Annotated in this window: 98 protein-coding genes and 1 pseudogene (2 of these 99 only partly in view); 61 read left to right on the top strand and 38 right to left on the bottom strand. The window is 61.8% G+C overall.

All coding sequences use genetic code 11. The features are described 5' to 3' along the window. The 3 genes in view from FQ192_RS23730 to FQ192_RS23720 are tightly spaced (at most 11 nt apart) and all read left to right on the top strand, a layout consistent with a single transcriptional unit that may run on beyond the window. Positions 1 to 8 carry the final stretch of an ABC transporter ATP-binding protein gene (locus tag FQ192_RS23730; RefSeq protein WP_149660731.1) on the top strand. 1,546 nt of this gene lie to the left of the window's left edge, so only the last 8 of its 1,554 coding nucleotides appear in the window; its start codon lies off the left edge, out of view; it ends in the stop codon at positions 6 to 8. Positions 9 to 19: 11 nt separating this feature from the next. Continuing rightward, complete coding sequence (locus FQ192_RS23725) at positions 20 to 1,120, top strand: ABC transporter permease (RefSeq protein WP_149660730.1); 1,101 nt, start codon at positions 20 to 22, stop codon at positions 1,118 to 1,120. After that, positions 1,120 to 2,046 (top strand): ABC transporter permease, encoded by a 927-nt coding sequence (locus FQ192_RS23720; RefSeq protein WP_149660729.1) that lies wholly within the window; start codon positions 1,120 to 1,122, stop codon positions 2,044 to 2,046. Before FQ192_RS23725 ends, FQ192_RS23720 begins: the two co-directional genes overlap by 1 nt. A gap of 40 nt (positions 2,047 to 2,086) precedes the next feature. Here the strand turns inward: FQ192_RS23720 and FQ192_RS23715 are convergent, their stop codons facing one another. Beyond that, entirely contained in the window at positions 2,087 to 2,527 is a 441-nt protein-coding gene (locus FQ192_RS23715; RefSeq protein ID WP_149660728.1) for a hypothetical protein, read from the bottom strand. Positions 2,528 to 2,609: 82 nt separating this feature from the next. Here FQ192_RS23715 and FQ192_RS23710 point away from each other — a divergent pair, with 82 nt between their 5' ends. From FQ192_RS23710 to FQ192_RS23700, 3 genes are all read left to right on the top strand, one after another. After that, positions 2,610 to 2,960 (top strand): MerR family transcriptional regulator, encoded by a 351-nt coding sequence (locus FQ192_RS23710; RefSeq protein ID WP_123402752.1) that lies wholly within the window; start codon positions 2,610 to 2,612, stop codon positions 2,958 to 2,960. Positions 2,961 to 2,985: 25 nt separating this feature from the next. Then, positions 2,986 to 3,672, top strand: a complete 687-nt coding sequence (locus tag FQ192_RS23705; protein ID WP_149660727.1) for an SDR family oxidoreductase — start codon at positions 2,986 to 2,988, stop codon at positions 3,670 to 3,672. A 271-nt stretch (positions 3,673 to 3,943) separates the two neighbouring features. Further along, positions 3,944 to 5,302, top strand: coding sequence for an 8-oxoguanine deaminase (locus tag FQ192_RS23700; protein ID WP_149660726.1), 1,359 nt, complete (start codon positions 3,944 to 3,946; stop codon positions 5,300 to 5,302). Positions 5,303 to 5,399: 97 nt separating this feature from the next. Here the strand turns inward: FQ192_RS23700 and FQ192_RS23695 are convergent, their stop codons facing one another. Further along, positions 5,400 to 6,488, bottom strand: a complete 1,089-nt coding sequence (locus FQ192_RS23695; protein ID WP_149660725.1) for a calcium:proton antiporter — start codon at positions 6,486 to 6,488, stop codon at positions 5,400 to 5,402. Positions 6,489 to 6,804: 316 nt separating this feature from the next. Here FQ192_RS23695 and FQ192_RS23690 point away from each other — a divergent pair, with 316 nt between their 5' ends. From FQ192_RS23690 to FQ192_RS23680, 3 genes are all read left to right on the top strand, one after another. Beyond that, a complete protein-coding gene (locus FQ192_RS23690; RefSeq protein ID WP_149660724.1) occupies positions 6,805 to 7,887 on the top strand; it encodes a BMP family ABC transporter substrate-binding protein in 1,083 nt (360 codons plus the stop codon). A 134-nt stretch (positions 7,888 to 8,021) separates the two neighbouring features. Continuing rightward, positions 8,022 to 8,987: a 2-oxoglutarate and iron-dependent oxygenase domain-containing protein gene (locus FQ192_RS23685; protein WP_149660723.1), complete on the top strand. Its 966-nt coding sequence runs from the start codon at positions 8,022 to 8,024 to the stop codon at positions 8,985 to 8,987. An 81-nt stretch (positions 8,988 to 9,068) separates the two neighbouring features. Further along, positions 9,069 to 10,022 carry an adenosine deaminase gene (locus FQ192_RS23680; RefSeq protein WP_054043972.1) on the top strand — a complete coding sequence of 318 codons (954 nt, stop codon included), beginning with the start codon at positions 9,069 to 9,071 and terminating at the stop codon, positions 10,020 to 10,022. Between the two features lie 120 nt (positions 10,023 to 10,142). On the opposite strand, the gene FQ192_RS23675 is transcribed toward FQ192_RS23680, so the two are convergent. The 3 genes from FQ192_RS23675 to FQ192_RS23665 form a co-directional block, all read right to left on the bottom strand. Further along, positions 10,143 to 11,519 carry an MFS transporter gene (locus tag FQ192_RS23675; RefSeq protein ID WP_149660722.1) on the bottom strand — a complete coding sequence of 459 codons (1,377 nt, stop codon included), beginning with the start codon at positions 11,517 to 11,519 and terminating at the stop codon, positions 10,143 to 10,145. 127 nt (positions 11,520 to 11,646) lie between these two features. Beyond that, entirely contained in the window at positions 11,647 to 12,381 is a 735-nt protein-coding gene (locus FQ192_RS23670) for a helix-turn-helix transcriptional regulator (protein WP_149660721.1), read from the bottom strand. A gap of 303 nt (positions 12,382 to 12,684) precedes the next feature. Continuing rightward, on the bottom strand, positions 12,685 to 13,614 hold the full coding sequence (locus FQ192_RS23665) for a LysR family transcriptional regulator (protein WP_149660720.1): 930 nt from the start codon (positions 13,612 to 13,614) through the stop codon (positions 12,685 to 12,687). 119 nt (positions 13,615 to 13,733) lie between these two features. Between FQ192_RS23665 and FQ192_RS23660 the strand changes: the two genes are divergently transcribed. The 3 genes from FQ192_RS23660 (at position 13,734) to FQ192_RS34095 (ending at position 15,432) form a co-directional block, all read left to right on the top strand. Beyond that, the gene (locus FQ192_RS23660) at positions 13,734 to 14,027 is read left to right on the top strand and encodes a putative quinol monooxygenase (RefSeq protein WP_149660719.1); all 294 of its coding nucleotides are present in this window, start codon (positions 13,734 to 13,736) and stop codon (positions 14,025 to 14,027) included. Between the two features lie 33 nt (positions 14,028 to 14,060). Then, entirely contained in the window at positions 14,061 to 15,074 is a 1,014-nt protein-coding gene (locus FQ192_RS23655) for a zinc-binding alcohol dehydrogenase family protein (RefSeq protein ID WP_149660718.1), read from the top strand. Positions 15,075 to 15,261: 187 nt separating this feature from the next. Further along, positions 15,262 to 15,432 (top strand): hypothetical protein, encoded by a 171-nt coding sequence (locus tag FQ192_RS34095; protein WP_177332684.1) that lies wholly within the window; start codon positions 15,262 to 15,264, stop codon positions 15,430 to 15,432. 8 nt (positions 15,433 to 15,440) lie between these two features. Here FQ192_RS34095 and FQ192_RS23650 read toward each other — a convergent pair whose 3' ends face one another. Together FQ192_RS23650 and FQ192_RS23640 are read right to left on the bottom strand one after the other, a co-directional pair. Next, positions 15,441 to 16,637, bottom strand: a complete 1,197-nt coding sequence (locus tag FQ192_RS23650) for a multidrug effflux MFS transporter (RefSeq protein ID WP_149660717.1) — start codon at positions 16,635 to 16,637, stop codon at positions 15,441 to 15,443. A 424-nt stretch (positions 16,638 to 17,061) separates the two neighbouring features. Then, positions 17,062 to 17,259 carry a heavy-metal-associated domain-containing protein gene (locus FQ192_RS23640; RefSeq protein ID WP_149660715.1) on the bottom strand — a complete coding sequence of 66 codons (198 nt, stop codon included), beginning with the start codon at positions 17,257 to 17,259 and terminating at the stop codon, positions 17,062 to 17,064. Between the two features lie 146 nt (positions 17,260 to 17,405). Between FQ192_RS23640 and FQ192_RS23635 the strand changes: the two genes are divergently transcribed. From FQ192_RS23635 to cueR, 3 genes are all read left to right on the top strand, one after another. Further along, entirely contained in the window at positions 17,406 to 17,789 is a 384-nt protein-coding gene (locus FQ192_RS23635; protein ID WP_149660714.1) for a hypothetical protein, read from the top strand. 226 nt (positions 17,790 to 18,015) lie between these two features. Next, on the top strand, positions 18,016 to 20,406 hold the full coding sequence (locus tag FQ192_RS23630) for a heavy metal translocating P-type ATPase (protein ID WP_149660713.1): 2,391 nt from the start codon (positions 18,016 to 18,018) through the stop codon (positions 20,404 to 20,406). Next, positions 20,403 to 20,816, top strand: a complete 414-nt coding sequence (gene cueR / locus FQ192_RS23625; RefSeq protein WP_054043982.1) for a Cu(I)-responsive transcriptional regulator — start codon at positions 20,403 to 20,405, stop codon at positions 20,814 to 20,816. Before FQ192_RS23630 ends, cueR begins: the two co-directional genes overlap by 4 nt. Here the strand turns inward: cueR and FQ192_RS23620 are convergent. Beyond that, positions 20,770 to 21,984, bottom strand: a complete 1,215-nt coding sequence (locus FQ192_RS23620; protein ID WP_149660712.1) for an MFS transporter — start codon at positions 21,982 to 21,984, stop codon at positions 20,770 to 20,772. The genes cueR and FQ192_RS23620 overlap by 47 nt on opposite strands. A gap of 220 nt (positions 21,985 to 22,204) precedes the next feature. Continuing rightward, complete coding sequence (locus FQ192_RS23615; protein WP_133839310.1) at positions 22,205 to 23,098, bottom strand: PA4780 family RIO1-like protein kinase; 894 nt, start codon at positions 23,096 to 23,098, stop codon at positions 22,205 to 22,207. A gap of 90 nt (positions 23,099 to 23,188) precedes the next feature. Between FQ192_RS23615 and FQ192_RS23610 the strand changes: the two genes are divergently transcribed. From FQ192_RS23610 to FQ192_RS35105, 3 genes and pseudogenes are all read left to right on the top strand, one after another. Continuing rightward, a complete protein-coding gene (locus FQ192_RS23610; RefSeq protein WP_149660711.1) occupies positions 23,189 to 23,431 on the top strand; it encodes a hypothetical protein in 243 nt (80 codons plus the stop codon). 113 nt (positions 23,432 to 23,544) lie between these two features. Then, positions 23,545 to 24,633: pseudogene (locus FQ192_RS35110) on the top strand (cache domain-containing protein); the annotation flags it as partial. Positions 24,634 to 24,723: 90 nt separating this feature from the next. Then, the gene (locus FQ192_RS35105; protein WP_372242359.1) at positions 24,724 to 25,491 is read left to right on the top strand and encodes a methyl-accepting chemotaxis protein; all 768 of its coding nucleotides are present in this window, start codon (positions 24,724 to 24,726) and stop codon (positions 25,489 to 25,491) included. 146 nt (positions 25,492 to 25,637) lie between these two features. Here FQ192_RS35105 and FQ192_RS23600 read toward each other — a convergent pair whose 3' ends face one another. Together FQ192_RS23600 and FQ192_RS23595 are read right to left on the bottom strand one after the other, a co-directional pair. After that, entirely contained in the window at positions 25,638 to 26,429 is a 792-nt protein-coding gene (locus FQ192_RS23600) for a helix-turn-helix transcriptional regulator (protein WP_149660709.1), read from the bottom strand. 257 nt (positions 26,430 to 26,686) lie between these two features. Further along, the gene (locus FQ192_RS23595) at positions 26,687 to 27,964 is read right to left on the bottom strand and encodes an acetyl-CoA C-acetyltransferase (RefSeq protein ID WP_149660708.1); all 1,278 of its coding nucleotides are present in this window, start codon (positions 27,962 to 27,964) and stop codon (positions 26,687 to 26,689) included. Between the two features lie 342 nt (positions 27,965 to 28,306). Between FQ192_RS23595 and FQ192_RS23590 the strand changes: the two genes are divergently transcribed. The 4 genes from FQ192_RS23590 to FQ192_RS23570 all read left to right on the top strand — a co-directional run bounded on the left by FQ192_RS23590 (position 28,307) and on the right by FQ192_RS23570 (position 34,549). Beyond that, positions 28,307 to 29,659: a 3-oxoacyl-ACP reductase gene (locus FQ192_RS23590; protein ID WP_149660707.1), complete on the top strand. Its 1,353-nt coding sequence runs from the start codon at positions 28,307 to 28,309 to the stop codon at positions 29,657 to 29,659. Between the two features lie 2 nt (positions 29,660 to 29,661). Beyond that, on the top strand, positions 29,662 to 30,516 hold the full coding sequence (locus tag FQ192_RS23585) for a MaoC family dehydratase (protein WP_149660706.1): 855 nt from the start codon (positions 29,662 to 29,664) through the stop codon (positions 30,514 to 30,516). 626 nt (positions 30,517 to 31,142) lie between these two features. Beyond that, positions 31,143 to 32,714 (top strand): collagen-like triple helix repeat-containing protein, encoded by a 1,572-nt coding sequence (locus tag FQ192_RS23575; protein WP_149660704.1) that lies wholly within the window; start codon positions 31,143 to 31,145, stop codon positions 32,712 to 32,714. Positions 32,715 to 32,881: 167 nt separating this feature from the next. Further along, positions 32,882 to 34,549, top strand: a complete 1,668-nt coding sequence (locus FQ192_RS23570; RefSeq protein WP_149660703.1) for a ShlB/FhaC/HecB family hemolysin secretion/activation protein — start codon at positions 32,882 to 32,884, stop codon at positions 34,547 to 34,549. 57 nt (positions 34,550 to 34,606) lie between these two features. Here FQ192_RS23570 and FQ192_RS23565 read toward each other — a convergent pair whose 3' ends face one another. From FQ192_RS23565 to FQ192_RS23555, 3 genes are all read right to left on the bottom strand, one after another. Then, complete coding sequence (locus tag FQ192_RS23565; RefSeq protein ID WP_149660702.1) at positions 34,607 to 36,991, bottom strand: autotransporter outer membrane beta-barrel domain-containing protein; 2,385 nt, start codon at positions 36,989 to 36,991, stop codon at positions 34,607 to 34,609. 167 nt (positions 36,992 to 37,158) lie between these two features. Then, positions 37,159 to 37,569 carry a response regulator gene (locus FQ192_RS23560; RefSeq protein ID WP_149660701.1) on the bottom strand — a complete coding sequence of 137 codons (411 nt, stop codon included), beginning with the start codon at positions 37,567 to 37,569 and terminating at the stop codon, positions 37,159 to 37,161. Between the two features lie 86 nt (positions 37,570 to 37,655). Then, positions 37,656 to 37,853 carry a Flp family type IVb pilin gene (locus FQ192_RS23555; protein WP_149660700.1) on the bottom strand — a complete coding sequence of 66 codons (198 nt, stop codon included), beginning with the start codon at positions 37,851 to 37,853 and terminating at the stop codon, positions 37,656 to 37,658. A 324-nt stretch (positions 37,854 to 38,177) separates the two neighbouring features. Between FQ192_RS23555 and cpaB the strand changes: the two genes are divergently transcribed. The 9 genes from cpaB to FQ192_RS23510 all read left to right on the top strand — a co-directional run bounded on the left by cpaB (position 38,178) and on the right by FQ192_RS23510 (position 46,424). Beyond that, a complete protein-coding gene (gene cpaB, locus FQ192_RS23550) occupies positions 38,178 to 39,125 on the top strand; it encodes a Flp pilus assembly protein CpaB (protein ID WP_149660699.1) in 948 nt (315 codons plus the stop codon). A gap of 21 nt (positions 39,126 to 39,146) precedes the next feature. After that, complete coding sequence (locus tag FQ192_RS23545) at positions 39,147 to 40,409, top strand: type II and III secretion system protein family protein (protein WP_149660698.1); 1,263 nt, start codon at positions 39,147 to 39,149, stop codon at positions 40,407 to 40,409. Beyond that, positions 40,406 to 41,596 carry a pilus assembly protein gene (locus tag FQ192_RS23540; RefSeq protein ID WP_149660697.1) on the top strand — a complete coding sequence of 397 codons (1,191 nt, stop codon included), beginning with the start codon at positions 40,406 to 40,408 and terminating at the stop codon, positions 41,594 to 41,596. The genes FQ192_RS23545 and FQ192_RS23540 overlap by 4 nt, the downstream gene beginning before the upstream one ends. Beyond that, on the top strand, positions 41,593 to 42,873 hold the full coding sequence (locus FQ192_RS23535) for a CpaF family protein (protein WP_149660696.1): 1,281 nt from the start codon (positions 41,593 to 41,595) through the stop codon (positions 42,871 to 42,873). The genes FQ192_RS23540 and FQ192_RS23535 overlap by 4 nt, the downstream gene beginning before the upstream one ends. 10 nt (positions 42,874 to 42,883) lie before the next feature. Then, positions 42,884 to 43,768 carry a type II secretion system F family protein gene (locus FQ192_RS23530; protein ID WP_149660695.1) on the top strand — a complete coding sequence of 295 codons (885 nt, stop codon included), beginning with the start codon at positions 42,884 to 42,886 and terminating at the stop codon, positions 43,766 to 43,768. Further along, the gene (locus FQ192_RS23525; RefSeq protein ID WP_149660694.1) at positions 43,765 to 44,655 is read left to right on the top strand and encodes a type II secretion system F family protein; all 891 of its coding nucleotides are present in this window, start codon (positions 43,765 to 43,767) and stop codon (positions 44,653 to 44,655) included. Before FQ192_RS23530 ends, FQ192_RS23525 begins: the two co-directional genes overlap by 4 nt. Before the next feature lie 10 nt (positions 44,656 to 44,665). After that, positions 44,666 to 45,379 (top strand): tetratricopeptide repeat protein, encoded by a 714-nt coding sequence (locus FQ192_RS23520; RefSeq protein ID WP_149660693.1) that lies wholly within the window; start codon positions 44,666 to 44,668, stop codon positions 45,377 to 45,379. A 12-nt stretch (positions 45,380 to 45,391) separates the two neighbouring features. Then, positions 45,392 to 45,667, top strand: coding sequence for a DUF3613 domain-containing protein (locus FQ192_RS23515; protein WP_149660692.1), 276 nt, complete (start codon positions 45,392 to 45,394; stop codon positions 45,665 to 45,667). 388 nt (positions 45,668 to 46,055) lie between these two features. After that, entirely contained in the window at positions 46,056 to 46,424 is a 369-nt protein-coding gene (locus FQ192_RS23510) for a DUF6124 family protein (protein WP_149660691.1), read from the top strand. 85 nt (positions 46,425 to 46,509) lie between these two features. Here FQ192_RS23510 and FQ192_RS23505 read toward each other — a convergent pair whose 3' ends face one another. Together FQ192_RS23505 and FQ192_RS23500 are read right to left on the bottom strand one after the other, a co-directional pair. Beyond that, the gene (locus tag FQ192_RS23505) at positions 46,510 to 47,301 is read right to left on the bottom strand and encodes a response regulator transcription factor (protein WP_149660690.1); all 792 of its coding nucleotides are present in this window, start codon (positions 47,299 to 47,301) and stop codon (positions 46,510 to 46,512) included. Positions 47,302 to 47,428: 127 nt separating this feature from the next. After that, complete coding sequence (locus tag FQ192_RS23500; RefSeq protein ID WP_149660689.1) at positions 47,429 to 47,899, bottom strand: prepilin peptidase; 471 nt, start codon at positions 47,897 to 47,899, stop codon at positions 47,429 to 47,431. Positions 47,900 to 47,974: 75 nt separating this feature from the next. Here FQ192_RS23500 and FQ192_RS23495 point away from each other — a divergent pair, with 75 nt between their 5' ends. Beyond that, the gene (locus FQ192_RS23495; protein WP_149660688.1) at positions 47,975 to 48,415 is read left to right on the top strand and encodes a TadE/TadG family type IV pilus assembly protein; all 441 of its coding nucleotides are present in this window, start codon (positions 47,975 to 47,977) and stop codon (positions 48,413 to 48,415) included. Beyond that, complete coding sequence (locus FQ192_RS23490) at positions 48,412 to 51,180, top strand: PAS domain-containing protein (RefSeq protein ID WP_149660687.1); 2,769 nt, start codon at positions 48,412 to 48,414, stop codon at positions 51,178 to 51,180. The genes FQ192_RS23495 and FQ192_RS23490 overlap by 4 nt, the downstream gene beginning before the upstream one ends. On the opposite strand, the gene FQ192_RS23485 is transcribed toward FQ192_RS23490, so the two are convergent. The 5 genes from FQ192_RS23485 to FQ192_RS23465 form a co-directional block, all read right to left on the bottom strand. Continuing rightward, positions 51,150 to 53,126 carry a pilus assembly protein TadG-related protein gene (locus tag FQ192_RS23485; protein WP_149660686.1) on the bottom strand — a complete coding sequence of 659 codons (1,977 nt, stop codon included), beginning with the start codon at positions 53,124 to 53,126 and terminating at the stop codon, positions 51,150 to 51,152. The genes FQ192_RS23490 and FQ192_RS23485 overlap by 31 nt on opposite strands. 198 nt (positions 53,127 to 53,324) lie before the next feature. Further along, the gene (locus tag FQ192_RS23480) at positions 53,325 to 53,879 is read right to left on the bottom strand and encodes a DUF4136 domain-containing protein (protein ID WP_149660685.1); all 555 of its coding nucleotides are present in this window, start codon (positions 53,877 to 53,879) and stop codon (positions 53,325 to 53,327) included. A 55-nt stretch (positions 53,880 to 53,934) separates the two neighbouring features. Further along, on the bottom strand, positions 53,935 to 54,549 hold the full coding sequence (locus FQ192_RS23475; RefSeq protein ID WP_149660684.1) for a DUF4136 domain-containing protein: 615 nt from the start codon (positions 54,547 to 54,549) through the stop codon (positions 53,935 to 53,937). A 12-nt stretch (positions 54,550 to 54,561) separates the two neighbouring features. After that, positions 54,562 to 55,311, bottom strand: a complete 750-nt coding sequence (locus FQ192_RS23470; protein ID WP_149660683.1) for a methyltransferase — start codon at positions 55,309 to 55,311, stop codon at positions 54,562 to 54,564. Then, positions 55,311 to 55,613: a MazG-like family protein gene (locus FQ192_RS23465; protein ID WP_017336358.1), complete on the bottom strand. Its 303-nt coding sequence runs from the start codon at positions 55,611 to 55,613 to the stop codon at positions 55,311 to 55,313. Before FQ192_RS23465 ends, FQ192_RS23470 begins: the two co-directional genes overlap by 1 nt. A 294-nt stretch (positions 55,614 to 55,907) precedes the next feature. Here FQ192_RS23465 and FQ192_RS23460 point away from each other — a divergent pair, with 294 nt between their 5' ends. Both FQ192_RS23460 and FQ192_RS23455 read left to right on the top strand, forming a co-directional pair. Continuing rightward, positions 55,908 to 56,201, top strand: a complete 294-nt coding sequence (locus FQ192_RS23460; protein ID WP_133839339.1) for a hypothetical protein — start codon at positions 55,908 to 55,910, stop codon at positions 56,199 to 56,201. Between the two features lie 156 nt (positions 56,202 to 56,357). Further along, complete coding sequence (locus FQ192_RS23455) at positions 56,358 to 57,707, top strand: MATE family efflux transporter (RefSeq protein ID WP_149660682.1); 1,350 nt, start codon at positions 56,358 to 56,360, stop codon at positions 57,705 to 57,707. On the opposite strand, the gene FQ192_RS23450 is transcribed toward FQ192_RS23455, so the two are convergent. From FQ192_RS23450 to FQ192_RS23420, 7 genes are all read right to left on the bottom strand, one after another. Further along, the gene (locus FQ192_RS23450) at positions 57,701 to 58,576 is read right to left on the bottom strand and encodes an alpha/beta hydrolase (protein ID WP_149660681.1); all 876 of its coding nucleotides are present in this window, start codon (positions 58,574 to 58,576) and stop codon (positions 57,701 to 57,703) included. The two genes, FQ192_RS23455 and FQ192_RS23450, sit on opposite strands and share 7 nt — an antisense overlap. 18 nt (positions 58,577 to 58,594) lie before the next feature. After that, entirely contained in the window at positions 58,595 to 59,392 is a 798-nt protein-coding gene (locus FQ192_RS23445; RefSeq protein WP_149660680.1) for a DUF4123 domain-containing protein, read from the bottom strand. Then, positions 59,389 to 60,699: a type VI secretion system Vgr family protein gene (locus FQ192_RS23440; RefSeq protein WP_149660679.1), complete on the bottom strand. Its 1,311-nt coding sequence runs from the start codon at positions 60,697 to 60,699 to the stop codon at positions 59,389 to 59,391. The genes FQ192_RS23445 and FQ192_RS23440 overlap by 4 nt, the downstream gene beginning before the upstream one ends. A 233-nt stretch (positions 60,700 to 60,932) precedes the next feature. Further along, the gene (gene speA / locus FQ192_RS23435; RefSeq protein ID WP_149660678.1) at positions 60,933 to 62,846 is read right to left on the bottom strand and encodes an arginine decarboxylase; all 1,914 of its coding nucleotides are present in this window, start codon (positions 62,844 to 62,846) and stop codon (positions 60,933 to 60,935) included. 217 nt (positions 62,847 to 63,063) lie between these two features. After that, positions 63,064 to 63,435, bottom strand: coding sequence for a translation initiation factor Sui1 (locus FQ192_RS23430; RefSeq protein ID WP_123599678.1), 372 nt, complete (start codon positions 63,433 to 63,435; stop codon positions 63,064 to 63,066). Positions 63,436 to 63,716: 281 nt separating this feature from the next. After that, a complete protein-coding gene (locus FQ192_RS23425; RefSeq protein WP_149660677.1) occupies positions 63,717 to 64,274 on the bottom strand; it encodes an NUDIX hydrolase in 558 nt (185 codons plus the stop codon). Between the two features lie 3 nt (positions 64,275 to 64,277). Next, entirely contained in the window at positions 64,278 to 65,345 is a 1,068-nt protein-coding gene (locus FQ192_RS23420) for a DUF2333 family protein (protein ID WP_149660676.1), read from the bottom strand. Positions 65,346 to 65,635: 290 nt separating this feature from the next. Here FQ192_RS23420 and gcbA point away from each other — a divergent pair, with 290 nt between their 5' ends. The 6 genes from gcbA (at position 65,636) to accC (ending at position 73,703) form a co-directional block, all read left to right on the top strand. Then, the gene (gene gcbA / locus FQ192_RS23415) at positions 65,636 to 67,306 is read left to right on the top strand and encodes a diguanylate cyclase GcbA (protein ID WP_149660675.1); all 1,671 of its coding nucleotides are present in this window, start codon (positions 65,636 to 65,638) and stop codon (positions 67,304 to 67,306) included. A gap of 52 nt (positions 67,307 to 67,358) precedes the next feature. Continuing rightward, positions 67,359 to 69,305 (top strand): methyl-accepting chemotaxis protein, encoded by a 1,947-nt coding sequence (locus tag FQ192_RS23410; protein ID WP_149660674.1) that lies wholly within the window; start codon positions 67,359 to 67,361, stop codon positions 69,303 to 69,305. A 197-nt stretch (positions 69,306 to 69,502) separates the two neighbouring features. Beyond that, positions 69,503 to 71,257, top strand: coding sequence for a protein-disulfide reductase DsbD (locus tag FQ192_RS23405; protein ID WP_149660673.1), 1,755 nt, complete (start codon positions 69,503 to 69,505; stop codon positions 71,255 to 71,257). A 131-nt stretch (positions 71,258 to 71,388) separates the two neighbouring features. After that, a complete protein-coding gene (aroQ, locus tag FQ192_RS23400) occupies positions 71,389 to 71,844 on the top strand; it encodes a type II 3-dehydroquinate dehydratase (protein WP_149660672.1) in 456 nt (151 codons plus the stop codon). A gap of 24 nt (positions 71,845 to 71,868) precedes the next feature. Further along, on the top strand, positions 71,869 to 72,330 hold the full coding sequence (gene accB / locus FQ192_RS23395; RefSeq protein ID WP_054044024.1) for an acetyl-CoA carboxylase biotin carboxyl carrier protein: 462 nt from the start codon (positions 71,869 to 71,871) through the stop codon (positions 72,328 to 72,330). 17 nt (positions 72,331 to 72,347) lie between these two features. Continuing rightward, complete coding sequence (gene accC, locus FQ192_RS23390) at positions 72,348 to 73,703, top strand: acetyl-CoA carboxylase biotin carboxylase subunit (protein WP_054044025.1); 1,356 nt, start codon at positions 72,348 to 72,350, stop codon at positions 73,701 to 73,703. 74 nt (positions 73,704 to 73,777) lie between these two features. Here the strand turns inward: accC and FQ192_RS23385 are convergent, their stop codons facing one another. Continuing rightward, entirely contained in the window at positions 73,778 to 77,413 is a 3,636-nt protein-coding gene (locus FQ192_RS23385) for a hypothetical protein (RefSeq protein ID WP_149660671.1), read from the bottom strand. Positions 77,414 to 77,683: 270 nt separating this feature from the next. Here FQ192_RS23385 and prmA point away from each other — a divergent pair, with 270 nt between their 5' ends. The 7 genes from prmA (at position 77,684) to FQ192_RS23350 (ending at position 87,360) form a co-directional block, all read left to right on the top strand. Continuing rightward, the gene (gene prmA / locus FQ192_RS23380) at positions 77,684 to 78,562 is read left to right on the top strand and encodes a 50S ribosomal protein L11 methyltransferase (protein WP_149660670.1); all 879 of its coding nucleotides are present in this window, start codon (positions 77,684 to 77,686) and stop codon (positions 78,560 to 78,562) included. A 30-nt stretch (positions 78,563 to 78,592) separates the two neighbouring features. Further along, complete coding sequence (locus tag FQ192_RS23375) at positions 78,593 to 79,807, top strand: DUF3426 domain-containing protein (protein WP_149660669.1); 1,215 nt, start codon at positions 78,593 to 78,595, stop codon at positions 79,805 to 79,807. 185 nt (positions 79,808 to 79,992) lie between these two features. Beyond that, positions 79,993 to 81,003, top strand: a complete 1,011-nt coding sequence (gene dusB, locus FQ192_RS23370) for a tRNA dihydrouridine synthase DusB (RefSeq protein WP_149660668.1) — start codon at positions 79,993 to 79,995, stop codon at positions 81,001 to 81,003. Then, entirely contained in the window at positions 81,000 to 81,320 is a 321-nt protein-coding gene (gene fis / locus FQ192_RS23365) for a DNA-binding transcriptional regulator Fis (RefSeq protein WP_007907419.1), read from the top strand. Before dusB ends, fis begins: the two co-directional genes overlap by 4 nt. A gap of 81 nt (positions 81,321 to 81,401) precedes the next feature. Then, a complete protein-coding gene (purH, locus tag FQ192_RS23360; RefSeq protein ID WP_149660667.1) occupies positions 81,402 to 83,009 on the top strand; it encodes a bifunctional phosphoribosylaminoimidazolecarboxamide formyltransferase/IMP cyclohydrolase in 1,608 nt (535 codons plus the stop codon). 181 nt (positions 83,010 to 83,190) lie between these two features. Continuing rightward, a complete protein-coding gene (purD, locus tag FQ192_RS23355; protein WP_149660666.1) occupies positions 83,191 to 84,486 on the top strand; it encodes a phosphoribosylamine--glycine ligase in 1,296 nt (431 codons plus the stop codon). Between the two features lie 99 nt (positions 84,487 to 84,585). Further along, on the top strand, positions 84,586 to 87,360 hold the full coding sequence (locus tag FQ192_RS23350; RefSeq protein WP_149660665.1) for a hybrid sensor histidine kinase/response regulator: 2,775 nt from the start codon (positions 84,586 to 84,588) through the stop codon (positions 87,358 to 87,360). A gap of 43 nt (positions 87,361 to 87,403) precedes the next feature. Here the strand turns inward: FQ192_RS23350 and FQ192_RS23345 are convergent, their stop codons facing one another. Both FQ192_RS23345 and FQ192_RS23340 read right to left on the bottom strand, forming a co-directional pair. After that, the gene (locus FQ192_RS23345; RefSeq protein WP_149660664.1) at positions 87,404 to 88,105 is read right to left on the bottom strand and encodes a hypothetical protein; all 702 of its coding nucleotides are present in this window, start codon (positions 88,103 to 88,105) and stop codon (positions 87,404 to 87,406) included. A gap of 57 nt (positions 88,106 to 88,162) precedes the next feature. After that, entirely contained in the window at positions 88,163 to 88,954 is a 792-nt protein-coding gene (locus FQ192_RS23340; protein WP_149660663.1) for a hypothetical protein, read from the bottom strand. A gap of 252 nt (positions 88,955 to 89,206) precedes the next feature. Here FQ192_RS23340 and FQ192_RS23335 point away from each other — a divergent pair, with 252 nt between their 5' ends. Further along, positions 89,207 to 89,803 carry a MarC family protein gene (locus tag FQ192_RS23335; RefSeq protein WP_149660662.1) on the top strand — a complete coding sequence of 199 codons (597 nt, stop codon included), beginning with the start codon at positions 89,207 to 89,209 and terminating at the stop codon, positions 89,801 to 89,803. Positions 89,804 to 89,894: 91 nt separating this feature from the next. On the opposite strand, the gene FQ192_RS23330 is transcribed toward FQ192_RS23335, so the two are convergent. Beyond that, positions 89,895 to 96,482, bottom strand: coding sequence for a TcdA/TcdB pore-forming domain-containing protein (locus FQ192_RS23330; RefSeq protein WP_256672351.1), 6,588 nt, complete (start codon positions 96,480 to 96,482; stop codon positions 89,895 to 89,897). A 9-nt stretch (positions 96,483 to 96,491) separates the two neighbouring features. On the opposite strand from FQ192_RS23330, the gene FQ192_RS34545 reads away from it, so the two are divergent. Beyond that, positions 96,492 to 96,884, top strand: coding sequence for a hypothetical protein (locus tag FQ192_RS34545; RefSeq protein WP_256672350.1), 393 nt, complete (start codon positions 96,492 to 96,494; stop codon positions 96,882 to 96,884). A 356-nt stretch (positions 96,885 to 97,240) separates the two neighbouring features. On the opposite strand, the gene cobJ is transcribed toward FQ192_RS34545, so the two are convergent. From cobJ to FQ192_RS23305, 5 genes are all read right to left on the bottom strand, one after another. After that, positions 97,241 to 98,938, bottom strand: coding sequence for a precorrin-3B C(17)-methyltransferase (cobJ, locus tag FQ192_RS23325; RefSeq protein WP_149660660.1), 1,698 nt, complete (start codon positions 98,936 to 98,938; stop codon positions 97,241 to 97,243). After that, the gene (locus FQ192_RS23320; RefSeq protein ID WP_149660738.1) at positions 98,938 to 99,669 is read right to left on the bottom strand and encodes a precorrin-2 C(20)-methyltransferase; all 732 of its coding nucleotides are present in this window, start codon (positions 99,667 to 99,669) and stop codon (positions 98,938 to 98,940) included. Before FQ192_RS23320 ends, cobJ begins: the two co-directional genes overlap by 1 nt. Continuing rightward, positions 99,669 to 100,295: a precorrin-8X methylmutase gene (locus FQ192_RS23315; protein WP_149660659.1), complete on the bottom strand. Its 627-nt coding sequence runs from the start codon at positions 100,293 to 100,295 to the stop codon at positions 99,669 to 99,671. Before FQ192_RS23315 ends, FQ192_RS23320 begins: the two co-directional genes overlap by 1 nt. Beyond that, positions 100,288 to 101,592: a precorrin-3B synthase gene (gene cobG, locus FQ192_RS23310; RefSeq protein ID WP_149660658.1), complete on the bottom strand. Its 1,305-nt coding sequence runs from the start codon at positions 101,590 to 101,592 to the stop codon at positions 100,288 to 100,290. The genes FQ192_RS23315 and cobG overlap by 8 nt, the downstream gene beginning before the upstream one ends. Positions 101,593 to 101,720: 128 nt before the next feature. Further along, positions 101,721 to 102,362: a hypothetical protein gene (locus FQ192_RS23305; protein WP_149660657.1), complete on the bottom strand. Its 642-nt coding sequence runs from the start codon at positions 102,360 to 102,362 to the stop codon at positions 101,721 to 101,723. A gap of 231 nt (positions 102,363 to 102,593) precedes the next feature. Here FQ192_RS23305 and cbiE point away from each other — a divergent pair, with 231 nt between their 5' ends. From cbiE to FQ192_RS23265, 8 genes are all read left to right on the top strand, one after another. Then, positions 102,594 to 103,805, top strand: a complete 1,212-nt coding sequence (gene cbiE, locus FQ192_RS23300) for a precorrin-6y C5,15-methyltransferase (decarboxylating) subunit CbiE (RefSeq protein ID WP_149660656.1) — start codon at positions 102,594 to 102,596, stop codon at positions 103,803 to 103,805. Beyond that, on the top strand, positions 103,798 to 104,895 hold the full coding sequence (locus FQ192_RS23295; protein WP_149660654.1) for a cobalt-precorrin-5B (C(1))-methyltransferase: 1,098 nt from the start codon (positions 103,798 to 103,800) through the stop codon (positions 104,893 to 104,895). Before cbiE ends, FQ192_RS23295 begins: the two co-directional genes overlap by 8 nt. After that, on the top strand, positions 104,892 to 105,626 hold the full coding sequence (locus FQ192_RS23290) for a cobalt-precorrin-6A reductase (RefSeq protein ID WP_149660653.1): 735 nt from the start codon (positions 104,892 to 104,894) through the stop codon (positions 105,624 to 105,626). Before FQ192_RS23295 ends, FQ192_RS23290 begins: the two co-directional genes overlap by 4 nt. Positions 105,627 to 105,882: 256 nt before the next feature. Then, on the top strand, positions 105,883 to 106,281 hold the full coding sequence (locus FQ192_RS23285) for a DUF2946 domain-containing protein (protein ID WP_149660651.1): 399 nt from the start codon (positions 105,883 to 105,885) through the stop codon (positions 106,279 to 106,281). Between the two features lie 48 nt (positions 106,282 to 106,329). Then, positions 106,330 to 106,809 (top strand): copper chaperone PCu(A)C, encoded by a 480-nt coding sequence (locus FQ192_RS23280; RefSeq protein ID WP_149660649.1) that lies wholly within the window; start codon positions 106,330 to 106,332, stop codon positions 106,807 to 106,809. A gap of 20 nt (positions 106,810 to 106,829) precedes the next feature. Beyond that, a complete protein-coding gene (locus tag FQ192_RS23275; protein WP_149660647.1) occupies positions 106,830 to 107,252 on the top strand; it encodes a DUF2946 domain-containing protein in 423 nt (140 codons plus the stop codon). 278 nt (positions 107,253 to 107,530) lie between these two features. Next, on the top strand, positions 107,531 to 109,606 hold the full coding sequence (locus tag FQ192_RS23270; RefSeq protein ID WP_372242358.1) for a TonB-dependent copper receptor: 2,076 nt from the start codon (positions 107,531 to 107,533) through the stop codon (positions 109,604 to 109,606). Positions 109,607 to 109,758: 152 nt separating this feature from the next. Next, positions 109,759 to 111,135, top strand: a complete 1,377-nt coding sequence (locus FQ192_RS23265) for a PepSY domain-containing protein (RefSeq protein ID WP_149660644.1) — start codon at positions 109,759 to 109,761, stop codon at positions 111,133 to 111,135. A gap of 28 nt (positions 111,136 to 111,163) precedes the next feature. Here the strand turns inward: FQ192_RS23265 and FQ192_RS23260 are convergent, their stop codons facing one another. Continuing rightward, the gene (locus tag FQ192_RS23260) at positions 111,164 to 111,508 is read right to left on the bottom strand and encodes a hypothetical protein (RefSeq protein WP_149660643.1); all 345 of its coding nucleotides are present in this window, start codon (positions 111,506 to 111,508) and stop codon (positions 111,164 to 111,166) included. A 300-nt stretch (positions 111,509 to 111,808) separates the two neighbouring features. Between FQ192_RS23260 and FQ192_RS23255 the strand changes: the two genes are divergently transcribed. The 3 genes from FQ192_RS23255 to FQ192_RS23240 form a co-directional block, all read left to right on the top strand. Beyond that, positions 111,809 to 113,929, top strand: coding sequence for a TonB-dependent siderophore receptor (locus FQ192_RS23255; protein WP_149660641.1), 2,121 nt, complete (start codon positions 111,809 to 111,811; stop codon positions 113,927 to 113,929). 185 nt (positions 113,930 to 114,114) lie between these two features. Further along, positions 114,115 to 114,903 carry an ABC transporter ATP-binding protein gene (locus FQ192_RS23245; RefSeq protein ID WP_149660737.1) on the top strand — a complete coding sequence of 263 codons (789 nt, stop codon included), beginning with the start codon at positions 114,115 to 114,117 and terminating at the stop codon, positions 114,901 to 114,903. Beyond that, positions 114,900 to 115,343: the 5' end (the start) of an ABC transporter substrate-binding protein gene (locus FQ192_RS23240; RefSeq protein WP_149660640.1), read on the top strand. 504 nt of this gene lie beyond the right edge of the window; the window shows 444 of its 948 coding nt (coding positions 1-444); it begins with the start codon at positions 114,900 to 114,902; its stop codon lies beyond the right edge, outside the window. Before FQ192_RS23245 ends, FQ192_RS23240 begins: the two co-directional genes overlap by 4 nt.

Here is a 115,343-nt window from a genome sequence, read left to right as displayed (position 1 = left end):
CGGTTTAACGGAGTTTCACATGCTGCTTTCTCTCGAACCCCGTGGCCAGCAATCGCGCCTGATGTTGTGGTGCTCGCCGTTGCTGGCGGCGGCGCTGACCCTCGGCTGCGGCTCTTTGTTGTTTATCGCCTTGGGCCACGACCCATTGCTGACGTTACACACCTTGCTGATCGCGCCGATCAGCGATTTGTATGGCGTTTCCGAGTTGCTGGTCAAAGCCTTGCCGATTCTGCTTTGCGCGTTAGGCCTGGCGGTGGCGTATCAGGCGCGGATCTGGAACATCGGCGCCGAAGGTCAACTGCTGCTCGGCGCCCTGGCCGGCAGTGCGCTGGCGGTGAATATCATCGACATGCAAAGTCGCTGGGCGCTGGCGTTCATTCTGCTGGTCGGTACGTTGGCCGGCGCCGCGTGGGCCGGGCTCACGGCGTGGTTGCGCACGCGCTTCAACGCCAACGAAATCCTCACCAGCATCATGCTCAATTACATCGCCCTCAACCTGTTGCTGTTCTGTGTGCACGGGCCGCTGAAAGACCCGGCCGGGTTCAACTTTCCAGAGTCTGCGATGTTTGGCGATGCCAGCCGCTTGCCGTTGTTGATGGAGGACGGTCGGGTTCACGCCGGGGTGTATTTCGCCCTGCTGGCGTTGGTTGCGGTGTGGGTGTTGCTGCAGAAAAGTTTTGTCGGGTTTCAGATCAAAGTGCTTGGGCTGGATAAGCGCGCCGCCGGTTTCGTCGGCTTTCGCGAGAAGCGTTTGATCTGGCTGGCGCTGTTGATCAGTGGCGGTTTGGCGGGGCTGGCCGGAGTCTGTGAAGTCATTGGGCCGATTGGCCAACTGGTGCCGCAAGTCTCGCCGGGTTACGGCTATGCGGCGATCACCGTGGCGTTTCTCGGGCGACTCAATCCCATCGGCATTCTGTTTTCCAGCCTGTTGATGGCGCTGCTGTACATCGGCGGCGAGAGTGCGCAGATGAGCATGAACCTGCCGCAAGCGATTACTCAATTGTTCCAGGGGATGATGCTGTTTTTCCTGTTGGCCAGTGACGTGCTGATTCTCTACCGACCACGTTTGAACCTGCGCTGGGCCCGCCGCGCCCCTGCCATAACCGCTGGAGCGCTGTGATGGATATCGATCTGCTGAGCAACATTTTCTACGCCATGGTCCGCTGCGGTACGCCGTTGCTGCTGGTGGCGCTGGGCGAACTGATCTGCGAGAAGAGCGGCGTCCTCAATCTGGGCCAGGAAGGCATGATGCTGTTTGGCGCGGTGATCGGTTTTATCGTCGCCCTGAACAGCGGCAACCTGTGGCTTGGCGTGTTGCTGGCGATGCTGGCCGGGATGCTGTTGTCGTCGCTGTTTGCCTTGGTGGCGTTGGTGTTCAACGCCAATCAAGTGGCCACCGGATTGGCGTTGACGATCTTCGGCGTGGGCCTGTCGACCTTTGTCGGTGCGGCGTGGGTCGGTAAACCGCTGGCCGGTTTTGAGCCGGTGGCGATTCCGTATTTGAGTGAGATTCCGCTGATCGGGCGGATGCTGTTTGCCCAGGATTTGTTGGTGTACCTGTCGTTCGCACTGTTTACGCTGGTGGCGTGGGTGATTCTGAAAAGTCGTGTGGGCTTGATCATTCAAGCGGACGGGGAAAACCCGGACGCGGCCAGTGCCATGGGTTTGCCGGTGCTGGGTGTGCGCACTTTGGCGGTGCTGTTCGGCGGGGCGATGGCCGGGTTGGCCGGGGCTTATTTGTCCCTGGCCTATACGCCGATGTGGGCGGAAAACATGAGCGCCGGGCGCGGCTGGATTGCCTTGGCGCTGGTGGTGTTTGCCAGTTGGCGGGTGTGGCGGTTGTTGCTTGGGGCGTACCTGTTCGGGCTCGCCAGCATCCTGCATTTGGTGGCGCAGGGGTTGGGGCTGGCGATTCCTTCCAGTTTGTTGGCGATGCTGCCGTATGTCGCGACCATTGTGGTGTTGGTGCTGTTGTCCCGGGATGCGCTGCGCACGCGGCTGTATGCGCCGGTTTCGTTGGGGCAGCCGTGGCAGGGAGGGCATTAGCGGTTGGCAGGTCCGGCCTCTTCGCGGGCAAGCCTCGCTCCTACAAGAGCGACGCAGCCCCCGCGGGAGCAAGGCTTGCCCGCGAAGGCGTCCGCACCGGCAACACCTGAACCACGCCCCACGCCAATTCAAAGAACAGGAAAATCACCAATAACGAACTGGCCCCCTGGGCCAAGGCATAAGCCTGCCACGCCGCAAACAGAAACCGTCCCACCGCGTCATACCGACCGTAAATCGGCTGCGGATCGCGAATCCGCAACACCGCCCAAACACACACAATCGACCCCAACAGATTCGCCATCAACATGTGCATCGGCTCGAACGCCGGCAGCTTACCCGGCAGATTCAACGCCTGACTCAACCCCGTTAGCGCACCGTGAAGCAAAGCAAAACTCCACGGTGTGACAAACGCCGCCGTCACGATCAAGTCGTACCAGGCGCTGCCGCGCACCACTCGGCGATATTGTGTTGAAGTCCACATCGGCGTTGCTCCATAAATTCAGGGAGCAACAAGGCTAAAGCCTGGAGTATGCTCCAAGGTCAAGCCTTTCTGAGACGTCATGATGCGCATCGGTGAATTAGCCCAGGCCAGCGCCGTCAGCCGCGACACGTTGCGCTTCTACGAGCAGCGCGGGTTGATCGCGGCGCAACGCAGCGCCAACGGTTATCGCGACTACCCGGCAGATATGGTGCAACTGGTGCTGTACATCAAGACCGCTCAGCGACTGGGCTTTACCCTCGGCGAGATCGGCAACAGTGTCGCCGCGTTGTGGCAATCGCCCGACCCGGACAGTGCCGTCACGCAATTGCTGCAAGACAAGCTCAAGCTGATCGAAACCCGAATGGACGAACTCGGCGCCCTGCGCAACGAGTTGCAGCAACGGCTCGGTCAACGTTGTCCACTAAATCCGTGATTCTCATTTATCAAGGAAGCCACTCATGTCCACGGCAAAAACCGCACTCATCATCGGCGCCTCCCGGGGCCTGGGCCTCGGCCTGGTGAAAACCCTGCTGGCCGACGGCTGGCAAGTCACCGCCACCGTGCGCAACCCGCAAAAGGCTGAGGCGCTGCAAGCGCTGGGCAAGGTCCGGATTGAAAAACTCGACATGGATGATCAGCAAGCGGTCATCGCGCTGAACCAGCAACTCAAGGGCGAAGTGTTTGACTTGCTGTTCGTGAATGCCGGGGTCAAAGGGCCTGATGTTCAAACTCCGGGTGGCGCGACACTGGCCGAAGTCGGGCAACTGTTTTTCACCAACGCCGTGGCGCCGATCAACCTGGCCCAGCGCTTCGCCGGGCAGATTCGCGACGGCAGCGGCGTGCTGGCGTTCATGAGCTCGGTGCTGGGTAGCGTGACCATGCCCGACGCGCCGGAACTGGCGCTGTACAAGGCGAGCAAGGCAGCGTTGAACTCGATGACCAATAGCTTTGTGACGCAGCTGGGCGAGCAGAAACTCACCGTGTTGTCGCTGCATCCGGGTTGGGTGAAGACGGATATGGGCGGTGAAGGCGCTGATATTGACGTCGAAACCAGTACCCGTGGTTTGGTGGATCAGGTGAACGCGTACACCGGCAAGGGCGGGCATCATTTTGTGAACTACAAGGGTGAAACCATTCCCTGGTAACCCCCCGAAACCTTGTAGGAGCAAGGCTTGCCCGCGAAGGCGGTGTGTCATCCAACAATGATGTCGACTGACACGCCGCCTTCGCGGGCAAGTCGAATCGTCGCACCGCTCGCTCCTACAGGGGAACGTGTCGTCTGGTCGGGCAGGGCTTGCTCACAACGCACTTTTGTTTGAAACTCCGCACCTCGTCCCCCGCGGCGACCCTGGATCAGCAGACAGGGTAATCACTGAGCTGGCTAACCTGAACCCACTTTCAGAGGAGCCGGCCAACATGCCTGCGACCCGTACCTGGTTAAAAAATCCCCTCGCCATCTTTACTGCCAATGGCCTCGATGCCCGTGGCGGTCTGGTGGTGCAAGACGGTGTGATCGTTGAACTGCTCGCCGCTGGCCAGCAACCGTCCGCGCCCTGTGGACAAGTCTTCGATGCCCGCGAGCATGTGATCCTGCCCGGCCTGATCAACACCCATCACCATTTCTACCAAACCCTGACCCGCGCCTGGGCGCCGGTGGTCAATCAGCCGTTGTTCCCCTGGCTGAAAACCCTGTACCCGGTCTGGGCCCGCCTCACCCCGGAAAAACTCGCCCTCGCCAGCAAAGTCGCGTTGGCCGAGTTGCTGTTGTCCGGCTGCACCACCGCCGCCGATCACCATTACCTGTTTCCCGAAGGCCTGGAAAACGCGATCGACGTACAGGTCGAAAGCGTCCGTGAACTGGGCATGCGCGCTATGCTCACCCGCGGTTCCATGAGCCTCGGCGAAAAGGACGGAGGTCTGCCGCCGCAGCAAACCGTGCAGCAAGGTGAAGTGATCCTCGACGACAGTCAGCGCCTGATCGCCGCCTACCACGAACGTGGCGACGGTGCGCAAATCCAGATCGCCCTGGCGCCGTGCTCGCCGTTCTCGGTAACCCCGCAAATCATGTCCGCCAGCGCCGAACTGGCGAACAAACTCGACGTGCGCCTGCACACTCACCTGGCGGAAACCCTCGACGAAGAAGACTTCTGCCTGCAACGCTTCGGCCTGCGCACCGTGGATTACCTGGACAGCGTCGGCTGGCTCGGCCCACGCACCTGGCTGGCCCACGGCATCCATTTCAACCCCGACGAAATCGCCCGCCTCGGCGCCGCCGGCACCGGGATTTGCCATTGCCCGAGCTCGAACATGCGCCTGGCCTCCGGCATCTGCCCGACCCTGGACCTGACGGCTGCGGGTGCGTTGTTGGGCCTGGGCGTGGACGGTTCGGCGTCCAACGATGCGTCGAACATGATGCTCGAAACCCGTCAGGCGCTGTACATCCAGCGCCTGCGCTATGGCGCCGAGAAGATCACCCCGGAACTGGTCCTGGGCTGGGCGACCAAGGGCTCGGCGAGTTTGCTCGGGCGTAGCGACATCGGCGAGCTGGCGGTGGGCAAGCAGGCGGACCTGGCGTTGTTCAAGCTCGATGAACTGCGCTTCTCCGGCAGCCATGATCCGGTGTCGGCGCTGCTGTTGTGCGGCGCGGATCGCGCGGATCGGGTGATGATCGGCGGCAAGTGGCGGGTGATTGATGGGCAGGTTGAGGGGTTGGATCTGAAGGGGTTGATTGCGGATCATAGCCAGGCGGCTCGGCAACTGATCGCCGGCGTCTGATCGGACGCCTTCGCGGGCAAGCCTCGCTCCTACAGGTTTTGTGCCAGTCATGAGATTGGCGCAAAACCTGTAGGAGCGAGGCTTGCCCGCGAAGCTCTTAAAGGCCGAGTAACGACAACATGATAAACGTCGCAAACAACACAAAATGCGTCATGCCCTCAATGGCATTGGTCTCCCCGTCATTGAGGTTGATCGCACTGACGATCAACGTCAGGAAGATCATCACCGTCTGCACCGGGGTCATCGCCATCTGAAACGGTTGGCCGGTGTAGAGCGCCATCGCTTCCATCACCGGCACGGTCAGGATTACCGTCGACAGCGAAGCCCCCATCGCGATGTTGACCACCGATTGCATGCGGTTAGCCAAGGCTGCGCGCAACGCGGTCAGGATCTCTGGGGCGGCGGAGATCGCTGCCACCAGGATCGCTGTGATGACGGGCGGCGCGCCGGTGCCTTCCAGGCCCAGGTCGAGGGTCTTGGACATCACTTCGGCCAGTGCGCCGATCACCACCACGCCAAACACCAGGGTCGCGATGCTGAGCGGCACGTTGACCGATTCGGTGTCCTCTTCGGGGTCTTTCTTGCGGCGTTTTTCCGGGTAGCTGTAGCTGAAGAAGTAACTGTGCGGCCCGACCTGCATGCGCAGGAACAAGGTATAGAGCACGACCATCGCGCCAATGGTGAACGCCGAATAAACCTTCCAATTGGCCTCGGGAATGAACTCCGGCACCACCATGGAAACGCCCATGGCGGTGAGGATCATCACGCTGTAGCTGCGCGCCGAATCGTCGTTGTAGGACTGTTCGCCATGCTTGATCCCACCCATCAACGCCGCCAGGCCGAGGATGCCGTTGATATCGAGCATCACCGCCGAGTAAATCGTGTCGCGCACCAGGGTCGGCGAGGCTTCGTTGCTCATCATGATCGCCAGGATCACCACTTCCACCAGCACCGCGGCCAGGGTCAGGATCATCGTGCCGTAGGGGTCGCCGACTTTCTCCGCGAGCAGTTCGGCGTGATGCGCGACACGCATGGAGGCCACGACGATGAAGGCGATCAGCACCAGGCCGGCGGCCAGTGCGACGGGCTGGCCGCTGTGCAGCATCCAGTGCTCCAACGGGTAGGCCATGATGGCGGCGAGGACGGCCAGCAGCAGGAAACTTTCTTGCTTGAGGTGTGTGAGCATTGCGAGCCTTTTGCACAGGGGAGCGGGATCGGTGTGATGAGCTACTGAATGCGGGGCGGCGCTAACGTTTCGTTACACCTTAGCGCACCAGTGGATGGCGTGGATGGGCAAGCGTGCACCGGGATAGTTCTGCGGCAGCCGTCAGGGCCTCTTCGCGGGCAAGCCTCGCTCCTGCAGGGGCGGTGTTCGCGTCGTTTTTGTAAGAGCGAGGCTTGCCCGCGAAGGCCTCCACACGATTTCGGATTTTTTTGTTGTCCTGTTGGTCAGCAATTTGCATTGACCTCGCCAACCTCAAAACAAAATGGAGTTCGAGTTCATGCATAAACGTCCGTTGAAGAAGTTGCTGTGCACCGTCGCGGCGGCCATCGGTCTGAGCGCCAGCCTGAGCGCCAGTGCCGCCGACCCGCAGAAAGTCGGCTTCGTCTATATCGGCCCGATCGGTGACCACGGCTGGACGTATCAGCATGAACAGGGACGCAAGGCGCTGGCGGAGAAGTTCGGTTCGCAGATCACCACCAATTACGTGGAGAACGTCGCCGAAGGCGCCGACGCCGAGCGGGTGATCCGCAACATGGCCAAGGACAACTACGACCTGATCTTCACCACCTCCTTCGGCTACATGAACCCGACCCTGAAAGTCGCCAAGCAATTCCCAAAGGTCACTTTCGAACACGCCACCGGCTACAAGCAGGACAAGAACCTCGGCACCTACCTGGCGCGCACCTATGAGGGACGCTATGTAGGAGGTTTCCTCGCGGCGAAGATGACCAAGACCAAGAAGATCGGTTACGTCGCCTCGTTCCCGATCCCGGAAGTGATCCGCGACATCAACGCCATTCAACTGGCCCTGAACAAGTACAACCCCGGCACCGAGATCAAGGTGGTGTGGGTCAACTCGTGGTTCGATCCGGGTAAAGAGGCGGATGCCGCCAACGCGCTGATCGACCAGGGCGTGGACGTGGTGTTCCAGCACACCGACAGCCCGGCGCCGATCCAGGCCGCCGAACGTCGCGGCGTGTATGCCGTGGGCTACGCTTCGGACATGGCGCACTTCGGGCCGAAAGCGGTGCTGACCTCCATCGTCAACGACTGGGGCCCGCACTACATTCAAGCGACCCAGAGCGTGCTCGACCACACCTGGAAATCCCAGGATTACTGGGGTGGTTTGAAGGAAGGCACGGTTGAACTGCCGATCAGCGACCTGGTGCCGGCGCCGGTGAAAGCCGAGGCCGAGCAGATCATTGCCGACATCAAGAGCGGTGCGCTGCATCCGTTTACCGGGCCGATCAAGGATCAGGCCGGTGTCGAGAAAATCCCGGCGGGGGCAACGGCGAGCAATGCGGAATTGGCGTCGATGAATTATTACGTTGAAGGCATGAAGGCCGACATTCCGAAGTAATTCCCTTCTGCAGATCGTTCCCACGCTCCGCGTGGGAATGCAGCCCGGGACGCTCCGCGTCCCCTTGGAACGCGGAGCGTCCCATGAGGCATTCCCACGCGGAGCGTGGGAACGATCATTAGCGAGAATTCAGCATGAATCAGCTCCCGATCATCGACATCGCCCCGCTCTACACCGACGACCAGGATGCCTGGCAATCCGTCGCCACCCAAATCGACCACGCCTGCCGCAATTGGGGCTTCTTCTACATCAAGGGTCATCCGATCAGCGCCGCCCGCATCGACGCCGTGCTCGACCACGCCCAACGTTTCTTCGCCCTGCCTGCCGCCGAAAAACTCAAGATCGACATCACCCAGACCCGACACCATCGCGGCTACGGCGCCATCGCCACCGAGCAACTGGACCCAAGCAAACCCAGCGACCTGAAAGAAACCTTCGACATGGGCCTGCACCTGCCCGCCGATCACCCGCAAGTGCTGGCAGAAAAACCGCTGCGCGGCCCCAATCGCCATCCCTCGATGCACGGTTGGCCAGCGCTGATGGAGCAGCACTACCTCGACATGCAGGCCCTCGCCCAAACCCTGTTGCGCGCCATGACGATGGCGCTCGGCATTGAACGGGACTTCTTCGACACACGCTTTAACGAGCCGGTCAGCGTGCTGCGAATGATTCACTACCCGCCGCGCCACACCGCCAGTTCCGACGAGCAACAAGGCGCCGGCGCCCACACCGATTACGGCTGCATCACCCTGCTCTACCAGGACGCCGCCGGTGGCCTGCAAGTGCGCAACGTCAAAGGTCAATGGATAGACGCGCCGCCGATCGAAGGCACGTTCGTGGTAAACCTCGGCGACATGATGGCGCGCTGGAGCAACGATCGTTACCTGTCGACACCGCACCGGGTGATCAGTCCGCTGGGTGTGGACCGCTACTCCATGCCGTTCTTCGCCGAACCGCATCCCGACACACCCATCGAATGCCTGCCCGGTTGCCAGGATGAATCGCATCCGGCGAAATATCCGGCCACCACCTGCGCTGAATTCCTGCTGTCACGCTTCGCCGATACCTACGCCTATCGCCGGGAACAGGAAGCGGTTTGATCAACCGTCTGGTCAGGTTTTACCAATTGTTGCAGCGAGCATCTGTAGAATGCCGTCATTGCACCTGATGAGAATTCGAACATGTACGACTGGCTGAATGCCCTGCCCAAGGCAGAACTGCACTTGCACCTGGAAGGCTCGCTGGAGCCTGAGCTGCTGTTCGCCCTGGCCGAACGCAACAAGATCGCCCTGCCTTGGGACGACGTCGAAACACTGCGCAAGGCCTACGCCTTCAACAACCTGCAGGAGTTTCTCGACCTGTACTACAAGGGTGCCGATGTGCTGCGCACCTCCCAGGATTTCTACGACCTGACCTGGGCCTACCTGTTGCGTTGCAAGGCGCAGAACGTGATTCACACCGAACCGTTCTTCGACCCGCAGACCCATACCGACCGTGGTGTGCCGTTCGAAGTGGTGCTCAACGGCATCGCGGCTGCGCTGAAAGATGGCGAGCAGCAACTGGGTATCACCAGCGGTTTGATCCTGAGCTTCCTGCGCCACTTGAGCGAAGACGAAGCACAGAAAACCCTCGACCAGGCGCTGCCGTTCCGCGATGCGTTTGTGGCCGTGGGCCTGGACAGTTCGGAGATGGGTCACCCGCCGAGCAAGTTTCAGCGCGTGTTTGATCGTGCTCGCCACGAAGGCTTCCTGACCGTCGCCCACGCTGGTGAAGAAGGCCCGCCGGAGTACATCTGGGAAGCCATCGACCTGCTGAAAATCCAGCGTATCGACCATGGCGTGCGCGCCATCGAAGACGAGCGCCTGATGCAGCGGATCATCGACGAGCAGATCCCGCTGACCGTGTGCCCGTTGTCGAACACCAAGCTTTGCGTGTTCGATCACATGTCCCAGCACAACATCCTCGACATGCTTGAACGCGGGGTGAAAGTGACGGTGAACTCCGATGACCCGGCGTACTTCGGCGGTTATGTCACGGAGAACTTCCACGCGCTGTACACCGATCTGGGCATGACCCAGGACCAGGCCAAGCGCTTGGCCCAGAACAGCCTGGATGCTCGACTGGTCAAACCGTAAGCCTGCCGCAATGATCGTTCCCACGCTCCGCGTGGGAATGCAGCCCGGGACGCTCCGCGTCCCAAAAGCGGACGCAGAGCGTCCATTGAGGCATTCCCACGCAGAGCGTGGGAACGATCTTCAAGTAACCGCCTCGCTCAACTCCTCCAACGTCTTGCCCCGCGTCTCCATCCCGAACATCCACACCACCGCCGCCGCAATCGCAAAGCACATCGCCCCCAAGGCGAACACTCCGCCCTGCCCGGTAATCGGGAACACCAGCCCGGTCACCAACGGCCCGAGCAACGAACCGACGCGCCCGATCGCCGAAGCAAACCCCGAGCCCGTGGCTCGCGCCGAGGTCGGGTACAGCTCCGGGGTGTAGGTGTAGAGCACGGCCCACATGCCGAACAGGAAGAATTGCATCAGCAGACCCGAGGTGATCAGCAGGGCGACGTTGCCGCCAAACACCGCGCTCTGGCCGTAGAGAAACGCCATCACCCCACCGCCCAGCAACGTCACGATGCACACCGGTTTACGTCCCCAGCGTTCCACCAGCCAGGCGGCCATGAGGAAACCGGGAATCCCGCCGAGGGAAATCAGCACCGTGTAATACACCGACTGGGTCACGGCAAAACCCGACTGTTGCAACAAGGCGCTAAGCCACGAGGTCAAGCCGTAGAAGCCGAGCAAAGCGAAGAACCAGACGCTCCAGATCATCATCGTGCGCTGGCGGTACAGCGGCGACCAGATCTGCTGCAACGCGGAAAAGAAAGTCCCCGGCGTGCTTGCCACTCGGGGCAAGCGGATCGGCGAGGGAAGATCAGAACGTCCCAAGGACCTGCGGACCCGATCTTCGATACCCAGCAAGACCTTGTCCGCCGCCGCATGCTTGCCGGCCTGTTCGAGCCAGCGCGGTGACTCGGGAATGAAGAAACGAATCGCCAGGACAAACACCGCCGGCACCGCAAACACCAGGAAGATGTCGCGCCAGCCAATCACCGGCAACAGGAAATACGACAGCACCCCGGCGGCGACGAAACCCAGCGGCCAGAATCCGTCCATCAACGCGATATAGCGCCCACGGCCCTTGGCCGGAATCAGCTCCGAGAGCATCGACTGAGCGATGGGAAACTCCATGCCCATGCCGATCCCCAGGAGGATGCGGAACAGCGTCAGGGTTTCCACCGTCTGCGCGGTGGAGCACAGGTAACTGGCGAGGCCCCACAACACGATGCTCCACTGGAACACCGGTTTGCGCCCGAAACGGTCGGCCAGCATGCCGGACAGCGATGCCCCCAGCACCATGCCAAAGAAGCTCGAACTGGCCAGCAACCCGGCCTGGGCGCTGCTCAGGCCGAACTCGGTTTTGATCGAGCCGAGCAGGAACGTCATCATCGCCAGGTCCATGGAGTCGAAGAAAAACGCCAAGGCAATAATGATGAAAATAATGCGGTGATAGCCGCTGATGGGCAGCCGTTCCAAGCGTTCTGCCGCGCTGAATCCTGGTATTTCCATGCCACGTCCCCCCATCCGAAAGTCCCCGGATCGAGTGTGCGCGATAGCGGCTGGGGGTTATTGCTGGATGCGACCTGCCCGCAACCCTGAACGACGCCCGACACCTCAGACGTCGGTCCCGAGGCGTCTACAACGCCATTTCCAGCTCGGACTCCTTGGCGAAACGGTGAACTTCACGCTGCCCGGCCGCAGTGATCTGCAAGGCCCGCGAATCATTGGGCAGCGTCAGCCAGCCGGACTGCATGAACAACTGCAACAACGCCGCGCCCAGTGAGCCGCCCAGGTGCGGACGGCGTTCACTCCAGTCAGGGCAGGCACAGGCGACTTGCCCGTTGCGGTGGGCCAGGGCCTGGATGAACACCCCTCGGTTGGCCAGTTGTGTAGAGCCTTTATAGGTGACGACGACGCGCTGATCGAACTGCTCGATCCAGCCGGCATCCAGCAAACGCTGATACAGGTCCGCCGCCAGCGTGCCACCCAGATGGTCATCGCACAGCCGCGCCTGCAACAGCGACGACGGTGCAGGCTGGCGCTTGCCCAGAGGGTTGCCGCGTTTGATCGTCTCCGGAATATCCCGCGGCTTGCTGGCCAGGGTCGCACTGGCCAGGGCCTCTACCGCGGCGCCGATTTCGGGCGCGGCCAGGCGGAAGAACCTTTTTCGCCCGCGCTCTTCGACTTTCAACAGACCTCCGGCGGACAAACGCCCCAGGTGTGCACTGGCCGAAGACGGCGACAGCCCGGCTGCCAGGGCCAGCTCTTCGGTATGCCGCGCCGAGCCATCCATCAAGGCCCACATCATTGCGCTGCGCTTGGGGTCAGCCAGCAACGTGGCGATCTGGCTGATGCAAGGTGCATGTTCCATGTATTCACTCCCTGTTGAATCGTTTCGTCTACTGCTCAGAGACATCTTGACCAGTAATGTGTCGTCGGCCAAGACGCAAAACTGTCTTGGACCGAGTCAGGCACGCCACCCACACAACGCGTTCTGTCGAACCACCCGGGCCGACTCCCGGGCAAGGACGACTGCAAGGTGAACGCGTCCGGGCCGGTTCGACGGTGCAGGTATGAGGCGGCGCTAGTATAAGCGGGTTGACCGCCGGATCCTGCCCTTGGGAGTTCGTGGGTGGTGATAGTTCCTGACAGAAATTTCGCTATTTACCTGCGACTAATGATCAGCCCCCGGTAACACTGGAAATTGACTACTCAACTGTGCGCATCGGCTGGCAAGCATTTCCCGCAAAAGGTTCACCGGCTTACTCAATTGCGCGCGATGGGCGCACAGCAAATTCAGCGGTGCGCGCTCACACAGCAACTCCGGCAACAGCACTTTCAAGCGACCGGCCAACACATCGGCCCCCACATCGAGCCAGGACTTGTAGGCGATCCCGGCCCCCGCCACCGCCCACAGGCGCACCACGTCGGCGTCATCGCTGAAGCGGTCGCCACTGACCGTCAGCCCGACTTCGCGCTTGCCATCATGGAAACTCCAGCGGTCGTGCACCCGGCTGCCGAGCATGAACAGCAAGCAATTGTGCTGCGCCAGTTGCTCCAGCTGGCGGGGCTCGCCGTGCCGGGCCAGGTAAGCGGGCGACGCACAGAGCACGCGACGGTTCTGCGGGGCGATGGGCAGCGCCACCAGGCTCGAGTCTTCCGGTTCGCCGTAGCGCAGGGCGATGTCCACCGGTTGGCGAAACAGGTCGGCGATGCGATCGCCCAGCAACAAACGCACGGTCAGCTTCGGGTGCTCGCGCTGGAACTCATCCAGCCACGGCAGCAGCAGGTTGCGCCCGAAATCCGAAGGCGCCGACAGTTGCAACACACCGCTGACCTGATCCTGACCGCTGGCCAACAACCGTCGGCCCTCGTCCAGATTGCTCAGGGCCGCCCGGGCGTATTCCAGAAAGCCTTCGCCTTCGGCAGTCAGGCGCAAGCTGCGAGTGGAACGGGCCAGCAATCGGGCGCCGAGTTGCTGTTCGATGCGCTTGAGCGCCGCACTGGCCACCGCCGCCGACATGTCCATCACCCGTGCCGCCGCCGACAGGCTACCCAGGTCCGCCGCCCGGACAAACAACTGCAAGTCGTCGAAACGCAGCATCTTCAGCCCCGATTATCAAAATAATATTGAAAGAGACTGCTCTTTTAGCGGGTTTTATCTTGCCGGGAAATAGCCAATCATCTGCCCCATCGAAAATCACTCAGCGTCAGGAGTCGAACATGTCCCAGCCTTTTACCGCCATCGCCACCCTCATCGCCAAACCCGGCCAGCAAGACGCTCTCGAACAGCACCTGCGGGCACTCATCGAGCCGACCCGCGCCGAGGCCGGTTGCGGTCAATACGATTTGCACCAGGACTTGGCCAACCCGCTGGGCTTCTACATGATCGAACAATGGAGTAGCGACGAGGCCCTGCAAGCCCACGACGCCAGCGCCCACGTCCAGAACTTCCGTGCCAGGGCCGGGGACTTTCTCGAACACTTCGAGCTCAAGCGCCTGCGCCCCCTCGCCTGATTCCTTCCTTTATTACCTCTGGAGCCCTTCTTGATGAAAGCCATTGCCTACTACGCCTCCCTGCCGATCAGCGACGCCAACTCCCTGCAAGACATCGAACTGCCCGAACCGGTCGCCGGCCCGCGCGACCTGCTGGTGGAAGTCAAAGCCATCTCCGTCAACCCGGTGGACGCCAAGGTCCGGCAGAACGTCCAGCCTGAAGAAGGCGCGGCCAAAGTGCTGGGCTGGGACGTGGCCGGAGTGGTCAAGGCAGTGGGCAGCGACGTGACGCTGTTCAAGGCCGGCGACAAAGTGTTTTACGCCGGCTCCATCGCCCGTGCCGGTGGCAACAGCGAGTTGCATGTGGTGGACGAGCGGATCGTCGGGCACATGCCGAAAACCCTCGGCTTTGCCGAAGCGGCGGCACTGCCCCTGACCGCGATCACCGCGTGGGAATTGCTCTTTGAACGCCTGCAAGTGCGCGAAGGCAACACCGATGAAGGTCAGAGTTTGCTGATCGTGGGGGCTGCCGGCGGTGTGGGTTCGATCCTGACTCAACTGGCCCATCAGCTCACCGGGCTGAAAGTCATCGGCACCGCTTCCCGTCCGCAAACCCAGAGCTGGGTGCGTGAGTTGGGCGCTGACCTGGTGATTGATCACAGCCAGCCTTTGAGCGAAGAACTCAAGCGTGCGGGCGTTGCTCAGGTGACCCACGTTGCCAGTCTGACCCAGACCGATGCGCATCTGGATCAACTGGTCGAGGCCCTGGCGCCTCAAGGCAAATTGGCGCTGATCGATGATCCGAAGGCACTGGACGTGACCAAGCTCAAGCGCAAGAGCCTTTCGTTGCACTGGGAGTTCATGTACACCCGCTCGCTGTTCGAGACCACGGACATGATCGAGCAACACAAACTGCTCAACCGCGTCTCGGAGCTGATCGACGCCGGCACCCTGAAGACCACGGTGGGCGAGCACTTCGGCACCATCAATGCGCAGAACCTGCGTCGCGCCCATGAACTGCTGGAGAGCGGCAAGTCCAAGGGCAAAATTGTATTAGAAGGTTTCTAAACATTTGCGCAGGAGCATGGCTTGCCCGCGATGGCGCCCTCTGAATCGCCATCGCGGGCAAGCCTTGCTCCTACAAAAGCGGTCTTGCACCGTCAGTCAGAGAGTTGACCGTTGTCATAATTGCGATCGTATTCGGGTCTACAATCGAAACCTCTGCGACACAGTCTTTTACTTAAGGAGGTCAGCAATGAAGATCCTGATAAAAGAAGTGGCAACATCCCAGTGGCAAGTCCGTCTGGACCAACACGCCGTCACCTTCCGCAGCGAAGCCGAAGCGCGCGCCTTCACCCGAACCCTGGAAGCGCGACTGCTAGCCCCTCATCAAATCCCCGACCGCCAGCAGCGTGCCGCTGGCTGAGTCCGCACTCACACTTCGGCTTGGGCCAGTGCCCGGGCATTTTGCAAACGCCGGGTGAGCATCGCCACGCTCACCACCAGAACTCCGCACAGGCTGATGACCATGGCCATCGGCATGGCGCTGCCATCGTGCAAGAAACCCACCAGTGATGCCGCCCCGGCGGCGATGCTGAATTGCAGGCACCCGAGCAGTGCCGACGCACTGCCGGCGCGGGCGCCCTGCCCGTTCATGGCGCAGGCCGAGGCGTTGGGCAGGATGCAACCGAGGCTGGCGATGCAGACAAACAATGGAATCAGCAGTGGCCACAGCTGTTCGGTGTGCATCGAGCTGACCGCCAGCAATGTCAGGCCCGCGCCCAGGTAAATCCACACGGTGCGTGCCAACAGGAACGCCGGCCCACGCTTGGCCAGCAGTCGCGCGTTGACCTGCGCCACCAGGATGAAGCCCGCCGCGTTGGTGCCGAACAGCCAGCCGAAATGTTCGGCCGGCACACCATACAGCTTGATGAAGACAAACGGCGAACCGGCGATGTAGGCAAACATCCCGGCGACGGCCAGACCGCCGGTCAGGGCGTGGCCGAGGTAGACCGGATCGGCCAGCAACCGGCCGTACTGACGCAATGCGCCTTTCAATGGTTGGCGCGGCACGTAGTCAGGCAGGCTTTCCGGCAAACCGAGGGCCACGGCCAGTGCGGCCAGGGCGCTGAACCCGGTCAGCACGAGGAAGATCGACTGCCAACCGGTGGTGTTGACCAGCAGCCCACCCAGCATCGGAGCCAGGATCGGCGCCAGGCCCATCACCAGCATCAGTTGCGAAAAGACTTTTGCCGAACCCACCGCATCGCATTTATCACTGACCACTGCTCGGGAAATCACCATCCCCGCGCAACCGCCCAGCGCCTGGATGAAGCGTGCGCCCATCAGCCATTCCAGGTTCGGCGCGAAGGCACAGGCAAGAGAGGCTGCGGTGAACAAGCCAACGCCAGTGAGCAACGGAATGCGCCGCCCGAACCGATCCGCCACCGGGCCGTAGAGCAGTTGACCAATGGACAAGCCGAGGAAATACGCGGCGAGGGTCATTTGCACGTGTTTTTCGTCGGTGCCGAATGACTGTGCGATCGCCGGGAACGCCGGCAAGTAGAAATCGATCGCCAGCGGACCGAAAGCGGTCAGGGCGCCAAGAATCAGAATGGTACGGAAGTTCATCAGGCATCCATTGGGCGTGGGTCGGCAGGCTCGACAGTCTAGCCGCGTGGGGACGCCTTGGACAATCCGATAGGTCGCTAACTATTAAAAACCGACGGATAAACACGCATTCGCTTCCGTAGGAGCAAGGCTTGCTCGCGAAAGCGGAGTGTCAGCCGACATTGATGTTGGATGTACCGGCCTCTTCGCGAGCAAGCTTTGCTCCTACAGAAGCAGAAGCAGGAGCAGGAGCAGAGGCGCGGCACGTCAGGCAATATCAACGTTGGATGTGCCGGCCTCTTCGCAAGCAAGCTTTGCTCCTACAGAAGCAGAAGCAGAAGCAGGAGCAGGAGCAGAGGCGCGGCGCGTCAGGCGATATCAACGTTGGATGTGCCGGCCTCTTCGCGAGCAAGCTTTGCTCCTACAAAAGCAGAGGCGCGATGTGTCAGGCGACTTTGGCGTCGTAGCCTTCTTCGGTGATGGCGGCGATGACTTGCTCGGCCGTCAATGCGCTTTCGACGCCAACTTCCTTCGCCGCCAGATCCACCCGCACACTGGCCGCCGGGTCCTTGGCTAGCAGGGCTTGGGTGATGGCCTTGACGCAGTGACCGCAGGACATGCCTTGAACGTTGAATACTTGCATGGTGTAACTCCTTTAGTGAGGTTGCGGGCAGTCTTGAGCTTGCCACCATGGCAAGGTCAAGTTCTGAAACAAACTGCCGGGCTGGCATTCGGCGTCGCGCTCGGCCAAGCTGCGTCATCAATGACCCGACCTCAGGAGATTCAGCCATGCGCTGGTCAGCTCTCAGCCTGTTTGGCTTCCTCAGCCTTTTCGCCGCCCTGCCCTCGGCCAATGCCGCCGGCGAGGATTACGGCGTACTGATCATTTCCCGCGAGCGCCTGGAAGTCGCGACCAATTGCGAGATCGGCGTGTACATCCAGGACCAACTGTCGGCGCGGCTGTTTCAGGAACAAAGCACCTCATTCAACCTGCCGCCGGGCAATGTGTCCCTGCGCCTGAAACTGCTGCCGGGCCAGGCGCCGGGCTGCAACGCAGGGGTGCTGGCGCCGGGCTCGCAAAACATCACGCTCAAGGCCGGGGACGTGTTGAAGTTCCGGATTGCGATGACGCAGGAAGGGATGTACCTGAAACCCGCCGCCCTCGAATACTGATCCCCACCTGATCGTTGATCGTTCCCACGCTCCGGCGTGGGAAGGCAGCCCGGGACGCTCCGCGTCCCAAAAGGCCGAACGCGGAGCGTCCGTTGAGGCATTCCCACGCACAGCGTGGGAACGATCCGGCGGTCATGCGGCGATCCATTGATCTGCGACATGGCGCTTGACCTTGCCCGCATGGCAAGGTTGATCCTGTAGGCACTTTCTACAGGGAGCGTGACCGATGTCCGAATCCACCACTTTCAATCTGCCGATTGCCGGCATGACCTGCGCCAGTTGCGCCGGGCGTGTCGAGCGTGCCTTGAGCAAAGTCATCGGCGCCAGCGCCGTCAGCGTCAACCTCGCCACCGAGCAGGCACGTGTCCAGGCCCCCAGCGACAGCTTGCCGGCGTTGATGGACGCGGTGCAGCAAGCCGGTTACAGCGTGCCACAGCACAGTCTGGAATTGAGCATCGACGGCATGACTTGCGCCTCCTGCGTCGGTCGGGTCGAACGCGCCCTGACCAAAGTGCCGGGGGTGAAAAGCGCCAGCGTCAACCTGGCCAATGAACGTGCCCACCTCGAATTGCTCGGCCAGATCGATCCACAAACCCTGATCGCCGCCGTGACCAAGGCTGGCTACAACGCCAGCGTCTTTGAAATCGAACACCCCACCGACAATCAACACATCCGCCTGAAACGCGAGCGCTGGATCCTGCTTGCGGCCATCGCCCTCGCCTTGCCGCTGGTGTTGCCGATGCTGCTGCAACCCTTCGGCGTGCACTGGATGCTCCCGGCCTGGGCGCAATTTGCGTTGGCCACGCCGGTGCAGTTCATCTTCGGCGCACGTTTTTACGTTGCAGCCTGGAAAGCCGTACGCGCCGGGGCTGGCAATATGGATTTGCTTGTCGCGCTGGGCACCAGCGCCGGTTATGGCTTGAGTCTTTATGAATGGGCGACTGCCGCCGGGCGCATGCCGCATCTGTATTTCGAAGCGTCGGCAGTGGTGATTGCGCTGGTGCTGCTGGGCAAATACCTGGAAAGCCGCGCCAAGCGCCAGACTGCCAGCGCCATCCGCGCCCTCGAAGCCTTGCGTCCGGAACGGGCGATTCAGGTGATCGATGGGCGCGAACAAGACGTCGCCATCAGCGCCCTGCGCTTGAACGATCTGGTGATGGTCAAACCCGGCGAGCGTTTCCCGGTGGACGGCGAAGTGGTCGAAGGCCAAAGCCACGCCGACGAAGCGCTGATCAGCGGCGAAAGCCTGCCGGTGCCGAAACAACCCGGCGACAAAGTCACCGGCGGCGCAATCAACGGCGAAGGCCGCTTGCTGGTGCGCACCCTGGCGCTCGGCGCAGAAACCGTGCTCGCCCGCATCATTCGTCTGGTGGAAGACGCCCAGGCCGCGAAAGCGCCGATCCAGAAACTGGTGGATAAAGTCAGCCAGGTGTTCGTGCCGACCGTTTTGGTGCTGGCCCTGGCGACGTTGATCGGTTGGTGGCTATACGGCGCACCGATTGAAACCGCGCTGATCAATGCCGTCGCGGTGCTGGTGATCGCCTGCCCTTGCGCCCTGGGCCTGGCCACGCCGACCGCGATCATGGCCGGCACTGGCGTGGCGGCGCGCTACGGAATTTTGATCAAGGACGCCGAAGCGCTGGAACGCGCCCATGAAGTCAGCGCCGTGGTGTTCGACAAGACTGGCACCCTGACCTCTGGCGCTCCGCGTATCGCGCATTTGAGTGCGCTCGACGGTGACGAAGCCGCCCTGCTGCAAAGGGCTGGCGCGCTGCAACGGGGCAGCGAACATCCGTTGGCCAAGGCGGTGCTGGATGCCTGTGCTGAGCGCGGATTGGACGTGGCGGATGTCAGCGACAGCCAGTCCCTGACCGGACGCGGCATTGCCGGAACGCTCGACGGTCGTCGGCTGGCGCTGGGCAATCGACGTCTGTTGGAAGAAAGCGCGTTGAGCGCCGGGGTACTCGCCGACTCCGCAAAAGCCTGGGAAACCGAAGGCCGGACCCTGTCCTGGCTGATCGAACAAAGCCCCGCCCCCCGGGTCCTCGGCCTGTTCGCCTTCGGCGACACCCTCAAACCTGGCGCCCTGCAAGCGGTGCAGCAACTCAACGCGCGCAACATCAGCAGCCACCTGCTGACCGGCGACAACCGGGGCAGCGCCAAAGTCGTCGCCGAGGCACTGGGCATCACCGATGTTCACGCCGAAGTCCTGCCGGCGGACAAAGCCGCCACCGTTGCCGAGCTGAAGAAAACCGGCGTGGTGGCGATGGTCGGCGACGGCATCAACGACGCCCCGGCCCTGGCGGCGGCGGACATCGGCATCGCCATGGGCGGCGGCACCGACGTGGCGATGCACGCCGCCGGGATCACCCTGATGCGCGGCGATCCACGGCTGGTGCCGGCGGCGCTGGAGATCAGCCGCAAGACCTACGCGAAGATCCGCCAGAACCTGTTCTGGGCCTTCGTCTATAACCTGATCGGCATTCCGCTGGCGGCGTTCGGCTTCCTCAACCCGGTACTGGCCGGCGCGGCCATGGCGTTGTCGAGCGTCAGCGTGGTGAGCAATGCGCTACTGTTGAAAACCTGGAAACCCAAGGATCTGGAGGACAACCGATGAACATCGGCCAAGCGGCCCGCCACAGCGGCCTGAGCGCGAAGATGATTCGTTATTACGAGTCCATCGGCCTGCTCAAGGCGGCCCATCGCACCGACAGCGGCTACCGGGTGTACGGCGATGACGACCTCCATACGCTGGCATTTATCAAGCGCTCCCGGGATCTGGGCTTTTCCCTGGAAGAGGTCGGCAAGTTGCTGACCCTGTGGCAGGACCGCCAGCGCGCCAGCGCCGACGTGAAGGCCCTGGCCCGTCAGCACATCGACGAGCTGAACCAGAAGATCCGCGAACTCGGCCAGTTGCGCGACACCTTGCAGGACCTGGTCGAGCACTGCCACGGCGACCACCGCCCCGATTGCCCGATCCTCAAGGAGCTGGCGTCGGGTTGCTGCGCCGAACCTGCCCGCGCCTGACGGACACCCCCTTCACCACCAGCAACGTGGTGAGGGGAATGCCGTGGAACAATGCCACCACCGCACCCGGCGTCCACCAGGCATAGAACGGCGCGGCGATCAGCATGCCGATGCCGAACCCGGTCATTTGCAGCAAGGTCAGGAAGCTGAAGATCGGCAGGCGCAGGTGCTCCGGCTCCCGTTGCAGGCGCGACATCAAACCGACTTCGGAAAACCCGTCACCCAGTCCGGCCGGCAATGAGAACAGCAGCAAACCGACGAGCGTCTGCTGCTGGAACATCAGGATGAAGCCGCAGGACATCAGCAGCACGCCGTAGAAAAAGCGCCGCTCCAGGTTGATGTTGTCCGAGCTTTTGAGGCGACTGGCGATCCGCGCACCGATCAGTTTGCCGCTGGCCCACACCGCCAGCATCAGGCCCAGCGTGGTGCTGGCCGATTCCGGCGTCAGCAGCCGCGAGATGATCGGTAAACCGACGTTATGCGCCGCACTGCCCAAGGTATCCGCCATGGCCACCGCGAGCATCGCCGCCAATACCGGAGCGCTGCGCAGGCCTTGCAGCAACGCCGACCATTCCCCGCGCTCGCTTTTGGATTCAGCGCTCGTCGCTGCCGCGCGAAACCGCAACGGCACAATCAACAACGCCGCCAGCAGATACGTGACCACGTTCAGCGCAAACACCGCTTCAAAGCCAAACGCCGCAACGACCAGCCCCGCCACCAGACTGCCACCGACCATGGCAATCGACGCCGCCGAGGTGATCCAGGCGTTGGTCTTGAGCAAGTGTTCACGATCGATCAGGTTCGGCAACTGGCTGTTGAGGCCGATGGCGAACATCGAATTGCCAAAGCCCAGGCCGAAGGCGATCACCGGCAGCAGCAACGCTTGCTGGGTCACCGGCAGAATCAGCAGCAAACCGAGCACCCCGGCGCGCAACAAATCGAAGGCAATCAGCGGCAGGCGCCCGGCCACGCGACGGTAGAACGGAGTGCCAATCAAACTGGCAAAAATCCCTCCGGCCACGCGGCTGGCGAGGAAAATCGCCACGCTCATGGCGCTGTTGCTCAGGACATAGACGTAAGTGGCCAGGGCGACCATGTTGAGGAACGCGCCGAAATCAGAGATCAGGCGGGCGGTGATGATCAGGTGGGCGTTGCGGGTGGAGTTCACATTCAATCCTTGAGTGTGTTGGCGTCGACGACACGATATGTGTTTGTCTGGTTTGACGCCATCGCGGGCAAGCCTTGCTCCTACGGGTTTGCGCAGACCGGGATATCCCATACGACGCCTAACCCTGTAGGAGCAAGGTTTGCCCGCGATGCAGACGCCACGGTCTCAAAAACACAGTCCCACAAAAAACCCGGCTTAAGCCGGGTTTTTTGTTAACCGATCACTGCATCCAGGGTGGAGGCGGCTCTTCGGTTTTGCCCGGTGGCGCATCATCCGCCGCGCGCACCGCTTGCTTGCGCTCTTCATCCAGGCGTGCCGCCTCGATTTCGCGGATGACGCCGCCCACATCGGCCAGCTCTTCCGGTTCATCGAACTCGCCGGTCAGGATGCTCGCCGGGTGCAAGGTGCCGGCTTCGTACAGGGCCCACATTTCCTTGGCGTACTTGGTCTTCTTCAACTCCGGCGCAAACCGCCCGAAGTAAGAGGCCATGTTGCCCACGTCCCGCTCCAGCATGGTGAACGCGTGGTTGTTACCCGCCGCGTCCACTGCCTGAGGCAGGTCGATGATCACCGGGCCGGTCGGGGTCAACAGCACGTTGAACTCCGAGAGGTCGCCATGCACCAGACCGGTACACAACATCAGCACGATCTGCGAGATCAGGAACGTGTGGTATTCACGGGCCTGGTCCGGTTCCAGCACCACGTCGTTCAGACGCGGCGCGGCATCGCCGTATTCGTCGGCTACCAGTTCCATCAGCAGTACGCCTTCGAGGAAGTCATACGGCTTGGGCACCCGCACACCGGCGCCGGCCAGACGAAACAGGGCCGCCACTTCGGCGTTCTGCCAGGCGTCCTCGGTTTCTTTCTTGCCGAACTTGGAGCCCTTGGCCATCGCCCGAGCCTGTCGGCTGTTGCGTACCTTGCGGCCTTCCTGATACTCGGCCGCCTGGCGGAAACTGCGTTTATTCGCCTCCTTGTAGACCTTCGCGCAACGTAGCTCGTTACCGCAGCGCACCACATAAACAGCTGCTTCTTTACCACTCATGAGTGGGCGCAGCACCTCGTCGACCAGACCGTCCTCGATCAGGGGTTCAATGCGTTTTGGAGTCTTCATCAGCTTTTATTGTGGGTCCTTTATTACCAAACACGCGAAAGTCATTCGTTATACGGCAATCCTCGCGCCTCGGGGAGGGGTTGCCGACCTATGAACATTGCAGATGCACACAATGTGCCGGATTTTTCCGGCAAATCCGCCGCCGCTCAACGACCGTTGGAGATCATAGCCGAGCCGCCGGCACTTGTTGGCGAAGGGATGCAAGGGCATTTACGACAGAAGCTGACATCCGTATTCCTTCTATTTGTCGGATTTTTCTCAAGGAGCCTCAATTTCCCCTTTTTTCGGCCGAAGTCCTCAGAGAGAAAAGGATTTGTCCGACAATCGTCCTGACCAAAAAGACGAGGCCGTACTCAAGGAACCGAGTCCCACTACACCGTTTTCGGCTGCCAATAATCCGCGAGTCATCTGCACTGCGTGGGCCAACAAGAAAATCTGGAGCGCGGATGAACATCAAACAGAAGTTGACCTGGGCGTTTGCAATCATCGCCTGCTTACCGGTGGTGCTGGTCGCCACCCTGGTCGTGCTGAACTTGCGCAGCGATGCCAAGGACAATTTCGTCGACGGTAGCGGCCGCGAGATTCGCCAGGTCAGCAATGCCATGCAGCTGTTCTTCGACGGCATCAGCCAGAACGTCGATTACCTGGCGTCGCAACCGCTGATCAAGAACACCGACGACAGCCTCAAGACCTACATGGCCGCCAACGCCGAGTCCATTCCCCAGGGCGAGATGGACAAAAAGGTCTTCGCGTTCCTCCAGGATCTGGGCAACAGCCATCCGTCCTACGCCTACGCGATCGTCGGCACCGCCGCCGGCGGTTATGTGTCCTGGCCGGATGACGCAAAACTGAACAATTACGACCCGCGCCAGCGCCCCTGGTACAAGGCTGCCCAGGCCAAGCCCGGCAAGCCGTTCCGCACCGAGGCCTACTATTGGGCCCAGGACGACGCGACGTACGTCAGCACCGTGCGCACCATCGATAACAAGTTGGGCAGCAACGGCGGCGTGGTCAGCATCGACGTGACGCTCAAGCAGCTCACCGAAATCGTCAAACAGATCAAACTCGGCGAAACCGGCTACCTGATGCTGCTGGAAAACAGCGGCACCGTGCTGGTCGATCCGAAACAGCCGGAGCACAACTTCAAGGCCCTGGGCAGCCTCGGCGAGGGCTATGCGCAACTGGCCAAGGCCGGCAAAGGCCTGGTGGAAGTCGAGTTGAATGGCGAGCGCTACATGGCCAACGTCTGGCCGTCGGAGCAACTGGGCTGGACCTTTATCGGCCTGATCAAGCAAGCCGATGTGATGAGCTCCGTTACTCAGCTAACTTGGTTGATCGCGGGCATTGCCGGGGTACTGGCGGTGTTCTTCGCCATCGTCGGCGCCAGTTTCGCCCGTGTCATTGTGCGGCCAATCAGCAGCGTGGCCAGCGGTCTGGAAGGCATCGCCCAGGGCGAAGGCGACCTGACCAAGAACCTGGAAATCCGTGGCAGCGACGAAACCGCGCAACTGGCCAGCTGGTTCAACCAGTTCCTGTCGGCGATCCGTAACCTGATTCAAAACATCGGTGGCGCCGCCAACAGAATCCTCGCCACTTCCCAGAGCTCGACCCGGGTCTCCAGCGACATGGCCGAAGCCGCCGGGCGCCAGCGCGAAGCGGTGGACATGGTGTCCACGGCGTTCCACGAAATGGTCGCCACCGCCAACGAAGTCGCCCGTTCGTGCAGCCAGGCCGCCGAGTCGGCCGACAGTGGCCAACGCCAGGCGCGCGAAGGTCAGCAGCAGATCGATGCCGCGGTGACCAGCGTCGATCGCCTGAGTCAGGAAATCGAATCGTCAGCGCAGTCGATGCAGCAACTGGAACGCGACAGCAATGACATTCAGTCGATTCTCGGGACGATTCGCTCGATTGCCGAACAGACCAACCTGTTGGCGCTGAACGCGGCGATTGAGGCGGCGCGGGCCGGTGAACAAGGTCGTGGGTTTGCGGTGGTGGCGGATGAAGTTCGCGCCCTGGCCAAACGCACGGCCGATTCCACGGCAGAAATCGACGGTTTGCTCGGCACCCTCGCCAAGCGCACCAGCCAGGTCACGCAGCAGATGCACGCGAGCCTGGAAGTGTCGCAGCAGTCGGTGACGCGCATTGGCGAAGCGTGCAGCAGCTTCGGGCTGATTCGTGAGTCGGTGGATGTGATTCGCGATATGAACACCCAGATTGCGACGGCGGCGGAAGAGCAGCATCAGGTGGCGGAAGACATCAATCGGCACATCAGCCAGATTCATGGTGATGCGCAGTTGGTGGCGGAACTGGCGAACTCGGCACGCCTGGATTCCCAGAGTTTGGCCGGGTTGTCGAATGAGCTGGATGGGTTGGTTCGTCGGTTCAGGACTTGATCCGCACCGATACCTGTGGCGAGGGAGCTTGCTCCCGCTCGGCTGCGAAGCAGTCGCAAACCGGAAAACGCGAAATACCTGATACACCGCGTTGACCGAATTGGGACCGCTTCGCGCTCCAGCGGGAGCAAGCTCCCTCGCCACAATTACTGCCGAAACAATTCCCCCGGGGTAAACCCGAACAACCCCTTGAACGCCGCAATAAACGCCGACGTCGAGTCATACCCACACGCCAGCGCCGCATTGGTCACGCTTTCGCCCTCCTCCAGCAAACTCAGCGACGACAGCAGCCGCGCACGCTGGCGCCAGCCGCGAAAGCTCAAGCCGGTTTCGCGCTGAAACAGCCGCATTAACGTTTTCTCCGACGTGCCCAAGCGCCCCGCCCACGCGTGCAACGTCACGTTCAGCTCCGGATTCTCGATCAGCTCGTTGCACAACCCGAGCAAGCGTTCATGCCGGGGCAGCGGCAGCGAGAACTCGACTTCCGGCAGATTCGCCAACTGATCCAGCAACACATTCACCAGCCGCGCTTCCTGGCTGTCGCCCTGTGGATATTCCACCGGCAACAGGCAAAAACTCTTGATCAGTTCCCGGGCCAGGGGCGTCACTTCGAGCACCCGGCAACGCCCGTCCGCCCAGGCGCAATCTTCACGTCGCACATACAGGCTGCGCATCTCGGCGCGCATCGAGGTCACCACCTGGTGTTCGAGATCGGCGGGAATCCAGATGCCCCACTGCGGCGGCGCGAAGAAACTGCCCTCGGCGGTGTGCACACCGAGCACGCCACTGATGGCGTAGGAGAACTGCACCCAATCGTGGCGATGGGGTGGTGTCCAGGAACCAGCGTTGAGGCTTTCGGCGCGGGCGAACAGTGGCCGCGGTAAGGCGGTTAGCGCCGGGATTGAACGTTCGAGGGAAAGTTGTCCGTTGGACGTCATTGTTGAGCCTTGTGTCGCAGGACGGCAGATAACGCGACGTTAGGCCAACTTGCCCGCCCTGACAAACACAATCCTCCAAGGTGGAGCGAACCTTTGTGGCGAGGGGGCTTGCCCCCGTTGGGTTGCGAAGCGGCCCCAAAACTTGCCACCTAAATGCATCAGGCGAATCGCGTGTAATGGTTTTACGACTGCTTCGCAGCCGAACGGGGGCAAGCCCCCTCGCCACAAAAGCCCTCCCCGCATTAGCTTCGTGCGCCTTAGCGTTCGATGATGGCTGTTACGCCTTGGCCGCCAGCCGCGCAGATAGAGATCAGCCCGCGCCCCTTGCCCGCCGCGTCCAGCAACTTCGCCAGGTTGGCGACGATGCGCCCGCCCGTCGCGGCAAACGGGTGCCCGGCTGCCAGTGAACTGCCCTTGACGTTGAGGCGGCTGCGGTCGATGGAGCCCAGCGGCGCGTCGAGGCCGAGGCGGGTTTTGCAGTATTGCGGGTCTTCCCAGGCCTTCAACGTGCACAGCACCTGGGCGGCGAAGGCTTCGTGGATTTCGTAGTAGTCGAAGTCCTGCAAGGTCAGGCCATTGCGCGCCAGCAAGCGCGGCACCGCATACGCCGGCGCCATCAGCAGGCCTTCGGCGCCGTTGACGAAATCCACCGCCGCCGCTTCGCCATCGCGCAAATAGGCGAGGATCGGCAAGCCGCGTTCCTTGGCCCATTCCTCACTGCCCAACAACACCAGCGAGGCGCCGTCGGTGAGCGGTGTGGAGTTGCCTGCGGTCATGGTGCCCTTGGCGCTTTTCTCGAACGCCGGTTTGAGCGAGGCGAGTTTTTCCAGGGTCAGGTCCGGGCGCAGGTTGTTGTCGCGGGTCAGGCCGAGGAACGGCGTCATCAGGTCGTTGTGCCAGCCTTCGGCGTAGGACGCGGCGAGTTTCTGATGGCTTTCGAGGGCCAGTTGGTCCTGCTCGGCCCGGGGGATGTTCCAGGTCTGGGCCATCAACTCGCAATGCTCGCCCATGGACAGGCCCGTGCGCGGTTCGCCGTTGCGCGGGAACTCGGGGATCAAGTGACCGGGACGCAGTTGCAGAAAAGTTTTCAGTTTGTCGCCGGTGGTCTTGGCGCGGTTGGCTTGCAGGAGGATTTTGCGCAGGCCTTCATTGATGCCGATTGGCGCGTCGGACGTGGTGTCGACACCGCCGGCAATGCCGCACTCGATCTGACCGAGGGCGATTTTGTTGGCCACCAGCAGCGCCGCTTCCAGACCGGTGCCGCAGGCTTGCTGGATGTCGTAGGCCGGGGTGGTCGGCGACAGCCGCGAGCCGAGCACGCATTCGCGGGTCAGGTTGAAATCCCGGGAATGCTTGAGCACCGCCCCCGCCGCCACTTCGCCCATGCGCAAACCGTGCAGGTTGAAACGTTCGATCAAGCCTTCGAGCGCTGCGGTGAGCATCGCCTGGTTACTGGCGGTGGCGTACGGCCCGTTGGAACGGGCGAAAGGGATACGGTTACCGCCAATGATCGCGACGCGGCGCAGCTGAGTCATGAAATGCTCCTTTCCAAATATTCAAATATGAATGCGATCCACTGTGGGAACGGGTGGCCTGTGGCGAGGGGGCTTGCCCCCGTTGGGTCGCGAAGCGCCCCCAAACCCGTAATCGCGATACATCAAATACACCGCAGGGGATGGTTTTCCGACTGCTTCGCAGCCGAACGGGGGCAAGCCACCCTCGCCACACAAGCTCCCTCGCCACAGGTTCTGCATTTCCCCGAAAGTCCTGCTACACATCAATCACCTGTGTTCTAGCGTAGGCCTTATCTCGTGGATCGAACGACTGATCGCCATTCATGGTCCACACTTTGAACCCCAGCTGCCGGAGAGCGTTCCATGTCAGACCGTTATATCGACTTCGCCAATTCGTCCATCGGCCATCGCCTGGTCGGGGCCATGGGCCTGCCGTCGCCGGTGCGTCTGGAACGCTGGCAGGCCGGGCGCCTGCGGCCGGTCGAAGGCGCATTGCTGATGGGTGGCGGACCGTTGACAGAAAAAGTCAGCGCCTTCGCCAACCGCCTGACCGACGCAATCTACAGCTACGGCACCGAGCCGTCCCTGGCCACCGCGTGGATTCCCGGCCACGGCCCGAAACTCAAAGCCGTGGTGTTCGATGCCAGTCACCTGGTGCAAACCGATCAGCTCAAACAGCTGCGCGAGTTCTTTCAGCCGCTGATGAAAAACCTCGATCACAGTGCACACCTGGTGATTCTGGGCCGGGCGCCGGAGTCCTTGAGCGACCCGATCGCCTCCAGCGTCCAGCGTGCCCTGGAAGGGTTCAGCCGTTCCCTCGCCAAAGAATTGCGCAGCGGTGGCACCTTGCAGCTGATCTACGTCGGAGAAGGCGCCGAGAATCAACTGGAAGGGCCACTGCGGTTTTTCCTCTCGCCGAAAAGCGCATTTGTCTCCGGGCAAGTGATTCGCTTGAACGCCTGCGACACGCCGGTCGAAGACTGGACGCGGCCACTGTCCGGGCGCAAGGCGCTGGTGACGGGTGCCGCTCGCGGCATCGGCGCCTCGATTGCCGAAACCCTGGCCCGGGACGGCGCCGAGGTGATCCTGCTCGACGTGCCACCGGCCAAGGCCGATCTCGAAGCCCTCGCCGCACGCCTTGGCGGGCGCAGCATCACCCTGGATATTTGCGCCGACGATGCCGCCGCGCAGTTGATCGAACACTTGCCCGACGGCGTCGACATCGTGGTGCATAACGCCGGCATCACCCGCGACAAAACCCTGGCCAACATGACCCCGGAATTCTGGGACGCGGTGCTGGCGGTCAACCTCAATGCGCCGCAAGTGTTGACCAAGGCCCTGCTCGACGCCGGCACCCTGCACGACAACGGCCGGGTGATTTTGCTGGCCTCGATCAGCGGCATCGCCGGCAATCGCGGGCAAACCAATTACGCCGCGAGCAAGGCCGGGCTGATCGGCCTGGCCCAAGCCTGGGCGCCGCTGTTGCATGAGCGCGGGATCAGCATCAACGCCGTGGCGCCGGGGTTTATCGAAACCCAGATGACCGCACACATTCCGTTTGCCCTGCGTGAAGCGGGCCGACGCATGAGTTCGCTGGGCCAGGGCGGTTTGCCGCAAGACGTCGCCGAGGCGGTGGCCTGGCTCGCGCAACCGGGCACCGGCGCGTTTACCGGGCAGGCGTTGCGGGTGTGTGGGCAAAGTGTTCTGGGAGCGTAGCGATGATCATCGACTGGCACACCCTCAACCGTGAACCAAGCCTGCCCGGGTTGTATGTGCGGGCGGCCACGCGCCGAAAAATCACCGGCACCACCCTGCCCGATAGCGGTTTGCGCTGCTGGCTCGACGTCGATCCAAAACGCCTGGCGGCGTACCGCAAGGTCTGTGGTTTTGCGGACAACGGCCTGCTGCCACCGACCTATCCCCACATCCTCGCCTTTGCCTTGCAGATGCAATTGCTCACCGCCAGGGAGTTTCCCTTTCCGCTGTTGGGGCTGATTCACCTGAGCAACCGCATTCGCGTGCTGCGGCCCATGGGCGGGGTGGGCCGTGTGCGGGTCAGTGTGCAAGTGCAAAACCTGCAACCCCATGCCAAGGGCGCGACGTTCGATCTGGTGACGACGCTGGACGATCAACTCGGCACGCTGTGGGAGGCCGAAAGCCAGATGCTGTGTCGCGGGGTCAAGCTCGAGGGCGAGCCGGTGGAGGATGAGTTGGCGACGACGCTGGCGCTGACGGAAGTGGCGCGCTGGAAAGCCCCGGCGGACATTGGCCGGCAATACGCCAAGGTGTCCGGGGACTACAACCCGATTCACCTGAGTGCGGCCAGCGCCAAGCTGTTCGGCTTTCCTACGGCGATTGCCCACGGCCTGTGGAACAAGGCGCGGACCCTGGCAGCGCTGGCCGATCATCTGCCGACGGCGAACATTGAGATTGCCGTGCAGTTTCGCAAACCGGTGCGCTTGCCCAGCGAAGTGACGTTGCTGGCCAGTGCGGCGGCGTCCAGTGGCGATTTGCAGTTGGTCGGCGCCGGGGAATTGGAGCATATGGTCGGGCATTGGCGGCCGGTGGCCTGATGATCGTTCCCACGCTCTGCGTGGGCATGCAGCCCGGGACGCTCCGCGTCCCTTCAGAGCCGAACGCGGAGCGTCCGTTGAGGCATTCCCACGCAGAGCGTGGGAACGATCAGGTCAGTGGCTGGCCCGTGCGGCGGCGCCGAGTGGCGATTTGCAGTTGGTCGGCACCGGGGAGTTGGAGCATATGGTCGGGCATTGGCGGCCGGTGGCCTGATGATCGTTCCCACGCTCTGCGTGGGAATGCAGCCCGGGACGCTCCGCGTCCCTTCAGAGCCGAACGCAGAGCGTCCGTTGAGGCCTTCCCACGCAGAGCGTGGGAACGATCAGGTGTCGGGGGACCATGGTCAATTGTGTATATAACTTAAGTGCTCTCCCCCGCCATTACTCGCCTGCGTCCAAACCATCCTCATTGATTTAAAACGAATTCCCCTCTCGACCCACACCCAAGGTATTAACCCTTAGGCAGCATTCCTGCGCCTTGTATAAAGGCGTTAATACCAACTTGAGAATGGCCTCAAAGCACGCCCTGGATTGTGATGTGCACAACGGACGAAGGCATTGCCGGCGACAGATCGGCAAGCCATCGAAGACAACGAACGTTGTAACAGGTGCAAGGAATGACTCTCATGAAAACTCAAGTGTGGTGCAAGTCGGCAACAGCTTTGGCGTTGGTCCTCTCCCTCGGCCTGGCCGGTTGCAGCAGCGGCGGTGGCGGTCATCACAGCACGTCCGGCAGCTCGTCCGATGGCGCGGCGGGTGCGGCGGGAACGGGTAGCGGCGGCACCAGCGGTACGGGTGGCGGCACCGGTGGTGCGAGCGGGACGGATGGAACGGCCGGGACCGGAGGCACTGGCGGCACGGGAGGCACCACCGACCCAACCAATCCAACCAATCCAACCAATCCAACCAATCCGACAGACCCGACTGATCCCACCAACCCGACCAATCCCGGCGGGCCTGCACCACTGGTGACCAGCACGCTGGTCCAGGACGTCGGCAAAACCGTCAGCGGCGTGGGCAATGGCGTCGGGCAGATCGGCGATTCCCTGAGCACGGTTCCGGTGGTTGGCGGCGTGGTGCAAAGCGCGGTCAACACCACCGGCAATGTGGTCAGCACCGTCGGTGACGATCTCGCCAATGGCTTGGGCAAATTGGGCAGCGACCCGCAAGCCCTCAGTAAAACCACGGCAGTCGTCGGCGACGTGGTGTCCGATGCCGGTAACGGCGTGACGGATTTGAGCAGCAAACTGAACACGGCCACCAGCAGCATTCCCCTGGTCGGCGGCGTCGTCAGCAAAGTCACCCCGGTGCTCGGCGATGTCGGTGAAAAAGTCACCATGCTCGGCGATACCTTGAACATCGCCACCAGCACCGGGCCGCTGGGCTCCGTCACCAACGGCGTGGGCAATAAGGTGCTGGTGCCGGTGGTCACGCTGGCTGAAGGCCTGACCGGCAAAGTCGGCAGCGCCACTGGCCTGGGCAACCCAATCGATGGCCTGGTCGACAAGGTCGGCAGCACCGTGGGCGGTCTGGGCAGCAAAGTGACGGCGGCAGGCAATGGCAATGCGGTGACTAACACCGCGGGCGGCGCGCTGACTAACCTGGGCACCTCCGTGGGTTCGGCGGGCGGCCTGGTGGCGAGTTCCGGTGCAGGGACGGGCGGCGGTCTGGGTGGCTTGGGCAGCACCGGGTTGCTGCAAACAGTCGGCGGTGCCGTGGCGAATGTCGGCGGTGGTTTGAACGCCGGCAGTACCAGCTCCGTTGTCAGTGCCGGCGGTGTGAACCTGGGCGCCATAGGCGGCACGGTGGCATCGATTGGCGGCGCACTCGGCGGCTCGAGTGCTCCCAACCTCGGCCCAACCGCACCGCTGGCCAGCGTCGCAGGCGTGATCGGTACTGCGTTGAATCCTGTCACCAGCAGCGTCACCAGCCTCACTCAACAAGTGGGTGGCACCACCGGTCTCGGCGCCCCGGTCACTGGTCTGCTCAGCCAGGTCGGTGGAGCGGTCGGCGGCGTCGGTAGCAGCATTACCGCTGCCGCGCCCAACCCGGTAGTAGCCGCTGTCGGCAACACCGTCACCACCGTCGGCGCTACCGTTGGCGCGGTCGGTGGGCTGGTCGCTAGCGGCACCGGCAGCACCGGCACAACCGGTGGTCTCGGCGGCCTGTTGGGTGGCCTGAGCGGTAACAAACGCTGAATTGCACCTGGCCGATTCGACGGCCTTACCTGCAGCGCCTACGCTTGGTTGGAGGCGGAAGATTCAGATGGGTCTTCCGCTTTTTCTTTTGGAGCAAGACAGCCTGCGGTTCTGGTTCAGTCAGCTGACGAGCCCCGGGATGTCGCGATATGACCATGGAGTGTCCTATGCGCGTTATGGCTTCCCTGCTGTGCCTGACCGTCAGTTCTTTCACTTTCGCCGACACCCTTCCGAGCTTTCTCAACAGTAACGAAACGATCCGCAACCTCCCCGTGCCAAACCTGCCCGCCGACGCCTACCGCCCGACAGCGGCACCGTTGCAAGTGCCGGAGCCCGGCGCGACCGCAGCGCAACCGTTGATGATGGGCACCAAAGTGACGATCAAAAACGTGCAGATCGAAGGCGGGACGATTTACCCGCTCAACGAATTGGCGGCGCTGTATCAACCGTTGCTCGGCCACGAAACCAGCCTCGCCGAGTTGATCGAAGCCACCCGCAATATCACCCGCCGTTTCCAACAGGACGGTTACTTGCTGTCCTACGCCTTCCTGCCGCAACAGGATTTCAGCCAGGGCGTGGCACGGGTGGTGTTGGTGGAGGGTTACATCAAGGACTACCAGGTGCAGGGCGACCTCGGGCGGGTGAAAAGCCTGCTGGACAAACTGGTGGCCAAGCTCCAGGCCGAACGACCGCTGACCCGCAAAACCTTCGAGCGCTACACCACGTTAATGAGCCGCATCCCCGGCGTGACCTTGCAGGCGCAAGTGCCGCCACCGGGCACCACCGACGGCGCGGCGTACCTGGCGGTGCAAGCCAGTCGCAAACCGTTCACCAGCAGCTTGAGCGCCACCGAAAACAGTCGCAATGGCACCCAGGCCTTGCTCGGAATCAGCAGCAATTCCCAGACGGCGATGGGCGAACAAGTGAGCCTCAGCGGGCTGTTCCCGCCGGGGGACGACAAAGAGCATTACTACCGTCTGGACTACAACCAGTTCCTCAACGCCGAAGGCACGCAACTGAGCTTGTCGGCCTCGCGCTACCGCGCTGATCCGGGCACCAATGTGCTGCTCGACAATGGCCTGCAGCTCAAGCCGCACCGGGAAAACGATCGCTACTCCATCGGCTTCAGCCACCCGCTGATCGCCTCGCCCAATGAACAACTCAGCGCCGGTGCGCGGCTGTATGCGGTCAACGACAAAACCCGCTACGACGTGGTCGATGACCCGCGCAGCGTCGAAGTGCGCACCGACATCCGCGCCCTAGCCTTCGAAAGCGACTGGCGCCAGGCCGACGCCCGACAATTACGGATTCTCAGTGGCGGGGCGTACCAGGGCATCGATGGCATGGGGGCGAAAACCAGTGCCGATGTCGACCTCAATTTCCTGCGCCTGCGCGTATCGGGAGTGCAGAGCGACAAGTTCTTCGACAACTGGCAAGGCGTGCTCTCGGCTGCGCTGTACTGGAGCGACGACACCCTGCCCGACAGTGAACGCGCGGTGTTCGGCGGACAGAATTTCGGCCGTGGCTACCCCGACGACCAGGCGTCCGGTGACAAGGGTTGGGGGGTGGCTTACGAAGTGAACTACAGCTTCAACCGCGACGGAAACTGGCTGCGGGTGCTGCAACCCTATGTGGTGCTGGACCGCTCGAAAACCTGGTTCAACCAGTTGCCGGTGCAGGGCAACAACTTGTCCTCGGCGGCGGTGGGCCTGCGGTTTGGGGATGCGAAGTACTACAACATCGCGCTGGAAGCGGCCAAGCCGATGTCGGATGAAGCGCTGGACACGTTTAACCGGCGACCGCGCTATAGCGTGAGTTTCAGTTATCAGTTGTAGAGGCCATCGCGAGCAGGCAACACGCTTGCTCGCGATGAACAAAAACGCGGTCTGAAATCAGAACGCGTAACGCACCTTCGCCGTAAAGGAATCGGCATTGAAATCGGTGCTGGTCACGTAGTTGTAAGACCCACCGACACTCCAGGCGCCCATCACATAGTTGGCGCCCAGGCCCAGTTCATAGCTGTCGCGCACCGGCGTCGTACCGCGCGTAGTGAACGAATCGCCGCCCAGTGCAAAGGCCGACGTGGTCGCGGTCTTGTCACCGATAAAGTCGTGCCACGCCATGACCTTGGCTTCAGGTTCAAAGCTGCCGGTGCCGACATCGAACGCTGCGGCCAGGCGTGCGCCCACGCCCATTTCGCCCACTTCATAGCGCTGGCTGCCGACGTTCAGCGACGCCGAACTGCCCTTCTCGCGGTACGCATCCATGCCGACGTTGGCGTAACGCGCACCCACCTGCGGTTCGAGCACCAGGTTCGGCTGCAAGCGCAAGCTGTAACCGGCCAATGCGCTGACACCCAAGATATCGCTGTCGTAATCGCCCTTGGCCCGAGTGCCGGCGATGTAGCGCTTGGACTCGTTATCGTTCCAGCCATACATCAACGACGAATCAACGAACCAGTTGTCATGGGTCCAGTTGCCATACAGGGTCAACGCATGCCCGGTGACATCGGTCTTGCTGCCCAGATCGGATTTCACATCGCTCTTGAGGTAGCTGTAGGCCAGGCCGACAACGGTGTCGGCATTCAACTGACCGTCAGCACCAACCGCAATCCCGTGGCTATCGGCGTCATAACCCGCCACGCCATGGCGCTCGTCCTGATTGGCATCGCTGCTCAGCGCTTGCAACCACACGCCTTTGTCCGTCGAACCGGTGCCGGTACGGGCGCGGCTGGAGCGGTCGTTGATGGCATTGGTCATCAGCGTCTGGCTGTTGGTGGTCGCATGCAACACGCCACGGCTGACGTCCGGGCTGAGTTTTTCCGACAGTTGCGCCAGTTCGGCGTCCGTGCCCGCGTTGGCGAAGGCCTGGAACACCGGGTCCTGTTCGTCGAGCAACGGCATGACGGCCGTCGAGAAACGCCCAATGGCCCCAACCGCGTTGCGCGTACCGCCGGCACTGAGGATATTTTGTGCAACCACGGCTTCGGATTTGGTCGTCACCAGGGCTTTGATGTCGTTGCCTTCAACGCCAAAGCTTTTGACATCCAGCAAGGCCGACGACGAAGTCACGCTCAGGTTCTCACCGCCGGTCAATGAGCCCGAACTGATCAAGGTGTAGCGAGTGCCGCTCGCGTTGATGCGGAAGTCGCTGGAGCGCGCCAGCAACTTCAGTTGCCCACCCGGTGCAATATCCGTGTCGCCAGTGACCTTCAACACCGGCAACGCGGGGTTGGTGTCGTTGCCCAGGTACATTTCCAGCACCGAGTCGGACCCTTCCATGTCGAAGTCGCCGATGATCGTGGTGTGCGGTTGCATTAGCGTCAGCTTGCCGCTCTCGACCGTGACGTACCCCGAGCGGATGGTTGAGCCATCGAAGTTCACGTCGCCGTCGATGAGCACCCCCGAAAGGCCCAGCAGATCGCCTTTGACGTTGCCGCCATTCCAGTAGAAATAGCTATTGCCACCGTCAACCTGGATCGCAGCCGTGCCGCCCTCGATGAGGCCGCCGTCCTGATAAAAATTGAAGGCGCCCTGGCCTGCGACGGGCAGGCTGACATGGATGCCGTAGGCCTCACCCGAGATCGTGCCGCGGTTCCACGCCGCATACCGGTTGCCGGGCGCCAACACCACACCTTCAAATGCCAGCGCCTCGGCGTCGAGGCCGGTGGCGCGAATGCTGCCCTCGTTATAGACGGTGTTGCTCAGCGTCGCGCGGTCCAGATCCACCGCCATCGCACCTTCACCATTGGCGCTGATCGAACCGGTGTTGTTGATCCCCGTCAGCGTGGTGTGGGACAGCAGCACCCCTACCGGGCGCATGCCATTGACCGTAATTTCGCCACTATTGACCAACGAATTCGTCAGCGTGATGCCGCTGGCGTCGATACCCATCGACGCACCGCTTGTGGCAAGGCCATTGATCTTGATTGAGCCGTCATTGATCAGGGAGCCGCCGATCACCGTCGCACCACTGCCATTGCTGATCGAGATGCCGCGTGCAAACGCCAGACCATCAATGACGATCGAGCCTTTGTTGGTCAGGTTTTCCTGGAGGGTCAGCGCCTGGAAGTTCACCGCATCACCCGATCCAGGCAACGCAGGTACGACGTTGAGACTTCCGGTGAACGTGGCGGCTCGCCACGTCTGCCCGGTGCCAGAGTACGGGCCATTGCTCAAATCGTAATTGAGGTCCGCCGCTTCAACGGCAGAGGTCTGAAACGCGGCAGTCGCCACGGACAACGCCAGCAACGAGCGGCGCAGGCAAGAGGTATTCAATCGAGAGTCCCTTCCGAAACTTGAAATGGCAGTTTCAGCAGGGTGACGAATTAATCAGGCATCCCTACCGGCCCCTCAGCAGGGTGCTGATCGGGGGCGGCAAATGTACACGAGCCATCATTTCGACACTACTTAAATGTCAAAGTGATGGCGTCAAATTTAACTGATCAAAGATTGACCAGGTGGGTCGCGGGCAGCGGGAACAGATTGTTCAACGTCTCCAGCAACCGCACGTGATAGATCGGCTTGCGAAACAGGTCGAGCACCTGCAGGCGCAGCATGTCGCTGACATCCTCCATGTCCGCATGCCCGGACGTCACGATCACCGGCAAGTGCTGGCGTGAGGTGTGTTCGCGCAAACGCTTGATCAGCGACATGCCGCTCTCCTCCGGCATGCGCAGATCAGTGATCACCAGGGCGATATCAGGGTGGCGGGTCAGATGATGCAGGGCGAGCTTGACCGAGGTGGCCGTAAAGCAACTGAAGCCCTCGCCCTCCAGCAACTCCGCCAACTCCAGCAACGCGTCCTCTTCGTCGTCAACCAGCAGCAACTGTTGGCGTTCTTGAGAAGCGTTCATAGGATGGCACCCGCTGTGGACTAAGCGCTGACGTTAGAAGCCCTTTGGCGCATTGGCAAGTGACCGTCCATTTGCATCGACTGGATTCAGAGCGCACCCGAAATGGTGGTGAACATGGTGGTCACCGCCGTTTTGATCGGCGTTACAAACGCCGCCAGCGCCACCGCCACCATGCCGGCAATGATGGCGTACTCGATACCCGAAGCCCCTTCGGTGTCCTTCGCCAGATTTACGTAGAAAGAAAGTTCGGACTTGATCTTCTGAGCCGTTGCTTTGAAGGACATGGCATTTCTCCTGATGACTGCGGGTGTTGCAGGGTCACAACATAATTCCCCTATGCCAGCATCAGCATTGTCGGCAAAGGCTTTACCAACAACTGTAAGAACGAATTATCACTTAAGTATTAAGTCGAGCACTTACGCTTGAAAAAACCACGTTTGGCGCTTTAACCCTCTACTTTCGTTCGCTATTTAAAGCGAGGTAATGGCGTTTTGCTTTAGCTGCGCTACCGTCAAATAGCGAAATAGTTGCATGTTCATAGCTGCCTGATTGCGAAATTGTCTCGAAGGAATGGCGAGTCATTAGCAGCGGGGAAAGGGAGAGCCGTCATGAACAGCCGTGTCACCCTGGGCCTGGCCGGATTATTCCTGGCAGGTGCCGTCATTGCCGGTTATTGGGGCCTGGTGCTGGGCCGTCAGCCGGAACCCGCGCCTGTGGCGCAGCCCAACGTGGTGACGGTCACCGCACCGGCCGTGGCCGCAGCGCCCGAGGAAGACCCCACCCGCCAACCGGTGGTGGTGTTGCTGCGCGATATCGCGCCGTTTGTGCAAATCACTGCAGCCGACGTGGCCCTGGAAAAACTGCGCACCGCGCCGGCCGGCAGCCTGAGCCGACTCGATCAGGCGATCGGTCGTGCGCCGTGGCGCGCCCTGAGCGCCGGGAGCTGGCTCAACGATGAGAGTTTCGAAGCCGGCAGCGCACTGGCCCGGATGATCCGCCCCGACGAACGCGCCCTCGCGGTGGCCGTGGATGAAGTGATCAATGCCGGCGGCCAGTTGAGCCCCGGCGACTATGTCGACGTGCTGCTGTTTCTGCGCTCGGACGTGAACAACCCCCAGCAATCGGCCCAGGTCGTGGTGCCGGCGCTGCGGGTGCTCGGGGTCGGTGAACAATTGGGCCTGACCAACGACGGTCAACCCGCCAGGCCCGGCCTGAGCGACGACGATAAACTCAAGCAAGATCAACTGCGCGCCAGCGCCCGATCGGTGCTGCTCGCGGTGCCCGAACCGTTGCTGAGTCGCTTGATGCTCGCTGCCCAGGCCGGGGTTTTGCGCCTGGCGGTACGCAGCGCCGAAGAGAAACGCCTGGCCCATTACTGGGCTGGTGAAAGCGCTTCACCCGCCAACCTGACCAGCGCCAACCGCGACTTGATCCAGTTCAACCAACTGGCCATGACGCCTGCGCCAAAACCCCTCGCCACCGCCAGTCGCGCCGCACCGCGCACGTCGAGCGTGGAAGTCATACGCGGCAATGAAATCACCCAACAAACCCCCTGAGTCGAGCAAGGACGCATCTAAATGCGCAGACGTTCCATGTCCATGTTCCAAGGCCTGCTCTGGGCCTCCGTGCTCAGCGGCCTGCCACTTACAACCACCCTGGCAGCCGTCGGCAATTGCGCCGCGCTCGGCCCGTTGCCGGCGGTGCTGGAAGTCGGTGAAGGGGTGCAACAGGCCCTGCAATCACCGGTGGCGATCACCCGGGTGGCGGTGGGCGATCCGAAAATCGCCGATGTTCGGGTCAACGGCAATCAAGCGTTTCTGGTCACCGGCATGGCTCCCGGCGCCACCAGCCTGATGGTCTGGACGGCCTGCGCCAGCGCACCGCGCCAAAGCATGGTGTTCGTGCAAGGCAAGGCCACGGCGGCCATGACCAGCGCCACCCGCTTGCCGTCCGATGACCCGCTGCTGCCGTCGCAAGTGCAGACCGATATTCGCTTCGTCGAAGTCAGCCGCACCAAACTGAAAGAGGCCGGCACCTCGATCTATGGCAAGAACTCCAACTTTCTGTTCGGCTCGCCGGGCACGGTGCCCAACACCGCCGTCACCCCCCGAGTGCTGCCGCTGCGCAACCTCGATCCGCGCATCGCCGTGCCGAGCATTCCCCTGGCCAACGACATGTTCAACATCGTCGCCGGCGGCGGTAATTTCCTCGCCATCATCAACGCCATGGAAGGCAGCGGCTTTGCCTACACCCTGGCGCGGCCGAGCCTGGTGGCGATCAGCGGACAGAGCGCGAGTTTTCTCGCCGGCGGTGAAATCCCGATCCCGGTGCCCAGCGCCAACAGCAACAGCTACTCCATCGAGTACAAGGAATTCGGGATCCGCCTGACCCTGACGCCAACCGTGGTCAGCCAGGATCGCATCGCCCTCAAGGTGGCGCCGGAAGTCAGTGAACTGGACTACAACAACGGCGTAACCATCGGCGGCACCACCGTGCCGGCGTTCACCATTCGCCGCACCGACACCAGCATTTCCCTGGCCGATGGCGAGAGCTTCGTCATCAGCGGCTTGATCAGCACCCAGAACTCGTCGCAGGTCGAAAAATTTCCCGGCCTGGGCGACATCCCGGTGATCGGTGCGTTCTTTCGCAACTCGTCGATCAAGCGCGAAGAGCGTGAACTGCTGATGATCGTCACCCCGCACCTGGTGCAGCCATTGGCGGCCAACGCGCAATTGCCGTCGTTGCCCGGGGAAAAACTGCGCAACTACGACCCCAACTGGTATCGCCTGTACTTCCTGGAAAACGGCAATTTCGATAAACGCAGCGGGTTATCGCAATGAGCCAGAACCTGAACCAGACCTTCCTCGCCATCACCCGCAACAGCACCGACCTGGAGTGGCTGCAAGGCGCGCTCGCGCCGTTGGGGCAAGTGGTCAGCGCCGGTGGCGGCAGTCTTGACGAACTGCTGGCGCTGGTCGACGTGACCTTCGCCAGCCTGGTGTTCGTGGGCCTGGACCGTGAACACGTGGTGGCCCAGAGCGCGTTGATTGAAGGCGCCCTGGAAGCCAAACCGATGCTGGCGGTGGTCGCGTTGGGCGACGGCATGGACAACCAATTGGTGCTCAACGCCATGCGCGCCGGGGCGCGGGATTTCGTTGCTTATGGCTCGCGCTCCAGTGAGGTCGCCGGGCTGGTGCGACGCCTGAGCAAACGCCTGCCGCCAGTGGCACCCAACACGCAACTCGGCGGCCTGACGGTGCTGTATGGCGTGCAAAGCAACGGGGACGGCGCGCTGCTGGCCAACCACATGGCGCAAGTGGTGCAAAAGAGCGGCCAGCAAACCCTGCTGCTGGACCTGGGCCTGCCCCGCGGCGACAGCCTGGCCTTGCTCGGCCTTGAAAGTTCGTTCCACTTCGGCGATGCGTTGCGGCATTTGCGGCGCCTCGACGCGACCCTGATCGACAGCGCCTTCACCAGTGCCGAAGCCGGGCTGCGCATCCTCGCTTACGCCGCCAGCGACGAGCCGCTGGAACACACCAGCGCCGCCGAGTTGTACATGCTGCTCAGCGCCTTGCGCCAACACTTCCAGCACATTGTGGTGAACCTCACCGGGCAGCCGGACAGCGAAGCGCTGCGCACCTTTGTCAGCCACTGCGACAAGTTACTGTGGTACACCGACCAGAACGTGCTCGACTGCCGCCGCAACCTAGCGGTGCTGAATCTGTGGCGCGAAAAAGGCATGAAACTCGACCACGCACGGCTGCTGGTGGACCGCTATTTGCGCAGCGTCGCCCCGGATTCCGAGACCCTGGGCAAGAGCTTCGGCCTGGAGGTCATCGCCGTGCTCGCCTACAGCCCCGAAGTGCGGCTCAACGCCAAGAACCAGGGCGTCACCCTGTTCCAGTTTGCCCCCCGCGAAGTCCTCACCCAGAGCCTGCGCACCCTCGGCGAACGGCTGGCGAAACGCTCCGAAGGCCTGGCCAAACCCAAGGCCGGCTGGTTCAACCGCTTGAGGGGCACACCATGAGCGGCGAAAAACTGTTCGGCGCGCCCGCGCGCGGACCGGCCGGCAACAGTGACCACGAAGGCCTGAAACTGGTGTTGCACCGCTACATCATCGACGCCATCGAGGAGTCCGGAAAAAACCTGCTGGAAGGCTCGCGGCCAGTGCTCTCGCAGTTTGTGATCGACAAGGTGGCCGAGTACATCGCCCGCCTGCACCTGGCGATCTCCCGCTATGAGATGGAACGCCTGGCCGAGGAAATCGTCGACGAACTCACCGGTTTCGGTCCGCTGGAAGTGCTGCTGCGCGACCCCGCCGTGACCGAGATTCTGGTCAACGGCCCGCACCGGGTCTTCATCGAACGCGACGGCGTGCTGCATCAAAGTGACCTGCGTTTTATCGATGCGCACCACGTCGAACGGGTGATGCAACGGATCCTCGCGCCGCTCGGGCGACGGCTCGATGAGTCGTCGCCGATGGTCGATGCGCGGCTGCCCGATGGCAGTCGGGTCAACGCGATCATTCCGCCGATTGCCCTCGATGGCCCGTGCCTGTCGATTCGAAAATTTCGCAAGGACATGCTCAAGAGCAACGACCTGATGGCCATGCAAACCATCGATCAGGCGATCTTCGATTTCTTTCAGGACGCCGTGGGCAAGCGCTGCAACATCCTGATCAGCGGCGGCACCGGCACCGGCAAAACCACGTTGCTGAACATTCTCAGCCAGTTGATCAACCCCCACGAACGCCTGGTCACCATCGAAGACGTGGCGGAGTTGCAGTTGGGCCATCCCCATGTGGTTCGCCTGGAAACCCGTCCGCCAAATGCCGAGGGCCACGGCGAAGTGAAGTCCAGCGACTTGATCCGCAACGCCCTGCGCATGCGTCCCGACCGGATCATCCTCGGCGAGATTCGCGGCGTCGAAGTGCTCGATGTGCTCACCGCGATGAACACCGGCCACGACGGCTCCATGAGCACCGTGCACGCCAACAACGCCCAGGATGCCCTGTTGCGCCTGGAGACCCTGGTGGGCCTGACCGGCCGGACCATCGCCGAACGCACCCTGCGCCATATGATCTGCGCGGCCCTGGACGTGGTGATCCAGTTGACCCGCCTGCCCGATGGCCGGCGCTGTGTCAGCGAGGTGGTGGAGGTGGTCGGCGTGCGCGACGACGTCTACGTGACCAACACATTGTTCCGCCTCGACCGGCGTACCGGATTCGGTTTTCTGCGCGAGGCGGTCCACCCCGCCGGCGACAAATTGCGCCGCGAATCGGCGCTCATTCCTTTTCCGAACTGAGGGCCCGGGCATGCTCAAGGTGTTGCTGCTGATCCTGGTTTGCCTGGCGCTGCTCGGCTTATCGGCGCGGATGTTCCAGCGCGGATTACGCCAGTCCGCCACCGAGCGGGTGATCGGCCGGTTAACCCAAGGGCAGCCGGAGTTGGTGGTGCAAAAGTCGTCGTGGGTCGGCCTGGAACGGGCCTTTCTGCGCGCCGGCCTCGGGCGTCCCACCGAACGCCTCGGCCTGTGGTTGCTGCTGTGGGCGCTGGGCGTCGTGATCGGTTTCGCGCTGGGTGGCTGGCCCGGCCTTTTGGTGTTGCTGGCGGTGCCGCCGCTGCTCCTGCGGCTGTACGTCGGTTGGCGTTACCAGCGCCGGCTCAAGCGCATGATCGAACAACTGCCGCAGTTGCTCGATCACACCGTGCGCAGCCTGAAATCCGGACGCACCTTGGCCGACGCCGTGCTCGGCGGCATCGATGCCGCCGAAGACCCGCTGAAAAACGCCATGAGCCGGGTCCAGCGTAACGTGCAGCTGGGGGTCAGCCTGCCGGATGCCGTGTCGGACCTGGCCGAGCTGTATGAGCAGGAGGAATTTCGTCTGTTCGCCCTGGGGCTCAAGGTCAATCACCGCTACGGCGGCAACGCCAGCGAGCTGCTGGAAAACCTGATCAAGATGATTCGCGAGCGGGACCAGGCCGCGCGTCAGCTCAGTGCCATGACCGGTGAAACCCGCGTCACGGCAATCGTGCTGGCCGGGTTGCCGATCAGCCTCGCCGGCTACTTCCTGTTGTCCAACCCGCAATACCTGCTCGCCATGTGGCACGACGGTTCGGGGCAGCTCATGCTCGCCACCGCGTTCGGTTTGCAGGTGGTGGGTTGCCTGGCGCTGTGGCGCATGTTGCGCAGCCTATGAAGATCCCGTTGCTGATCAGCGCGCTGCTGTTGCTCACCGCCGGTGTGTTGTTATTCGCCGGCCTGCTGGACCAACAGCGCCGGGTGCGCCAGGTGACACGGCGGCTGGATGGGCACCTGCCGGACCACCGCCGCTTCAGCCGTTGGTTGCAGGTGCTGGGCAACAGCCGGCTCGGTCAGCGCTCGGTCAACCTGGACCATGAAACCCAAGTGTTGCTCAACCGTCTGGGCTGGCGCAGTGCGCGTCGGCGCTCACTGTTCGCGGCGTTCCAGGTTGGCGTACCGGTGCTGGCGCTGGCGGTGACGTTGCTGATCCAGGGCCTGTTTTTTCCTGACCTGGACAACCATTGGATCGTCCCGGCGTTCGCCACCGGTATCGGTTATCTGCTGCCCAAACGCTTGCTGGTCGCGGCGGCGCAACACCGGCAAAAACAATTGGCGACCGAGATTTCCACCTTCATTCCCTTGCTGCGGATTTTGTTCGAGTCGGGCATGGCGGTGGAGCAGGCGCTGCGGGTGTTGAGCCTCGAAGGCAAACATTTACTGCCGGCCCTGACCCATGAATTGCGCCTGGTGCTGGCCCGGGTCGACTCCGGCCTGGAACTGGGCGAGGAACTGAACAAGGCCAGCCGCTTGCTGGCGGTGGATGAGTTCAGCGACACCTGCGTGATCCTTCAGCAATTGATTCACCAGGGCGGCGGCGCGATGAAATCCCTGCTGGCGCTCAAACTGCTGCTCGATGACCGGCGCCTGACGCGCTTGCAGGAATACATTTCCAAGATGTCCGCCAAAATGTCCGTCGTGATGATGCTGTTCCTCTTCCCGGCGTTATTGATCGTGCTGGCCGGCCCGGGCTTCACCGCCCTGGCCCGGGCCTTTGCTTCTTGAGGGGAATGAGATGAAAGCGATGATGGCCGGTTTGAGTCTGCTGTTGCTCGGTGGCTGCGCGAGCAACGGGCAGGACCCTTGGAGCACTTTGACCAGCAGCGCCAGTTGCAGCAAACCCAGCGCCGATCAACAGCTGTCGTTGAACCTGGCCGACGACATGGCCAAGGACGGCAAACTGCACGCCAGCCTGGCCAACCTGCAAAACCTGCCCGACAACCTGGCCGACGTGCGCTTGCGCAAAGCCAAGGTCTATCGACTGCTGGGCCGCAACGAAGCCGAGCCGTTGTACCGCAGCCTGCTCGGCAGTTGCATGGCCGCCGAAGCCGAACATGGCCTGGGCCAACTCGCCGCCGCCAACGGCGACAACGGTCAAGCCCAGGCCCACTTGCAACGCGCCGCACGCCTGGCGCCCACCGACGAAAAAATCCGCAACGACCTGGGCGTGGTTTATCTCAATCAGCGGCGGGTCGAAGACGCCCAATTCGAATTCCTCACCGCGATGGAGCTCAAGCAGAGCGACCAGTTAGCGGCGGTCAATCTGGTGACGCTGTTGATCTACCAGGATGACTGGAGCCGCGCCGCCGAACTGGTCAGCCGCGTCGGCCTGAGCCCGGCGCAAGTCACCGAGGCCCAGGCCCGCGCAGAACGACTCAAGACGCCGGGCAAGGCTGTCCCGGCCGTGGCGGCGCAGGACGCCACCGCGACGGCATCGACCATCCAATAGACGAGGCCTTTGATGAAAACCACCACCTTCTGCGGCCTCGCGCTGTTGACCTTGCCCCTGGGCGCCTTCGCCATCGACGCCGGCCCCGCGTCGCCGCAACAGCAGGAAACCGAAGTCTGGCTGCAACTGCAAAGCCGCAACACGCTGGCCTCGCCCAAGCTGCAAACCGCCACCGCGACCGAGCGCGAACTGAGCATGCAGCGCTGGTTGAAAAGCTACCTGCACGAGATACCGAAGTTCTTTGATCAGGATGAGGGCGGGAAAGTCGACAGTGGGTCGGGGGGATAGCGGGCACCGTTTTTGCCACGGTTAAACAGTTTTTTTCGCGAACGTTTAAAGACACCCAGTGTTACGTCATAAACGGCTACAACGCCTTGCGTCGTTGCCTACGCGTACGCCAGAATCCGCCGGCTTGTGCGGCTATGGGGTGGGCTATATCGTTTCCGGGTCACTGCAAAACAGTGACCGGGTTTGGTAGCCCGTCGTGATAGTCGTATGGCAACACCTTATGCAGCCCTGTTGTTGGGACTCGCTTTATATGGTGGTCATGTGTGGGGCTCATTCGTGAGCGCCGGGTTTTCTGTCGCGACCGGTCTACCAACCCATGCATGGCCGCCACCCATTCGTTTGGTAGCGAGGGTGATGGCTCCTTAAAATTTGCGACGGAGTTTTAACAATGTTCAAAGCTACACCTAACCCCCCGAACACCGGTCCAGTCCCCAACGACGCCTCTTTCAATCTCGATCCCGAGAAGCTGAAAGCGTCGGCCGAGCGCGCGCTCAAGCATTACCTCACCCCCGGGGCGACGAAAACGCAGATACCGCCCCGCAAATCCGGCACCTTCTTCACCATCGACGCAGCGGTGGATGATGAAACGTTGCTGGTCGATGCCAGCGAATCGTTGGCATCCGCCCGCGAGTTGGTCAACGACCTCGTCGAACTGTCGGACGGCCCGCGACGCTATTCGATGCTGGTGCTGCAGCGGGTGATCATGTTGAGTGAGCTGTCGGTCAATCGCGTACTGGATAACCACAAGCCTGGGTAACCTCCAGGCACAGCAGTGAGGGGGGCGTGCTCCCTCACTGTCCTGATTACGCGTTAGCGCACAGGTTTTAGGCGGTCGGCCTCTATCAGTGCGCGGTCACGCGCTGGTGCATTGCGGCATTGTTCGGCGACAAGGCCAGCGCCAATTGCGTGCGGTTATGCATGTGGGTCAGGCGCAGCACCTGGGACACGTACAACTTCACCGTGTTCTCGGTAATCCCCAATTCACAGGCAATTTGATAGTTGGTCTGGCCCTTGCCCACCAAGCGCGCCACATCGAGTTGGCGTGGCGACAGCTGATTGAAAATCGCCGGGATCTCTTGCCGCTCCGCCTCACTCGGCTCGCCCGTGTCAGTGCCCAGCAACGCCGACGAACGCGGCGCGCGTCGCACCCGGTCCAGATCCTGGTAAAGGTCGTCGATCGACTCGGACAAGTACTGCAACTTCTGATTCAAATGCCCGAGCTGCACATCTTTATGCCGCTCCTGCAACGCCGCTTCCTGGCGCTGCAAACCTTCCAGCAATTCATCCAGGTCAATCGGCTTCTGGTAGTAATCGGCAATCCCGGCGCGCAAGGCCTTGATCACGTCCTGCTTGTCGGCGCGCCCGGTGAGCATGATCGCCTCGAACGCCCGCTGCCGGCCGCACAGGCGCTTGAGCTCCTGCACCATCTGGATGCCGTCCATGTCCGGCATGTGCAAATCGCACAGCACCAGACCGATCTCCGGGTCCTGGGTGAAGCGCTCGACCGCCTGGGTGCTGGACTCGCACGGCACACAGCGGTAACCGTTGCTCTCCAGGAATTCACACAGCTCTTCGACCACCAGAGGCTGATCGTCGACCACAAGCACTTTTACTGCGGACGTAAGCTTGTTCACGTGCTACTCCATGCCCAGGCCGAAAGCTGACCATTCCTGTACTAATAGCCGCTGGTTGTATAACTGCTCTAAATGAAAAGTAGTCGCACTTTCCGACTATGTACATAGCACTGGTAGCCTGTTGCGATTAATGGATCCAAAGGAGCGTACACACCATGCCTATCAATACGAACGGCGCGTAAGGCTGCTTCCTTGACGCTTCGTGGCGAAAAAAGCGCAGACGCTGCCTAAGTCCTTGACTCATATGCAGCCAGACTTTTGGCGCAAGCAGTAACCACAACGCACTGGCCAGCCCCGCACCGATAATCGCCCCAAGCAGGTGCATACCGTCGGTCGCCAAACCCAAAGCTGTCATTAATTTCACATCGCCGGCGCCCATGCGCTTCATCACGTAGCCCGGCAATGTGAAGGCCAACGCCAGCAACGCCGCCCAGCCGGCTTGTTCGGCCCCGGCCCCCAGCCAGGTGTTGCCGGTGCACACCACATACGTCAGGGCCAACCCGCCGGCGCCCAATGTCAGGACGTTGGCGATGTGGCGCTGGCGAGCGTCCTGCACGGCGCACAGCGCCAGCCAGATAATCAAGACAAGGCTCTGCATCCGGTAAAAACCGTCCGTTTTGGCTGAATGATTCTATGCTGATATTACGCAGTGATTGTCAGGGTAGACGCAGTCATGAAAGCAGGCCTCCCCCGCAAGCAAAAAGGCGCCGCCGCGATTGAATTCGCCTTGGTGTTCGTGATCTTTTTTGCCGTGTTTTATGGGCTGGTGAGTTACAACCTGCCGCTGTTGCTGATGCAGTCATTCAACCAGGCCACCGCCGAAGCGGTGCGCCGCAGCGTGGCGCTGGACCCCGGCACCGCCAACTACAACACCGCCGTCACCGCCCTGGCGACCACCGAACTGGCCCGGCAACTGTCGTGGATTCCTGCCGCGCTGAATTTCAATGTGGCCACCGACACGGCGGCCACCTACACCGGCGGGGTCCTCAAGGTCAGCATCACTTATCCGGTCGCCAAGCTGAATCAGGTCATCCCGTTCCTGGTGTTGCCGGGCATCGGTGCGGTGCCCAATCTGCCGGCCAATCTGACGGCCAGTTCGAGCCTGCAATTTTGAGTTCCGGGGACACGCTGTTCGGGCGCCTGCTCCATCGCCAATCGCCGCCCTCCTCTCAAGCACCAGAGCCTTTGAACGTGCCCAGCATCGGCCTGCAAGTGCATGTGGATGCCGAGGGTCGGGTGCTGCACCTGACCGGTCCGCTGCGCCATGTGTTGGCCCCGTCGATGCCGGTCGGGCAAACCCCGCACTTGCTTGACTACCTCATGCCGCAAAGCGTGTTGGTGGTCGAAGGCAAACCGGCGGACTGGCAGGGACAAAGCCTGGACCTGGATTTCTTCAGCCTCAGCGGCCAACCCTTGCATCTGCGCGGCTGGGTCCAGCCGTTGGCCGACACCTGGCTGTTGCAGTTGATGGACATCGGCGACTTGTTGCTGGAACGGCGGCAGGCGCAAAGCCGCGAACACTGCCAGTTCCTGGCGACGCAGATCAGCGAACAGTTGCGCTTGTGCAGCCTGTCGCGCCTGCCCGAGGTGCTGACGGAACAACTGCAAGGCCTGGCGCAACGCTTTCACATCCCGTGCCTCGCCGTGGCCCTGCTCGACGAGCAGGAACAAGGCTGGCAGGTTCACCAGCAGTTCGCCGCTTTCGATGCTCCGCAGCTGTGGCAGACCGGGCAACACCTGGGTGCCGGCCTCGACAGCTTGAGCGGCTCCGCCCCCCAGCGCATGACCCTCAATGAACACCCGCGCCTGCAAAGTACGTTCGGCAATGCCGAGGGCCTGGCCGTGCCCTATCACGATGCCCAGGGCGTGGTCGCCTGGCTGCTCTGTGGTTTCTACCCCGCGCAACAGCAGGCGCCGGACGTGACCGAGCGCGATTGGCTGCACCTGTGCGCCGCCCTCGCCGGCCCGTTGCTGGAGCGTTTGCGCGAACACTGGCATCACCTGCAACTGGAGCGGCTGGAGTCGTTGCAAGCCTTGCTGGGTACCGGTTGGTGGGAGCTGTTCAGCGAGCAGGCCGAGGTGCAACTGGCGCCGTCACTGGCCAACACCTTGCACCTGTCGACCGGCCGACTGCCGCTGCACGACTGGCTGGATCAGGTCCACCCGGCCGACCGCGAAGAACTGCGCAGCCACTTGCACACCTTGCGCGACGAAGGCACGACATTCGTCCTGTGCGTGCGCCTGCATCACCCCGACGCGCCACACAGCGCAGCGTGGTATCGCCTGCAAGGCCAGGCCCTGGGCCTCGGCCAAAACCGTCGTTTGGTGGGGTTCATGCTCGACATCAGCGACATCAAGAACCAGGAGCAACAGGCCGCAGCGGCCCATGCCCGGCTGGACAATCTGATCGCCAGTTCACCGGCGGTGATCTACGTGCAGCGCTACGTCGAAGGGGCGCTGCAACCGACGTTTTTCAGCGACAGCCTGTTGCCGCTGCTGGGCTGGAACCTGGCCGATATCAGCAACGGCTCACTGGTGGAACGGGTGCACCCCGACGACCGCGAGCACTACTTCGAGCGCACGCGGCAGCTGTTGCGTCAGGGCTCGGTGCGCGCCCGGTATCGACTGCGCGACAGGCGCGGCGATTATCACTGGCTGCTCGACGAAGCCAAGCTGTTGCGCGACGACCTCGGGCTGCCGGTGGAAGCCGTCGGTTTGTGGCTGGACGTCACCGAAGCAACCCTGGCGGCCGAGGCCGTGAAACAGAGCGAAGAACGCTATCGGATACTGGTGGAAGACTCCCCGGCGATGATCTGCCGTTATCGCCCGGACCTGACCCTGAGCTTTGGCAACCGGCCGCTGGCGACGTACCTGGAATGCCAACCCGATCAATTGCCCGGAGTGAACCTGGGCAGTTGGATGTCGCCGGAACAGCGTGACGCCTTCCTGCAACGGATCGGGCAACTGAGCCCGGAATGCCCGGTCAGCACCGCGGAAATCAACCTGCAATTGCCGGGACGGGAACACGCCTGGTGGGTCTGGTCGGATCGCGGGGTGTTCGACGAGCAGGGCCGTTTGCTTGAAGTCCAGGCCGTGGGCCGCGACAACACGGACGTGCGCCGCTCCCAGCAGCAACTGACCCAGAGCGCGAAAATGGCCACCCTCGGCGAAATGGCCACGGGGCTGGCCCATGAAATCAATCAGCCGCTGAACGTGATGCGCATGGCCATCGTCAATGTGCTCAAGCGCCTGGGCAACGGCGATGTGCAAATCGATTACCTGACCGACAAACTCAAGCGCATCGACACGCAGGTGCAGCGGGCGGCACGGGTCGTCGACCACATGCGCGTGTTCGGTCGCCGCTCCGAGGTCGAGCAGCATCCGTTCAACCCGGCCGAGGCCATCGAAGGCACCCTGGCGCTGCTGGCCGAAGGCATGCGCGGCAAAGGCGTGGAACTGCGGGTCAGCGAGATCGATTTTGCGGTGCAGGTGCGCGGTCATGTGGATCAACTGGAACAGGTGCTGATCAACCTGATCGTCAACGCCCGGGACGCGTTGCTCGGCAAGCGCGAGGCGGATCGGGATTTCAAGCCGTGGATCTCGGTGTACGCCGAACGCGATGCTCAGTCGGTGAGGCTGTGGGTCGAGGACAACGGCGGCGGCATTGATCCGCGTTTGCTGGAGCGGATTTTCGAACCGTTCTTCACCACCAAACCGGTGGGCGTCGGCACCGGGCTGGGGTTGTCGGTGAGTTATGGCATCGTCGAAAACATGGGCGGGCGCTTGAGCGTGCGCAACTCGAGCGAGGGCGCGCGGTTTTGTATCGAGCTGCCGATTGCCCCGGACGATCAGATCACCAGCGAGGCGCGGCCTGAGTGACAGCTGAGGTTGGCGCCGACATCAACTTTGTTCAGGTCAATGCCCAGGCTCACCAGCAAGGTGTTGATCAGCGTGTCGAGCAAGGGGCTGAGGACGCTATTGATCGCGTTGACCAGCAAGGTTTTGACCGAGCTGAGGATCGTCCCCAGCACACTGACCAGACTGCCCGACGGGCCATACATGTTGAGCTGGAGGTTGTTCAGGGTGTCGTTAAGGCTGCTGACCACGTTGGTGGTGGCAAAGGAGTAATAGAACGGCGGCTGGTTGATGTCCGGCAGGTTGGCGGCGGCGGGTGCGGCATACACGTGAGGCATGTTGGCGTTCGAACCCACGGTGGTGTTGGCCGAGATATCGAGCCCTCCGCCGACACCCGGCGTGCGCGGGGTGCAGTTGAACGGCAAGACCAACAGGAAGCGCTGGCAGGTTTTCACGCCGATATCGATGACCTTCAACGGCTGCGCCACCACGGTGGGCGGCGTGATGTTGCTGCCGAACGCCATGGCCGGATCGATCGTGCCGATTTTCAGGTTCACCAATGATGTGCTGGTGTTGGTGGTCAGGGTTTTGCTGGTGGGGCTGAGGCAACTGTAGGCGGTGACGTAGCTGTTGGCGCTGGCCACGTCCAGCGCCACATCGAGGCGGATCGGCGCCGGCAGCACGATGATGTCGGGCGTCTGGCAGGGCACGCCCAACAGGCAAGTGAGCGAATCGAGCACGCCGACCAGATTGAGGTTGAGCAAGGCGTTGAGCGTATTGGTCAACGGCCCGGCCAGATCGGCCACCGCGTTGACCAGCGGGGTAATCGCATCCAGCACCGGCAAATTGATCGACAGCAGCGTGCGCACCTGGGCGGTTTTCACATAAATCCGATTCGGCCCCAACGGCGCGAGCGCCGCATTTTTCGGGTTGCCGATGGCCGACAACTGCGGCGGTTCCAGCACTTGTACCCGGGCCGTGATTTGCGCCAGCCCCGCCAGGTTGATTTGCTGGGTCGCCACCAGGCCGTTCTTCTTGTTGGCCAGTTGCACAAATGACTCGACGAGGTCGAACACCTTGATGTTGGTCGCCAGCGCCGCGATGTTGCTGCCGGCCTCGACATGCAGCAGATTGCCCAGCACCACCTTGGTGGTACCCGCCGCAACCTTGAGCGCTTGCAGGCTGGCGATGGTCACGGTCGCCCCCAGCGTGCCGCCGGGGTCGAGCACATTGATGGCGGTCTGGATCAGTTGGCTGACGTTGACGGCGGTACCCAGAGCCTGGTCATAACCGACGACGGTCAGGCCGAGGTCCAGTTTCAAGCGGTCCAGGTAACCGAGCAGGCTGATGTTGGTATTGATCAATCCGTTCCAGCCCGCGACGCTGATATTGACGTTGCCCCCGAGCAAGCCACCGAACAATGCGTTGAGCATGGCGGACTTGCTGGTATCAACGCTCAGCAAGGTGCTGCGAATGGTCAGGGCGGCCACCGGCGGCGGTAATGCGGCGACGGCGGTGGCGCTCAGGTTGAGGGTCGATCCGGCGGGCGCACCGCCGAACAGCGCGCCGATGCCCCCGGCAATGCTGCGCGGGACGGCATGGCTGGCGATCACTCGAATGGCTTCGCTTTTACTCGGATCGGCGCCGAATACCCGCAGGTTGTTGGCGTCCAGGCTCAAGGCGCCGCAGGTGACGGCCAGGGTGCGAGTGGGGTCGGGCAGGATGAAACCGTTGCGTGTCGCACTGGCGGTGGCATACGTGGTGGCCGTGGCACCGGCGGCGCAATCGCCACCCCGGCTGGCCGCCTCCAGGGCCGCCATGTCCGCCACCCGTTGCAGGTTGCGTTTTTCCAGGTACAGCCGACCGCTATCGACCACCAGCAGCAGGAACACCAGGGCCATGCCCAAGGTCAGCGCCGCCATCAAACCGATAGCCCCCCGTTGCCGGACCGGGCCGCGAAACTGCGACATCGCGCACTCCTTCGCCGGCGCACACCTTGTGCTGCCTCCATTGGCAAATTGCAGTGTAGACAAGGGTTGGCGAGGTTGCCGGCCACACAAAACCTGTAGGAGCGAAGCTTGCTCGCGAAAGCGGTGTGTCAGGCACATCCGTTTTGGATGTGCCGACGTCTTCGCGAGCAAGCTTTGCTCCTACAGGGATTGTGGGGTTTATCGGGGTGGGTAGTTGGCCAGGATCCGGCCCACGGTTTCGCGCACGGCATTGCTGCGATCTGCCGGGTTGGGCGAGCTGCTGAGAATTTGCTCGTCGCTGCCGCGCCACACCAGTTTGCCGTCCTTGCCGTCGAGCAGGTCGATCTGGATGGTCGCCACTTTGTAGCTGACGTTGCGGGTTTCGTTGTACATCGGGCCGCCCCAGTAGCCGTTCCATGGGCCGCCCCAACCGCCGCCGTAATTGGTGGTCACTTGTTGCTGACGGTCTTCGACGATCAGGTAGGCCTGCACATTCACATCACCCTTCTGGCCCCCGGCGGCGGGACGCAAGCCGCGTTGATCGAGCTGATCGGTCACCGCCTGACGGATGCGCTGTTCGGTCAGGTCGCTCTTGATGCGCGGGTCATCGGGGCGGTATTGCAGGGCGGGTTCTTTCCAGCTCCAGTTGCGATAGGCGGCGAAGTCGCGGCTGGCGTCGAAATCATGGTTGACCTGGTGGGCGCAGGCACTGAGCAGCACGGCCACAGCCAGTAATACGAGAGGGCGGAACATGATGGTTCTCCGATTGAAGACATGAACCTGCGCAATGCTTCTTATCTACAAGAAGCTAACTGGGAGGATACGCCGACATGGCCTTTTCCACAGCCTCCCGAATCGCATCGACACGCTGGCTTTGATTGCCCTGGTTCGCCGTTTCGGCGCTGGCGCTCCACACCGGTTGACCGGTGCCGGCGTCGAACAGATCGACACGCACCACCACAACCTGTTCCGAATAAGTGCGCACGATCGGCACGGTTTCGTACATGCCGTAACCGCCGCCATATCGGCGGTAGCCGCCATAACCGCCGCCGTAATAACCGTAGTCGTCCTGAACCTGGCGCAAGCGGGTTTCCAGATGCAGGTTGGCGCTGACCAACAGGTCCGCCGGGCGATTATCGTGTAATGGGCGCAAGCCGCGCTGATCGAGGGCGCTGCTGACCGCTTCGGCCACTTGCGCCGAATCCGCCCAGGCCGAACCCGGCGGCAGTTGCCCGTTGAGCCAGGCCCAACTGCGGTAACGCCCGTAGTCCCGGGGCGGCGCCGGGTAGGCGCTGCGGTCGAAGGTATTCGCCGCTTGCGCGGGCGCCGGCGGCAAGGGGTTGGACGTCGCCACATACGGGTTGCTGCCCTGGCAGGCGGCCAACCCCAGACACATCAGCAGTAACCCTGAACGCGCGTTCATGTTGTTCTCCGATCAGATCGGCCGACAGATCCAGTGCAAGTAACGCCCAAGCCCGGCAAAGCTTGGGTGGCGACGGTGGGCCAGTTCCATTTCGAGCAAGTCCACCAGTTCGGCGCGGGCCTGGAATTCCACCGGCATGTAGTCGTGAAAAACCCGCACCCCACTTTGGGTTTCGACCTGCCACAGACCTTCAAGTTGCGCCGCCAGTTCCCGTGGATCAAGGGGCTGTTGCGGGGTCAGGCTCTGCTTCTCACCGGCCATGTCGTTCTTGCGCATTTTGCGGAAGTGTCCCTTGAGCAGGTTGCGGTAGATCAGTGCGTCACGGTTATAGAAGGCCAGGGACAGCCAGCCCTCCTTGGTCGTGAGTTGATGCAGCACCGGCAGGATCGCGTGGGGTTCGGCCAGCCATTCCAGCACGGCGTGACACAGCACCAGGTCGTAGGGTTCGGTGAGCTGGCCGAGCAAATCCTGCCATGGCGCTTGAATGAAGGTCGCGCTCTGGCCGGCGTCGGCGAAGCGTTGGCGCGCGCCTTCGAGCATTGGCGCGGCCGGTTCGGCGAGGGTGACGTCATGCCCGCGCTGGGCCAGCCACAGCGACATGTGACCGAGGCCGGCGCCGATGTCGAGGACGCGCAGCGGACGGTCCGGCAGGGTTTCCGCCAGGTCGGCTTGCAGCACGGCCAGGCGAATCGCGCCTTTGGCCCCGCCGTAGATTTTTTCCGCGAAGCGGGTCGCCAGTTGATCGAAATGACGGTCGCTCATCAGCTGAACCGCCGTTCGCTGTCCGCGAGTTTGCTGCGCACCACTTCGTTCATGTCCAACCCCAACTCGCTGCACAGCAATAAGAGATAGAGCACGATGTCGCCGACTTCCTGCCCGGCGTGGGCCAGTTTGTCGGCGGGCAATTGGCGGGACTGGTCTTCGCTCAGCCACTGGAAGATTTCCACCAGCTCGGACATTTCCACGCTCGCGGCCATGGCCAGGTTTTTCGGGCTGTGAAATTGGCGCCAGTCATTACGGTCACGGATGGCGTGCAGGCGTTCGGTCAGTTCAACAAGGTTCATCGGGCTCTCCTGAAGGCGTATAGCTTCGGGGGGATGGCGGGTGAAGGCAAGTCCCGGAGATTGCGCGCTTTTCCATGGGTGTCGAACCTGTGGCGAGCGAGCTTGCTCGCGTCGGGCTGCGCAGCGGCCCCTTGGGTGAGTGCTGCGCACTCAAGCGGGAGCAAGCTCCCTCGCCACAAAAGCCCTGCCACAGGGGCAAGTCAAACCCTCTATGCTAGTAGGGAACTCGGCACTACGATCCGCGGCCCAAGTCAGGCGCGGCAACCTTGCCACCACCATCATCAGGACGCCCACATGCAGGTAGAAAGTTTCTTTGAATGGCTCGGCCAGGCACTCGGTTCGGTCATCCGCTTTATCGTCGACGGCCTCAGTGGCCTGTTCAATATCCTCAGCCATGCCGGCAGCAACTTTGTCGAAGGGCTGTCCCGGACACTGGGCATGGACACCTCGATCATCAGCATCATCGCGCTGATCATCGGGCTGATGCTGTTGTGGTCGGCGATCCGGGCGTTCATGAATGCGTCGATCATCATGGGGATCATCTGGTTGTTGCTGGGGCTTTGGTTGTTGAGCTGGATCATCCACTGACACCCCTGATCGTTCCCACGCTCTGCGTGGGAATGCAGCCCGGGACGCTCCGCGTCCCTGACGACGTGACGCAGAGCGTCACAGGAGTCATTCCCACAGAGCGTGGGAAAGATCACGCAAACTGTCGCTACAATGCCCGCTCCCCAAGGAGCCCGCATGTCCAACCTGATCGCCGACTGGCGCGACCGCCCGACCCACCGCAAGGTCTGGGCCCTCGCCGCCCCCATGATCCTCTCGAACATTTCCGTACCGCTGGTGGCGCTGGTCGACAGCACCGTCATCGGTCACTTGCCCCACGCCCATCAACTGGGCGCCGTCGCCGTCGGGGCCAGCCTGTATACCTTCCTGGCCTGGGGCATGGGTTTTCTGCGCATGGGCACCACCGGTTTTGCCGCACAGGCCGCCGGGCGCGGGGATGGCGCGGCGTTGCGGCAGATTCTGTTGCAGGGCCTGCTGTTGGCCATGGGCCTGGCCATCGTGCTCGGGGCGGCGGGGATTCCGTTGAGCGGCGTGGCGCTGCACTTCATGCAACCGTCGGCCGAGTTGGATCAACTGACCCGGGAATTTTTCCACACCCGTTTGTTTGGCCTGCCGGCAGCGCTGGCCAGTTACGCGCTGGTCGGCTGGTTCCTCGGCACCCAGAACGCCCGGGCGCCGCTGGCGATTCTGCTGGGCACTAACCTGGTGAACATCGCGCTGAACCTGTGGTTCGTCCTCGGCCTGGACTGGGGCGTGGTCGGCGCCGCCCGAGCGTCGGTGATTGCCGAATGGACCGGTGCGCTGATCGGCCTGTTGATGACGCGCAAGGCCCTGCGCGCCTATCCCGGCCACATCGCCTGGGCCGCCCTGGCGCTGTGGCAGAGTTGGCGCCCGCTGCTGGCGGTCAACCGCGACATTTTCATCCGAAGCCTGGTGCTGCAATCGGTGTTTTTCCTGATCACCGTACAAGGCGCGCGGCTGGGCGATGCCACGGTCGCCGCCAACGCGCTGCTGCTCAACGGTTTGTTATTGACCGCCCACGCCCTCGATGGCCTGGCCCACGCCGTGGAAGCCCTGTGCGGCCACGCCATCGGCGCGCGGGATCGCGATGCTTTGCGCCGCTCATTGGTGGTGGCCGCCGGTTGGTCGTTGATCGCCAGCCTGGGCTTTGCCGCGCTGTTTCTGTTCGCCGGGCATCTGTTCGTCGAGATGCAAACCAACATCCAGAGCGTGCGCGACACCGCGTTCGTCTACCTGCCCTACCTCGCCGCCCTGCCGCTGATTGCGGTCTGGAGTTACCTGCTGGACGGGTTGTTCATCGGCGCCACCCGCGCCCGGGAAATGCGCAACGGCATGCTGTTGACCATGCTGCTGTTGCTGCCCTTCGCCTGGGCGTTGCAAGGTCTGGGCAACCATGGGCTGTGGATCACTTTCCTGCTGTTCATGTTGCTGCGCAGCCTGACGCTTGGCGCGATTGCCTGGCGCTTGCGCCAGAACGATGGCTGGTTTGCCGGCCGCGTTCACTGACTCGGCGTGGATTTGACGAAAGACGTGACCTCATCCAGCACCGGCGCCAGGCCGCGCAGGGGCCGGGACAGCGTCGCCACCAGCGTGGCGTGGCTGGTGCGGGCATAGTATCGATCCTGAACCGCAACCCCGGCCGCCCGCAGTTTGTTCGCCAAGCCGCCGGTGTTGCGGGTCGGGTTGACCACGTCATCGTCCTTTGCCGCGATTAACAAGGCCGGCGGCGCCCCGCGACTGATGTGATTGATCGGCTGTGACTGCGGCGGTGAATCTGGCCAGAAAAATACCGGGCGCACCTCGGGATTCTTGATCGGCAGAAAATCATACGGCCCGGCCAGGCCGATCCAGCCACGCAGATCATGGGGCGACATGCCCACCGCCTCCAGCAACGGCGGCTCCAGCGCCAACATCGCCACGTTGTAGGCCCCCGAACTGTGGCCCATCAGGAACATCCGCTCAGGGTCCCCGGAAAACTCACGAATGTGGTCGTGGGCCCAGGCCACGGCTTTGGCGCAGTCCTCTAGAAACAGCGGATAACGCACCTGTGGATACAAACGATAATCCGCCAGCACCGCGACGATGCCTCGGGAGGCCAACGCCTCGCCGACAAAGCTGTAATCGCTGCGTGAACCGCTGTTCCAGCTGCCGCCATAAAAAAACACCACCACCGGCGCGTTTTTCACCGGATACCGGGGCACATACACATCGAGTTTTTGCCGTGGATCACCGCCATAAGCAATGCCGTCGGTCTTGTCGAAAGTGCCGTCAGGGGTGAGGGCATTGAGCATTTTCAGTGGCGAACAGGCAACCACCATGGCCAGTAAAACCCCGCCGATACACGCCTTGAACAGTCGTCGAATTGTGTTCGCCATGTCGGTGACATCCTCGTGTCAGGGTTGATCGCCCTGCCAGCGATTGCGCAGGTAATCGAGTCGTTCCTGCTGGGTCTGCCCCGGCAAGGGTTGCGCGGGCAAAGCGCCCGGACACTGCAAGCGTAGCCACAACCAGCCATCCAGTACCGGCCGTTCACTAAAGCCCAGCGCTAGGCCTTCCTGCACATGGGACCACAAGCGGTTGTACTCAGTGCCAGTGGATCGGCTCCAGTGCCAGGCATGTTGCTCCAGCACACAGGTTTGCAGCTTTTCCTGTTGGCGCGGGCTGAGGTTTTCTTCGACCGCCAGCGGGCTGACCGCCAGTCCCGGATTGAGCAGTTTCTGCCAGCCCTGACTGCCAATGGCCCGATCGGCCCAGGTCCCGCCGAACCAGCGCAACTGGCTGATCGGGCCAAGCCAGCGGCTCAGCTCCTCGGCATCACAGGCATCAAAGAAGTAGCTGGCGCAGTGCGGGTTGTAATAGCTCAGCAACGCCCGGTGATGCAGGCCGAGCGACACCGTGAGCATGCGCCGCAAATGCGCCAGCAGCAGGGCCACCGACGCCTCGCTGACCAGCAGCAAACCTTGCCAGGTGTGGGGCTCGCTGTAGCAAAACTCGATCAGCGCCGGGCAGTCCCGCAGTTCGATCAGCGCCGGTCCGTGCTCGCGCAAGGAATGCAACTCGGTGTCTTCGAACAACCAGCACCAGCGCACATCGGTGAATCGTCGCCGCAGCATGGCCGCCGCGCCAGGCGCACCGGGTACATCCAGCAACAGCCATTGCGAGGTCGGGTCTGGCGTCTGGACGCCGATCATGCCGCACCGCTCTGGCCAAACAGCGTTGCCGCCCGACAGGTGCAGACCTGCTCCCGACAATGACTGAAACTACCGCCGCCCGGCAGCAGGCAGAGCAACAGCAAGGGTTCGCTCGATCGCAGCAAGGCCAGCAAACCTGCTGATTCAGGCTGCACCGCGCTCGTCACTTCAGGTTCATTGACGCACGGCGGGCCTTGCAGCAACCCGGTGATCAACGGCTGGTCCGGATCGCCCTCGATGAAACTGACCACCACCTCGGCCCCTGCCCTCCATTGCGAACGGGCGGCGTTGTTCAGTTCGGGGGCCAGGGGCAGCCAACAGTGATCCGGTTTTGCGCCTTCGCCTTGATAGAGCCAGTCGAACTGCACCGCCACGGGACGCGCCGGATCGGGTTGGGCCTCCTCGACATCGACGACCCAGGCCCGTTGCAGGCTGAGCATCCGGGGTTTCGCCGGCCCATGGGTGGCCACCCAGGGCGCCTCCCATGGCACGGCGCGAATCGTGTTGGCATAGGCAAACAGCGGCTCCTGGCCGCCCCGGTGCTCAACCTCAATCAAGCGCCACACATCATTCCATTCATTGACCGGATGACCGGCCAGCGGCATCAACTGACCACTGCGCAACGTCGTCAGGGTCGTCCGGCCCTCGGCGACCGGCGCCGCATTCACACCAACTTGCACCTCGAACCGAGACACTGCGCACGGCTCGCTTTCACCCTGGAACACCAGCGTTTGCCCATGGCGCGAGGCCCCCTGATCGTCACTGATGATCAAACAGTGCCCTCGGCTGGAATGCTCGAAGTGGTAGTGAAGACGCTCTTCGGCGCACAGGCGCTGGAAAAATTGCAGGTCCGATTCGCGGTACTGCGTGCAGAAATCCCGGGGCGGGTAATCGCTGCTCAAGGCCAGGCGCCAGTCCTTGCCGGCAATCCCATGCTCCTTGAGCACCTGCCCAAGAATCTGCGGCACCGAACGCCCGCTGAAAATGCGCTGGCTGAAGCGCTGGGCCAGGCACGCCAGTTTCGGCCGCAGACGCACACGACACAGCCGGGACAAGGTGCCATGTTCACGCTGGACGAGTTCATGCAATTGCCCGTGGATACCGGTGCCCGAGGCTTCGAACTGCAAGAACGCCCCGCGATACAGCAGGCTGGCAAGGTCGAGTGTCGGGTCATCGATCAGCAGGTCCACCTCGAACACAAACGGTTCGCTGATGGCTTCACTGCCGGTAAAGGCCAGGACCTCAAAGGCGTCGGGCAGGCCCGCTACGTCCAGACGAAATGACGGCTCGTTGACTGGATCGAACATCGGCGATTCTCTACAGGAGGGGCGGCCGGGGATTCTCGCCGAGAGACATGGCCGAGTAGAGTGCCGAAGTACAACTTAGGAAATGACCTACGCGAAAAGAAGACCACATCGCTTTAACAACCGTCGATGTGAGTCATTTCGTTTGAAAACAGGGAAATGTCGCACCGGGTCATCTGAAATTTCCGCAGCGTGCGGAACATTTTCAGACAACCCGATGGGAACAGTGCCTTACCTCAAGAAGACAGGTAAGACGAGCGGGTCAGGCCCAGGCGCAGCGCGTCGAGGAACTGGGTACGCTCGGCGGCAGTGATGCGCGCACTGGCGCACTTGTCGCGGTAGTGGGTCATCAACTCCTCCGGCGACAAGTGCACGTAGCGCAGCATGTCTTCGATGGTGTCGTGGGTCTCGATCCCGGCGTGGTAAACGCTGCCGTCGGCGTTCTGGTAGATGTTCACCGAGTCGGTGTCACCGAACAGGTTGTGCATGTCGCCGAGAATTTCCTGGTAAGCGCCGACCAGGAAGATCCCCAGCAGGTAGTCTTCACCTTCGTTCAGGCCGTGCACGGGCAGGCTGGTTTCGATGCTCTGCTCGTCGACGTATTGCTTGATCTTGCCGTCGGAGTCGCAGGTCAGGTCTTGCAGCACCGCACGGCGCATCGGCTCTTCGTCGAGACGGTGCAGCGGCAGGATCGGCAATACCTGGCCGATGGCCCAGGTGTCCGGCAGGCTCTGGAACACCGAGAAGTTGCAGATGTACTTGTCGGCCAGCTTGTCGTTGAGTTCGTCGAGCACTTGGCGGTGCGAACGCTGACGCGCCTTCAACGAGTTGTGCAGACGACGGCAGACCGCGAAGTAGCACTGCTCGGCCAGGGCTTTTTCCGCCAGGGTCAGCTTGCCATCGGCGTACTGGGCGGCGATGTCGCTCATGTAGTGCGTGGCGCGCCAGTAGGTTTCGGTGACCATCTCGATGTCGGTCGGGCCCAGCAGGTCAACCAGCCACTGCACGGTTTCCGGCAGCTCTTCCTTGTTCTCGATCTTCGGCACGTCGTCGTTGTGTTTCTCGACGTCGGTCACTTGCACCACCAGCATCGCGTGGTGGGCGGTCAGGGAGCGGCCGCTCTCGGAGAAGATGTTCGGGTGCGGCAGGCTCTGCGCGTCGCAGAACTCCTTGAGCATCCCGACCACGACACCGGCGTAGTCGTCCATGTCGTAGTTGATCGAACTGGCGTTACGCGAGTGCGTACCGTCGTAGTCCACGCCCAAGCCGCCGCCGACGTCGATGTGGTCCACCGGCAGGCCGAGGTTGCGCAGTTCGCCGTAGTAGCGGATCGCTTCCTTGAAACCGTGCTGGTAGTCCGCCAGGTTGGCGATCTGCGAGCCCATGTGGAAGTGCAGCAGGCGAATGCCTTGATCCAGGCCCGCAGCGCGGAAGCGCTCGACCACGGACAGCAACTGCGCCGCCGACAGGCCGAATTTGGATTTCTCGCCGCCGGTGTCCGCCCACTTGGACGAGGCCAGGGACGACAGGCGCACGCGCAGGCCAACCTGTGGCTTGACCTTGAGCGAGGCCGCTTCTTCGATCACCAGCTCAACTTCGGATTCTTTCTCGATCACGATGAACACGTTGTGACCGAGCTTCTGACCCATCAACGCCAAGCGGATGAACTCGCGGTCCTTGTAGCCGTTGCAGACGATGGTGCCGCCCTTCGGCGCCAGGGCCAGCACGGCCAGCAGCTCAGGCTTGGAACCGGCTTCCAGGCCGATGGACACGTCCTGGGTGGCAATGATGTTCTCGATCACCGCTTCTTGCTGGTTAACCTTGATCGGGTACAGCGCGGTGTATTTGCTCTGGTATTCCAGGCGCTCGATGTTGGCGTCGAACGCGCCGGTCAGCTGACGCACGCGGTCTTGCAGGATATCGGGGAACCGCACCAGCAATGGCAAGGACAAACCGCTTTTGCGCAGTTGGTCGACTTGCTCGAACAGGTCGATAGGCGAACTGGTCGGACCGTTCGGACGAACTTCGACGCGACCGGCGTCATTGATCGCGAAATATCCGGCCCCCCAATGGCGGATCCCGTAAACACTGCGGCTGTCCGCAACTGTCCATTGGCTGCCATCGTCTTTGCGTGTGCGTCTTACGGACATTGAAGTCCCCTATAAAGAAGTCATAGAGCGTCGCCTGGGTTCAGGCCGGCGCAGTCTAAAGAATGAAAATGACGGTTCGTCAACGAGGGGATAGACCTCGCTGAGCGCAGTGAGTTTAGAAACCAGTCAGAACAGGCTCTGTGAAAACCATGTAGGCGACGCCGGACCGAATGAAATCAGGACCGGATCAAGCCGAGGGTGGTTTTCACAGAAGCTGCTAGCCGCCGGACTTCTTGGCCTTGAAACCCAGCTTGATCAGCTCGGCCAAGAGTAGCTCGACATGATCGCCCTGGATTTCGATGATGCCGTCTTTCAACGCCCCACCGGTGCCACAACGCTTCTTCAAGGTGGTCGCCAGGGCCGTGAGCGCATCCAGAGCCAACGGCACGCCGGTGATGGTGGTCACCGTCTTGCCGCCACGCCCCTTGCTTTCGCGACGCACGCGAGCAATGCCGTCGCCGGCCGGGATCACGGTCTGTTTGCAGATACAGGCGTCCACCGGTTTACTGCAATCCGGGCAATGACGACCTGCGTCGGTGGAAAATACCAGGCCACCTAGGGCGGCGAAGGATGCGGCTTTTTTGGCCACCGGCAATCCTCTTGGGAGGACAAAGACTGGCCGCGGCAACCCGGGAGGACGCCATCGACCGCGAAGCCCCACTCAGGCAGGGGCAGCGCTACTGAAACGGTACAGACCTGTAGGAGCGAAACTTGCTCGCGAAAGCGGTGTGTCAGGCACATCCATTCCGGATGTGCCGCCGTCTTCGCGAGCAAGCTTCGCTCCTGCAAAGAGCCATGTCGGTTCAGCTTGAAAAGGTCGCGCAGTGTAACGGCAAAAAGCCGACTTGCTAAGAGCCAATCGGCGCCAATTTATGGCTCTTTTGCGACGTCGGTTTGCTGAGCCCGCAGATAACGCTTCAACGCGGCCAAAGAGTCCGGGCAGTAAGGCTTTTGCTGGATTTCCAGCATCACCTGATCGATCGGGATAAAGCGCGCTTCAAGCACTTCTTCCGGCTGCAGGATCAACGGGCCGTCCCACACCGCCGAAAACGCCGAACACCACAGCCGATTGCCGGTGTCTTCGAAGAAAAAATGGTCATGGGCAGTCAGTTCCACACCGCTTACCCCCAGTTCCTCTTCCAGCTCTCGGGCGGCCGACTCGGCGTAGCTCTCGTTGGCCTGGACCATGCCCCCCGCCGCCACGTCCCAGTAACCGGGATAAATGGCTTTGCTCAGGGTGCGCCGGTGTACGCAAAGTTCACCGGCCGAGTTGAACAGCATGATGTAGGTGCCGCGCCCGATCAGCCCGCGTTCGCGCAAGTCGCGGCGGACCAAGCCGCCGAGCAGGTTGTCCTGCTCGTCGACCCAGGCGATCTGTTCGGCATCCGAGGCCGCGCGATGGGCGGCCTCTTTGGCGTTATCAACCATGAATCAGCCCTGGTTCAGCAGTTGACGCAAATCGATCACCGCCGCGTTAGCCCGGGAAATGTAGTTGGCCATGACCAGCGAGTGGTTGGCCAACACGCCGAAGCCGCTGCCGTTGAGGATCATCGGGCTCCAGACCGGCTCTTGGGAAGCCTCCAGTTCACGGATGATCTGGCGCACGCTGACCGTGGCGTTTTTCTTCGCCAACACGTCGGCGAAGTCGACTTCGATGGCACGCAACAGGTGGGACAAGGCCCAGGCCTGGCCGCGCGCTTCGTAAAACACGTTGTCGATCTGCATCCACGGGGTTTCGACGATTTCTTCGTCAACCTGCGGTACCTGGCCCGGCACCACCACTTCGGTTTTCAGCGAAGTGTTGAGCTTGACCCGGCCAACGCTGGCCGACAGGCGTTGCGACAACGAACCCAAACGGGTGCCGACATCGCCCAGCCAGTTGTTCAGGTTGTCGGCGCGGGCATAGAACAACGCGTTTTTCTGCGACGGGTCGGACAGGCGCGCCTGGTAGCGGCTCAGGGAATTGATGCCTTCCTGATACTCCGACTCACTGGACGGCAAGATCCAGCTCTTGTTATCGAAGTTGAAACGCGGCTCGGCCTTGGCCAGGTCCGAGTCTTCCGCCGACTGCGATTGCGAGCGGGCGAAGTCTTTACGCAGGGCGCGGGTCAGGTCGCGGACCTGCACCAGCACGCCATATTCCCAGCTCGGCATGTTGTCCATCCACAGGCCCGGCGGGAAGCGGTCGTTGGAAATGTAGCCGCCCGGTTTGGTCAGCAACGTACCGGCGACGGTCTTGAGGGTTTCCACCGTGGTGTAGCCGACGACCATCTGCTTGCCTTGTTGCTCGGCCGCGACCTGGGCATTTTGCTGGACCGGAAACAGCGCAGGCTCTTCGCTCCAGTACCAGCCCAGGCCGATGGTCACCAACAGGTAAATGGCAATCAGAGTGGCCAGCGCCCGGCTGAACAACAGGCCGCTGACGTAGCTGCGGGTGGCCGATTTCGGTTCAGCGGCACGTTCGGGTGCGCTGCCCGCGCGGTTCTTCCAGTCCAGCATGGCGATATCCTTTCAATCACTTGAGTTCATCGGTTCGACCACAACCCTACGCCATCGTGCCGCTTTTTACCGCACCTCAATCCTGCGGGAAACAACGAGCCATACAATCGCGGCGATCGAGGCGCCACTATAAATGAAGCACAGCCCTGGAGCCTATGCGACCAGTCGGTCAGAAACTGAATGAGGTCGCTTTGCAGATTATTGACGTACGACACTCATGTGACGGAAAAGAGGTGCTAGCATAGAGCCACCAGTCGATCTCAGCATGCACCCTAACTAGTAGTCAGGATATGACCGAGCCAGAAGACCCCAGCCGTGAGCGCCTCAAGCACCACTTTGCCCAGCGGGTAATTCATCAGGCACGTCAAATTCTTGAGATATGGCAGCGCCTGCAACGCAGCGAGTGGTCCACCACCGATTTGTCCGAGCTGAGCGAGGCCAACCTGCGCCTGCTGCTCTTTGCCGAGCGTTTCGAACAACCGGAACACTCGCAACTGGCGCGCCACATCGGCCAGTCGCTGGAAGCGGTGGACGCCAATCGCGGACGCCTGAGCAGCGGCCTGATCACTGACCTCAACCGTTTGATGCAGCGCCTGTCGCGCACCGGCCTGCGTCACGGCGATCAACTGGACCAGACGTTCCTGCCGCCGCTGCGCAAGCCGATCTACGTGATGTTGCAGGATCACGACCGGGCCGAGCGGCTGGCCAAGCAACTGGAATTCTTCGGCCTCAGCGCCCAGTCCCTGGACAGCGTCTCGGCGTTTCGCTCCTCGATGGTCGAGCGCTTGCCGGCGGCGATTGTCATGGATGTGGACTTCAGCGGCCCCGGCATCGGGCTGAAACTGGCCGCCGAAGCCCAGGTCGGCCTCGACGAACCACTGCCGCTGTTGTTTTTCAGCCTGCACGAAACCGACACCCCGACCCGGCTCGCCGCCGTGCGCGCCGGCGGCCAGGAATTCCTCACCGGCACCCTCGAAGCCTCGAGCCTGCTGGAGAAGATCGAAGTCCTGACCTGCGTCGCCCAGTACGAACCCTATAAAGTGCTGATCATCGACGACTCCCGCGCCCAGGCCCTACACACCGAGCGCCTGCTCAACAGCGCCGGGATTGTCACGCGGACCTTGATCGAACCGATCCAGGCCATGGCCGAACTCGCGGATTTCCAGCCCGACCTGATCATCCTCGACATGTACATGCCGGCCTGCACCGGTACCGAACTGGCCAAGGTGATCCGCCACAACGACCGTTATGTCAGCGTGCCGATCATTTATCTGTCGGCCGAGGACGACCTGGACAAGCAGCTCGACGCCATGAGCGAAGGCGGCGACGACTTCCTGACCAAGCCAATCAAGCCCCGGCACCTGATCACCACCGTGCGCAACCGCGCCGCCCGTGCGCGTAACCTCAAGGCGCGGATGGTCCGGGACAGCCTCACCGGTCTGTACAACCACACGCACATTCTGCAATTGCTCGAAGACTGCTCGTTCCGCGCCCGTCGCGAGAACAAGCCGTTGAGCTTTGCGATGCTCGACATCGACCACTTCAAACGGGTCAACGACAGCCACGGCCACCCCATGGGCGACCGGGTGATCAAGAGCTTGGCGCTGTTTCTCAAGCAACGCTTGCGCAAGACCGACTTCATTGGCCGTTACGGCGGTGAAGAGTTCGCCATTGTCATGCCGGACACCGATGTCGAATCGGCCCACAAGGTGCTCGACGAAATCCGTCAGCGCTTTGCCGAAATTCACTACCCGGCCCAACCGCAAGACCTTTGGTGCACCTTCAGCGCCGGGGTGGTGGAGCTGCGCGAAGATTCCGACAGCCTGATGATGGCCAGCCAGGCGGACGAGGCGCTGTACCGCGCCAAGGATGCCGGGCGCAACCGTGTGCAGGCCGCGCGGGCGTCAAAGCAAAGTGCCACTTTTTCATCGGAATCCACTGAGTCGGTCATAACCCTGTAACACAAACGCAATAAATTCAGGCGCTTACCATTCTGCCGTCGGTAGACCCGTTATGCGCCTGAAGCTGCTGACCAATCTCAATACTCTCCTGCTGATCGCCGTGTGCGTCGCCCTCGGCGCCACGCTGTGGTGGTCGCAAAAAGCCCTGGAGCGCCCCTATCTGTTGATGGAGCGCTACCTCGGTTTATCCCAGCAGTTTCAAAATGAAGTGGCGCGTAACGTCGAGGATTACCTGTCCAGCGGCGATGCCTTGCGCTTGAGCAGTGCCGGCCAGGCCATCGATGGCCTGCAAAAAGAACTCACCGAACTGCCCCCGACCTTGGCTGAGTCCTTGCGCCCGAGCCTGTCGAGCCTGGAAGAATTCAGCAAGACCGACCTGCTGGCCGCCGGCAAACTTGCGGGGGATCCGCAAGCGCTATTACTGCAAGCCGAACGGGAACTGGGCGCCAGCCTCGATCAGCTCAGCCAGTACGCCAGCACAAACGCGAGCTACCTGACGCCGTTGCTCACCGCCTCCCAGCACTTGGGCAAGCTGTCCCTGGCCCGGGACAAACTGGTCAGCAGCGGGCGCAGCGAACTGGCCGCTGATGTCGAGCGCGAGGTCACCAGCATTCGCGCCCAAGCGACGCAACTGGATGCGTTGCCGCTGCTTGGAGTGACGGCCAGCGTGGAATCGAGCAGCGACGATTTCAACGCGATGATGGGCCTGGAGAACACCGAAAAAGCCGTGGCCGAAGATGCCGGCGTCGGCCTCAAGCGTGAATTGAACGGCCTGCTCACCCGCTACCCGGCGGAACTGGCGCGCACCCGCGATCAAATTCAAAAACGCGCCGACCTGAGCGCCGCCACGCACCTGAAAATCGCCGCCGTGCAACAAGCCATCGCCGGCCTGGAACCGGTGGTACGCGCCCAGCACGGGCAGATCCAGGGCGAAGTGCGCTTGATGCAAGGGCTGATGATCGGTCTGATTCTGCTGATCGCACTGTTGATCGACACCCTGCAACGCCGTTTGGCCCGAACCCTGACCAACCTCGCACCCGCCCTGTCGACCTGGGCCGAAGGTGACTTCAGCCAGGACATTCAACTGGGCAAGACCAACCGCGAACTGCATGACATCCAGGCCTCGCTCAATCGCTTGCGTGCTTATCTCGTGGACTTGGTAGGGACCATTCGCCTCAACGCCGAACAAGTCGCCGGCAGCAGCCGCACCCTGGCCGAGTTGAGCAACGACCTGCACAGCGGCGCCGAGCATCAGGCCGGCGACACCGCGCTGATCCGCGACTCCCTGGGCGAACTGGAAGCCACCATTCAGCAAGTGGCCGGCGACGCCAGCCAGGCCGCCGATGCCAGCCGTAATGCCGGGCTGGCGGTGGAGCATGGGCAGAAGGTCATCGGCTTGAGCCTGACCGGGCTGCATGCGTTGGTGGGCGAGGTGCAAGGCAACGCGCAGATGATCGAACACCTGGCCGAAGAGTCGGCGACCATCGGCGGCGTGCTGACGGTGATCCGCTCGATTGCCGACCAGACCAACCTGCTGGCCCTGAACGCGGCCATCGAAGCGGCGCGCGCCGGGGAAATGGGCCGTGGTTTTGCGGTGGTCGCCGAAGAAGTGCGCTCCCTCGCCCAACGCACCGCCGGCGCCACTGCCGAAATCCAGACCTTGATCGCCGGCCTGCAAACGGCAGCGCGGCAATCGGTGGAAGGCATGCGCGCGCAAGTCGAACATGCCGAAGCCACGGCCAATCAGGCACAAGACGCGGATGGGGCGCTGGATAAAATCGTCGACGCGATCCAGACCATCGCCGACACGGCGGTGCGCATTGCCGATGTCACGGCGCAGCAAAGTGGCGCGGTCAGCGAGATCCGCGATCACAGCGAGCGGATTCATCAGTTGGGTGGGGATAATTTGCTGAGGATTGGCCAGGGGCGTGAGCAAGGGGAGAATTTGTTGGTGTTGGGTGGGCGGCTTCACACCGCCGTCCAGGCCTTCCGCGTCTGATTAATGATCGTTTTCACCGTGCGTGGGAATGATCGGGGCACCTGTAGGAGCGAGGCTTGCCCGCGAAGAACGATAACGCGGTCTGCCTGATGTACCGCGTTATCGTTCTTCGCGGGCAAGCCTCGCTCCCACAGGTACGGCGGCAATCCGCGTCGCTGTCCGCTATCATGCCCCCACGTCCAACACGCGAGATTGTCATGCGCCGTTTGCTTTGCCTGCTGCTGTTAGTGCTCGCCCTGCCGGCCTCCGCCACCGGGTTGCTGGACAGTCGGCCCAGTTCGACATTGGGTTCGATCAACAACAGCGCCGATTTCCTGCCGGTGCGCGAAGCCTTTCAGTTGAGCCTGGTAGACAGCACGCCGCAATCGATCAAGCTGCGCTTCGTCGCCACCGAGGGTTACTACCTCTATCGTCACCGTTTCCAGTTTCGCGCCGATCCGGCGGATGTCGCCCTCGGCGCGGCGCAACTGCCCGACGGTGAAAAGAAGCACGATGAGTACTTCGGCGATGTCGAGGTGTACCACGGGATTCTCGATGTAGAACTGCCGCGCACCGATCAACGACCGTTTACATTGGTGGTGACCTATCAGGGCTGCGCCGACAAAGGCCTGTGCTATCCGCCGGAAACCGAGCGGTTGAGCATTGATGGCAACGGCGCGGTGGTTGCCGATAAGGTCGCCACCACGGCGGCAAACTGGAGCTGGCGCGAACTGGCGTTGTTCTTCCTCGCCGGATTGGGCCTGACGTTTACGCCCTGTGTGCTGCCGATGCTGCCGATCCTGTCCAGCGTGGTTCTGCGCGGCCAGATTGGCGGGGTGCGCGGCTTCAATCTGTCCCTGGCCTACGTGCTGCCGATGGCCGCGTGTTTCGCCCTGCTCGGCGCGCTGATGGGGATGTTCGGCGCGCAGCTCAATCTTCAGGCCCGCCTGCAATCGGCCTGGGTGCTGGTGCCGTTCGCCACATTTTTTGCGGTGTTTGCGTTGGCGATGTTCGGCGTGTTTGAGCTGAAACTGCCGCACTTCATCAGCAGCCGACTGGACCGGATTGCCGGGCGCACCGAGGGCGGCTCGTTGTGGGGCGCGGCGGTGTTGGGGGTGGTTTCCAGCCTGTTGGTATCACCTTGCGTTTCCGCGCCCTTGGCCGGTGCGCTGCTGTACATCAGCGCCAGCGGCGATGCGCTGGGCGGCGGATTGAAACTGTTCGTGCTGGGCCTGGGCATGGGCACGCCGCTGTTACTGGTAGCCACCGGCGGTGCGGCCTGGCTGCCGAAAAGCGGCCCGTGGCTGGTCTATGTGAAAAACGCGATTGGCGTGTTGTTGCTGGCGCTGGCGATTGGTTTGCTGAGCCGCGTCGTACCGGGCCAGGTCACCTTGCTGCTGGTGGGTTTGCTATGGGGTGGCGTCGGCCTGTTCCTGGGCGCGCTGGAGTTTGTGTATAAACCGCCGCGAAAGCGCCTCGGGCAATTGCTCGGCCTGTTCCTGCTGTTTTACGCGATGGCCTGCTGGTATGGCGCTTTCAGCGGCCAGGGTGACTTGCTCAACCCGCTGGGCCGCACCGTGGTTGCCAACCAAACGCAAACCAGCAACGCCTGGCAAACCGTCAGCACGCCAGCCGACCTCGACCGTGTCCTCGCCGAAGCCAAATCGTCCGGCACTCCGCTGTTGCTGGACTGGTATGCCGACTGGTGCATCAGTTGCAAAGTCATCGAGCACGAGGTGCTCAACGACACCAAAGTCGTCGAACATCTGCAGGGTTATCGATTGATCCGTTTCGACATCACCGCCAGCAATGCCGAGCAACGCACCCTCCTCGACCGCTACAAGCTGTTTGGCCCGCCCGCGCTGATGTTTTTCGGCAAAGACGGCGCCGAACGTGCCGATGTGCGAGTGATCGGCGAGATCAATGCGAAAGACTTCGCCGAACGTGTCGTCAAAGCGAATGACCGGATTTAATCACTCGGTCATATATTTCGCGCAAACATCGGCCATCGTGCTGGCTATTGCATAGAACTGGACAGTCACAAAGGCTTTGCGGCATAGTCGCCGGGTTCTGACAATTGCACACAGATAACAAGGAACAGCAGATGGCGACGCTACTGGTTCTGCACGGACCCAACCTGAACTTGCTCGGCACCCGCGAACCGGGCGTCTACGGGGCGACCACCCTGGCGCAGATCAACCAGGACCTGGAACGCCGTGCCCGTGAAGCCGGCCATCATTTGCTCTACCTGCAAAGCAACGCCGAGTACGAATTGATCGACCGCATCCACGCTGCCAGCAGCGAAGGTGTGGACTTCATTCTGATCAATCCAGCAGCTTTTACTCACACAAGCGTCGCATTACGTGACGCGCTGCTGGCGGTGAGCATCCCATTCATCGAAGTGCATTTGTCTAACGTGCACAAACGCGAACCTTTCCGCCATCACTCTTACTTCTCCGATGTAGCGGTGGGAGTGATCTGCGGCCTTGGCGCCAGCGGTTATCGACTGGCCCTGGAGGCCGCCCTGGAACAGCTTGAAACACAAGCTAAACGCCCCTGACCGACCCTTGGGAGTTGATGATTCATGGATATCCGTAAAGTTAAGAAACTGATCGAATTGCTGGAAGAGTCCGGCATCGACGAGCTCGAGATCAAGGAAGGCGAAGAGTCCGTTCGCATCAGCCGTCACAGCAAGACCCCGGCTCAGCAGTACTACGCTCCTGCGCCAATGCACGCTCCGGCCCCGGCACCTGTTGCCGCTGCTCCGGTGGCTGCTGCCGCCCCTGCTGCTCCGGCCGCCCCCGTACTGAACGGCACCGTTGCCCGTTCGCCTATGGTCGGCACCTTCTATCGCAAGTCTTCCCCGTCCTCGCCATCCTTCGTTGAAGTGGGCCAGACCGTGAAGAAAGGCGACACCCTGTGCATCGTTGAAGCGATGAAGATGATGAACCACATCGAAGCTGAAACCAGCGGTGTGATCGAATCCATCCTCGTCGAAGACGGCCAGCCGGTTGAGTACGACCAACCGCTGTTCACCATCGTTTGAACCGCGGAGAGACTTTGATGACTGCGAAGTTGGAAAAAGTTCTGATCGCCAACCGCGGTGAGATCGCCCTGCGGATCCTGCGTGCCTGCAAAGAGATGGGCATCAAGACCGTCGCCGTGTACTCCACGGCAGACAAAGAGCTGATGCACCTGGGTCTGGCGGACGAATCCGTCTGCATCGGTCCGGCATCGGCTGCAAAGTCTTACCTGCACATTCCGGCGATCATCGCCGCGGCTGAAGTGACCGGCGCTACCGCTATTCACCCAGGCTACGGTTTCCTCGCGGAAAACGCCGATTTCGCCGAACAGGTCGAGAACTCCGGTTTCGCCTTCATTGGCCCGAAAGCCGACACCATTCGCCTGATGGGCGACAAGGTATCGGCCAAGCACGCCATGATCGCGGCCGGTGTTCCAACCGTTCCGGGTTCCGACGGTCCGCTGCCGGAAGACGAAGAAACTGCCCTGCGCATCGGCCGTGAAGTCGGCTACCCGGTGATCATCAAGGCCGCTGGCGGCGGTGGTGGTCGCGGCATGCGCGTTGTGCATAAAGAAGAAGACCTGATCTCCTCGGCCAAACTGACTCGCTCCGAAGCTGGCGCGGCGTTCGGCAACCCGATGGTCTACCTGGAAAAATTCCTGACCAACCCACGTCACGTGGAAGTCCAGGTGCTTTCCGATGGCCAGGGTCACGCGATCCACCTGGGCGACCGCGATTGCTCGCTGCAACGTCGTCACCAGAAAGTTCTCGAAGAAGCGCCGGCACCGGGCATCGACGAGAAGGCTCGTGCTGAAGTCCTCGCCCGCTGCGTCAAGGCGTGCATCGACATCAACTACCGTGGCGCAGGTACTTTCGAGTTCCTGTATGAAAACGGCGCGTTCTATTTCATCGAAATGAACACCCGCGTTCAGGTTGAGCACCCGGTATCGGAAATGGTCACCGGCATCGACATCGTCAAGGAGATGCTCAGCATCGCCGCTGGCAACAAGCTGTCGTATACCCAGGAAGACGTCGTCATCCGTGGTCACGCACTTGAATGCCGAATCAACGCCGAAGACCCGAAAACCTTCATGCCAAGCCCAGGCACGGTCAAGCATTTCCACGCGCCAGGCGGCAACGGCGTTCGCGTCGATTCGCACCTGTACAGTGGCTATGCCGTTCCGCCGAACTACGATTCGTTGATCGGCAAGCTGATCACCTACGGCGCAACCCGTGACGAAGCCCTGGCGCGCATGCGCAATGCGCTGGACGAAATCGTTGTCGACGGTATCAAGACCAACATCCCGCTGCACCGCGACCTGGTCCGCGATGAAGGCTTCTGCAAAGGTGGAATCAACATCCACTACCTGGAACACAAGCTGGCTAACCAGCATTAAGATGTGATCCAGACCAACAAAGCCGCTTTCGAGCGGCTTTGTTGTTTCTGCTTTATGCGTTTCCCGACAGCGCACTACACCTGCGGGCTCTCCTGGATTGTCATGCCCATGAGGTACTCGGCCCAGGGATCACGCCCACTGATCGCATCCTCCAGGCTTGGCGTGCTGGCGGCCGTCAGGCGCAGTCCCAGACTCGCCGAGAACAGGCTGTTGCTCAGCACGTCCGAGGCCAGGCTGCGGATTCGGAATGACGTCATGGTTTGCGGCACGTCCAGGGTGCTGGCATCCGCGGCGGCCTGTTCGGGGGCCAGCGTCATGGCGCCGAACTTTTCCAGAGTGACCGTAGACGTCACGCCAGGCATGGGCATTGCCCCGGTTTCATAAGCGGCCCAGTCAAGCGGCAACAAGGTCGGGGCACCGGTGGCGACCGTCGAACCGGGCGTCGCCGAGCCAGGGGAAGTCGGTTCGGCGTACCCGCGCAAACGCCGGACATTCAAGTCCTCCCGCTCGACGACGAGCCATTGCCCGGGGAAAAACTCGTAGACGCAATCGGCAAAGGCTGGGTGCTGGCACAGCACCAGGATGCCGAAACGCCCCCGCGTCACCGTACCGGCCTGGGACTGACTGACGAAGAACAGCGTCAGCGCGCCATATTCCAGACGCTTGCGATGCCTCAGCGACATTAGCGACAGGCTGTACCGCAGCGCCTGCACATGCGCAGCCCACAGTTCGGTTTCACGGGTGACGAAATCCTGGCCGTACGCCGTATTGACGTCGCTCAGCAAATGGAACTGCCGGGCCATGCCCGGATAATCGAGGGTGTCACTGGTGGAGGTCCAGCGGTTCGAGCCCGAGGCCAATAGCCCGGCCAGGTGCAAATCGACTAACGAAGCCTGCTGGACGCCCTGCCCCACTGCGGTGTCTCCCGCCGCCGTCGGATCATCCGGCAGCCGCGTCAGGACCTTCCTTTCCAGCGCCTCATTGCCCGGGTAAACCCGGCGCAAATCAGCCAGGGCCATCTCACGGCGAGTGACGGGCACACGGTGGAACGAGTCAATGGTTGTCTGGAGCCCCTCATACTGAGCCAGCAAGGCGGCCTTGCCCCTGGCGAGTTCCGACGATGTGAACACCTCACCGTTTTTGGGCAGCAAACCATTGGCCCGTGCCCAGTCGATCACCGGGCCGGAAAATTCTTTCAACTCCCAGTACTGCGGCTTGATCGACTTCAGCCGGTCGCCGCTCATGATGCTGTCGAACGTCAGCCGGCGCGAAGACCCGGGGTACTTCCCCTCCAGGTACGCGACACAGTGCTTGAAATGCACCCAGACCTGGCCGGACATATAGGCCATTGCTTCAGGAATATCCCGCACCAGGAACTCAGGCGCGATACCACTGAGCAACAGGTGCGCGGCCAGCGGCGCGCTGCTGTTGCCGATCCCGAAGTCAGCCACCAGCCGTTGCTCGATGACGGCCAGGAGATTGCCATAGCCGTCCGCCCAGAATGCCTCGTCCGCCAGGTCAATCCCGGCAATCCGGGCCCTGCTCTGCCCGGCCAGCGGATCAAGACTGAGAATCGCCGCCGCCAGCACCAGCGAGTGACGACCAGCGCGGGTCGCGGCGTGACGGGCCTGCTCGCCATGCCAGGTCACGGCCCGGGACAGCGTGTCCGCCAGTTTTTGCGCCCGCGGGCACGCGAGCATCTGCGAGACCAGCAGATCAGCCTCGGCCCGTACGCTCTCACTGGACTTGCCCCTCACCAGTGACTGCGCAAGGTAGTCGAACAACGGGCCATCAATCCCGCCCATAAACTGCGCCGCCGCATCGCGCACCTGCTGGCGCTGGGAAGCTGAAAGCACAACGGTGACGTCGACCCTTTTCAGCACTGACCAGTAATACAGCGAAGTGCCGATCCTCGGCATGAAATGCTCGGGCTCTTCAATGATCTGCAAGCGCCGGGATAACAAGGGCGACGACACGGAGGCAAATGGCCCGCCCAGCGCATTCCAGTACTCCACCGACGGGCGCGGGCGCAATGGCACCCCACGCAGTCGCTGCGCCATGACCAGCGCCTCTTGCGCCGTGACCGATGGCGCGAGGCTGTAGAACTTCAGCATCTGCTCCAGCGTCACGTTGCCATTGGATCGAAGGGCGCCACCGGTTCGACGGGCAATCGCCGCCAGGGACTGGAACTTGCCTGCCAGCACAGCGACGGCGTTCACCGCCGTGTCCAGGTCGGCCCAGGTACCGTCCAGCTTGAGACCACCGACATAACCGGAACTGCTCACCAGCACATGACCGGCCGGATCCAGTTGCCTGGATCGGATGATGCTTTTGAATTCATCCAGCGCCATGACCGCCAACAGTTCTTGGCGGCCAGCCTCGATCAACTCCGACAGCGGCGAATCAGGGTCGATGGCGACCGTCACCGCGCCAGTGGCGACAGCGGCGCTATCCTCCAGGCCGCTGCCCAGGCGCTGGAGTTCGAAGCCCATCCAGTAGCGGTTATTGAGCAAGCCCAGGTAACGCCGATGCCTGAGCAACGCTGCGGTGGAATGGGCCGACGCATGGACATAGGGTGTGAAGGTATCGGGCTCCTGACACAGGTCGACGACCAGCGCCCGAACCTCATCCACATCCGTCGGCGTCTCGCGTTCATAGGCCCGTAGCACGACAGCCAGGCTGAAACAGCCATCGGCATGCACGTTGGCGCCGAGTTTCTGCGCCAGTGCGGCGAGCTCACGCAAATCACCGGCCACCTCCGGCGCCGAGAGCCGGTCGGCCGCCACGGCTTTCGGCACGGCAAACCGATCGACTTCCATGAGCGTCTTCTCGACCAGGGAAAAATAGTAGCCGGCCGGCGTCGGCAAGCGCCCCACATTCAATTTGATGCTCAGGCCCTGGAGCAGACGCAGCGCCGAATTCATTGTTTGCGACAACATCGAGCCGGAATCCAGTTTGATGCGCCGCCGATAAGCTTCCAGGAAATCGTAATCTCCCGTGCTCGAGAGCTGATCCTGCAGCGCTCGTTCCAACTCGCGGGCCACCTTCGCGCAATCCTTGAGTTGTTCCGCCTGCTCCACCGACACGGAGGTGGAAATATGGCCACTGCTGTCAATCACCGGAAAGCCGGACAATCGGCGCAATTCGTCAATCAGGACATGGGCCTGGGGGCGATTGGCCGGCAGCGGGTAGCCGTGGAAAGCCAGGGTCGCCGCCAGGGAAAACGCATGGCTGGAAGCTGTCGATGGGTCCCGCAAACCAAACGGATCAATGCCGGCGGGGTCGATGATCCGCGCCACAGCGTTGATGGGGTCCGCCACCCGCCACCAACCGGAATCATCGTGCAAGGCCATGACCTTCGGGGTCGTAACAGCGTCTTCAACGGCATTCACATACAACGTCCCGTCGTGCACCCGCAGGCTCTTGAGGTCCAGATGACGCTCGGCCGCCCAAGCCAGGAATTCCGGGTGCTGGATGGCTTTGAGGTACACGTCCAGCCATTGCCACAGCATGCAATTCTCGGGGAGGGCAAAGGTATCGGGCATTTCATACCGGATCGACTCCCGAGCCACAGCGGCCGACAGGCAGTCGATCAGCACATTGATGAGCGCGCGGTCGCCCTCGTCGCCCTTGACCTGAAAATCCGCCAGCCGGATCGAGTCCAGGTCTTTGCCGGCCACCGGCCCCTTGATAAACAGATGTTCTTCCATGAAAAAAGTACCGCTGCCAGGCCCCCAGGTATTGGGGCGCCATGAATGACCTATGTTCGTAAAGCGCACCATCGGGCAAAAGAGGACGATTCAAGACGAGCAGTGAGATGAGTCCGCGAATTCGTAAGGAATTGTTCCGTCGACAAGTCGGAATCCGCCCGCGCGCCCGCCTCACCGCAATCCGGTCGTCTTCTGCTGCGCGCTCGCGTAAACTTGCGCGCTTCTCGCAGCCCGCTAGGCTGCAATCAACATTTTTCAAAGGTGCCCGCCATGCCTTGGCTGCAAGTCCGTCTCGCCATCAGCCCAGAACAAGCCGAAACCTACGAAGACGCTTTCCTCGAAGTGGGCGCCGTGTCGGTGACGTTCATGGACGCCGAAGACCAGCCGATCTTCGAACCGGAACTCAACACCACGCCGCTGTGGTCGCACACCCATCTGCTGGCCCTGTTCGAGGACGGCACCGAAGCCGCCAGCGTCCTGGCCCATATGGAACTGCTGACCGGCGGCCCGCTGCCCGAGCATCACAGCGAAATCATCGAAGACCAGGACTGGGAACGCAGCTGGATGGATGGCTTCCAGCCGATGCGTTTCGGTGAGCGCCTGTGGATCGTCCCGAGCTGGCACGCCGCGCCGGAACCCGACGCCGTGAACCTGCTGCTGGACCCGGGCCTGGCGTTCGGCACCGGCACCCACCCGACCACCGCGCTGTGCCTGGAATGGCTCGACGGCCAGGACCTGAAGGATTGCAACGTCCTCGACTTCGGCTGTGGCTCGGGGATTCTGGCGATTGCCGCCCTGTTGCTGGGCGCCAAGGAAGCCGTCGGCACCGACATCGACGTGCAAGCCCTGGAAGCCTCCCGCGATAACGCCGGGCGCAACAACATTGCCGAAGCACTCTTCCCGCTGTACCTGCCGCAAGATCTGCCGCAGGTGCAGGCCGACGTGCTGGTGGCCAATATCCTGGCGGGGCCGCTGGTGTCCCTGGCGCCGCAACTGTCGAGCCTGGTCAAACCGGGTGGCCGCCTGGCGTTGTCCGGCATCCTCGCCGAACAAGGCGAAGAAGTGGCCAAGGCCTACGCCCAGGACTTCGATCTGGACCCGATTGCCAATCGCGATGGCTGGGTGCGCATCACTGGCCGTCGGCGCTAGAATGAGCGCCTGCATAATCCGGATCGCCGCATGACCGATAGCTTCGTCACCCAGTGCCCGCATTGCCAAACCAGCTTCCGCGTCAGCCATGCCCAATTGAGCGTGGCCCGTGGGGTGGTTCGCTGTGGCTCCTGCTTGCAGGTGTTCAACGCTGCCAAGCAACTGCTTGAGCAACGGGCCGGCAAAGACGCTGTCACACCGGTCGCCCCGGCCATCGTCGAGCCGCCGGTACGGGCCATCAGCCAAAAGCAGTGGTCCGCCGCCGAAATGGACCTGGACAGCCTCGACCTGGACCAGGAACTGGCCCGGCTCGAACAGCGGGAAATCCAGCCCACCAAGGAATTCGGCCAGCACCGCGAAGACACCTTGAGCGCGCGCCGGGACAGTGTCGAGCACGACGATGAGCCCTGGTCCGACAGCCTGTTCAGCGAATCGGCCGCCGATCGCGCCCAGGCCGTCGAAGCCGACCAACGGGAAACGCAGGCAGATCCGGGCAAGCACTCGCGCACTGAACCTTCGTTCTCACTGGAACCGGTTGATCTGGACGACGAGCCCCTGGTGCCGCACCTGCGCCTGAATGATCCGCTCGACACGCCGCTGCGCCATGATCGTCTGTCGGCCGCCGCTACCACTGACGACGACCTGCCTCCGATTGTCCCCTTGCGCAAGCGACACGAACGCAGCGAGGCGACCGAGCGTGACGAAGCCTTGCTCGACCTGTCTGACGACCCGCTGCAACTCGATTGGCAAAAACGCCGTTCGCCGTGGGGCCGACGGTTTTTCTGGCTGGTGCTGATCCTGCTCGGCGCCGGCGCCCTCGTCGGCCAGTACGTGGCCTACCATTTCGAAGAATTGGCGCGCCAGGACCAATACCGCCCGTGGTTCCAGCAACTGTGCCCGCACATCGGCTGCACGGTGCCGTCCAAGGTCGACATCGCCAAGGTCAAAAGCAGCAACCTGGTGGTGCGCAGCCACCCGGACTTCAGCGGCGCGCTGGTGGTGGATGCCATCATCTATAACCGCGCGGCGTTCTCCCAGCCCTTCCCGCTGCTGGAACTGCGCTTTGCCGACCTCAACGGCCACCTGATCGCCAGTCGTCGCTTCAAACCCGGCGAGTACCTCAACGGTGACCTCGAAGGCATGGCCGAGATGCCACCACAGACGCCGATCCACATCGCGCTGGACATCCTCGACCCAGGCCCCAAAGCGGTGAACTACAGCCTGAGCTTCCATTCACCCGAGTGAAACGCTTCAGTGTTGCGGGATTGACGGCGGTTTTCTGACTTCACCCCTGCGAACCAAACCGCTGGCGATAACAGAATAACTGTTCAGATTTTGTTCAATTCAGCCTTTAACCAGTCATCGAGAGCGGGTATCATGCCAACCCTTTTTCGAACTCTAATGATCCGGCCCCACAACAGGGAAGTCCTATGTCGGCGGTACGCATCGGTCCATATACATTGCACAACGGCTTGATCCTCGCCCCGATGGCGGGGGTCACCGACCAGCCCTTTCGTCAGCTGTGCAAGCGACTGGGCGCAGGGCTTGTAGTCTCGGAAATGGTCACCAGCGACATGAGCTTGTGGAACACCCGCAAATCGCGGATGCGCATGATCCACGAAGGTGATCCCGAGCCACGCTCGGTACAGATCGCCGGTGGCGATGCACAGATGTTGGCGGACGCGGCCCGGGCCAACGTGGAACTGGGCGCACAGATTATTGATATCAACATGGGCTGTCCGGCGAAGAAGGTCTGCAACAAGGCCGCCGGTTCCGCGCTGTTGAAAGATGAAGCATTGGTGACCGAGATCCTGCAGGCCGTGGTGGCTGCGGTGGATGTGCCGGTCACGTTGAAGATCCGCACGGGTTGGGACCGGGACAACAAGAACGGCCTGACCGTGGCGAAGATCGCCGAGCAGGCAGGCATCACGGCGCTGGCGGTCCATGGCCGCACCCGGGCCGACCTGTACACCGGCGAGGCCGAGTACGACACCATTGCCGCGATCAAGCAGGCGGTGTCGATCCCGGTCTTCGCCAATGGCGACATCGATTCACCCGAGAAGGCCCGGTACGTGCTCGATGCGACCGGTGCCGATGGCCTGTTGATAGGCCGGGCTGCCCAGGGGCGGCCATGGATTTTCCGTGAGATCGACCATTTTCTGCGGACCGGCGAAAAACTCCCGGCACCGGAACTGATCGAGGTGGAACGTATTCTGCTTGAGCATCTGGCCGCGCTGCACGCTTTCTACGGAGACGTGATGGGCGTACGCATTGCCCGCAAGCATGTGGGCTGGTACCTCGCAACCCTGCCGGGCGCCAGGGAGTTCCGCGCCCACTTCAATCGTTTGGATGGTACGGAAACACAATGCGCCAACGTCCGGGAGTTCTTCGCCGAACGTTACAAGAGCCTGACAGGGGACGGAGAAGGGGTGGCCGCATGACGATGATGACCGAGACTTTAGTGAGTGGAACAACACCCGTGAGCGACAACGTGAATTTGAAACAGCACCTCAATACGCCGAGCGAAGAAGGCCAGACCCTTCGCGGGAGTGTCGAGAAGGCGCTGCACAATTATTTCGCCCACCTTGAGGGCGCTGCCGTCACGGATGTGTACAACCTGGTGCTCTCCGAAGTCGAGGCTCCCCTGCTCGAGTGCGTGATGAACTATGTCAAGGGCAACCAGACCAAGGCCAGCGAGCTGCTCGGGCTGAACCGAGGCACGCTGCGCAAGAAACTCAAGCAGTACGATTTGCTGTAAGCATTCAATCAAACCAGAAAGGCGCCCGCGTAAAAACGGTCGCCTTTTTTGCTGACTCCTTTGCTTTTGATGGAAATTGAAATGACCGACCAGACTACCCGCCTGCCGATCCGCCGCGCCTTGATCAGCGTCTCCGACAAGACCGGGATCCTCGAATTCGCCAAGGAGCTCGAAGCCCTGGGTGTCGAGATCCTCTCCACCGGCGGGACGTTCAAGCTGCTGCGTGACAACGGCGTTGCCGCAGTGGAAGTCGCGGATTACACCGGTTTCGCAGAAATGATGGACGGTCGGGTCAAGACCCTGCACCCGAAAATCCACGGTGGGATCCTCGGTCGTCGCGGTATCGACGACGCCATCATGAACGAGCACGGCATCAAGCCGATCGATCTGGTGGCGGTTAACCTGTACCCGTTCGAAGCCACCATCAACAAGCCAGGCTGCGACCTGCCGACCGCCATCGAAAACATCGACATCGGCGGCCCGACCATGGTCCGTTCGGCGGCAAAAAACCATAAAGACGTGGCCATCGTGGTGAATGCCAGCGACTACGCCAACGTCCTGGAAAGCCTCAAGGCCGGCGGCCTGACCTACGCACAGCGTTTCGACCTGATGCTCAAGGCCTTCGAACACACCGCCGCCTACGACGGCATGATCGCCAACTACATGGGCACCGTGAACCAGGCGGCTGACACCCTCAGCACCGAAGGTCGCAGCGAGTTCCCGCGCACGTTCAACAGCCAGTTCGTCAAGGCGCAGGAAATGCGCTACGGCGAGAACCCGCACCAGAGCGCGGCGTTCTACGTGGAAGCCAAGCCTGCCGAAGTCGGCATCGCCACCGCGACCCAACTGCAAGGCAAAGAACTGTCGTACAACAACGTGGCCGACACCGACGCCGCGCTGGAATGCGTAAAAAGCTTCGTCAAGCCGGCCTGCGTGATCGTCAAGCACGCCAACCCGTGCGGCGTTGCGGTCAGCCCGGACGCCGAAGGCGGCATCCGTCAGGCTTACGAACTGGCTTATGCCACCGACACCGAATCGGCGTTCGGCGGCATCATCGCCTTCAACCGCGAGCTGGATGCTGAAACCGCCAAGGCCATCGTCGAGCGTCAATTCGTCGAAGTCATCATCGCGCCATCCGTCAGCGCAGAAGCTCGCGCCATCGTGGCGGCCAAAGCCAACGTGCGCCTGCTGGCCTGCGGCGAGTGGTCGGCTGATCGCGCCGCTGCCTGGGACTACAAGCGCGTCAACGGCGGCTTGCTGGTACAGAGCCGCGACGTCGGCATGATCAGCAGCGCAGACCTGAAAGTCGTGACCAAGCGTGCGCCGACCGAACAGGAAATCAACGACCTGATCTTCGCCTGGAAAGTAGCCAAGTACGTTAAATCCAACGCCATCGTCTACGCCAAGAACCGTCAGACCATCGGTGTCGGCGCTGGCCAGATGAGCCGTGTGAACTCCGCGCGTATCGCCGCGATCAAGGCTGAACACGCCGGGTTGCAAGTGGCGGGCTCGGTGATGGCATCGGACGCGTTCTTCCCGTTCCGCGACGGCCTGGACAATGCGGCCAAGGTCGGTATCACCGCCGTGATCCAGCCAGGCGGCTCGATGCGTGATGCGGAAGTGATTGCTGCCGCTGACGAAGCCGGCATCGCCATGGTCTTCACCGGCATGCGCCATTTCCGTCACTAATGCTCTTGTAGGAGCGAGGCTTGCCCGCGAAGGGGACGCCGCGGTGCAACAGCAATACCGAGGTGATGCCTTCGCGGGCAAGCCTCGCTCCTACAGGTTCGGTGTATGGCAGATGCCGCGCACCGTTAGCCAGGCAGCTCAGGCTGCTCCCCAGAATTAGCGTCATCCGAGGTTTTTTGAAATGAATGTTTTGATCATTGGCAGCGGTGGCCGTGAACACGCCCTGGCCTGGAAAGTGGCTCAGGATCCGCGCGTGCAGAAGGTTTTCGTCGCGCCGGGCAACGCCGGTACGGCCATCGAAGCCAAATGCGAGAACGTCGCCATCGACGTGCTGGCCCTTGAGCAGTTGGCCGACTTTGCCGAGAAGAACGTTTCCCTGACCATCGTCGGCCCGGAAGTCCCGTTGGTTGCCGGTGTTGTCGACCTGTTCCGCGCCCGTGGCCTGGATTGCTTCGGCCCGACCGCGGGCGCTGCCCAGCTGGAAGGCTCGAAAGCGTTTACCAAGGATTTCCTGGCGCGCCACAAGATCCCGACCGCCGACTACCAGAACTTCACCGAGATCGAGCCGGCCCTGGCTTATCTGCGTGAAAAAGGCGCACCGATCGTGATCAAGGCCGACGGCCTGGCCGCCGGTAAAGGCGTGATCGTCGCCATGACTCTGGCCGAAGCCGAAGACGCCGTGCGCGACATGCTCGCCGGCAACGCGTTCGGCGATGCCGGTTCCCGCGTGGTGATCGAAGAATTCCTCGACGGCGAAGAAGCCAGCTTCATCGTCATGGTCGACGGCAAGAACGTATTGCCGATGGCCACCAGCCAGGACCACAAACGCGTCGGCGACGGCGACACCGGCCCGAACACCGGCGGCATGGGTGCTTACTCCCCTGCCCCGGTCGTGACCGCTGAAGTGCACAAGCGCGTGATGGACCTGGTGATCTGGCCAACCGTGCGCGGCATGGCCGATGAAGGCAACGTCTACACCGGTTTCCTCTACGCCGGCCTGATGATCGACAAAGCCGGTAACCCAAAAGTTATCGAGTTCAACTGCCGTTTCGGCGACCCTGAGACCCAACCGGTGATGCTGCGCTTGCAGTCGAGCCTGGTATTGTTGGTCGAAGCGGCCTTGGCGCAAGCCCTGGACAAGGTCGAAGCGCAATGGGATCCACGTCCGAGCGTCGGCATTGTATTGGCGGCAGGCGGCTATCCGGGCGACTACGCTAAAGGCGTGGCGATCAACGGTCTGGAAGCAGCGGCGGCACTGGAAGGCAAAGTCTTCCACGCCGGTACTGCGCTGAAGGACGGCCAGGTGGTAACGGCCGGTGGTCGGGTGTTGTGCGCCACGGCCATGGGCGCCAGCGTCGATGCGGCCCAGCAGCAGGCTTACAAGCTGGCGGCGAAGATCGACTGGGAAGGCAGCTTCTATCGCAAGGACATTGGCTACCGTGCCATTGCCCGCGAGCGTGGCGAAAATCAGGAATAGGCCAGCCATTCGGCCAGGCAAGGGCGTGATGCCCTTGCCGGACTGTTCCAGCGCCGCGCATAGTTATATTCTGGCATCAACCTACGAAGGGATTTCGCCGTGCGCTGGCTCAGGATTGCCATAGGTCTTACCGTCACTCTGTTGACCTTGCTCTGCATGCTCCCGGCCCAGGCCGCGCAAGGCAGTGGCTGGTCGGTATTGCTCGACGAACAGGGCGACCTGGCGCTGAGCGACATCCGTTCCGCCCGCTTCACCAATCAATTCAGCCCCATCGAACTTGACCGCCTCACCGCGGCCGAGCCCGACGGTGCGTTATGGCTGCGTTTTCGCCTGGCCCCCGGCAAGCACGAACAATTGCTGCGGGTGTTCGCCCCGGACCTGTCACACCTCAATCTGTATGTGCTGGACGGCGAAAAGCTGGTCGAGCAACTGAACACCGGCACCCAGCAGCCCCAGGCCGATCGGCCATTACCCAGCAGCGACTTCATGTTGCCGCTGCCGCAAAGCGACAAACCCCTCGACGTCTACCTGCGACTGGTGTCCGAACACCAATTGCGGCCTTACATCACCCTGCAATCGGCAGTAATGACCGCCGCCAATCAGAACCTCACGCTGATCTATGGCCTGCTGTTCGGCTGCATCGCCATGCTGATCCTGCACAACATCGTGCGCTACGCCTACACCCGCTCGCGCAGCAGCCTGTGGCTGGCCGCGTGCGAATTCCTGCTGATGCTCAGCCTGATCCTGCTGCTGAACCTGGCCGGACCCTGGCTGCCGAACTGGCACGCGGTCCAGACCCCCGGCGCCTATCTCGCCTTGCTGCTGACCGCGCCGTGCGGCCTGATGTTCGCCTACCGCTTCTTCGCGCCGCTGGGCCCGCACCCGCTGAACAAATTGCTGCTCGGGGCCATTCTGTTCACGGTGGTCTGCGGGCTGCTGCTGTTGTTCGTCAACACCCTGCCGTTGAACATCATCACCTACGCCCTCGTCGCGCTCGCAGGCTTGAGCATGCTGTTTGTCAGCGCCTTCCACTGGCAAAAAGGCTATCGCCCGGCGCGCCTGTTCGTGGCAGCCATGGTGGTGTTCAACATCGGCGCGCTGATCATCCTGCCGGCACTGTTGGGGCTGACCCTGGTGGCGCCGCAAGGCCTGATCATCACCTTGCTGGCCTTCATCTGCATCAGCGGCCTGTTGATGAGCATCGCCCTGGGCGAGCGCCAGCGCAGCATCACCGAAGACCGCTTCAGCGTCAGCCGCGACCTGGCCGCCAGCAACGCCGAGATCAACGCCAAGGCCGAATTCCTGGCCAAGATCAGCCACGAGATCCGCACGCCGATGAATGGCGTATTGGGCATGACCGAACTGCTGCTGGGTACGCCGCTGTCGGTCAAGCAGCGGGATTACGTGCAGACCATCCACAGCGCCGGCAACGAACTGCTGACCCTGATCAACGAGATTCTCGACATCTCCAAGCTCGAGTCCGGGCAGATCGAACTGGACGACGTGCAATTCGACCTCAATGCCCTGATCGAAGACTGCCTGAGTATCTTCCGGGCCAAGGCCGAACAGCAGAACGTCGAGCTGATCAGCTTTATTCAGCCGCAAGTGCCACGGGTGATCAGCGGTGATCCGACGCGCCTGCGCCAGACCCTGCTGAGCCTGCTGGAAAACGCCCTGAAAAAGACCGACGAAGGCGAAATCCTGATCGTCGTCGCCCTCGACGAACGCAGCGCCAAACCACGCCTGCGCATCGCCGTGCAGGACAGCGGCGTGCCGATGGAAGCCGAGGAACGCGATGCGTTGATGCACGCCGAGTTGCACAGCAAGCATTTCCTCTCGGCCACGCGCCTGGGCGGCAACCTGGGGCTGGTGATCGCCCGTCAGTTGATTCGCCTGATGCAAGGGGAATTCGGGATCAAGAGCGGCACCAATCAGGGCAGCACCTTATGGCTGACCTTGCCGCTGGACCCGGATCGCCTGGAACACCCGACCTCCGACCTCGACAGCCCGTTGCAAGGCGCGCGGGTGCTGGTGGTGGACGACAACGACACCTGTCGCAAGGTGCTGGTGCAGCAATGCAGCGCCTGGGGCCTGAACGTCAGCGCCGTGCCATCCGGCAAGGAAGCGTTGGCGTTGCTGCGCACCAAGGCGCACCTGCGCGACTACTTCGACGTGGTCCTGCTGGACCAGAACATGCCCGGCATGACCGGCATGCAACTGGCGGCCAAGATCAAGGAAGACCCGAGCCTGAACCACGACATCCTGCTGATCATGCTCACCGGCATCAGCAATGCGCCGAGCAAGATCATCGCCCGCAACTCGGGGATCAAGCGCATCCTCGCCAAACCGGTGGCCGGCTACACCCTCAAGACCACCCTGGCGGATGAGCTGAACCAGCGCAACAAAGGCCAGGTCGTGAACCATCACCTGCCCGCCGGCCCGACCCTGCCGGTCAAGGTGCCGAGCGACTTCAGGATCCTGGTGGCCGAAGACAACAGCATCTCGACCAAGGTTATTCGCGGCATGCTGGGCAAGCTCAACCTGCAACCGGACACCGCCAGCAACGGCGAAGAGGCCTTGCAGGCGATGAAGGCCCAACGCTACGACCTGGTGTTGATGGATTGCGAAATGCCGATCCTCGACGGCTTCTCCGCCACCCAGCAATTGCGGGCGTGGGAAGTCGGCAACCAACGGATTCGCACCCCGGTGGTGGCGTTGACCGCACACATCCTCGCCGAGCACAAGGAACGCGCGCGCCAGGCGGGTATGGACGGGCACATGGCCAAACCGGTGGAGTTGTCGCAGCTGCGTGAACTGATCGAACACTGGGTGGCCCAGCGCGATCAGCAGAATCGTACAGCCTCGACGTTCTGAAGCCGCTCTCGCGGCAGGTCCAGGCTGTTCGGCATCTCAAGACTCAGGGCTGCGACTTCTCGCTCAGTGTCATCACTGCGACATTGTCCTTGAGCCTGTCCCGAACTTTCTGGGCAATAAGGTCACGCACGGGGCTATAGCGGGTTTCGGCCAGTTTCGCCTGGTCGTAGCGCATGGACACAGAGCCTGGCACGTCCAGGGCTGTATGCAACTGGGCGAAGGGGTTGGGGCCGACGGCCTGATGGGATTGAAACTCGAAATACACACTGGTGAGTGAAGTCGCCGATTGCGCCAGGAGCACCAGCAAACGTGCATTTTTCGAGGGCGCTTCCGTGTCCTCCCGCTGTCCATCGATAGCGTTTTGCAGGTGTTTACGCAGTAAGCCGATGGCAGGCTCGGTCCCCGGCAAACCCGCTACCTGCTTCAAGGCTGCAGCAATGAGTTGTCCTGCGCTCATTTCACCCTTGCCCATCGCGCCGACGATCCAGTCGACCGCAGACTCCGCACTATCGCCGGTTATCCGCCATTTCTGCTGTGCTTTTGCATACCGCAGCCAGAAATCATCCAGCACTTGCAAATAAGCATCGTACCAATTGCGTTGCGGGTGCTTTTCAACTTCTTTGTTGGCAACCAGTTGCGCCAGCAATACAGAGTTGAGCATGTCTGTGCCGACGACACTTTTATCCGCGCCAGGAATAATAACGAGCGCACTGCCAACGACCAAAAAGGAAAATTTGTAATCCATTCAACCCCCGTACTATTGAAAGAGCGGCCGATACCTGGCCGCTCCGTCACGAATTAATCAGATTTCGTAATCTTCAATCTTCTTCTCGATATTCAAGCCCAGTTTAGTCTTGATCGCTTCGCGCGCCTGATTAGCGACCATATCGTTTTTGGCAAACATGGTTTCACCGCGATACAGTTTCGCATCACGAATATCTACATCCACGAACAGCACTTTGGTCGACGAGTTTCGACGCATGAAACGCACCGCGCCTACGGCCATGATCGCCTCGCCATTAACTTCAGTGCACGCACCGGTGGCGACACCGCCAATACCGTTTTCCAGCAGGTTTCGCTCATACGTGGTCAGCGCGGTATCGCGTTTCTGCAACGCGGAAATGGCATCCCCCGCGACCTTGAGCATCAGTGCACTGGTCGGACCCGGCAGGGCGACACCGGCGACGACCGAGCCCAGGATCTCCAGTACCAACTTATCCATACGGACGCTGGTCCCGGAAACATTCAAATCACTGTAGAACTTGGTGACTGGCGTCCAACCGCAACTGGTCATCACTTCGCGGAACATCTCGTAATTCTCTTTACCCTGATGTTGCAACGGGTATTTCTTGTTTGCTACCAGGGAAGCGAACAGAAAGGCGTTCTGAGCATCCGAGCGATTTTCCGCACTGAGATTACCGGTGAACGTTACAACGGCTTCGCCCACAATAGACGCTTTGCTCGGCTCTTCAACAGGCGGTTGCGCCATTAGAAAGCCACGCGGACGGGAAACTTCCGGGGCATCAACTTCATACGCTTCAATATTCTTCAGGCAAGTAGCAACATAGCTGTCACGAATAGATTGGTTGTACATAATAAACTCCTTTTTAAATAATTAATCAAACTCATCATGAGCTTGTGGAACCCACTCTAACCAAGCTCTAAAAAACCAACAAACTGAAAGCTGTAACATTATCCTTAATCAACTTTCGCAACTAAGAAACCACCCCCTGAACACACTGGAGCAGCGCAAGAACGAAGGTAAAAAAGACGCTTGAAACATATCCCACGGGCCACGTATCGACTGATAGACTCCGCCTCAACTCTCTTGCTGCGAGTTCCAACCATGCTCCACGTGTTATTCAGCGTTTACCTGAAGATGTTGGTGCTCTACAGCCCGTTCTTCGTATTGTCCTGCTTCATCAGCCTGACCCGCGGTTACTCACGCAAGGAGCAACGTCGCCTGGCCTGGAAAGTGGCCCTGGCGACCCTGATCTCGAGCGTCTTGCTGTACCTGTTCGGGCGAGTGATCTTCGACGTGTTCGGGATCACGGTGGATGCCTTTCGCATCGGCGCCGGCAGTGTGCTGTTCATCTCCGCGCTCGGCATGGCCCAAGGCAAATCCGTGGTGCAGACCGACAACGTGCAACAAGACGTGACCATCGTGCCGCTGACCATTCCCCTGACCGTCGGCCCCGGCACCATCGGTGCGCTGCTGGTGATGGGCGTCAGCCAGCCGCATTGGGATGACAAACTCACGGCCATCCTCAGCATTGCCATGGCCAGCCTCACCGTGGGCGTGGTGCTTTACCTGTCCAACCGCATCGAACGCATCCTCGGTGATCAGGGCTTGCAGATCGTCAGCCGCTTGATGGGCCTGTTCGTCTGCGCCCTGGCGGCACAAATCATCTTTACCGGGGTCAGGGGTTACCTGGTGCCCTGAATGCCACGTCTTGAAAAGTGACCGTGAAAAAAAACGCCGCAGGTTTGAATAACCTGCGGCGTTTTCATTTACACGGACTGCCGAAGCCCTGTCACTTCGGGTTTATCCGCCGGACCAGCGCCGCCAGCGAATCAACCTGACCGACGCTCAGCGCCCCGATCAATTGCTCCAGGCTCACGGTTCGTGTTTCACCCAGCACGTGCAGGCCCAGGCTTACCTGGCTGCGCGAGGCTGGATCAGCCGATTCCACCTCGCTCAGGACCAGGCTGTGGCCTGAGTCCGGATCGGTGAACAGCAACTGCCCGTCAACCTGATCCACGCGCCACAGATCCTGAGGACCGACGTCCATGATCAGGGTGGTGGACGGCCCGGCCGCACCGTCCGATGAACGCCCGGAGGCATCCAGCACCAGGCATTCCAGACGCTGCCAGACCGCAAGCGATACGCGACAACTCAGCGAATCCGAGCCCGTGCCCAGGACCAATTGTGTGACGCCATCAGGCAGCAGTGGCTCCAGGTCGGTGAAGCTGCCCTGCAGTCGCAGGGTCAGCACGTCACCCTCACGCCGGGCGAAGCTCGGCTGCACCCATACGACCTTGGATGAGTTGTAAGTCAGCTCAGTCGGCACTTCATGCACCAATGCCATGGTTTTGTTGCCGACACCCAGGTTGCGAACACCCAGCAATCGCATGTCAAGCTTGGAGCCACTCACGCCCACCACCTCATCAATGTCGCTCACATACCAGTCACGGCTGAAGCGATTGCCGATGGACACATTCGGGTGATGCGGGTGCTGGCTGACCAGCGTTTTCAGAGCAGCTCTTGCACGGTCGTGCCTCGGATCAAACGTTGCGGCATTGGCCCGGAGCCATTTCTCCGTGACACCGACGATGCGGGCTTGAAGACCGTATTGCAAATCAAGCTGAATGCCATCGCGGGTCACGCCCCTCAGGCCGCTGCCATGCAACTCGACCTCGGCAAACGTCCATTCTGACCACTCGCGCTGCGCGGCGGCCAACGGATGGCCTGATAGCAGGCGCGTGCCCTGGGCAAATGCCGCGCTCAGTTGTTCGTTATCCAGATAGGCTTGGCGATAAAGCTGGCCAGTCGTCGGTGCGAACAACCAGGCGTAGCGTTGGTCCGGGGTGGTTGCCAGGAAACGCAAGCCCTGGTCGCTCTGAGCATCGACCAACAGCAACCGCTTGTCCTGATACCAGCCGACCAGCGCGCTTCCCCGGGACGTGGTCAATCCCGTCACCTCGATACCTGCCACCTGATACTGCTCGGCCAGCAATGCCAACTCGCTCAGCCAATTAGCCTGCTTTTCCAGCCACGTCAGGTTGACCCCGCAGAGTTCCACCGTCCCGGAGCCGCGTGCATCAAACATCAGGCCGGAGTCGGTCACCACCTGGTAGCTGCGCCCCTGTGCCGTCAAGCTCTTGATGCCGTCCAGCACTGTCTCGACGGTGATCCTGTCTCCCTCGCCTCGAGTGCCGCGTCGCAGCCGCCCGAGAGAAATGGTGTAGATCAGGAAGCTGTCGTGCTGATCCGTCTCTGGCATTAGCAACACAGCGTTATCAGCGACAGGGTCAGCACTGACAATCATCCAGTTGTCACGGATGCGCAACCAGGAGGTGTAGATCCGAGTCTTCAAGTGGGCCTGCAATGCGAGGTACAGCGGCGGTTGCCACTGTTTGACATCCGAAGCCATGTTCGGCGTGGCATCCGCATAAACATCGCTCAAGCTAAACAGCGCCAGGAAGTCATTCCAGGCATACCAGTACGGGTCCTCCTGATCTGCGTCGCTCACCATTGTCGATACGGCGCTCATATGGATCTGATCGCCCTGTACCAAATAGACCAGGTTATAGGACTGGCCGTTATTACCCGTCACCTGCTGCACAACTCGCACCGTCGACCCCGCACTCTCACAAGCGATCAGGGTCGAACCCGACTGAGGATTGAGCAACCGGTAGCGACGGTTGACCAGCCCGGTGGATACATCGACGCGCCAGATGCTCGTGTGTTCACGATGATAGAAATACACGTGGTCGCCCACCACCGTGCCGAGCTGAAGTTCCTCGCGGACAGCGGCAGGCAGGTTGCGCGCGTACAGCGTCCGTTTTTTCGCTACGTCGTAGAAAGCCCGGGTTCGAACCGGTGCCGCCGGGTCACTGAAAGGCGCGGTGAAGTGTTGCAATGGCAGATAGGGGGTGGGGATTCGGTGATCATCACCCAGTTTGGCCAATTGTTCTCGCAAGGCTGCCAAGTCGGCCTTGTCGCTGATATTCAGTTGCGTCAGGACCAACTGGCGCTTCGCCCGATCGACCTGGAACACCTGACCGCCTTCAAGCAGCAGATAGATTTCGTTGCCCGCTTCGACCGTGACTTCAATGCCACCCACTTTCAGCGTCGAGTCACCCACAACCACGCTTCGTTCATTGACCCAGGCCGCGCCAATCATCCAACGCATCGCGCCAGAGCCTTTCAAGGTGGTCAGCTGCACGCTGGCAATGCCCGGGATGAGCGTGAGAGAGCATTGTCCGCCGACGCCTTCAATGTCATAGGAGACCAGGCCATGGCATTCAGCAAGAATTGGCCAGACGGACAACGAGGTGACGACTTTATCCAGGTGCACACTGATTTGCGTGGGTTCATAGACTGGCAATAGTTTGTAGACGATATATTCGAAAGGGGTCCAGGGAGTGAAGTAAAACTGGCGGTTGCCCCGACCATCGAACTCCAGCTCGCGTGCCTCGTCGAAGCCTTTGTCATGCCGGTTCACGGCACCAGGCAGCAACTGATACTCAAACCCGTAATGACGTTTGGGCGTGCTCGGCAGCACGACCCTGGTGATCACTTCATCACCGGGCTGGTCGGTATTAGGGTCAATGCCGCCATCAATCAAGGCAAAGTCGAGCAAGCCCCAATTATCCCGTAGATCAATCCCCCGGGACCTGTCGACCACATAGTCCGGCAAGCCTGGCCCGTTTCGCCGCGAGGGAAACAACTTATGCGTGTCGAACTGGATATTCCGACGGCGTAGTTCAATCGTGGTGGTCACGACCTCCGGCCTTGGCCACAACACGCCATTGAACACCAGGTGACCGCCATCCTCGTAGGCGGACTTCAACCTGTAGAAATACTTGCCGACGCTCTGCGACTTCAGAAGGATCGAGCTGTAGTTATTGACCAGGGCTGAAACGCCAAAACCGATTCCTGCCAATGGCACCGCGACTGCTCCGGCAAAAGCACCGGCGGTGCCGCCGACGGCCAGCCCACCCACTCCGAGTACCAGCCCCACCGAATCAAAAAACAGCTGAGTACCGATACGCGCGATTTGCGCGGGGTCATCGGCGTTGGCCAGTTCATAGATATCGAACCCGACGCTGGCAACGGCCAGCAGATGGCCGATGCCCTCACCAACGGCCCGGCCCAGCGCGCGACCGACCACACTGGACGTCGTGGCGGCGATCACCTTCTCGTTTCTCAAGGCCTCACGCACCAGCCGTATGACGCCGACCACATCACTGACAACGCCGTGAATCATTTGTGCGTAAACGACATAGCTGTGCAGCCGCACGGACAGCGCCAACGGCGCGTTATCGGCGCTCAATGCGCCCTCGCGCTGATGCAGTGCGAGCATCAGGGACTGGATCGCGAAACCGGCGTTCAGTGTATTGACCGGCGAAGCTTCGGCGGGTTGGCCCAGCGCCAGAAAACGTTCGCGCAGATAGGATTTGATCCGGATCAGGCGAGTGTCGGCCGTGGTGACACTCATCACCGTCTGCGAATTCTTGACGTTGACCATCGACACCGTGACTTGGCCGGCGGCGTTGGTTTGTGCGGTTTCGATCATTGGGATGAATTCACGACCCAGGCTGTTTTCCAGGCGCAGCCGGGATGTCACTTCATCCAGTTGCCGGGCCCAGTTTTGGCCTTCCAGATCCGCCAGCCCCTGACCCAGACGGGCATTTTCCGACAGGGAGCGTGCGCGCAATGCCGCGTGATGCGCCCATGGCGTGACCGCCGTGTCGCCACTCAGTGGGGCATGTTCCAGCAATGCAGACACTGCAACATGCGACGGCAGCGACCTCTCGGCGATTCGCGAGCCATTGAGATCGAGCACATGGTAGGTCGCATCCACCGACGGGCTGATGCCGTACAGGCCACTGATGCCCGGATCGCCGAGAAACTGCTGGAGGCCGCGGCGCAGAGCTTGAGCCTCTGTAAAACCAAAGATGCCAAAGTTCGGGTCATAGAACCGGTAGCTGCTTGATGCTCCGTCGACCACTTTGGCGATCAGCATCGAGTGGTTGTCGGTATTGACCATCAATGTGCGGGTGCTGGCACTGTCTTCCAGCGTTCGCAGAAGCTGGTCCAGCCGCAACTGACCGGCCGGCGTACCGGTCTCGACCATCGCCACCGTCCGCAACTCATCCAGGGTGCGCAGAAACACGTGGCTATCGTTGGCATTCGGGTCCAGGTTCGCGTTGGCCACGCGAGCGATCATTGCGTCTACTGCCGACGCGTCCTTCGACAGCGCCGCCGCCAGGGTCAGCACCAGCGGATAGCAGTGCCGGCCGGGGTCGCCTTCTGCGCGAATCAAAAGCCCCTGCGGCATCATCTTGGCGGACGACGCGCCCGCCGCGACAAAACGTTCCAGCACGGAAGCACTGCGGTCCAGAACCTGGATGCGTAATTCGTGTTCGGTTTGCAGGCGGATCCGAGCGATGTGCTCGCCCCACGCGCGCACACTCAACGGTTGGGTAAAGGCCAGAGCCTTGAGGGTTTTGGCGTTTTGCGCCGAGACTTCGAAACGCGCTTGTCCTTCGGCGAAACCAGCGGCAAAAGCGGGACTGTTCTGGCTGAGCAACGCTTGCTCAATCGCGAGGTAGCGCTGCGCAAGACCGCGCTCGACGGTGTTCTGTGCCAGCTCGCGGCTGCGCTGCCAGGTGTCGGCAAACCCCGCATCATCCAGGGTTTGGGCGCCGAACAAACCGCCGAGATACACCCGGTGCACCGGGCTCAGTTGGTTCAGCGGCAGTGAACCATGGGCGATACGGGCGAACAGTTCGTTAAAGTTGCCCAGCGGCTGAGCACCAATTGACGACGGCAGTTCGACCGGCGCTTGTGCGCGGATCCGCTGGCGCTCTTCGAAACTGACACGCAGCCGCCCTTGTAGGCGAACCTCGCCGGACAATTTATCGGTCATGGCGCGGACGAATGCTTCACCCGATTCATCGACCCAGCGTTGTAATAACGGGGTATCCAGGACCGGACGCCCCTCGATCACCGGCCAGCCTTTTTCGAAGGTCAGGGCCTGGCCTTTGAGCAACTCGGCAAGGTCACCGGCGTAACGGGTTTTGTAGCGGCCGGCGGTCCATTTTTCCTGTTCTTGTTGCAGCCATTCCTGTGGATTGTCGTTGACTGACCAACCAGAAATTTTGTCTTCTTCGGTCAGATCGTTGAAACCTTCCTTCAGTTGCATGTCCACCCTGATGGTTGCAGCCCCGCTAGGCGAAAGGTGCATTTCGCCAAATTCTGCAAGACCGAGTACCGTCGCACCAGGGCCAGTCATCGCAACGGTTCCACGAGCTTCCGGCCGTATTCCATCCCGGTAATAAGCGCTGATTCCATCCGTCGCATTTTTGATTACGGTACTGGGATCACTAGACTGGAATGAACGTTGTGCATAGCGATCGCGCACGACATCAACAATAAGATCAGACGCTACCCGGGCATCTCCAAAATCAGTTCCCAGAGCTAACAGCCTTCGCTCGACTTCAAGCAAGCAGTCGTAGTGGAAACGGATCAATTGCAGCGTGTGCTGCACAGCTCCGCTCTTTGGGTGGGCGATGATGTGCGAATTCATATCACCGAACGTGGCACGCGCCAGGCGCATGCCGTCCACGGCGACTCGATTGTCTTTGGGTAAGACAAAAATGTCATGAACCGAGGGCTTACTTTCGGCAAACTTGCGCAGTGCCTCTTGATGCTCCACCGGGATGCTCCCGGTTCGATCCTCGTAGCGTTTAACATCGCGCCCCGGCAACAGCAGCGCATTGTGATTGAGCAGAAGTTGCAACACGCCTATTGCTGCCCCATCGCTAAACTTGCTGATATCGACACCGCCGATCGGCTTGATCAGCCCCGGCAAGTAATCCAGGTCGCTGTAGCGTCCACCTTCAATATCCACCGCCAGCAGGCGCACCACATCACTGGCCGCTGCAAAATTGCCACGCATCGCCACTTCACGCTGATAAACATCCCAGAGAAAGTGCGACTGGAACGTATCGCGAACATCGCGCAGGCGGGTGTTGTCATCAACCATGGCCAAGTGACTGTCCAGGCACTTTTGCCGGAAGGCCGTGAGCACATCCTTGTCTTTGCCATAAGCCCTGACCATCAAATCGATCCGCGCTTCATCGGCCTTGCCGGCCCATTGCGGCTGGGCGAGATGCTCAGCCATTTGCCACTTGAGCACCCGCGCCCGATCTTCGATCATCCCCGCCAGTTCAGCCGGCTTCGTTACCGTAGCGCCGCCCGCCTCCATGGCATGCACCCTGGCGCTCTCATGGATGACCCGATTCATCTCAAAGGCCAGCAATGCATCGCTGTCGTACCACAGGTTGAACCGATGCCCCTCGGGCACCATCACCTGGCGCCAGATGTTCATGTAATCCCGTTGAATGGCGCCGAACTCGCTGCCACCGACCCAGACAAAGTGCATGACCTTCGGCACTTCCGGTTGCGTACCGACCAACATGGTGACGGTGTTTTCGCAGCGCACCGCGTATTCCCTGACCGTGGCAATCAGCCTGGTCTGCTCCCCGGTCGTCGGTGTCTCGAGTTGCTTGATCAGCGACGTCAGGGTGTCTTCGAACAGCTTGACCGCCGTGAGTTCTTCGGACACATCCATGGCGCTAATGGAGGCCTGAAAATACCGTTCCAAGTGACTGAATTCGGGCATCGAAACAGCTTCGGCCAGTATCGACCTGACTTCAGCCATATCGATCCAGGCCGGCAGGGCCAGCGCATTCAAATTACGTTCTTCCATGACAACTTATCCATTGAATAAAAAATGGGACACGCGTGGGCACGTCGAAAAATGTTCATCCCTCGACATTCAACTTCGCATTGATTTTTCTTGGCAGTTATTAAATACGATCCATCAGACAAGCACACACCGCCACTTGCAACTGGAGTAACAAGTCACAATTGAAATCATCTGAAAAGTATTAAAATTAATAACCACAAACACACTGCACGGAACAAAACTAATAGTTCGCATAGAACTTTTCAAACCACAAACAATTCATTTAATGTCTACACAACTTGAAACTTAGTGCCAGGCACACAAAAACCAGCCCGACATCACATCGCGCCAACTAATAAATGAACAAAAAAAACGCCTCCGAGTGGAGGCGTCGTGTATCAAGAGGTCGGCTTGTCGCCGTACCAGCGCGGCGTATAGACCCACGCACCACCCTCGGCGCGAGGGAACACGCAGGTGGTGGACGAACCGATCAACACCATCGTGCGCATGTCCACTTGGTCCGGGGTCAATTGGCCAAGCGTGGTGACACGCAATGTCTGCCCCGGCCGGCCAATGTCACGCCCCAGCACCACCGGTGTTTCGGCGGTGCGGTGCTGCGCGACGATCTCCAGCGCACGGCCCAGCTGCCACGGACGTGAGCGGGAGATCGGGTTGTAGAAGGCCAGGGCCAGGTCGGCCTGGGAGGCCAGATCCAGTCGTTTCTCGATGATCGCCCACGGCTTGAGGTTGTCCGACAGCGACATCACGCAGAAGTCATGGCCCAGTGGCGCACCCGCCTGAGCGGCGGTGGCCAGGGACGCGGAAACGCCGGGCAGGATTTCCAGATCGACGTTGTGCCAGTTGGCATCGCTGGATTCGTGCAAGGCTTCGAGCACCGCCGCAGCCATGGCGAACACGCCCGGATCACCCGACGACACCACCACCACCGAACGCCCCTGGGCCGCGAGTTCGAAGGCGTGGCGAGCACGCTGCATCTCTTCGCGGTTGTCGGTGCAGTGCATCACTTGATCGGCGCGGAACGGCCCGGCCATGCGCACGTAGGTTTCGTAACCCAGGATGTCATGGGCCCGGGCCAGTTCGGCCTTGACCGCCGGCACCATCAATTCGGCGGCGCCGGGGCCGAGGCCGATCACGGCGAGACGACCACGCGGGCGGCCGAGCAGCAGTGGGTCGAGGGGTTCGGCGGCGACGGCGATGGCCATCGAGTCATTGATTTCAATCGACGTCAGCAGCGACGGCACTGCACTGCGGGCCAGCTCAAGCACGCTGCCGGGCCGGGCACTGAATCGCAGCGGCACACCCAATTCCAGCGCCGCTTCGCGCAGGGCCGGGTTGGCCATCTCGCGTTCATCGGCCAACAAACAGGCCAACGATTGCAGCGCAATATTCGCGTCATGCAATGCCGCTCGAAGGGTTTCAGCCGTCCCCGCCGTCAACGCCACCAGCACGTTGCGCGGATAGATCAGCAGTTCATTGGCACTCGGCTTACGCTCGGCATGCCCGACATGAATCGCCAATCGCGCCTGCTGATCCTCCGGCAACTGCGCCGCGGCCAGCCACGGCGCCGGGCCTTCAATGCGCACCGATTCACCCGCGAGCAAATCCGAAACGAAGCGCTTGCCCAGCTCCAGATCGCCCAAGGCATAACCAGCGGGCGGGTTGAGCAGGCAGGTGCCGAAGCGCAATTCACCGCTGGTGGTGATCGCGGCGGCGACGTCCAACGCGGCGGCGATTTCCCGCGCCAAGACATTCACCCCTCCCAGGCCACCGAGCAGCGGCACCACGGCGCTGCCGTCTTCGGCCACCGCGAGCACTGGCGGTTCGGCGCCTTTTTCCAGGAGCAACGGCGCCAGGGTGCGGATGACAATGCCGGCGGCGCACAGGGCGATGATCGGCGTGTCTTGCTGATAGAGTTCGCGCAGGGTCGCGCCAAATTCCTGATAGTCGCGGTCGGCGCCTTCAACCCGCCCGGCCAGTCCGTGAATCAAAGCGTCCGGGTAGCGCTGCTGAATCCGCCGCGCCGTGGCGAGGCTGCCATTGCCGAGGATGACAATGGCCGGAGCAGGACGGCCCATCACCCTTGCCACCGTTCGCCGGGGACGATGATCAGCGAGAAGTAGGGCGAGGACATCGGCTCGACTGCATCCAGCGGCACGATTTTCTGGTTGGCCATGGTCGCGCGTTCGACGTACAGCGCACGCCCGGCCAGACCGAGTTCTTCAAGCACCTGGCGCACTTTGGGGAAGTTGCGCCCCAGCTTCATGATCACCGCCGCGTCCGCATCCGCTAGACGACGCTTGAGTTCGTCATGGGGCAGCACGCCGGACAGCACCGACAAACTCTGATTGCGATACACCAGCGGGGCGCCCAATACCGAAGCACCGCCAAGCATCGAGCACACACCCGGCACCACTTCAGCCACATAACGCTCGGCCAAACGATCGTGCAGGTACATGTAGGAACCGTAGAAGAACGGATCGCCTTCGCAGATCACCGCCACGTCGCGCCCGGCGTCCAAATGTTGCGCCAACTGCTCGGCGGCGGTGTCGTAGAAATCGCTGATCACTTGTTCATAGGACAGCGGCGCCGGCAGCGCTTCGGTGGTCACCGGGTACACCAGCGGCAACAGGTTTTGTGCATCGACAAGGTGCGCTTCGATGATGCCGAACGCATTGCCCTTCTTGCCCTTGGCGACGAAGTACGCCACCACCGGCGATTCGCGCAGCAGGCGCAGGGCTTTGACGGTAATCAGTTCCGGGTCACCGGGGCCCACGCCCAGGCCGATCAAGCGTCCAGGCTGCTGCATCATTCGATCTCCGTGGCGAGCGCATTGACGGCGGCGGCGGCCATGGCGCTACCGCCGAGCCGGCCTTGCATGATGACGAACGGCACGCCGCGACTGTCCGCCGCCAGCGCGGCTTTCGATTCGGCGGCGCCGACGAAGCCCACCGGGAAGCCGAGGATCAGCGCTGGTTTCGGGGCGCCGGCGTCGAGCATTTCCAGCAAATAAAACAACGCGGTCGGCGCGTTGCCGATCACCACCACGCTGCCTTCCAGGTGCGGGCGCCACAGTTCCAGCGCGGCGGCGGAACGGGTGTTGCCCAACTCACGGGCCAGCTCCGGCACGCTGTCGTCGCGCAGGGTGCAGATCACTTGATTATTGGCGGGCAGGCGCGTGCGGGTCACGCCTTCGGACACCATCCGCGCGTCGCACAGAATCGGCGCGCCGGCGGCCAGGGCATCGCGCCCGGCCTTGCCGGCACCTTCGGAGAATTGCAGACCGTCGATGGCGTCGACCATGCCGCAGGCGTGGATCACCCGCACCGCGAGTTTTTCCAGGTCGGCCGGGATGCGCGAGAGGTTAGCCTCGGCACGAATGATCGCGAAGGAGTTGCGATAGATCTCCTGACCGTCGCGGATGTAATCAAGCATCAAGGGGGCTCCGTGAGCGGGCGTCGAGCAAGGTCGCGACCGCTTCAATAGTAAGGTTGCGTGCGTGCAGCGCGCCGAAACCGGGCTGTGCTGCATCGCGAAAATAGAGGTCGTAGTGACCGGGAGAAACCGCCAGCAAGGTGAACGGCGCAACGTGCGCGGCGGCGCAGGAACGCGGGCAGCCGGACAGGTGCACATTGAGGATCTGGTCGTGACGTTGCAGCAGCGCCGCCAGTTGCAGGGCATCGCTTTTGGTGTCGGACACACCTTTGCCGCAACCGGCGGAACCGGTGCAGGCAATCACATGGGTCAGGGCGTCGTCGGACGAGCAGCGCAGGCCGAGGTTTTCCAGGCTGTGGATAACTTCAGCGGCGTCGTCTTCGTGGATAGTGGGCAGCAGCAGGCTTTGCCATGGCGTGAAACGTAGGGTGCCGTCGCCCTTCTCGCGAGCCAGTTGTGCCGCGCCACGGAGCATGGCGGGATCGAGCCGGCCCAACGTGGGCACCGCGCCGATATAGACGCGACCGGCCTCGCGCTGTGGATGCGCGCCGATGTGCAGGACGCCAGAAACGGTGCGCGGCACACTGGCGATGGACAGCAGCGGCACACGTTCGGCCAGTTGCGCGACAAACCCGGCCAGCGGGTACTCGGCCAACAGATGACGCAGGCGGGTCAGCTCGGGGCGCGCCAGGTCGAGGAACCGCTCCAGCACCGCGATCACCAAGGCATGACCGTGTTCCAGCCGCACCGCGCCCAGGGCTACGTCCGTCGGGCAGCCGGCCAGGCCGAACGCCAACAGACACTCGCCATTCTGTTCAACGGCACTCAGCCACAGGTCATGGTGATGTTCGAGCATCGCCAAGGCTTCGCCGCCATCGAGTTGCAAGGCGAACTTGGCGCTCAACCCGTGGAAACGCTCATGGCTTTGCAGGCTGGTGAGGATCTGCTCGGCCAAAGGGCGCGTGTCGAACAGCATCTGCCGATCAATCCCGGCGCTCGGGCTGAGCATCAGGTTGCGCACATCGTCGCCCGCCGCCGTGCGTGGCCCCAACCCGGCGGCCAGCAGGCTATCGATCAATGCCGTCTCTTCGCGGCCAATCCCGCGAATCTGCAGGTTGGCGCGGTTGGTCGCCTCGATCACGCCGCCGGCGTAACGCTCGGCGGCATCGGCCACGGCGTCAGCCTGGGCTGCGCTGATCGAGCCGCCATTCAACTTGATCCGGCAGATACCGCCATCCAGCGCCTGGACAATACGCAACAACCCCGGGCAAGCCGAGGGGCGTAAGGCGGTGGACATCGGACGGACGTTCAAGGGATGGTTGGCTGCGCGGTGATGGGCGAAAGGTCGCCATTATGCCTGCTTTGCCCGAGCGCATGAAAATGCCTGCCGACCGATCGAGGGTAAAAATCCGCCGCCGGGCGGGCTTACAGTTCGTACTCTGTAAAAGGCAGACTCCGAACAGCGTCTTCCACGCTCTTTTTGCGGGCCTCGACCACCCGGCGCTTGATTACAAGGCGTCGGGCGCGGATTTCCAACTGAGAGGTGTGTTGGCGCACGCGCCAGAACAGATAGGTCGTGCTCATGGTCAGTTTTATCAGCCGGATGTGCGACACCACGACGTCCAGATCCCCGTTACGGTTGTAGCCCATGGGAATCAGTTGAAACCTGACCGCTCTTCCACTGACGTCGGAAAATGCCGTCAGCAATCGGGCATCTCGTTCGACCAGTGCAATAACCCGCTCAACTTCTTCTATCTGAGGGCCGGAAACCAGTTTAGAAACCGCACTTGACCACATCTGTTGTATGTTTCCGGAAAAACTGGGTTTAACCACTTCAATGTGATCGCTGTCCAGCGACCAGCCATGCTTCCACATCAAGTCGGCGTAATGGTCAAACCACCGCCCTGTTTCTCTTTCCACGTTGTAATGTTGGTCTGCTTCGCGCTGTGCCAGTAAAAAGCAGTTCCTGGCAAAGTCACGTTCCTCTTTTGTCGGCCCCTGGGCACTGCATAACACCGTGTTATCCACAACGGTGGCTGTGCCTTTTAAGTTACTTACTGAGTTCATTACTTCCTCGCCTCCTTGGCATTTATATCATCCGGTCTTTTGATGGGCGCCCTATACCCAGCGCCCCTGCACAAACCAGACTAAACAAATTGATTAATTAAAACAGTCGAGGTTTATCAACATTAAATGTCAGTGCACAGCAGGCAGGCATTCGACAAGTGATGAGCCTGCAATGACGCAAGCCGCGTTATCATGCCGCCCTTGAAGATCAACCCTGGATTAAGGAACGGCATGACACCCTGGCTGACGGTTGTGGGAATCGGTGAAGACGGCTTCAAGGGCCTGGGCAAAAACGCCCGACGCGCCCTGATGAACGCCTCGCGGATCATCGGCGGCCAGCGCCAACTGGATTTGCTGCCGGTGTGCATTCGCGGCGAGCGGCAGTTGTGGCCGAGTCCGTTTTCCCTGGCCCCGGTGCTGGAGCGCCATGGCGAAGCGGTGTGCGTGCTGGCCAGTGGCGACCCGATGTTCTTTGGCGTCGGTGCCAGCCTCGCGCGACAGGTTCCTGCCGAGCAAATGCTGATTCTGCCGGCGCCCTCCTCTTGCTCACTCGCGGCGGCGCGCCTGGGTTGGCCGTTGCAAGACGTGGTGACGCTTTCAGTGGTGGCTCGCCCGGTGGCTGCGCTGAATGCGCAGTTGTCCGGTGGCGTGCGGTTGTTGGTGTTGAGCAATGACGGGCAGAGCCCGGCGGCGGTTGCCGAGTTGCTGCGCGAACGCGGTTTCGGGGCGAGCCGGCTGACCGTGCTGGAACACTTGGGCGGCGATGCCGAACGGCGCATCGACGGGGTGGCCCGCGACTGGAGCGCAACGGGCATTGCCGATCTCAATATTGTCGCCATCGAGTGCATCGCCGACCCTGGCACCCCACGCCTGTCACGCCTCGCCGGTTTGCCGGATTGCGCCTTCCAGCACGACGGCCAACTGACCAAGCGTGACGTGCGCGCCATCACCCTCGCCCGCCTCGCGCCGACACCCGGCGAACTGCTGTGGGACGTCGGCGCCGGCAGCGGCTCGATCGGCATCGAATGGATGCGCACGCACCCGAGCTGCCGGGCGCTGGCCATCGAGGCTGATGAAGGTCGGCAGCTATTGATCGAACACAACCGCGATGCCCTGGGCGTCCCGGGCCTGCAATTGATTCGCGGCAGCGCGCCGCAAGCGCTGGCCGGGCTCGAACGCCCGGATGCGATTTTCATTGGCGGCGGCGTGACCCGCGACGGTGTGCTCGACGCCTGCTGGTCGGTGCTGAAACCCGGCGGCCGCCTGATCGCCAACGCGGTGACCCTGCAAAGTGAAATGACCCTGATGGCTTGGCGCGAACAGCATGGCGGTGAACTGACCCGCATCCACATCGCCCAGGCCCAACCCCTTGGCGAGTTCGATACCTGGCGTCAGGCGTTGCCGATTACCTTGCTCGACGTGACGAAACCGTTCGATGCGTGACGAAACCGCCGAACAACCCGCGCCCCTGCGCAGCGGCCTGACCACCGGCAGCTGCGCCACGGCCACCAGCCTCGCCGCCGCCCGGTTGTTGCTCAGTGGCGCGACGGCGGACGCGGTGGAGATCGTCCTGCCCAAGGGCAAGCAGGTGCGGATGCGTCTGGAATTCTGCCGTTTGAACGACGACGGCGCCGAGGCTGGAACCCTCAAGGACGCCGGGGATGACCCGGACGTGACCCATGGCGCGTTGCTTTATTCCCACGTGCGCCTGGGTGCCGAGCCGGGGATTCGCTTTTTTGCCGGCCGTGGCGTCGGCACCGTGACGCGTCCCGGTCTGGTGCTGAACGTCGGCGAGCCGGCGATCAACCCGGTGCCGCGCAAGATGATCACCGAGCATCTGACATTGCTGGCCGAAGAGCTGAGCTACAGCGGCGGTTTCGAGGTCACTGTCAATGTCGAGAACGGCGAAGCCCTGGCGCTGAAAACCATGAACCCGCGCCTGGGGATTCTCGGCGGCTTGTCGATCCTCGGCACCAGCGGCATCGTCCGGCCGTTTTCCTGCGCGGCGTACATCGCCTCGATCCACCAGGGCATCGACGTCGCCAAAACCAACGGCTATCTGCACATCGCCGCCTGCACCGGCAATGCCAGCGAAGACACCATGCGCCGGGTCTATGACCTGCCGGAAATCGCCCTGATCGAAATGGGCGACTTCGTGGGTGCGGTGCTCAAGCACCTGCGCAAAGTGCCGGTGGATAAACTCAGCATTTGCGGCGGCTTCGGCAAGATCAGCAAACTGGCGGCCGGGCACATGGACCTGCACAGCCGGCATTCAAGCATCGACTTGCCGCAACTGGCCGAATGGGCGGCGGCGATTGGGGCGGACGGTGCTTTGCAGCAATCGATCCGTGAGGCCAATACCAGTCAGCAGGCGTTGGCCATGGCCAGCGCTGTCGGCATCGCGTTAGGCGATGAAGTGTGTCGGCATGCGCTGGAGTTTGCCCGCAGCGTGGTGCCGGCGCAGGTGCAGGTCGAGGTGTTTGCGATTGATCGCCAGGGCGGGATTGTGGGTCATGCGGGAGCTTTTCAATGAAGCGTATGTTGTTGCTCGGTGGCGTCACCGAAGCCCTGGCCATCGCCCGGACGTTGGGGCCGGAGCATATTTACAGCCTGGCCGGCGTCGGTCGGGTGCCGACGGATTTGACCTGCCAGGTGCGCGTCGGCGGATACGGCGGTGCTGAAGGCCTGGCGCAGTTCATTCGCGATGAAGGCATTGAACTGCTGCTGGACGCCACCCACCCCTACGCCGCGCAAATCAGCCAGAACGCCGCCACCGCCGCACAAATGAGCGGCATCCCGTGCTGGGCATTGCGACGCCCGGCCTGGCAACCTCAGGCCGGAGACGACTGGCGGGAAGTCAGCGACTGGGCAGAATTGATCGAAGCCTTGAAGCCGTTCCGCCGACCACTGTTCACACTCGGCCGCGAGCCGTTGCAACACCTGCACGAAATCCCCCCGGAGCAATTCTGGACCTTGCGCGCCCTCGACGTTTACCCCGGCAACGAACGCTGCGAAGTCATCGGCGCCCGGGGGCCGTTTGTGATCGAGGAGGAGCGGGATTTGTTCGAACGTCGGCAAATCGATGTGCTGATCAGCAAAAACAGCGGAAGCACCGCCACCGAGCCGAAGCTGGAAGTGGCGCGGGAGCGCGGGGTGCCGGTGTTGGTGTTGAAGCGGCCGGTGTTGGCGCGGGTTGATCGGGAGTTTGAGTTGGTGGATGAGGTATTGGCCGCACTGGCGGAATGCAACATGACAGACGCATAAATCATTGTGGCGAGGGAGCTTGCTCCCGCTTGAGTGCGAAGCGCTCACAAAAGATGGGACTGCTACGCAGTCCAGCGGGAGCAAGCTCCCTCGCCACAGGGTAGTGTTCTAGCCTGAACTCCGGCATTTTGAATCGAAGCCGCTACACTCTTTTGAAAGTACGCTGCGACACCACACCGCACGCCGCTTTTTTACTTATCGGCCCTGATCAGGCTAAATAGCCGCGCCTGATCGCCCACTCAACCGGATCTGTCCCATGTCCCGACTACGGCTCGCATTTGCCTGGATCGCCTGCTTTGCAGTGCTGTTCAATATGCTCGCCATGCCGATGACCGGAGCGATGGCGCAGTCGGCGAAGTCACCCGCCGAGCAGTTGTTGTGGGGCAGTTTCTGCACGTCCAGCGGGACGAAGATGGTGGCGATTTCCCTGGGCACGCTGGAACAGAAAACCCCGCAAAACGACGATCATTCCACTATGCAGCATTGCTGGTGCTGCTCGGGCTCGGCGCCTCTGGTGGCGCTGCCGGGGCATATGCCGCAGTTGTATTTCGCGCGGTTCGAGGCCAATCGAAGCCTGCCCGCCGCCTCGCTCGATACGCCCACGCCGCGCCAGCAATGGCCGAGTCTCAACCCCCGCGCTTCCCCTCTGGTGTGATTCCTTCTCGCAATTGACCTGCGTTTTGAATCGTTCTGGAGAACTGCCATGTTGAACAAACTCATCGTTCTGGCCGCGTTGCTGCTGCCTGCCTGTTTCGCCAATGCCCACGAATACAAGGCCGGCGAGCTGGAAATCGCCCATCCGTGGTCGCAGGAACTACCGCCTAACGCGCCGACCGTGGCGGCGTACTTCGTGATTCACAACAACGGCAAAACCGCTGATCGACTGCTCAGTGTCGACTCTCCGATCTCCGGCGAAGCCCAGTTGCATGAACACGTCATGCAAAACGATCTGATGAAAATGCAGCAGGTGCCGAGCGTGGAAATCCCTGCGGGTGGCAACGTGACGTTTGCGCCGATGGCCCATCACGTGATGCTGCTGAACCTGAAAGACCGCAGCCTTTTGAGCGACGGCAAGCGTTTTCCATTGACGATGCATTTCGAGAAGTCCGGCAACGTGACGGTTGAAGTCTCGGTGCAGAAGAAGCCACCGGAAGACATGCAGATGCACGCTCACGCCCAGTAAACGCCTGAGCAGAAACCGCCATGCGCGCCCTTAGCGCCAGGTCATCCGCACATCGCCGTCAGTCGTCAGGCCTGACGCGAGGTAGCTGGATCAGCCTGTTCGCCATGCTGATGATCTTTATCGGTCCACTGATTTCTCAGTCGATGCCGATGGATCAGGGCGCCCCAATGTCCATGAACATGTCGATGGACATGAGCATGGACGGCCACGGTGAGCAGGCGCAAGAACACTGCCCTGCGAAAGCAGAGCATCACGCGCTCTGGGAAAAGTGTGGCTATTGCAGCCTGCTGTTCAACTGCCCGGCGCTGACCGGCGGCCAATCCTTCGTCGCGTTCAACACACCTCACGTAACGACCTTCACCACGCCTGCCACCCGCCTGGGCCACGCCCGGCAATCGTTCTTCCCTGGCGCCCGAACCCGCGCCCCGCCCATCACGTCGTAAACACCACACCGATCTCACACGGTTTATGAAGTAGCCGTAGCAACTTGTGGGAGCGGGCATTTGTGGCGAGGGGGCTTGCCCCCGTTGGGTCGCGCAGCGGCCCCAAAACCGGCAATTGCTGTGTATCAGGTACACCGCACGCAATGGTTTACGACTGCTTCGCAGCCGAACGGGGGCAAGCCCCCTCGCCACACAAGCGCCTCACCATAAAGCCCGCTCCCACAGGGAATGCGAACGCTGCCGGCCGTGTCGTTTACGACTGTTCGATGGAAATTGTCATGTCCAGGTTTTCTGCTGACACACGCTTTTTTTACACCCATGCCTCCGCCGTCCTTTGCGGCGTTTTGCTGACCCCATTGGCGCTGGCCGATGATCACGCCGGCCACGCCGAAGAACTGAGCCCGACGGTGATTGCCGCCATCGCGCCAAGCTCGCCGCTGACCATCGTCACCAACCCCAAGGACCCGCGCCAACCAGTGCCGGCCAGTGACGGTGGCGATTATCTGAAGACCATTCCCGGCTTCGCCCTCGTGCGCAATGGCGGCACCAATGGCGATCCGGTGTTGCGCGGCATGTTCGGCTCGCGGCTGAACATCCTCACCAACGGCAGCATGATGCTCGGCGCCTGCCCGGGCCGCATGGACGCGCCGACGTCGTACATTTCCCCGGAAACCTACGACAAGCTCACCGTGATCAAAGGCCCACAAACCGTACTGTGGGGCCCGGGCGCATCGGCCGGCACCGTCCTGTTCGACCGTGAACCGGAAAGCTTCGGCGAACTCGGCACCCGGGTGAACGCCAGCGTGTTGGCCGGCTCCAACGGCCGCTTCGACAAAGTGGTGGACGCCGCAGCGGGCGGGCCGTTGGGCTATGTGCGAGTGATCGGCAACACCGCCCATTCCGATGACTACAAGGACGGTAACAACGACACCGTGGCGTCGCGCTACGACAAGTGGAACGGCGACGTCGCGGTGGGTTGGACTCCGGACGCCGACACCCTGCTGGAGCTGACCGCCGGCAAGGGCGACGGCGAGGCGCGGTACGCCGGACGCGGCATGGACGGTTCGCAGTTCAAACGCGAAAGCCTGGGGCTGCGTTTCGAGAAGTCCAACATCGGCGACGTGCTGGATAAGATCGAGGCCCAGGTCTACTACAACTACGCCGACCACGTGATGGACAACTACACCCTGCGCACGCCGTCCGGCACCGGGATGATGGCGGGGCCGATGGCGTCCAACGTCGACCGGCGCACCCTCGGCGCGCGGATCAAGGCGACCTGGCGCTGGGCCGATGTGCAATTGATCAGCGGCCTCGACGCCCAGACCAACGAACACCGCCAGCGCAGCAGCATGGGCATCGACACCTACAAGGACCTGCCTTACACCAAGGACGCCGACTTCCATAACTACGGGGTGTTCAGCGAATTGACCTGGTACGCCGCCGACCGTGATCGGCTGATTACCGGTGCGCGGGTGGACCGTGCCTCGGCCAAGGATTATCGGCAGAGCACCGGTTCCGGGATGATGAGCATGCCGAACCCGACCGCCGACAAAACCCGCGCTGACACCCTGCCCAGCGGTTTCGTCCGCTATGAACACGACTTGGCGGACAGCCCGACCACGCTGTACGCCGGCCTCGGTCACAGCCAGCGCTTCCCGGATTACTGGGAGCTGTTTTCCCCGGATGCCGGTGCCGCCGGTTCGGTGAACGCCTTCGACTCGATCAAACCGGAAAAAACCACCCAGCTCGACTTCGGCCTGCAATACAAGACCGACGACCTCGAAGCCTGGGCCTCGGGCTACGTCGGCCAGGTGCGCGATTACATCCTGTTCAACTACACGCCGGGGATGATGGGCAGTACGTCACAAGCGCAGAACATCGACGCGCGAATCATGGGCGGCGAACTCGGGGCCGCTTACAAATTGACCTCGAACTGGAAAGCCGACGCGACCCTGGCCTACGCCTGGGGCAAGAACAGCAGCGACGGCAAGGCACTGCCGCAAATGCCGCCGCTGGACGCACGTTTCGGCCTGACCTACAGCGAAGACAACTGGAGCGCCGGTGCCTTGTGGCGCGTGGTGGCGGCGCAGAACCGCATCGACCAGAACAAGGGCAACGTGGTCGGCAAGGACTTCGACAAGAGCTCCGGTTTCGGCGTGTTCTCGCTCAACGGCGCGTACCGCATCAACAAAAACTGGAAGGTCAGCACCGGCGTCGACAACCTGTTCGGCAAGGCTTACGCCGAGCATTTGAACCTGGCGGGCAATGCCGGTTTCGGCTACCCGGCCAATGACCCGCAAGCCATCAACGAACCGGGGCGCACGCTCTGGACCAAGGTGGATATGAGCTTTTAAAAGCTTCGCGGGCACGCCTCGCTCCTACGGATTTGTGTCGTTTACAAACGATGCGAACACCCTGGACCTGTAGGAACGAGGCTCGCCCGCGAACGACTGCGCAGCAGTCACCGGACAACAACAAAGAACCAAGCCAAAGCGGAGCACACGTGATGAAACAGCCCAAACCCAACTTCTACAACCTGGCCTGGCGTTGGCATTTCTACGCCGGATTATTCGTCGCACCGTTCATGGTCATGCTGGCCCTGACCGGCCTCATCTACCTGTTCAAACCGCAACTCGACCCGCTGATGTACGGCAGCCTGATGAACGTCCCGGCGGGGCATCAAACGGTGTCCGCCGACGACCTGCTCAAGCGAGTGAAAACGGCTTATCCACAAGGTCAGATCAAGCAATACCTGCCGCCCATCAACGCCGAACGTAGCGCGCAGTTTGTGGTGATCAACGGCGGCCAGGAGCTGAACGTCTTCATCGATCCGTACCACGGCGACATCCTCGGCGAGCAAGACGCCAAGAAAAACCTGCAAGCCCTCGCCCGGGCGATTCACGGCGAGCTGATGATTGGCACTGTCGGTGATCGGCTGGTGGAACTCGCCGCCGGCTGGGGCGTGGTGCTGGTGGTGTCCGGGGTTTTCCTGTGGTGGCCGCGAGGTCAGTACGCCGGCGTGTTGTGGCCACGACTCAGCAGTCGCGGTCGCGTGTTGTGGCGTGATTTGCACGCCGTGACCGGGTTCTGGGGCGCCGCCTTCCTGCTGGTGATGCTGCTCAGCGGCATGACCTGGACCGGGTTCTGGGGCAAGCAATACGCCGAGGTCTGGAACACCTTCCCGGCGGCGATGTGGGACAACGTGCCGAAGTCCGACGTCGAAGCCCGCAGCCTCAACAGCGCCACGCGCCAGACCGTGCCTTGGGCGATGGAAAACACGCCGATGCCGATGTCCGGCGACCACGCCGAACACATGGCCCACGGCGCCGCACCGGCCGGTCCCGCCGCGCCGACCATCAGCCTGCAAGACGTGCAGAACATCGCCGTGCAACGCAAGGTCGAGCCGGGCTACAGCATCACCCTGCCCACCACCGCCACCGGCGTGTTCACCATCGCGGTATTCGCCGATGACCCGCGCAACGACGCCACCCTGCACGTCGATCAATACACCGGCGACGTTCTCGCCGACGTGCGCTTCGAGCAATACGGCAGCGTCGCTCGCGCCACGGAAATCGGCGTGATGTTGCATAAAGGCAAGATGTTCGGTGCGTTCAACCAGATCATCGTGCTGCTGATCTGCCTGATGATTCTGCTCAGCGCGGTCAGCGGCGTGGTGATCTGGTGGAAGCGTCGTCCGCAAGGCAAATTCGGCGTTCCACCACTGCGCCATGACCTGCCGAAATGGAAAACCGGGGTGGCGATCATGCTGGCGCTGGCGGTGCTGTTCCCGTTGGTGGGGGCTTCGCTGGTGGTCGTATGGGTCCTGGATCGGCTGCTGTTGACACGCCTGAACCGGCAAGCTGAACCGGGTTCGGCGGCCTGAATATTGATCTGATTCAGGGCCAGCACCCTCACTGGCCCTGTTCAGATTGAATGACCGGGCAGGGCTCAAGCTGCAGCTCGCCGTTGCAGTTGTGGATTTTTTTTAACTCGGTTTTTTCGACATCCCGCGCGAGGTTCGGTGTGCTGGCGCCGTACCGGTTTTTGCAAAGGAGCGTCATCCGACACTGGCCATTCTCCAGATCAACGAGCATCGGTGTGACCTGATCCGGCGCGGTGGCACTGACGTAGGACCTGCAACTCTCGCTGACGGGATTCTGCTGCCAAAGACTGAGGCAATCCTGCTCCGCCATGAGCGTCGCACAGTCACAAAAAGCCAAAATACCGATGACTTTGCTGATCCCTGATACGGACATGATCAGCACTCCCTTTCACTATCAACAAGGCTCAAAACTAACGCCGCCAGAGAATTCGATCTACTGTCAAAAGTGACAGTCGGCTAGACCGTCTGGAGATAAAAAACTCGACGCACCACGCAACCTGAATCCGCCTCACCTTCATCATGAATCACGCGAGATGCGCGCATTAGAGGGATCTGTAGACTTCGCGCGCTTATCTCCCGGTCATTTTTAGTGTTACTGTATAACGCAAATGCGCCGCCCCGCCCGCAACAGGAATGTCGCGGGTTTTCTTTGCAGAAGTGATTCACCGCCCCGATGAACAAGTACCTCTTGTCCAGTCTTTGCCTGCTCGCCCTGAACAACGACGCCCAGGCGCAACCGTTGACGCTGCCCACCGGCACCATCACCGCAGCGGCCGTCGATGACGAAACCGTCAGCCTCAACACGCCGACCACCGCCGGTTCGCGCCTGAACCTCACGGCGATGCAAACCCCGGCCAGTGTCGAAAGCCTGAGCGGCGAACAGATTCGCGCGCGGGGTGATCGCAACGTGCAGGACGCGGTGTCGCGCAGCACCGGGATCAGCCGCACCGGCACGCCGGGGGATGGCGGCACGTCGTTGCAGGCGCGGGGATTTACCGGGCAGAGCTCGGTGATGCAGCTGTATGACGGCAATCGGATGTACACCGGCATGGGCACCGCGACGTTCCCGGTGGACACCTGGTCGGCGGAGCGCGTCGATGTGCTGCGCGGCCCGGCGTCGGTGTTGTACGGCGAAGGCGCGACGGGCGCGGTGGTCAACGTGATCCCGAAAAAACCCTTCGAGGGCGAGATCGAAAACCACCTGCGCGTTGGCTACGGTTCCTACGACAGTCGGCAGCAAGCCTTCGACAGCGGCGGCTCGCTGACCGATACCCTGAGCTATCGCCTGAACCTCAATCGCCTGCGCAGCAATGGCTGGATCGATCGCGGCGACTCCGCCAGCGACTTCATCAGCGCCGCTTTGCGCTGGCAGGCGACGGATGATTTGTCGTTCACCCTCGCCCACGATTACGGCGACCAAAAGCCGATGAATTACTTTGGCACGCCACTGATCAATGGCCGCCTAAAGGACAGCCTGCGGGACAAGAACTACAACGTCAGCAACGATAAACAGCACTACAACGATCAATGGACGCGGCTGACCAGCGACTGGCAGATCACCGGCAGCGTCAGTGCGAGCAACGAGCTGTATTACCTCAAGGCCCAGCGCCGCTGGCAGAACGCCGAGAACTACAACTTCGACCGCGACAGCCAGCAACTCAGCCGTAGCGGTTATTTCGGCATCGGCCACACCCAGGAACAGGTCGGCGACCGCCAGACCTTCACCTTCAAACACACCCTGTTCGGCCTCGACAGCCAGACCGTGACCGGCATCGATTACAACCGCATCCGCTTCCAGCTCGAGAGCAATTCGCCGTTCAACGACGTGCTGCCGAATGGCCAACCGCTGGATCTGTATCACCCGCAACCCGGTCAGTTTGAAAGTACCAATCCGTACCGTGGCCAGTTCCAGTCGACGACGAAGCAGATGTCGGCCTTCGCCGAAAACCGCACGCAACTGAGCGAGCGCTGGTCCGTGGTGACTGGTGTGCGCCGCGATTACGTACATGTCGACCGCACCGATCTGGTCAAGGACAGCCAGAGCGACAAGACCCTGACCGGCAACAACTGGAAGGCCGGATTGGTATTCGCGCTGACCCCGGACACTTCGTTGTACGGCCAGTACGCCACCAGCACGGACGGCGTCGGCGGCCTGATTTCCTTGAGCCCGAGCCAGCAGCAATACGACCTGGCCACCGCCAAACAGACCGAAATCGGCCTGAAGCAATTGTTCTGGGATCAGCGCGGCGAGTTCACGTTGGCGGCCTATCACATCGTCAAAAAGAAACTGCTGACCGACGACCCGGGCAACCCGACGCTCAAGCAACAGGTCGGCCAGCAATCGTCCAATGGCCTGGAAGCCAGCCTCGACCTGCAACTGCCACACGCCTGGCAACTGCAGGCGAACGCGGCCATCGTCAAAGCCCGGTACGACGATTTCTCGGCGGTGGTGAACGGGGAAACCGTGTCGTACAACGGCAACCGCCCGACCGATGTACCGCGCCGCACCGCGAATCTGTGGCTGAGCAAGGCGATCAACGATGACCTCAAGGCCGGGGCCGGTGTGCGTTACGTCGATGCGCGTTTTGCGGACATGGCCAACCGCAATGAGCTGCCGAGCTACACCGTGGTCGATGCCACGTTGTCGTGGCAGGCGCTGCGCAACACGACGCTGGGGTTGCAGGTGAACAATCTGTTTGACCGGCAGTACGCGCAAAGCCAATACAATGAGGGGCAGCAGTGGATTCTTGGGGAACCACGGTCGTTCTTCGTCACGGCTGATTACACCTTTTAAAGTTGGAATGCTTGTGTGGCGAGGGAGCTTGCTCCCGCTGGGTTGCGAAGCGACCCCAAACCCGACAACCAGGTTGTCCCTGACACACCGCGTCGGCTGAATTTGCGACTGCTGCGCAGCCGAGCGGGAGCAAGCTCCCTCGCCACAGGGATGTGTACCGCCCCAAAATGATCATCAGGAATTCAATGACCTCGCTTAACCTCACCCACCTCGCCTGGACACCCCTGGGCCACGGCCACTGCCATCACCAGTTCCAACTGCGTGACGCCTCGTTGCACGTGGCCGCCGGTGAGTTTGTCGGGTTGATCGGCCCCAACGGCAGCGGCAAGACCAGCCTGTTGCGTTGTGCCTATCGCTTCAGCAAACCGGAAAGCGGCGAGGTCCGGCTCGACCACCACAACGTCTGGAAACAATCCTCACGCTGGTGCGCCCAACGCATCGCCGTGGTCTTGCAGGAATTCCCCGATGCCTTCGGCCTGACCGTCGAGGAAGTGGTCGCCATGGGTCGCACGCCGCACAAAGGCCTGTTCGATGGCGACACCCTCGAAGACCGCCACCTCGCTACCCAAGCCCTGGAATCCGTCGGCCTCAAGGGCTTCGAAGACCATGCCTTCGCCACGCTCTCCGGCGGCGAAAAACAGCGAGTGATCCTCGCCCGCGCCCTGGCCCAGCAACCGCAATTGCTGATCCTCGACGAGCCGACCAACCACCTCGACCCGCGCTATCAGCTGGAGCTGTTGCAACTGGTCAAACGCCTGAACATCGGCACCCTGGCGAGCATCCACGATTTGAATCTGGCCGCCGCTTTTTGCGACCGGTTGTACGTGATCAACCACGGCCGCATCGTCGCCAGCGGCACGCCAAAAGCAGTCCTGACCACGTCGCTGCTGCACGATGTATTTGGCGTCGAAGCGCTGATCGACGACCACCCCCTCCACGGCTACCCCCGAATCACCTGGATAACCCAACCATGACTGTGCGCTCCCTGCTGTGCCTCGCCCTGCTGCTGGGCAGTACTCACGCCTTTGCCGAAGCAACGAAATACCCACTGACCGTCCAAAGCTGCAACCGCGAAGTGACGTTCAAGCAAGCGCCGAAACATGCCGTCAGCCACGACATCAACATGACCCAGATGATGCTCGCCCTCGGCCTCAAGCCAAGCATGGTCGGCTACAGCGGCGTCAGTGGCTGGAAGTCGGTGACCCCGGCCATGCAGTCGTTGCTCGATGGCCTGCCGGAACTGGCGGCGAAGTACCCGTCGGTGGAAACCCTGCTCAACGCCAACGTCGATTTCTTCTTCGCCGGTTGGGACTACGGCATGCGCGTCGGCGGTGACCTGACGCCGCAAACCCTGCAACCACTGGGCATCAATGTCTACGAGTTGACCGAGTCCTGCGCCTTCGTCATGAAGCGC

The organism is Pseudomonas sp. ANT_J12 (genome assembly GCF_008370045.1).
Classification (GTDB): Bacteria; Pseudomonadota; Gammaproteobacteria; order Pseudomonadales; family Pseudomonadaceae; genus Aquipseudomonas.
The sequence above is the reverse complement of the archived record's forward strand: the minus strand, read 5'-3'. Positions and strand labels throughout refer to the sequence as shown.

Excerpts from the sequence above, each read along its gene's own strand:
- FQ192_RS23410 (WP_149660674.1), top strand. The coding sequence starts at position 67,359 with ATGCGCCTGAAGCTGCTGACCAATCTCAATACTCTCCTGCTGATCGCC.
- FQ192_RS23515 (WP_149660692.1), top strand. The coding sequence starts at position 45,392 with ATGAAAACCACCACCTTCTGCGGCCTCGCGCTGTTGACCTTGCCCCTG.
- accC (WP_054044025.1), top strand. The coding sequence starts at position 72,348 with ATGACTGCGAAGTTGGAAAAAGTTCTGATCGCCAACCGCGGTGAGATC.
- FQ192_RS23715 (WP_149660728.1), bottom strand. The coding sequence starts at position 2,527 with ATGTGGACTTCAACACAATATCGCCGAGTGGTGCGCGGCAGCGCCTGG.
- FQ192_RS23640 (WP_149660715.1), bottom strand. The coding sequence starts at position 17,259 with ATGCAAGTATTCAACGTTCAAGGCATGTCCTGCGGTCACTGCGTCAAG.
- speA (WP_149660678.1), bottom strand. The coding sequence starts at position 62,846 with ATGTCCGTAAGACGCACACGCAAAGACGATGGCAGCCAATGGACAGTT.
- FQ192_RS23720 (WP_149660729.1), top strand. The coding sequence starts at position 1,120 with ATGGATATCGATCTGCTGAGCAACATTTTCTACGCCATGGTCCGCTGC.
- FQ192_RS23695 (WP_149660725.1), bottom strand. The coding sequence starts at position 6,488 with ATGCTCACACACCTCAAGCAAGAAAGTTTCCTGCTGCTGGCCGTCCTC.
- FQ192_RS23485 (WP_149660686.1), bottom strand. The coding sequence starts at position 53,126 with ATGTCGCAGTTTCGCGGCCCGGTCCGGCAACGGGGGGCTATCGGTTTG.
- FQ192_RS23685 (WP_149660723.1), top strand. The coding sequence starts at position 8,022 with ATGAATCAGCTCCCGATCATCGACATCGCCCCGCTCTACACCGACGAC.
- FQ192_RS23265 (WP_149660644.1), top strand. The coding sequence starts at position 109,759 with ATGAAACAGCCCAAACCCAACTTCTACAACCTGGCCTGGCGTTGGCAT.
- FQ192_RS23475 (WP_149660684.1), bottom strand. The coding sequence starts at position 54,549 with ATGAACGCGCGTTCAGGGTTACTGCTGATGTGTCTGGGGTTGGCCGCC.
- FQ192_RS23700 (WP_149660726.1), top strand. The coding sequence starts at position 3,944 with ATGCCTGCGACCCGTACCTGGTTAAAAAATCCCCTCGCCATCTTTACT.
- FQ192_RS23335 (WP_149660662.1), top strand. The coding sequence starts at position 89,207 with ATGCTCCACGTGTTATTCAGCGTTTACCTGAAGATGTTGGTGCTCTAC.
- FQ192_RS23585 (WP_149660706.1), top strand. The coding sequence starts at position 29,662 with ATGATCATCGACTGGCACACCCTCAACCGTGAACCAAGCCTGCCCGGG.
- FQ192_RS23330 (WP_256672351.1), bottom strand. The coding sequence starts at position 96,482 with ATGAACATCTGGCGCCAGGTGATGGTGCCCGAGGGGCATCGGTTCAAC.
- FQ192_RS23555 (WP_149660700.1), bottom strand. The coding sequence starts at position 37,853 with ATGTCCTTCAAAGCAACGGCTCAGAAGATCAAGTCCGAACTTTCTTTC.
- FQ192_RS23710 (WP_123402752.1), top strand. The coding sequence starts at position 2,610 with ATGCGCATCGGTGAATTAGCCCAGGCCAGCGCCGTCAGCCGCGACACG.
- FQ192_RS23595 (WP_149660708.1), bottom strand. The coding sequence starts at position 27,964 with ATGACTCAGCTGCGCCGCGTCGCGATCATTGGCGGTAACCGTATCCCT.
- FQ192_RS23575 (WP_149660704.1), top strand. The coding sequence starts at position 31,143 with ATGAAAACTCAAGTGTGGTGCAAGTCGGCAACAGCTTTGGCGTTGGTC.
- FQ192_RS23635 (WP_149660714.1), top strand. The coding sequence starts at position 17,406 with ATGCGCTGGTCAGCTCTCAGCCTGTTTGGCTTCCTCAGCCTTTTCGCC.
- FQ192_RS35105 (WP_372242359.1), top strand. The coding sequence starts at position 24,724 with ATGGCCGAAGCCGCCGGGCGCCAGCGCGAAGCGGTGGACATGGTGTCC.
- FQ192_RS23290 (WP_149660653.1), top strand. The coding sequence starts at position 104,892 with ATGAAGCGTATGTTGTTGCTCGGTGGCGTCACCGAAGCCCTGGCCATC.
- FQ192_RS23445 (WP_149660680.1), bottom strand. The coding sequence starts at position 59,392 with ATGATCGGCGTCCAGACGCCAGACCCGACCTCGCAATGGCTGTTGCTG.
- cpaB (WP_149660699.1), top strand. The coding sequence starts at position 38,178 with ATGAACAGCCGTGTCACCCTGGGCCTGGCCGGATTATTCCTGGCAGGT.
- FQ192_RS23420 (WP_149660676.1), bottom strand. The coding sequence starts at position 65,345 with ATGCTGGACTGGAAGAACCGCGCGGGCAGCGCACCCGAACGTGCCGCT.
- FQ192_RS23660 (WP_149660719.1), top strand. The coding sequence starts at position 13,734 with ATGTCCCAGCCTTTTACCGCCATCGCCACCCTCATCGCCAAACCCGGC.
- FQ192_RS23630 (WP_149660713.1), top strand. The coding sequence starts at position 18,016 with ATGTCCGAATCCACCACTTTCAATCTGCCGATTGCCGGCATGACCTGC.
- cueR (WP_054043982.1), top strand. The coding sequence starts at position 20,403 with ATGAACATCGGCCAAGCGGCCCGCCACAGCGGCCTGAGCGCGAAGATG.
- FQ192_RS23260 (WP_149660643.1), bottom strand. The coding sequence starts at position 111,508 with ATGTCCGTATCAGGGATCAGCAAAGTCATCGGTATTTTGGCTTTTTGT.
- FQ192_RS23615 (WP_133839310.1), bottom strand. The coding sequence starts at position 23,098 with ATGAAGACTCCAAAACGCATTGAACCCCTGATCGAGGACGGTCTGGTC.
- FQ192_RS23500 (WP_149660689.1), bottom strand. The coding sequence starts at position 47,899 with ATGCAGAGCCTTGTCTTGATTATCTGGCTGGCGCTGTGCGCCGTGCAG.
- FQ192_RS23480 (WP_149660685.1), bottom strand. The coding sequence starts at position 53,879 with ATGTTCCGCCCTCTCGTATTACTGGCTGTGGCCGTGCTGCTCAGTGCC.
- FQ192_RS23305 (WP_149660657.1), bottom strand. The coding sequence starts at position 102,362 with ATGAACTCAGTAAGTAACTTAAAAGGCACAGCCACCGTTGTGGATAAC.
- FQ192_RS23245 (WP_149660737.1), top strand. The coding sequence starts at position 114,115 with ATGACCTCGCTTAACCTCACCCACCTCGCCTGGACACCCCTGGGCCAC.
- FQ192_RS23610 (WP_149660711.1), top strand. The coding sequence starts at position 23,189 with ATGAACATTGCAGATGCACACAATGTGCCGGATTTTTCCGGCAAATCC.
- cbiE (WP_149660656.1), top strand. The coding sequence starts at position 102,594 with ATGACACCCTGGCTGACGGTTGTGGGAATCGGTGAAGACGGCTTCAAG.
- FQ192_RS23275 (WP_149660647.1), top strand. The coding sequence starts at position 106,830 with ATGCGCGCCCTTAGCGCCAGGTCATCCGCACATCGCCGTCAGTCGTCA.
- FQ192_RS23675 (WP_149660722.1), bottom strand. The coding sequence starts at position 11,519 with ATGGAAATACCAGGATTCAGCGCGGCAGAACGCTTGGAACGGCTGCCC.
- FQ192_RS23455 (WP_149660682.1), top strand. The coding sequence starts at position 56,358 with ATGTCCAACCTGATCGCCGACTGGCGCGACCGCCCGACCCACCGCAAG.
- FQ192_RS23295 (WP_149660654.1), top strand. The coding sequence starts at position 103,798 with ATGCGTGACGAAACCGCCGAACAACCCGCGCCCCTGCGCAGCGGCCTG.
- purH (WP_149660667.1), top strand. The coding sequence starts at position 81,402 with ATGACCGACCAGACTACCCGCCTGCCGATCCGCCGCGCCTTGATCAGC.
- FQ192_RS23525 (WP_149660694.1), top strand. The coding sequence starts at position 43,765 with ATGAAGATCCCGTTGCTGATCAGCGCGCTGCTGTTGCTCACCGCCGGT.
- FQ192_RS23460 (WP_133839339.1), top strand. The coding sequence starts at position 55,908 with ATGCAGGTAGAAAGTTTCTTTGAATGGCTCGGCCAGGCACTCGGTTCG.
- FQ192_RS23560 (WP_149660701.1), bottom strand. The coding sequence starts at position 37,569 with ATGAACGCTTCTCAAGAACGCCAACAGTTGCTGCTGGTTGACGACGAA.
- accB (WP_054044024.1), top strand. The coding sequence starts at position 71,869 with ATGGATATCCGTAAAGTTAAGAAACTGATCGAATTGCTGGAAGAGTCC.
- FQ192_RS23680 (WP_054043972.1), top strand. The coding sequence starts at position 9,069 with ATGTACGACTGGCTGAATGCCCTGCCCAAGGCAGAACTGCACTTGCAC.
- cobG (WP_149660658.1), bottom strand. The coding sequence starts at position 101,592 with ATGTCCACCGCCTTACGCCCCTCGGCTTGCCCGGGGTTGTTGCGTATT.
- FQ192_RS23255 (WP_149660641.1), top strand. The coding sequence starts at position 111,809 with ATGAACAAGTACCTCTTGTCCAGTCTTTGCCTGCTCGCCCTGAACAAC.
- FQ192_RS23385 (WP_149660671.1), bottom strand. The coding sequence starts at position 77,413 with ATGGAAGAACATCTGTTTATCAAGGGGCCGGTGGCCGGCAAAGACCTG.
- FQ192_RS23725 (WP_149660730.1), top strand. The coding sequence starts at position 20 with ATGCTGCTTTCTCTCGAACCCCGTGGCCAGCAATCGCGCCTGATGTTG.
- FQ192_RS23375 (WP_149660669.1), top strand. The coding sequence starts at position 78,593 with ATGACCGATAGCTTCGTCACCCAGTGCCCGCATTGCCAAACCAGCTTC.
- FQ192_RS23655 (WP_149660718.1), top strand. The coding sequence starts at position 14,061 with ATGAAAGCCATTGCCTACTACGCCTCCCTGCCGATCAGCGACGCCAAC.
- purD (WP_149660666.1), top strand. The coding sequence starts at position 83,191 with ATGAATGTTTTGATCATTGGCAGCGGTGGCCGTGAACACGCCCTGGCC.
- FQ192_RS23270 (WP_372242358.1), top strand. The coding sequence starts at position 107,531 with ATGTCCAGGTTTTCTGCTGACACACGCTTTTTTTACACCCATGCCTCC.
- fis (WP_007907419.1), top strand. The coding sequence starts at position 81,000 with ATGACGATGATGACCGAGACTTTAGTGAGTGGAACAACACCCGTGAGC.
- FQ192_RS23320 (WP_149660738.1), bottom strand. The coding sequence starts at position 99,669 with ATGCAGCAGCCTGGACGCTTGATCGGCCTGGGCGTGGGCCCCGGTGAC.
- FQ192_RS23425 (WP_149660677.1), bottom strand. The coding sequence starts at position 64,274 with ATGGTTGATAACGCCAAAGAGGCCGCCCATCGCGCGGCCTCGGATGCC.
- FQ192_RS23280 (WP_149660649.1), top strand. The coding sequence starts at position 106,330 with ATGTTGAACAAACTCATCGTTCTGGCCGCGTTGCTGCTGCCTGCCTGT.
- cobJ (WP_149660660.1), bottom strand. The coding sequence starts at position 98,938 with ATGGGCCGTCCTGCTCCGGCCATTGTCATCCTCGGCAATGGCAGCCTC.
- FQ192_RS23285 (WP_149660651.1), top strand. The coding sequence starts at position 105,883 with ATGTCCCGACTACGGCTCGCATTTGCCTGGATCGCCTGCTTTGCAGTG.
- FQ192_RS23470 (WP_149660683.1), bottom strand. The coding sequence starts at position 55,311 with ATGAGCGACCGTCATTTCGATCAACTGGCGACCCGCTTCGCGGAAAAA.
- FQ192_RS23650 (WP_149660717.1), bottom strand. The coding sequence starts at position 16,637 with ATGAACTTCCGTACCATTCTGATTCTTGGCGCCCTGACCGCTTTCGGT.
- FQ192_RS23545 (WP_149660698.1), top strand. The coding sequence starts at position 39,147 with ATGCGCAGACGTTCCATGTCCATGTTCCAAGGCCTGCTCTGGGCCTCC.
- gcbA (WP_149660675.1), top strand. The coding sequence starts at position 65,636 with ATGACCGAGCCAGAAGACCCCAGCCGTGAGCGCCTCAAGCACCACTTT.
- FQ192_RS23440 (WP_149660679.1), bottom strand. The coding sequence starts at position 60,699 with ATGTTCGATCCAGTCAACGAGCCGTCATTTCGTCTGGACGTAGCGGGC.
- FQ192_RS23665 (WP_149660720.1), bottom strand. The coding sequence starts at position 13,614 with ATGCTGCGTTTCGACGACTTGCAGTTGTTTGTCCGGGCGGCGGACCTG.
- FQ192_RS23520 (WP_149660693.1), top strand. The coding sequence starts at position 44,666 with ATGAAAGCGATGATGGCCGGTTTGAGTCTGCTGTTGCTCGGTGGCTGC.
- FQ192_RS23540 (WP_149660697.1), top strand. The coding sequence starts at position 40,406 with ATGAGCCAGAACCTGAACCAGACCTTCCTCGCCATCACCCGCAACAGC.
- FQ192_RS23450 (WP_149660681.1), bottom strand. The coding sequence starts at position 58,576 with ATGGCGAACACAATTCGACGACTGTTCAAGGCGTGTATCGGCGGGGTT.
- FQ192_RS23510 (WP_149660691.1), top strand. The coding sequence starts at position 46,056 with ATGTTCAAAGCTACACCTAACCCCCCGAACACCGGTCCAGTCCCCAAC.
- FQ192_RS23340 (WP_149660663.1), bottom strand. The coding sequence starts at position 88,954 with ATGTACAACCAATCTATTCGTGACAGCTATGTTGCTACTTGCCTGAAG.
- FQ192_RS23590 (WP_149660707.1), top strand. The coding sequence starts at position 28,307 with ATGTCAGACCGTTATATCGACTTCGCCAATTCGTCCATCGGCCATCGC.
- FQ192_RS23670 (WP_149660721.1), bottom strand. The coding sequence starts at position 12,381 with ATGGAACATGCACCTTGCATCAGCCAGATCGCCACGTTGCTGGCTGAC.
- prmA (WP_149660670.1), top strand. The coding sequence starts at position 77,684 with ATGCCTTGGCTGCAAGTCCGTCTCGCCATCAGCCCAGAACAAGCCGAA.
- FQ192_RS23465 (WP_017336358.1), bottom strand. The coding sequence starts at position 55,613 with ATGAACCTTGTTGAACTGACCGAACGCCTGCACGCCATCCGTGACCGT.
- FQ192_RS23705 (WP_149660727.1), top strand. The coding sequence starts at position 2,986 with ATGTCCACGGCAAAAACCGCACTCATCATCGGCGCCTCCCGGGGCCTG.
- FQ192_RS23530 (WP_149660695.1), top strand. The coding sequence starts at position 42,884 with ATGCTCAAGGTGTTGCTGCTGATCCTGGTTTGCCTGGCGCTGCTCGGC.
- FQ192_RS23690 (WP_149660724.1), top strand. The coding sequence starts at position 6,805 with ATGCATAAACGTCCGTTGAAGAAGTTGCTGTGCACCGTCGCGGCGGCC.
- FQ192_RS34095 (WP_177332684.1), top strand. The coding sequence starts at position 15,262 with ATGAAGATCCTGATAAAAGAAGTGGCAACATCCCAGTGGCAAGTCCGT.
- FQ192_RS23315 (WP_149660659.1), bottom strand. The coding sequence starts at position 100,295 with ATGCTTGATTACATCCGCGACGGTCAGGAGATCTATCGCAACTCCTTC.
- FQ192_RS23535 (WP_149660696.1), top strand. The coding sequence starts at position 41,593 with ATGAGCGGCGAAAAACTGTTCGGCGCGCCCGCGCGCGGACCGGCCGGC.
- FQ192_RS23495 (WP_149660688.1), top strand. The coding sequence starts at position 47,975 with ATGAAAGCAGGCCTCCCCCGCAAGCAAAAAGGCGCCGCCGCGATTGAA.
- aroQ (WP_149660672.1), top strand. The coding sequence starts at position 71,389 with ATGGCGACGCTACTGGTTCTGCACGGACCCAACCTGAACTTGCTCGGC.
- dusB (WP_149660668.1), top strand. The coding sequence starts at position 79,993 with ATGTCGGCGGTACGCATCGGTCCATATACATTGCACAACGGCTTGATC.
- FQ192_RS23345 (WP_149660664.1), bottom strand. The coding sequence starts at position 88,105 with ATGGATTACAAATTTTCCTTTTTGGTCGTTGGCAGTGCGCTCGTTATT.
- FQ192_RS23570 (WP_149660703.1), top strand. The coding sequence starts at position 32,882 with ATGCGCGTTATGGCTTCCCTGCTGTGCCTGACCGTCAGTTCTTTCACT.
- FQ192_RS23405 (WP_149660673.1), top strand. The coding sequence starts at position 69,503 with ATGCGCCGTTTGCTTTGCCTGCTGCTGTTAGTGCTCGCCCTGCCGGCC.
- FQ192_RS23600 (WP_149660709.1), bottom strand. The coding sequence starts at position 26,429 with ATGACGTCCAACGGACAACTTTCCCTCGAACGTTCAATCCCGGCGCTA.